The organism is Empedobacter tilapiae (assembly GCF_004785645.1).
Taxonomy (GTDB): Bacteria; Bacteroidota; Bacteroidia; order Flavobacteriales; family Weeksellaceae; genus Empedobacter; species Empedobacter tilapiae.
The window spans coordinates 57,250-172,592 of the sequence record NZ_SRPE01000005.1 but is presented as its reverse complement, the minus strand read 5'-3'; the positions used below and the strand labels follow the sequence as shown (position 1 = coordinate 172,592).

Here is a 115,343-nt window from a genome sequence, read left to right as displayed (position 1 = left end):
TACAGTGTACCATTGAAAGCTCGTCTTAAATTGTACTGTACAGACGAAGAACACGAAGATTTCGAAACTGTAGTGCAAGACGTATACTTAGGAACAATTCCTTACATGTCTCCTTCAGGATCATTCATTATTAATGGTGCAGAGCGTGTTATTGTATCTCAATTACACCGTTCTCCTGGGGTATTCTTCGGACAATCTTTCCATGCGAATGGTACAAAATTGTACTCATCTCGTATTATTCCTTTCAAAGGATCTTGGATTGAGTTCGCAACAGACATCAACAGCGTAATGTACGCTTACATCGATCGTAAGAAAAAATTACCATTAACTACTTTATTACGTGCTATCGGATACGAAAGAGATAAAGATATCTTAGAAATTTTCGACTTAGCTGAAGAAGTAAAAGTTAATAAAGCTAATTTAAAGAAAGTTGTAGGTCGTAAACTTGCTGCACGTGTATTAAATACGTGGCACGAGGATTTCGTAGATGAAGATACAGGAGAAGTTGTATCTATCGAGCGTAATGAAATTATCTTAGACCGTGAAACAATCTTAGAGAAAGATCACATCGATCAAATCGTAGATTCTGGTGTTAAGACGATCTTATTACACAAAGAAGATATCAATTCTGCTGATTATGGAATTATCCATAATACTTTACAAAAAGACCCTACTAACACTGAAAAAGAAGCAGTAGAGTACATCTATAGACAATTACGTAACGCTGAGCCACCAGATGAGGAGACGGCTAGAGGAATTATTGACAAATTATTCTTCTCTGATCAACGTTATTCATTAGGTGAAGTAGGTCGTTACAGATTAAATAAAAAATTAGGCTTAAGCATTAGCGAGGATATTCAAGTATTGACTCGTGAAGATATCATTTCGATTATTAAATACTTAATCGAATTAATCAACTCTAAAGCAGAGGTGGATGATATTGACCACTTATCTAACCGTCGTGTAAGAACGGTAGGTGAGCAAATGGCTAGCCAATTCGGAGTAGGTTTAGCTCGTATGGCTAGAACTATCCGTGAAAGAATGAATGTTCGTGACAATGAAGTGTTTACACCTATCGATTTGATTAATGCGAAAACATTATCATCTGTTATTAATTCATTCTTCGGAACGAACCAGTTATCTCAGTTCATGGACCAAACAAATCCATTATCAGAGATTACACACAAACGTCGTTTATCAGCATTAGGACCTGGAGGTTTATCAAGAGAAAGAGCGGGATTCGAGGTACGTGACGTACACCACACTCATTACGGACGTTTATGTCCAATTGAAACTCCTGAGGGACCAAACATTGGTTTGATTTCGTCATTATGTGTATTCGCTAAAGTTAATAACTTAGGGTTCATCGAAACACCGTACAGAAAAGTAGAAGATGGAAAAGTGGACGTCGAATCAGCACCAATCTATTTAACTGCGGAAGAGGAAGAATCTAAAGTAATTGCTCAAGCCAATATCGACATGGCAGACGATGGTACTATTGCTACTGAACGTGTAACTGCTCGTGAGGATGGGGATTTCCCTGTTGTAACACCGGCAGAAGTTGATTTAATCGACGTTGCACCTAACCAGATTGCTTCTATCTCAGCATCATTAATTCCTTTCTTGGAGCATGATGACGCCAACCGTGCGTTAATGGGATCGAACATGATGCGTCAGGCAGTTCCATTATTAAAACCTCAAGCACCAATTGTAGGTACTGGATTAGAAAAACAAGTTGCAAAAGATTCAAGAATCTTAGTAAATGCAGAACGTGAAGGTACAGTAACTTATGTTGATGCTGATCAAATAACAATAAAATATGATCGCTCAGAAGACGAAGAATTAGTAAGCTTCGATACTGCTGAGAAAACATATAATTTAACTAAATTCAGAAAAACGAATCAAGGAACTACAATAACGTTGAAACCAATCGTAAAAGTTGGGGATCGTGTTGAGAAAGGACAAGTTTTATCTGAAGGTTATGCAACAGAAGGAGGAGAATTAGCAATTGGTCGTAACATGGTTGTTGCCTTTATGCCTTGGCAAGGGTACAACTTTGAGGATGCAATTGTAATCTCTGAGAAAGCTGTTCGTGAAGACTGGTTTACATCTATCCACATCGATGAATATTCATTAGATGTACGTGATACAAAATTAGGTATGGAAGAGTTAACTTCAGACATTCCTAATGTTTCGGAAGAGGCTACAAAAGACTTAGATGAAAACGGTATGATTCGTATTGGAGCAGAAGTAAAACCTGGTGATATTTTGATTGGTAAGATTACTCCAAAAGGAGAGTCTGATCCAACTCCAGAAGAAAAATTATTACGTGCAATCTTTGGTGACAAAGCAGGTGATGTTAAAGATGCTTCTCTTAAAGCTTCTCCATCATTACGTGGTGTTGTTATTGATAAAAAATTATTTTCACGTAGTATTAAGGATAAACGCAAACGTTCTCAAGACAAAGCTATTATTGATAGTGTAGAAGCTGAGTACGATGTTAAATTCAACGAATTAAGAGAGATATTATTAGAGAAATTATACGTTTTATTAAACGGAAAAACTTCTCAAGGTATTTACAACGACTTGAACGAAGAAGTGATCAAGAAAGGAGTAAAATATACACAAAAAATCTTATCTAATGTTGAAGATTTCTTAAACTTAACTGGAGCAGAATCTCTTTGGACAACAGACGAGGATAAGAATGAATTAGTAAAAGAGTTAATACATAATTATAAAATTAAGTATAACGATTTACAAGGAGCTCTTAACCGCGAAAGATTTACAATCTCTGTTGGAGACGAGTTACCTGCAGGTATCGTAAAATTAGCGAAAATCTATATTGCGAAGAAACGTAAATTAAAAGTAGGGGATAAAATGGCGGGACGTCACGGTAACAAAGGTATTGTTGCACGTATCGTTCGCGACGAAGATATGCCTTTCTTAGAAGACGGAACACCAGTAAATATTGTACTTAACCCACTTGGGGTACCATCTCGTATGAATATCGGTCAGATTTATGAAACGGTATTAGGATGGGCTGGACTTAAAATGGGGCAAAAATTTGCTACACCTATCTTTGATGGTGCTGAAATCGCTGATATCGATCGAATCACAGAAGAGGCAGGTATTCCAAAACATGGTACAACATATTTATATGATGGTAACACTGGTGAACGTTTTGATCAAAAAGCAACTGTAGGGGTGATTTACATGTTGAAATTAGGACATATGGTTGATGATAAAATGCACGCACGTTCTATCGGACCATACTCATTAATTACTCAACAACCATTAGGAGGTAAAGCACAATTTGGTGGACAACGTTTCGGAGAGATGGAGGTTTGGGCATTAGAAGCATTTGGTGCATCTAATATCTTACGCGAAATCTTAACAGTTAAGTCGGATGACGTAATTGGACGTGCGAAAACTTACGAAGCAATCGTAAAAGGAGAGCCAATGCCAGAACCTGGTATTCCAGAATCATTTAACGTATTGTTACATGAATTACAAGGTCTTGGATTAGACATAAACTTGGAAGAATAATAGGGAAACCTATTATTCTACCTTTTTCGTTATAATAATATAATTGTTAGATACATTTCTATATGTCAACAAAAAATAAAACAAGTCAATTCTCAAAAATTCGTATTGGGTTAGCTTCTCCAGAATCGATTCTTCAAGAATCTAAAGGTGAAGTTTTAAAACCTGAAACGATTAACTATAGAACGCACAAACCAGAGCGTGACGGGTTATTCTGTGAGCGTATCTTTGGACCTGTAAAAGATTATGAATGTGCCTGCGGAAAATATAAAAGAATCCGTTATAAAGGTATCGTTTGTGATCGTTGTGGGGTTGAAGTTACTGAAAAGAAAGTTCGTCGTGAGCGTATTGGACACATCAATCTTGTTGTGCCAATTGCACATATTTGGTATTTCCGTTCATTACCAAACAAAATTGGTTACATCTTAGGATTACCATCTAAGAAATTAGACATGGTAATTTACTACGAAAGATATGTAGTGATTCAAGCAGGTATCGCAAAAGGACCAGAAGGTGAAGAGTTAAATAGATTAGATTTCTTATCAGAAGAAGAGTATTTAGATATTTTAGAAACTCTTCCAATCGAGAATCAATACCTAGAAGATACAGATCCTAATAAATTCGTTGCGAAAATGGGTGCTGAAGCATTAGAAGACTTATTATCTCGTATCAATTTAGATGAGTTATCTTACGAATTAAGACACAAAGCACATAACGAAACTTCTAAACAACGTCGTACAGAAGCGTTAAAACGTTTACAAGTTGTTGAGTCGTTACGTGAGTCAAATATGCACCACGTAAACCGTCCAGAATGGATGGTAATGCGCGTTATTCCGGTTATTCCACCAGAATTACGTCCATTAGTTCCATTAGATGGTGGTCGTTTTGCAACATCAGATTTAAATGATTTATATCGTCGTGTAATTATCCGTAATAATCGTTTGAAACGATTAATGGAAATCAAAGCGCCAGAAGTAATCTTACGTAATGAAAAACGTATGTTACAAGAAGCGGTTGATTCATTATTCGATAACACGCGTAAAGCATCAGCTGTTAAAGCAGATGGTAACCGTCCATTAAAATCATTATCTGATTCATTAAAAGGTAAACAAGGTCGTTTCCGTCAAAACTTATTAGGTAAACGTGTGGATTATTCTGCTCGTTCTGTAATTGTTGTTGGACCAACACTTAAATTACACGAATGTGGTTTACCAAAAGATATGGCAGCTGAGTTATACAAACCATTCGTAGTTCGTAAATTAATCGAACGTGGAATTGTGAAAACAGTTAAATCGGCTAAGAAAATTATCGATAGAAAAGAACCAGTTGTTTGGGATATTTTAGAAAATGTAATCAAAGGTCACCCAGTTTTATTAAACCGTGCCCCTACGTTACACCGTTTAGGTATCCAAGCATTCCAACCGAAATTAATTGAAGGTAAAGCAATTCGTTTACATCCATTAGTGTGTACTGCCTTCAATGCCGATTTCGATGGTGACCAGATGGCCGTTCACTTACCATTAGGACCAGAAGCTGTTTTAGAAGCACAATTATTAATGTTGGCTTCTCAAAATATTTTGAATCCTGCTAATGGTTCTCCAATTACTGTACCTTCTCAGGATATGGTTTTAGGTCTTTACTATATGACGAAAATTCGTCGTACAGACCACCAATTTACAGTAAAAGGTGAAGGATTAACTTTCTATTCAGACGAAGAAGTTCAAATTGCATACAACGAAGGAGCTGTTGACTTAAACGCACCAATTCGTGTAAAAGGAACAATTCGTGTAGGAGAGGAGTTAGTAGAAAATCAATTAATCGAAACTTCAGTAGGACGTGTGTTATTTAATCAAATCGTTCCGAAACAAGTAGGTTATATTAATGAAGTATTAACGAAAAAATCGTTACGTACAATTATTAATAAAATCATCAAGATTACAGATTTCCCTACAACGGCTGCTTTCTTAGATGATATGAAACAATTAGGATACCGTAATGCCTTCGAGGGTGGTTTATCATTCTCATTAGGAGATATCTTAATCCCGGAACAAAAGAAAGACCTTATCTCAGGTGCAATCAACCAAGTTGAGAACATTAAGATGAACTATAATATGGGTCTTATTACAAATAACGAACGTTACAACCAAGTTATTGATGTTTGGACAACAACAAACGCAACATTAACAGAAATTGTAATGAAACGTATGACAGAAGATCAACAAGGATTTAACTCTGTATTCATGATGCTTGATTCTGGAGCGCGTGGATCTAAAGAGCAAATTCGTCAGTTATCAGGTATGCGTGGATTGATGGCTAAACCTCAAAAAGCTGGTTCTACTGGTGGGGATATCATCGAAAACCCAATTATCTCTAACTTCCGTGAAGGTCTGTCTATCTTAGAGTACTTTATTTCTTCGCACGGTGCGCGTAAAGGTCTTGCCGATACTGCCTTAAAAACTGCCGATGCTGGATACTTGACTCGTCGTTTAGTTGACGTTGCACAAGACGTTATCGTAATGCACGAAGATTGTGGTACATTAAGAGGTTTAGAAGTATCTGCACTTAAGAAAAAAGAAGAAATTATTGAAAGTTTATCTTCTCGCGTATTAGGTCGTACTTCATTAAATGATATTTACAACCCAGATAATGGTGAGTTAATCATTGCAGCTGGTAACATTATCACAGAAGATATAGGTGAAGCTTTAGAAGCTGCAGGTATCGAAAATGTAGAAGTTCGTTCTCCATTAACATGTGAAGCGAAAACTGGAATTTGTGCTAAATGTTACGGACGTAACTTAGCTACAGGTAAAGGTGTTCAGAAAGGTGAATCAGTTGGTGTAGTTGCTGCACAATCTATTGGTGAGCCTGGTACACAGTTAACATTACGTACTTTCCACGTTGGGGGTACTGCGGGTAACGTTTCTGAGCAAAATACAGTTAATGCTAAAGTTGACGGTACAGTTGAGTTTGATGACTTACGTACAGTTGAATCGACAGATGATGCAGGTAACAAAGTAGATACAGTTGTTTCTCGTTCTACAGAGATGAAAGTAATTGATGAATTAGGAAACGTTCGTCAACAAACTAACATTGCTTACGGTACTATTTTATCTGTTAAAAATGGAGCTAAAGTTCAAAAAGGTCAAGAGATTGCAAGTTGGGATCCTTATAATGGGGTAATCATTGCGGAATCTACTGGTAAAATCGAATACGAACAATTAGAGCAAGGGGTAACTTATCAAATTGAAATTGATGAGCAAACAGGATTCCAAGAAAAAGTTATTTCTGAATCACGTAATAAAAAATTAGTTCCAGCGTTAAGAGTTATCACGATTGATGGTGAAGAAAAAACATACAACTTACCAGTAGGTGCACACTTAATGGTAAATGATGGTGAAAAAATTAATGCAGGTAAAATCTTAGTTAAGATTCCTCGTAAGTCAGCTAAATCTGGCGATATTACAGGAGGTTTACCTCGTATTACAGAGTTGTTAGAGGCTCGTAATCCATCTAATCCATCAGTTGTTTGTGAAATGGATGGAGTTGTATCTTTCGGTAAAATAAAACGTGGTAACCGCGAAATCATCGTTGAATCTAAAAATGGTGAAATCCGTCGTTATTTAGTTAAATTATCAGCACAAATCTTAGTTCAAGAAAATGACTTTGTACGTGCAGGTGAGCCTTTATCAGATGGAGCAATTACACCAGAAGATATTTTAAGAATCTTAGGACCAACAGCGGTTCAAGAATACTTAGTAAACGAGATTCAGGATGTATACCGTTTACAAGGGGTAAAAATTGATGACAAACACTTCGAAATTATCGTACGTCAAATGTTACGTAAAGTTCGTATTGTAGACTCAGGAGATTCAAGATTCTTAGAAGATAGTTTAGAGCACAAAGACGATTTCATGCAAGAAAACGATCGTTTATTCGGAATGAAAGTCGTAGAAGATGCTGGTGATTCTGACACATTAAGTGCAGGACAAATCATCACAGTTCGCGAATTACGTGACGAAAACTCTAAATTAAAACGTGAAGACAAAAACTTAGTAACAGCTCGTGAGGCTTTACCTGCAACGGCAGAAGCAGTTTTACAAGGTATTACAAGAGCGTCTTTACAAACTAAATCTTTCATGTCTGCGGCATCGTTCCAGGAAACTACAAAAGTTCTTAACGAAGCAGCTGTAGCTGGTAAAGTAGATGGTTTAGTAGGATTAAAAGAAAATGTAATTGTTGGACACTTAATTCCTGCTGGAACTGGATTAAAAGAGTATCAAAACATCATCGTAGGATCTAACCGTGAATACGAGGAATTAATAAACGCAAAACAAGAATTATAATGTCAGAAAATCAACAAAACGAAGGATTAAACATTGAGTTAAACGAATTAGTAGCTCAAGGTGTTTATGCTACAGGAGCAATCATCAACCACTCACCATCTGAGTTCGTTGTAGATTTCGTTCAATTTTTACCAGGTGCTAGACCATCAGTAAAATCAAGAATTATTTTGTCTCCATTACAAGCAAAACAATTATCTCAATCGTTAGCAGAAAACGTAACAAACTTCGAGAAAAACTTTGGTGAAATCAAAGAACCTCAAGTAAACAACGGTACTGCAACTTACGAAGCTTAAGAATCATTCTTAATATTTCAAAAGTCCCTCAATCTTATATTGGGGGATTTTTTTATTGGCTAAAACTATTAAATTGATAATATTAACTTTAGAAACTCTTAGTGTGTTATGATATTCGTAATATATTTAATTAATATTATTAATATGATAAAATTAAAATAGATTAAACTTGTTTACAGTATTTTTTTGAATCGAAAAAATGTTTAGATTTGTATTTAGCAAATAACACAAGAATGTCTGACTATAAATTAATTCTACCTTCTATGGGAGAAGGTGTAATGGAAGCTACTGTAACAAATTGGATCAAGAATATTGGTGATTCAATTGCTGAAGATGAATCGGTTGTAGAAATCGCAACTGATAAAGTAGATTCTGATGTTCCTTCGCCAGTAGCGGGAGTTTTAAAAGAAATCTTAGTTCCGGTAGATGGAATTGCAAAAGTAGGTGAGCCTATCGCAATTTTGTCTGTTGATGGAGTTGTAGAACAAGCTGATTCGGCAGAAGAAGTAGATACAAATAGCGATCAGGAAATTGCTGATGCTGCAAAATCTATCGAGGCTGAAGTTGCAACAATCAAAACTGAAACGATTATTACTTCGTCTGATGATAAATTTTATTCTCCTTTAGTAAAATCTATTGCGAAAGAAGAAGGTATTTCTCAGGCTGAGTTAGATCAAATTTTAGGTTCTGGAAAAGACGGACGTGTAACGAAAGATGATATTTTAAATTTCGTTAAAAATAGAGGTAATCAACCAGCGAAAACAGTTGCTACGACTTCTGTTGCTGCAACAGTTGCTCAACCTCAAGCACCACAAGTACAATCTGCGCCAATTTCTGTTGGTGAAGGTGATGAAATTATCGAAATGGATAGAATGCGTAAAATTATTGCGCAAAATATGCTACAAGCAAAACAAATAGCTCCTCACGTAACATCTTTCGTAGAAGTTGATATGACGAATATTGTGTTGTGGAGAGATAAAAATAAAAATGAGTTTCAAAAGAAGCATGGTGAGAAAATTACCTTCATGCCGATTTTCATTGAAGCTGTTGCAAAAGCAATTCAAGATTTCCCAATGATTAATGTTTCTGTTGATGGAGATAAAATCATCAAAAAGAAAAATATAAATATTGGAATGGCGGCAGCTTTACCAAGTGGAAATTTAATTGTTCCTGTAATAAAAAATGCAGATCAATTTAATTTAGCAGGTTTAGCTTCTCAAGTTAATGATTTAGCAAATCGTGCACGTAACAATAAATTGAAACCAGTAGAAATTCAAGGAGGAACGTATACGATTACAAATATTGGTTCTTTCGGAAATACTTTGGGAACACCAATTATTCCTCAACCACAAGTGGCTATTTTGGCTGTTGGGGCAATCGTGAAAAAACCTGCAGTTATCGAAACTCCGCAAGGAGATATGATAGCAATTCGTCACAAAATGTACTTATCTCATGCATACGATCATCGTGTTGTTGATGGTGCGTTAGGAGGAATGTTTGTAAAACGTGTTGCCGAATATCTTGAGGCATTTGATATGAATACCCCAATATAATGTGAAATCGTTAAAAAATATAAATTATATATTCTAAAAACTCTGATGTAATCAGAGTTTTTTTATTTTTACAACTAAGCTTAGTTATAATGAAATTCGAATGTTTTTTTTTGTTGGTATTTTCTTTTTCGATCTTTTGTTTTTCGCAAAGTGTTGATGAAAATAATACTTTTTATCAAGAAGCTATTCAGCAAATTAGAAAAGACAATGGGAAAAGCATTAAGATTTATGAATACCTTATTAATAATGCAAAAAATCCTGAGCAAAAGATAAATTATGAACTTGATTTGATCAAAATCAAAGTTTTTGTTTCCAAAGACATTGAAGCATTGGATATTTACTTTGGAATTCAGTCAGAAGTAGAAGAATTAGATAATACAGAAATTAAAGATAAATATTATATAATTGGTTCTGATCTAGCTAGTTATTTAGGGTTTAAGGATTATTCTGAAAAATTATATAAAAAAGTGAAATCTAAAGACGAAAAGTGGCTGAATAGTATTCACCATAAGTTTTTAGACTTACGTAAAGATCTTTCTGTTTATTCAAATACAAAAAATCAGATTCAGTCAGAACTTAATGCTAATGTTGTTATAGATAGTTTGAACAAGACAACGAATGATGTAGAGCGATTTATATTCTTAAAAAGGCTCAAAACATATTATTTGACAACTAATTCTCTTGAAAAATTTGCCGACTATAATTCACAATTAACTTCTCTTAATGAGAGATTGAATGTAGAAAAAAGGAGCGCTCGTAATCATCTTGTTAATAAATTATTAGAACAAAATAAGCTAAGAATAGATAAAGAAGATAAAAATATTCAAACTTTATCTATCATATTTAGTGTAATTCTTCTTGGATTTATTGTGTGTCTTATCTTTTATAAAAAGAAAGTAAATACAATCAAGACTAATTTGATTTCGGATAAAGTAGAAAATGAAATTTTAATAAAATTGGAAACTTTCGAGAAAAATAAAGGTTTTTTAAATCAGAATATTACTATAACTACACTCGCAAAAGAACTTGATACAAATGTAAAATACTTATCTTCTATTTTAAATAATGTAAAACAAAAAAGCTTTAATAATTATATAAATGAATTGCGGATAGAGTATATTATAAAATGTTTAAAAGAAGATAAAAAGTTCCGTTTATATAAAGTTAGTCATCTAGCTACATTGAGTGGTTTTGCATCTCAAAGTAGTTTTACGACTTTTTTCAAATTAGTTACTGGAACAACACCTTCTGTTTTTATCAAAAAAATGACTGAAAATGAAGATTAGATTATTCTGTTTTTTATTATTATCCACTATTCAAGTTTTATTTGCGCAGAAAGTAGATAGTACTAGAATAGCTTATGATTATGTTTATTTTAATCCTAAGAAAGCAATTGAAATTGCAGATAGAATTATCAAAAAATCGACTGATAAAAATGATCAAATAACGGCAAGATTAATAAAGACAAATGCTTATACGTCATTAGATGATAGTTACAATGCGCTTAAATATGCATATGAAACATATGATTATGTAAAGAAGGAAAAAGATGTTTTTAATGAAGCTCGTATCTTGGGCAGATTAGGCGAATTATTTCAAGGTTATGGATTTAATACACAATCAAGAGAATATCTAGATCAATCTGTGAAGTTAATTTCATCAAATACATTTCCTGATGAAAAAAAAGCGATGTATTTGGGTAATATCTATGCAATAAAAGGAAATGGTTATAAAGATGATTTGGATTGCGATTTTGCATTAAAATATTATAATAAAGCTATCAAAGAATATAAAAATTCAGAAAGTAATCAATCAATTTTGAATAACTTGGCTCTTGTTTATATCGAAAAATCAAATTGTTTGATTGATAAAAACATTCTAGATTCTGCTAAAATTTACTTAAATGAAGCGATGGAAGTTATCAATAGAAATAAATTAGAAGAATATGATCAATCGGCTAAAATTAGCTTAGCTAGAGTTTACCAATATGAAAAAGATTATAAAAACTCGAATAAATTATTGAATGATGTTTTAAAGAATCTTCAGTCCTCAGAATCATTACAAGTTAGTAACCTTATATATAAATTATTAGCTCAAAATTATTATGAATTAAAAGACTTTGAAGCTTATAAGAGATATACAGATCTTGTAAATAAAACAAATATTCCATTAGAGAAAAAGTTTTTGAAAACTCAGGAAAAAAGTTTGGATTATTTATTACACAAAGATGAGAATCTAGTTATGAAATTAACAAAATTATGGATGCCAATTTCATTAATTTTTATATTATTAATTTTATTTTTTCGGAAAATTTATATAAAATATAAAAAAGGAAATTAATATAAGTTTCTTAAATGTTGAAATTTAATTAAATGTAAAACAATGTTTTATGTTTGTTTTTGCGGTTAATGAATTTAAGTAAAATTCATTGTTATTAAACTTATATAAATTTTATTTGTAACAAAAGTTTTTTTCATTTGATAAAAATAACACATCATATGAAAAAAACTTTTATACTTTTAGCTACACTTTTTGGAATAAGTTCAACTTATGCTCAAACTATTTTTGATAAAAGCTCAAAAAATCTTATTGAGAGAGTTTCTAATAATAATGAGGACAAACTAAATAAAAAATTTGACCTTGTTTCATATAATAAAGCTAAAATGTTTAGCTCTCCTTCGGAAGCTTTAGAATCTACAGCAGGAAGTTCATTTAATAAATCAGCAGATGATTTGAAACCTTTTGCTACTATTGACATACAAGGTTGGGGATATGCAAATAATGTAGATAATGGTGAAACACTATTCTTCGGAGCAGAATATAAATTCAAAGCAGGTGCATATTTTGCGTTCACATTGTATACAGATGATTTAAAAATTGATAAGCAATTTAAGATAGATATTCCTGAAACAGCGAATAGGGTACAAGTTGTAAGTAATTTTTCTTCTAAAGTATTAGATAACAATAATAAATTAATTATTCCAATTTATGTGCATTATTTTGAAGGAGGACAAGGTCCTGATTTTCAAAAACACGCAATTTGGTTTGTAAGCGAAACAGGAGAAATTATTTCGAAAGTTGAATCTGCTGGAGCAGAGATTATTGTTGATTCTAAAGGGAAAACAAACATATTTACTTACGGAGATACTAATGCAGAATATTTTTTAAATAAAATCGATTTAAATAATTCAGCTAATAACAAACAGGTTACGATAAATGCTGATTTGGTTAATTATTTTGCAGGTATCCCAATTGTTCATAAAAATTTAAACGGAAAAGATTATATTGTTTTCAATCATTACACAGAAAGATTAGTAGATAATAATACAATGGAGTTTAATGAAAAAGCAAAATATGCTATGGATTTCATTAACTACGATACATTTACTATCGAAAAAACATATAAATTACCTGTAATTGGATTTGATCAAGAGAATCCATATACAATTCCAATGGTAACTTATGGGATGTTTTATAATGATGATAAATACGATATTACACAAACTACTTTTAATACAGATAGTAAAATAGAGTTTCTTTATGGAACATATTTTTATAATATGATCTTAGATAGTGAGTGGTATAATTATTATGTTGTTAATGAAGATGGTGTTATAATAAAAAAATTAGAGGAAGAGATTGTAAATGCAGGCGCAGAGATAGGAGTTACTTTACAAGAATTACCTAATCAGAAAGATCAAGTAGCAATGCTTGTTGGAGGTAAAGAAGGAATTTCGAATATCAAAATTTATAATTTACCAGAATTTGATTTGGTTTATGATTTCTCGGCTTTACATAATGAAGATTTATTGTCTTTAAATTTTAATCGTATTACCAATGATAATTCATACAATTATTTATTTGGATTAAATTTTGGTGAATTAGAAGGAGAAAATGCATACGGAATTGTAAAGCATTATGATCCAAAAGGAAAAGAAGTTAAGAAAATTAGATTACCAATTTCTAATAAAACAGAAAATTTTTCGCCATTCTTGACATCTGCAACTTTAAATCCTTATATCATAAATTCTGATGATAAAATAGAATATATTTATGCATATCAAGATAAAATAAATAACAAAGTAGCCAATACATATGCAATTGCACAAGATGAGAATAATTTGGTAGCTTTGTTTGGAGGTCGTACAGAAAAAGGAAATGTTACAGGATCTGGCTACTTGTCAAATAGAAAAGGGAAAATTGATCGTATATATACGTATTATGGATCAGATTATAGTGCAACATCATATTTAACTGAGTTTTATAAATTGCCTTTAGAAACTCTAGCAGTGAATGATGTAACAAAGAATAATCAATCAATCAAATATCTAAACAATATCAAAGAAATTCGAATAGATTATGATTATCAAACATATCAAGTGTATAGTATAGATGGGAAATTAATTTCTAATGGAAATACGGTTAAAACTATTTTTACAAATGGATGGAATAAAGGAATTTATATCATCAAAACAATTGATAAATTAGGAAAGTCAAATACAGCTAAAATTGTTATTTTCTAATAATTAACACTAATTTTGAAAAAAGGCTTTAATTAATTAGAGCCTTTTTTCTTTAAAAATTATAAGTTTATCATATTTAATAAAAATATAATTGAGTAAAATGCTGTATTCTAGAATAGTAATAATATAGACTGACATGGAAGTAAAAAATTATAATAAAGTCGACGATTATTCAACCTTTTTTATAACTTTACTCTAATATTTATAAAAATATGGCAGCGCTTGTATCAATCTTAATTATTTTTTTAATTTTTGGAATATTTGTTTCGATATTCTTTATTATTGCTGTATCTGATGCTAAAGTCAGAGAAAAAAATGAAATACATACACTTAAGAGTTTACCAAGCAATGTAGATTTAAAAGCAGTAGTACGTTATAATATTGGTCGTCCTCAAGGAAGATTTTTGAAAATGAAATCTTTTCAAGGTAGTGGAGTTTTATATGTGCAAGGAGAACAATTAATTTTCAAGGATATTTTAGGAAATGAAGATCATGTTTTTGATTTACAAACCTGTAAATTATCTTGGGTTGAAAATAAAATAAATGGAATTACAAATGCTTTTAAAGTTGCAGATCATGAGGCTATCATCTTCTTTTATATAGATAAAGGAGTTTCTATATTTAATGCAATAGAAGAGAATGCTTCTACTTCAGATTTGTATATCCGTTTAAAAGAGTTACGTAAAAGTATCCGAAATGCTAAAAAAGTTGAGTAGGTAAATGAATAATTAATCCTGCACGAAAACCACTCATATCTTTAAAATCTTTATTTTCTCTGAACTCAAAAGAATAACCAGCATTTAACTCAACAATACTTAATACAGCAATACCAGCTTTTGGAGTAATTGTCCAAGGTGAAACTTCGGCTCGAATAACATAAAAAGCTGAATTGAAATTTGAGCTATACGGATCGCCTGAATTATTGCGAAAATTAAACATATATCCAGCTCCAACCTCTGGTATTACACGAAATTTATCTTTCATATAACCCAAGTTTGCATTGGCGCTAAAGGTCAAGATATTATTATTGTTTTGCACTAGAAATAAATCTGTTCCTATCTTACCAAAATTTCCATTCCAATATTCATAACCAACATTAATTGTAAAATAATCAGTAAGGTTTTGTTGCGCTTTCACTTGAAAACTACAGATTAAAACAAGGATTGCGATGATCTTTTTCATGCGATAAAATTAATGAATAATTAATAGATGTTGAAATTTAATGGAAGATTTAATCCAATACTAAACTGAAAACCATCGATAGTTTTGAAATTTGTTTTTTGTTTTATTTCTATTCCATAGCCGAATCCGATATCAAAAAAGGTGAAAAAACTAATTCCTCCTTTTGGGGTAAATGTATAAGGTGTGAATTCAGTTTCTGCAAATAAGCCTATACCTCCTAAGCGTTGAGGAAATTTGTAATAAGTTAGTCCAACTTCAGGAATAACACTTTTTTTTCCTTGCATAGCTGTAATATTAGCATTAATATCTAATTTTAGAAAATCTAATTCTCCAATTGACAGTAATCCAAAAACTCCTATTTTTCCAAAACTTCCAGCTTGATTAGAATACCCTATTGTTGGCCCATATAAAAACTCTTGTCCTTTTTGTTGTCTTGATTGTGCGAAAGAGAATACGCAGATTAGTAAAGCGAGATAAGAAATTGATAGTCTAAACTTCATAAGGATAGTTTTAAACAAATGTAAAATCTGTAAAAGATAGTTTAATCACTATTATTAATGATTTTATTTCAAATTGAAAGGTATATTTACTCCAATTGAAAATTGAAAACCTTTGATAGGTTTAAAACTATCTTTTTCATTAATCTTAAAACCATAGCCAAAACCAAAATCTACAAAAGAAGCTAATGAAATACCAGCTTTTGGAGTAATTGTATAAGGTGTAAATTCAGTTTCGATAAAAGGAAAAATGTATAGTAATTCTCTTGCTGCAATATAACCAGTAATTCCGATTTCTGGTATAACGTGGAAATTATCTCGCATATAAGCCATATTTGCATTTGCATCTAATTTATAAGAAATCAAATTATTTCCTAATCCAAAAAGAACAAATAAACCTGTTTTACCAAAATTACCAGATTGATTAGAATAGCTAATAGTTCCTCCTATAAAGTTATCTTGAGCATATGTAATAGGAGCAATAAATAGAGAAAGTACAATAATAATTTTTTTAAGATTCATAAGGTTTAATTTTTTATTAAATATAATTATTACAAAAATAAATAGCTATAACGTAATTTGTTATAGCTATTTATAATGATTGTTAAAACTTAAAATCGACTCAAAATTTTAATCCATCGTAAATCCTTTTGTATAGATTCGTCCGTAGTAATCTGCAAATTTGATTGATACACGGCCTTTATAATTTTTTAATATTTTTTCAATATCATCTTGAGAACTTACATTTTTATCATTAATAGATAAAATGATAAATTCTTCTTGAACACCTGCAGCTGCTAATTTTCCTGAATTATCAAGATGTTTTACCATTACACCATAATTAATACCGAAACTGTCTTTTTGACGCTCTGTTAATGGTTCAAATTCTGCACCTAAAACTTCTGTTGGAGTTAAATCAGCTTTACTTCTTACTTTTGTACTTCCTTTAGCATCTTTCAATGTAATTGTATACGTTTTTTCAGTATTTCCTCGTTTTACAGTAAGTGCTACTTTATCTCCTGGGCGTTTACTTCCAACCATGAAAGATAATGTAGAGAAAGATGTTATTTGTTTGCCATCTACAGCTGTAATGATATCTCCTTCTTCAATTCCAGAATCAATAGCAGAACCTTTCGCAACTAGTTCAGTCACCATTACTCCATTATCTGTTTTAATATTTTTCTTGAACTGTTTGTTGTATTGTTTTACAGCATCTTCATTCGATAAATCAAAACCTTTGATACCTAAATAACCACGTTGTACAATTCCGTACGATTTAATATCTTCAACCACTTTTTTTACCAAGTTAGCAGGAACAGCAAACCCATAACCAGAATAAGCTCCTGTAGGAGAAGAAATAGCAGTATTAATACCAATTAGATCTCCGTTAGCATTTACCAAAGCACCACCAGAATTCCCTGGATTAATTGCTGCATCTGTTTGAATAAACGATTCGATTGGTGATTCAGAGTTTTTACCTAAAATATTAATGCTACGACCTTTTGCCGAAACAATACCTGCTGTTACAGTAGAAGTTAATCCAAATGGATTACCAACTGCTAACACCCAATCTCCAACGTTAATTGCATCAGAATCTACAAACTTCGTAAAAGGTAACCCTTTCTCAGTAATTTTTAGTAATGCTATATCTGTACTTGGATCTGTACCAACTAGTTCCGCTGTATAACTTTTTTGATTATTCAATGTCACTTCAATTTTAGAAGCTCCTTGTATCACATGATTATTTGTAACGATGTAACCATCTTGCGAAATAATTACACCAGATCCCATTCCTGATGGTTGATCTTGATCAGGTTGCTGTTGTTGTCTTCTTTGTTGTTGTTCAGGTTGCCCAAAAAAGAAATCAAACGGATCAAACATTTGCTGTCTTTGTTGCTGTCTTTGATTTGAGTAATTTTTAATACTTACAACCGTATGCACAGCTTTGTTAGAAGCTTGTACAAAATTCGGAGCATCGTAACCATAATTTCCTTTATAATCTACAAACTCAAAGTCTCCGTTTTTTTGATTACTTGCATTTGTAATAAATGGATTATTTCCATTATCATTCATTAAATAAAAACCTCCCATAGTTGTCATAGAACTTACTAATCCAACTAATAAGTAACCTGTATATTTTTTCATCTTTTTTTATATAAGTTTTTAATGTTTTGATTAAATCAAATTTAAGACCAAAATTTTAACATTTCAAACCGTTTAACGCATGTTAACAATATATTATAAATGTTTTATAATATTAGTTAAGAGTGATTAAAATATCTTTACTTTGCTTAAAAATTTAAGAAGTTGAAATTAAAGTTTTATAAATATCAAGGAGCTGGAAATGATTTTGTCATGATTGATGATCGGGAAAAAAAGTTTCCAATCTCTACAGAATTGATTAATAGGCTATGTGATCGTAATTTTGGAATAGGAGCTGATGGTTTGATTTTGTTACAAAATGATGAAAATTCAGACTTCAGAATGGTATATTTTAATTCAGATGGAAACGAAAGTACAATGTGCGGAAACGGAGGGCGTTGTATTATTCGATTTGCACATGATTTAGATGTTGCCAATGACAAAATGACATTTAACGCGATTGATGGTTTACATCATGGTGTCGTAGATCAAGAGATTATTCGTTTACAAATGATTGATGTAAATGAAGTAGAAGATCATGACAAATATTTATTTATGAATACAGGTTCGCCGCATCATGTAGAATTTGTGGAGAATGTAAAAGATATAAATGTCTATAAAAAAGGAAAAGAAATTCGTAATGGAGCGCCTTATTTTGAGAAAGGTTCTAATGTGAATTTTGTTGAAGTTATGTCAGATAATAGTCTTACAATTCGTACGTATGAACGTGGAGTAGAGGACGAAACCTTAGCTTGTGGAACAGGAATTACAGCTGCAGCAATTTCTGCTTATGTAAAAAATTTGGTAGATAAAAAAGATATCAAAGTAAAAGCAATGGGTGGAGATTTATCTGTAAATTTTGAAGAAAATAATCATAACTTTGTCAATGTTTGGTTAAATGGACCAGCAGTAAAAGTTTTTGAAGGTGAAATTGAAATTTAATTCAATCCAATGAAAAAATTAAATTTAGTATTAATATTAATCTGTTCATTCGTATTTGTAGGATGTACATTTATAGACGGTTTCAAAGGAAATGCAACCAAAGATGGTTACATATATATTTCTCGTGGAGCTAAATTTGAGCAAGTTTTAGATTCTTTAAAACCATTTTTGAAGGATGAAAAATTGTTCAAACAATATGCAGAAGATGCAGATTATCCAGCAACGATAAAATCTGGAAAATATAAAATCTCAAGCTCAGATTCTAACCGCGATATTATTGATCGTTTGCAAGGAGGAGAGCAAGAGGAAGTGAAGCTTCGTATCAAAAATGAACCAACAATTTATCATTTGGCAGGTTCAGTTTCCAAACAAATTGATATGGATTCTATCGAAGTTTTGACAGCTATTCGTGATTTTGTGAAAGAGAAAAACGATACAACGTTAAATGACGAAACAGTTAAGCAATATTTTATTCCAGAAACGTATTTCGTGTATTGGGGATTAACACCTGAAAAGTTTGTTGATAAAATGGTAGCGCAACATGATAAAGTATGGAATGCAGAACGTTTGGCAAAAGCAAAAGCGCTTAACATGACACCTTTACAAGTGACAACATTAGCATCTATTGTTCAATTAGAATCGTCTGATAATATGGATGAACAACAAAAGGTTGCACGAGCATATATGAATCGTTTGGCAAAAGATATGCGTTTAGAGGCCGATCCAACTTCTATTTATGCGTACAAAATGGAAAATGGTTGGGATCAAAAAGTGCAACGTGTGTACAAAAAATGGACATGGTCTTCGAATGCATATAACACATATCGTAACAAAGGTTTACCTCCAGCACCAATTTGTTTACCAAATTTAGGTGCAATTGATGCGGTTTTATCACCAGCAAATCACGATTTTATATTCTTTGTTGCAGATCCTAAAAAACCAGGTTATCACATTTATACTAATGATTATCAGGAACATTTAAAAAATGCTGAAAATTATAGAAATTGGTTAAAGGAGAATAATATTAAATAATTGTATCTTTAGCTAAACCAATTTTAGCAATGACACAACAAAATTATACAAAAAGAGAATTCCTAAAATTGCTTGGTACAGGTAGTTTAGGAATTTTTTTTATGTCTTTTTATTCATTTGATGATTTTTTGGATGATGATTTAATTATCTTGACAAAGGATGATGAAAAGTATGATCAGTATCGAAAATCATTTAATAAAAGAATCGAGAAATTCCCAAAAATTATTGCAGTTTGTAAATCTGAAAACGCAATAAAAAAGGCGATTGCTTTAGCAAACGAAAAGAAATTTAAAGTAGCTATTCGAAGTGGAGGACATAGTTTTGAAGGTTTTTCGAACGTTGATAACGGAATGTTGATTCATCTTGGATTGATGAACAAAATTACGTGGTTGCAAGAGAATAGAGTGAAATTGCAACCAGCTTGTTTATTGCAGGAGATTTATGCTAATTTTTTACCTAAGAAAAGAATTATTCCAGCTGGATCATGTGGGACTGTTGCTGTCGGAGGTTTGACACTAGGAGGAGGTTATGGTTTTTTTAGTCGTAAATATGGTTTGACCTGTGATAATTTGCTTCGTGTAAAAATGATCGATTTCAAAGGAAATACAATTGATTCTGATAAAGATCCAGATTTGCTTTGGGCTTGCAAAGGAGGTGGAAATGGAAATTTTGGAGTTGTGACGGAATTACATTTCAAAACTTATCCAGCTCCACAATCGTTCAGCGGATATCGTATGAAATTTAATAATCTAACTTCAGATAAATTTGTCAAATTAATTCGGCTTTGGTTTCAAGCAACGGAAAAATTACCTAACGAAGCTTTTTCTGCTTTTGTGTTGAATGGAAAATTTTTAACAATATTATTCACAAATTTTGCAACTGATCAAACGAATTTTGAGAAAACATTCTCGAGTTTAATACCATTAGCGAATGATTACAAACCAATGAAGAATAGAAATTTGGCTGCTGCACTTAAAAATTATTATGGAGTAAAAGAACCAATCTATTTCAAGAATGCCTCTGCAGGATTGTACACAGGAATTGAAGATATAGAAAAAGGTTTAGAGGATATTTTCTCCAAAGTTGTTTCTTCAAAAGGAATGATTTATCAGATAAATACATTGGGCGGAAAAATTAATGAAATTAAATCTTCAGATTCAGCTTATCCTCATCGCGATATTAATTATTTGAGTGAATTACAAGCTTATTGGGATTTTCCTTCACAAGAAGAGAAATTAACAAAATCATTTGAAGAAGTGCAACAATTATTAAGAAATCTTGGGAATACGAAACAATACCGAAATTATCCTGATATTAATTATCCTGATGCAAATAATGCTTATTTCGGAAATAATTTGGCTCGATTGCAGCAATTAAAAAAGAAATATGATCCAAATAATTTGTTTGATTATCCACAAGTGATTAAATAAAAAAACTCCTGAAAAATTATTTTCAGGAGTTTTTGATTGATTATTTGAAAGCTTTTTTCATCTTAAATTTTAGCATATTCATTAATCCTGATTCGATAATATCAATACCTAAACCATAATTACTATCTGCAATTGTGTAATGATTATTTCGGAATTCCTCGAAATTTTCCATCGTAATTTCATGATTCGTCGAAGGATTGTATTCAATGTAAGCACTTCCTCCGTTTGACGTTATTTTTTTTCTACTTGAGTAGGTAAAATATTTATCATTAATTGTCGATTCTTGAATCGTATACTTTTCTTTTGTATCAATTTTTTGATCTGTTGATAAATTTATTTCATATTTTTCACTATCAAAATTATGCCAAAAACTTGCATCTTTGTGAATAAAATCTCGGACATTATTCTTAGGAATATTTCTGTCAAAAAACATTAAAAATCGCTCGTTTGTAACACGATCTTTAAAATATGGATTTTCGATTCGAGCTTTATATTTTATCGTTAATTCGTTCAGCTTTTTATCATCGGAAATAATATCAATTGACGTGTCTTTGAAAATTTCTCTCAAATCCATTTCAGGGCGATCAGCACTATAATTTAATGCATAATAAAAGAAACTATTCCAGCTGTCTATAATTTCGCGCTTATTTGTGTTCTTGAAATATCTACGCATATTATTTGCACGATTGTAACGATAAATAGATTCTGACTCTAAGAAACCTTCGTTTCCTTTTGCTGTTACACTAACTTTTTCATCTATACAAAACTTTGGAAACCTATAAGGAGGACGAATTTGTAAAGTTTCATTTGGTTTAATTTCTAAATAATGTGCAAAATAAATAAAGCTTCTATTTTCTAAGTAACCATACTCGTTACGCATTGTTGCATCAACGTAATATGTCTCATTATTATGTTTCACTTTTACAATCACATGATTGAATGCCAACAACGAAGGGAGATAATATTTGAAATAGAAATCAGTATTATAATTCAATAAAATGATGGATGATTCTAAACCTAAATAATCAAAAATAACTTTCAATAAAATAGACTTTGCTTTACAATCTCCTTGCTTATTTGTATAAGTTACTTCTGCTTCTTGCGGTTTGTGACCGCTCATTTCGTCTGCATTGTAGATATAATAAATATGGTTTTGAACATATTCTATCGCATATTCAATTTTATCTTCGATGTTTGAAAATTCGTTTAATTTCTCTATTAAACTTGGTGCAAAACTTTCTAAGTTAGCTTTGTTAATAACTTCTTCATAATAGGGTGATATAAAATTAGATAGTTTTTTCCAAGTACTTTTTGTAGCAAAATCGATGTATGGAAAAATTTCACGATTTGGATCAGTCGGATTTAGATAATTAACAAGTTTAAATGTATATGAATTACCAGAAGAAATCGTACCCTCTTCATTCTCAATTAAATTTCCATTTTCGTCACGGAAAAAGTTTTTCTTGTAAACAAATTCATCATCACGTTCATTGATTAATTCGAACGTATAATTTCCATATGCCCAATACGAATCAGGACTCACCCATAAATATCGACTATACTCTTTACGGACAAAATCTTTATCAGTAAATACTTTTTCTCTTGCATCTTCTAAAACAAGAATATCGTACAAACGCAAATCTTTGATAGAGATGTTTACTTTTTTACTTTTGTTAATTACGCCAGAACCACTATCATTTTCGTTATCCAAAACTTTTACAGTGATATCTGCTAATTTATCAATTAACTCTCCATCACGAATCACAGAAATTCTATGAATCAAATAAATTTCGTTTTCTTCGACAATTGTATCAAAAGTTGATGCTTTTTCTAAATTTGCAGGATCTGTCAAAGTGTAAGACATGTTCACATACTCGATATGTTTTTCTCGCGTTACGTAAAACTTTTTATCTAAAAAATAGCAATAATCACGTCCTTCATCTAAAATATTTTTCGAGAAATCAGTTTCTTTAGAAAGTTCAATAATTTGTTCGTCTGTTAAACTTTTCACCCATTCTTCTGGTTGGATGATTTTGTAAATTTCTTCTAGTTGATTCTCCATTTATTATTTTGATTTGTTGATTGGATTAAAAGTACAAAAATTAATCATAAAAGAAACGCGTCTATAAATTAGACGCGCTTCGATAAATAGTATGATAAATGTAATTTATTGATTTAGAACTTATATCTTAAACTCACGATAAAATATCTTCCTAAAACATTTTTAGTTGTAGTCGATATGTAGTTATCTGTAAAGCTATTCGAAACAATAATATTATTTCCTAATAAGTTTCCTCCTGTTACAGTTAAGTAAGTTTTTCGAGCAATATTATATCGTGCAGAAGCATTCCATTCTTTTGCTGTGTTTATTTCTACTCCATCACGGTATTGTAAACGATAAGAGAAATCGGTCTGAACTAATAATTTACTTGTAGCGGACCAAGCAGCTTCCCCGTATGGACGCCAGTTCGTAAATTTCTGTTCAGATAATGATTGGTATTTACTTAGGTTTAAATTAACCCCAGCTTTCAATTCAAATTTCTTTTTGAATGTAAATGAGTTTTCTAAATTGTATGTTTGATTAAAACTTTTATTGTTAACATTCTTCAAATCATCATTTGTAACAACTCCATTTTCATATTCAATATTTCGTGTAATTGTATAATAATTAGAAGTAGAAATATTACCTGTTAATCGTGCATTGTACCATTTAGCAAAGCGTTTTCCAATCATGAAATATCCTGAATAAGTTTCTTGGTTATTACCAGAATTAATTAAGGTATTGAACTGATAGTTATTTACAATTGTATCGTTTCCAGATATAATAAAATCACGGTTTAAAACAGATTGTGTTTGTATACTTTTTTCTTGTAACGTATAACTTAAATTCGCAAAAACATTAAAGAATGTGAACGAGTTAAAATGATTGAAATTGATACTTGCAGTATGCGTCAAAGCTTGTCTTAAGTTCCTATTTCCATAGAAAATCGATTGGTAACTTTGAATCGTATACGAGTCATTAAAATCTTTTGTATAAGGATAGCTATAGTTTTGTGTATAACTTGCGCGAACACTTGTGGCGTTGTTGAACTTGTATTGCAAATTCAGATGAGGTAAAACTTTTGTTTCCGAACGGTTTAATTTTTCTCCATCTTGGTATTTCGATTTCTCATTAAAGAATGAAACTCCCGCACCAGCATCTACTTGAAAGTTTCCTATTTTTTTTGTTAATGTTACATCTGCAAAAGTTTCATTATAATCTAAATCTGTATTACTAATTAATAAATTATTATTCATTAAATTTTTGAAATCATAGATTTTATTATCGAAATCTTGTGTACTAAAACTTGTTCCAGCTTTTATTTTAAGATTAGAAGTATTTGTTAGCAAATGATTATAAATTCCATATACTTGAGCAGTATTCAATACAAAATTTTGATCTTGATTGATATTAAATTGATTATTTACTTGAGATAAATTCTTGAATAAATCAAAAGATGAAAATGGATTAGTTGTTGATAAAACATTGTAATCTGGTGTATCTTTTTGATATTGATGACGGAAATATAGTCCAACATTATCATCTCGACCAACTTTACGGATATAAGATAAAGTTTGTGATAATGAGTAATTCTTTTGTTCAGAATTTACATTTCTAAAACTATTTTTTTGATCGTTATAATAGCTATCAACCAATTGCTCATTCTCGCTATCTAAATAATTAAAATTTAGACGATATTTAATTTGTCCTTTATCATTCGGATTATAATCTAAACGTAAACGTGACATTCCCATCAAAACATTGCTCTTATTTTGTTCCTGATCAACAGTTGTATAAGGAGTTTCGATGTTATTGTAGTAACGTTCAGATTTAGAATTATAGCGAATATTATTTGTATTAAGTAAACCAAAACCAGAGATTTTTAATTTCTTATTTGGTTCAACACCAAAATGCACAGCACCATTATAGGTATTCATACTTGGCGCATCATTTTTTGTCATTAAGTTTAGATTGTTTGAATTTCCTCTTAATGAGTAAATACTTCCTTCAGAATTAAACTCAGAATATCCACCAAAAAAACTTATATAATCATCCTGATCAAAAACTTGTTTACCGAATGTATTGAAATCATTAATCAATGTGGCATCAGTTTTTTCTGAAAAATAAAATACTTTAGCTTGTGCATCCGTGTGTTTATCAGTGTCTCCACCTAAAGTCACATTACCAAAAGCAAGACGCTTCATATCATCTTTTAGTTCGATATTTAACGAGAATTGTTCATCATCTTCTTGTAATGAAGAAGCAAACGGATTTGATTTGAACTTTGTGTTTAATTGAATTTTAGAAACTGCATCCGAAGGCAAATTCTTGTTTAATAACTTTTCGTTACCACCCAAAACTTCGCGTCCACCAACTGTTACTTGCGACATTGGTTTTCCTTTGTACATTACCTTTCCATTCTGAACTTCAATTCCAGGTAATTTTTTAAGAATATCTTCTAATGTTTCCTCATTTCCTACTTTGAAAGAATCAGCATCAAATTCGATTGTATCACCTTTTACTTTGATCGCTTGTTGAGCTTTTACAATTGTTTCTTTAAGAGAAATTTCTTTTCCTTTAGCAAGTTTAATCTTTTTGTTTATATTTTCAGTCAAGTCAACATTTTCAATGTAAGTTTCGAAACCAGACTGTTCAATTTCTATATCATATTTTTCGCCACAAGGTAATTTAAACTCAAATTCACCAGCATTACTTGTAAAAAGGAAACCTTTTCCTTCGTTTTTACTATCAAAGATAGAAACAGAAGCGTCGGTTACAGGTATCCCATTTTCGTCAGCAACGGATCCTTTCAATTTACATTCTTGAGCTAAAGAAAGTTGGGTAGAAGTAATGAATAAAACTAGATAGAGTATTTTTTTCATGTGTATATATTAGTGGGAGTTTAACTCTTTTAGAAGAGTTTTAATCATCATCAGTCAAAAAAAACTGATGATGATTTTATGAAAAGCTTATTTGGTATCTATACCGCTGTTCATTTGTTCTTGCATTTTTTTCTGTATCTCAATTACAATTTTCATAAATTGATCTTGTGTCACAACTTCTCCTTTTGTAGGTAAAGCTATTTTCAATTCTTTTTCAGAAATTTTTAAATCTTTCAACGTGTAGATTAATTTAGCCCCATTTGCTTCAAATTCGGCTTTTATAATCAAACCAGGTAATCCAGCTAAAGAAGTTGGACCATCTTTTATAGGGATTTCTGGTGCATACCAAGCAGTTACAGGAATAGAATCCATCATAACACCTTCTGCTTTTGTTGCTTTGTAACCAGCTATATCGGTTTTTTCACGAGATATTTTCCATTTAAAATCTGGAATTTGATCTTTAATCAAATATTGTTTCACACCCATATCAACTTCTTTGTAATATAAATTTGGTGTTATAGTAAAGTCTTTATAAGTTGGTTTATTATCCATAGCAGCCATTTGTTGGGCAATAAATCCTAATCCACCTTGACCATTATTTACTTTTTCTTCTAATGTGAAAGTAGAATACTTAGAATTACTTTTTAAAAAATAAGTCATAAAAATTCCTGCATCAATTTCAGCTTTCAGCATTCCTCCAACTTGAGCTCGATATGCTTCTGGAATTGTTTTCATGGTTTTTTCGTAATCCATTTTAACTTCCATTACATAAGTTGCATCAATATTTTGTATTTTATTGTCTTGTGCAATAGAAATTGTAGTTGTAATAATTCCTAAGGCAAATGTTAAGATAGCTTTTTTCATAATTGTTGTATTTGTCTAATTAGTCTGCTTTTGTAGACGAATGTTACAGAGAATTTTTGAATTTATTCTAAAAAATAAAATGTCATTCAAAAAGTTAAGGTTTTTCAAATGACATTTGTATTCAGCGATTTATTGTTTAGTTATAATAAATACGTCGAGACATTTCCTCCTTTTTTTATAAAATCTTCTTTTAGTTCATCAAAAAGGTCTTGATTAATAGCCTTTGTAGTTCCTTCTAAAATATATGTTGTATAACCTAATGTTAAAGCATCTTTTGCAGTGTGGTAAACACAATAATCTGCAGCTAAACCACAAATATAAACACTTGTGATATTGTGATCTTTTAAGAATCCATGTAAACCTGTTGGATTCTTTTTATTTACATCAAAAAAAGCACTGTACGAATCAACTTCTGGATTCATTCCTTTTCGGATAACCGCACTTATTTTATTTTGTTTAATATCTTTGTGTATTTCTGCTCCTTTAGTGCCTTGTATACAATGATCTGGCCACAAAACTTGACGATTACCATTCAACTCAATTACATCGAAAGTATTCTTTTCTAGATGCTGAGAAGCAAAACTTTTGTGATTTGCAGGATGCCAATCTTGGGTTGCAACAACGATATCATATTTTTCTTGTAACTTATTTATACGTTCTATAATTTTATCTCCATCATTTACAGCCAAAGAACCTCCTGGTAGGAAATCGTACTGCATATCTACGATGATTAAAGCTTTCATAGTATTTTTATTTATTAAGATTAATTTAGTACTAAATATAAGTTTTTAAAATGTGAATAAAACAAAATATATGTAAAAAATATTCAATTTTAAGCGATTACAATTCAGACTATTGTTAGAAATCATTCATAAATAAAATAATTTATTTCTAATCTTTTTTATCAATTCCTTCAGAACGCATTTGTTTAAAACGTTCCATTTGTTTTTCCATTAATGTTTTATATTCATTATCTGAAATAATGTTTTTATCTTTAGGTTTTTCTAAAGGTTTAAGATTAGGCATTTCTTTTACTTCTATAGCTCGCATAATATTACTTTCTATACCTTTATTTTTCGTATTTTTAATTTCAACTTCTAAGATCAAACCAGGTAAGCCATCATACATTCCAGGACCATCCTTCACTGGAATATTTGGAGTATACCATGCAGTTGCGGTTGTAGTACTATCTACAATAGAAGTTGCTTTTCTCACATCAAATCCTAAAATTTTTTTTGTTTCACGAGATAATTGCCATTTGTAATCTTTTAATTGGTCTTTTATGGTATAAGATTTATCCATCAATTTCACGCTTTTGTAATATTCTTTTGAAGATAAATTTTTGTATAAACCGCTTCCAGAATCTCCAAAACTAATACTAATACGCATTCCTCCTGAATGTTGTTGATTGTCTATTTTTTCTATTTTTTTGTAAGTTGTTTCGTTGTCAAAAACAGTTAATAAAAAATCTTTCGGTTCTTGCATATCTTTGATCATATTATCATAAACATCTTTAGGAATTGAACTTGATTTCCCATTTGATGAAAAGTTTATAGAACTTTTAAATTCATCAGGATTTACTTTAACAACTTCTTGATAAGTAACTTCTAATTTTTGGGCTAAAACTGAAGTAGAAAGTATCGTGCAATAGGTTAATAATGTTAATATTGTTCTCATTGTAGTTTAATTTGATTACAATGATATGAAAAGTTTTTGATTCTACAAAAATAGAATCAAAAATTTGCAAAAATTTATGAATTGATTTAAAGTGTATTAAAACAATAATTATTTCAAATCTTTAAAATATTGGCGTTTTTGTATGAAATATTGAAAAGGTAATAATTTTTTATCTGAATAGTTTTTTGATTGATGTTGTTGACGTTTTTTATACATTTTTGTAAAACCAAAATAAAAATGCATATGTGATAAGAAAACAGCCCAAACATGTGGAAGTCCTTGTTTTGGTAAAAAAGCAATAGCAGCAATTCCGTCCATAGAAAGACGTGTGAAAAGCATTGGGAAAAGTTTGTTAGCAGGTAGATTTTTAAGCATCATCCACAAACTATTTCGGTAATTCAAATACCATTTTTTTGGATTTGCTTTATCTAAAGTAGCGCCACCCAAATGATAAACAGTTGATTCTCCACAATAATAAATTTTTCGTCCAGCATTGTTTAATCGCCAACATAAATCAATTTCTTCCATGTGTGCAAAGAATTCTTCATCAAAACCATTTTGTTCAAAGAAATCTTTCTTTCGGATAAAGAGACTCGCGCCAGTTGCCCAAAAAATTTGAGTTGTATCGTTGTATTGTCCTTTATCTTTTTCTAAAGTAGAGAAAATACGTCCACGACAAAATGGATAACCAAATTTATCGATGAAACCTCCTCCAGCGCCTGCATATTCAAAATATTCTTTGTTTTTGTAGTCTAATATTTTGGGTTGAATAGCAGCAATGTCAGGATTATTGTTAAATAATTTTTCAATTGGTTCTATCCAATTTTCAGTTACTTCAACATCCGAATTTAATAAACAGAAATACTCTGCATCAATGTATTTTAAACCTTTATTATAACCTTGTGCAAAACCATAATTTTCTTTGTTATGAATGACTTTTACAGAAGGAAATTGAGTTTTCAACAATTGGATAGAGTTGTCAGTCGACGCGTTATCAATTACATATATTTCTGCGTTTTTAGAATTGTTAATAACTGAAGGTAAAAATTGAGGCAATAATTTCTCGCCATTCCAATTTAAGATTGCAATTGCTGTTTTCATGAATATTTAAAATTACAAATCGGCATATTTCCAACGTTTGTGGCTCCAAAGCCAATTATCTGGATGTTGTTGAATGGTTTGTTCTAAATGATGAAAAAATTGATGAACAATTTCATTTTCTTCAAATTTTTCTTGTTGAGGTTGTAGTCGAATAAAGGTTGTGTGATAATGACCGCGTTTTATTTTTTCGGTTTGACAAAATACAACTCCCATATCTTTACGACGTGCAATCTTATCAAAACCATTAAAAACAGGCGTTTTTTGATTTAGAAAATCAATAAAGTAATGAACAGCCGATTGTTTTGGACTTTGATCTGCGACAAATAAATATGCTAATTCTCCATCATTTGGAGCTTTCATCATAAAACGCAACACATCTTTCATGTCTAACGCTTTTGTCCCGAAACGACTACGCATAGCATTGATTTTATCGTTCCAAAAAGGATTTCTAATTTTATGATAGACAGCTGCACTTTCTTTTGTTGGTAAATGTTTCACCGTTCCAATAAACCATTCCCAATTGAAAATGTGCCCGCACATCATCATTACATCTCGTTTTTCAGTTTTTATTTCATTAAAAACGTCGAGATTAGAATATGTAAATCGTTTGTCCAATTCTTCTTGAGAAATAGAAAAACTTTTTAAGGTTTCGACCAAATAATCACAAAAATTAGCATAGAATTTTTTGTGAATTTCTTTGATTTCTTCGTGAGATTTTTCAGGAAAAGAATTTTCTAAATTTGTTCTAATGACACGTCTTCTATAACCAATAACAGTATATAGCAGAAAGAACAGGAAGTCTGAAAATCTGTATAAAACCGAAAGAGGTAAACGTGAAATTTGATAAATTATGAAATAAAAAATGCTATTCATTTGACAAACAAATAAGAGACAAATTTACGAATTAAATTTGTTCGTTGCTTGCCAAATTGCATCTTTCGGGACTGGAGCTATGATTGTAATTTCTTCTTTTTTGACAGGATGCTCAAATGTAATGCGATGTGCATGTAAACAAATACTTCCGTCAGGATTAGAACGTTTCGCGCCATATTTCAAATCACCTTTGATAGGGCAACCAACAGAAGAAAGTTGCGCACGAATTTGATGCGAACGACCTGTAAATAATTTCACTTCAACACAATGAAAAGTATCCAAAGCGCCTAAATAAGTGTATTCTAGAATTGCTTTTTTTGCATCAGCAGTTGGTTTAGAATAAACAGTTGTTTTATTATTTTTTGGATTTTTCTTTAGATAATGCTCTAAACGCTCAAAATTTTTTGGCGGTTTACTTTGTATAATGGCACGATAAATTTTGTCAATATTTCGTTTCTGAAACATTTCGTTCATTCGTGTTAAAGCTTTCGAAGTTTTAGCAAAAATCAACACACCAGAAGTTGGTCGATCTAAACGGTGGACCAATCCTAAGAAAACATTTCCTGGTTTATTATCGCGTTTTTTTATATAGTCCTTCAGACTGTCGATAAGCGGAATGTCTCCCGTTTCGTCTCCTTGTGCTAATTCACCTGCTTTTTTGTTAATGATTAACAAATGATTGTCTTCGAATAAAATTTCTGGATTCATGTTTGAGTATTGTTTGAAAATTTTTGAGCGCCGAGAAGAAACGTTCAACACTCAAAACTTTCAACTAAAATTTAATATTGTTCATTTGCGTTTGGAAAATTACCAGATTTTACATCGGTAACATATTGTCCAATTGCTTGATGAATTTGATCTTCTAAGTTTAAATATTTACGAACAAATTTTGGTTTGAATTCGTTATTAAGCCCTAACATATCGTGTACAACTAGAACTTGTCCATCACAATTAGAACCTGCTCCAATTCCGATAGTAGGAATATTAATCGCCGCAGTAACTTTAGAAGCTAAATCAGCAGGAATTTTCTCCATTACCAAAGAAAAACATCCTAATTCTTCTAGTAATTTTGCGTCATTGATTAATTTTTCTGCTTCTTCATCTTCTTTTGCACGAACTTTATAAGATCCAAATTGATAGATAGATTGTGGTGTAAGTCCTAAATGTCCCATTACTGGAATTCCAGCATTTACAATACGACGAATAGATTCTTCAATTTCTTTTCCTCCTTCTAATTTGATTGCGTGTGCACCAGATTCTTTCATAATTCGAACTGAAGATTCTAAAGCTTTTTGTGGATCAGATTGATAAGTTCCGAAAGGTAAATCAACAACTACTAAAGCTCGTTTTGCACCACGAACCACACATTGAGCATGGTAAATCATTTGATCTAATGTGATAGGTAAAGTAGTCTCGTGACCAGCCATTACATTTGCAGCAGAATCGCCAACTAAAATAATTTCAGTCCCAGCAGCATCTACAAGAGAAGCAATGGTAAAATCATAAGCTGTTAACATCGAAATTTTTTCACCTTGAAATTTCATGTTACGAATAGTTTCGGTAGTAATTCGTTTTATTTCTTTATTTACAGACATTGTGTTTAAATTTGATTTGTTGTAAAGTTAATTTGAATATTAAGACCTAACTAATTTTGTTCGAAATTTTTCGAAAGAGAAATTAAATTTAATCTAATAATTGATTCATTGATAGGTTAATAGTGATTTTTTATTGTGTTAGCGAATGATTAGATTGGTTATTACCTCATTTTTAGTAAATTGATATTTATATTGAGAGAATTTCACTAAATTTGTTCTCTTAAACTAATTTATAAATAACCATAAATGAAAATAGCAATAGTAGGGACAGGCTATGTAGGTCTGTCTAATGCGATTTTATTAGCTCAGCATAACGAGGTAGTCGCATTAGATGTTGTTCCAGAAAAGATTGCAATGCTCAATGCAAAAAAATCTCCAATAGAAGATGCTGAAATAAAAGATTTTTTGCAGAATAAAGCCCTTAATTTTGTAGCAACTTTAGACAAAGAAACTGCGTATGCAAATGCAGAATATGTTATTGTTGCAACGCCTACAGATTATGATCCAAAAACGAATTATTTCAATACATCAAGTGTAGAATCGGTTGTAAAGGATGTCAAACAACACAATCCAAACGCGATAGTAATCATAAAATCGACAGTTCCAGTAGGTTTTGTTGAAGATTTAAAATCACGATTAGATTATCAAAATATTCTTTTTTCTCCAGAATTTTTAAGAGAAGGAAAGGCATTGTATGATAATTTATATCCATCAAGAATTATTATTGGAGAGCAGAGTGAAAGAGCCGAAATATTTGCTAATTTGTTGAAAGAAGGTGCAGTTAAGAAAGATATTCCGACGTTGTTTACACATTCAACAGAAGCAGAAGCAATCAAATTATTTTCGAATACTTATTTAGCATTGCGTGTTGCTTACTTTAATGAGTTAGATAGTTATGCACAAACTTTTAATTTAGATAGCAAGCAAATTATCGAAGGAGTTGGTTTAGATCCTCGTATTGGTTCGCATTACAACAATCCATCTTTTGGATATGGAGGCTATTGTTTACCAAAAGATACAAAGCAATTGTTAGCGAATTATGATGCGGTTCCAAATAATATTATTCAAGCAATTGTAGATGCAAATAGAACTCGAAAAGATTTTATTGCAGATTCTATCATTGCAAAAGATCCAAAAAAAGTTGGAGTTTACCGCTTGATTATGAAATCTGGATCAGATAATTTTAGAGCATCAGCAATTCAAGGAGTAATGAAACGAATCAAAGCAAAAGGAATAGAGGTTGTAGTTTATGAACCAGTTTTGAAGGAAGATTCTTTCTTTGGATCGAAAGTGATAAAAGATTTTGAAGCTTTTAAACAAGAGTGTGACGTGATTATCTCGAATCGAAATGCACCTGAATTAGCAGATGTAAAAGAGAAAGTTTATACACGCGATTTATTTGGTAACGACTAAAAATAACGACTATTAAAAATACTATGAATACTATTTTAATTACAGGTGGAGCTGGTTTTATCGGTTCCCACGTTGTAAGAGAATTTGTCTTAAAATATCCTGAAACAAAAATCATCAATCTTGATGCGTTGACGTATGCAGGAAATTTAGAGAATTTGAAAGACATCGAAAGTAAATCAAATTACGAATTTGTAAAAGCTGATATTACTGACGCAAAACATATTTTAGAAGTTTTTAAACAACATCAACCAGACGGTGTTATTCATTTAGCTGCCGAATCCCACGTGGATCGTTCAATTACGAATCCGTTGGATTTTGTAATGACAAATGTGATTGGAACAGTGAATTTGTTGAATGCAGCAAAAACAATTTGGAACAATAATTTCGAAGGAAAACGTTTTCATCATGTTTCGACAGATGAGGTTTTCGGAGCTTTGGGAGATGAAGGATTCTTTACGGAAGAAACATCGTATGATCCGCATTCACCTTATTCGGCATCAAAAGCATCTTCAGATCATTTTGTGAGAGCATATCATGATACTTACGGTTTACCAATTGTAATGACGAATTGTTCAAATAATTATGGACCAAACCATTTTCCAGAAAAATTGATTCCATTGTGTATTCATAATATTTTAAACGGAAACCCACTTCCAATTTATGGAGATGGAAAATATACACGTGATTGGTTATTCGTGATCGATCATGCCAAAGCGATTGATTTAGTTTTTCATGAAGGAAAAAATGGAGGTTCTTACAATGTAGGAGGTTTTAATGAGTGGAAAAACATCGATTTGGTGAAAGAATTGTGTAAGCAAATGGACGAAAAGTTAGGAAAAGAAGCAGGAACTTCGGAGCAATTGATCACATTTGTAAAAGATCGTCCAGGACACGATTTACGTTACGCGATTGATGCAACAAAAATCAACGAAGAGTTAGGCTGGAAACCAAGTGTGACTTTTGAGCAAGGTTTGAGTCTAACAATAGATTGGTTTTTATTTAACAAAGAATGGTTGGATAATGTGACATCTGGCGATTACCAAAACTATTACGAAAAACAGTATAATTAAATAATATTAGGTTCTGGAAAAAGAACCTAAAATTTTAAACAACCTAAATTTATTTATTTTATGAGTTTAAACTCAGAAACAAATCAGAGTTGGTCGCAAGTTATTGAATCCAAATCATCTTTGTATTCTTTGAACTTAAAAGAAGTTTGGAGGTATAGAGATTTGGTTTATATGCTTGTTAAACGTGATTTTGTCACTTCTTTTAAACAAACTATTTTAGGGCCTTTGTGGTTTTTTATCAATCCAATATTTACGACAATTATGTATGTGATTGTGTTTGGTAATATTGCTAATTTATCAACAGATGGAGCTCCTAAAATTCCTTTTTATTTATCTGGAGTTATTCTTTGGAACTATTTTTCATCTTGTTTAAATAATACCTCAAATGTATTTAGAGGAAATGCATCCATTTTTGGAAAAGTTTATTTTCCTCGCTTAGTAATGCCATTGGCTATTGTAACATCTAATTTGATGCAATTTGCTGTCCAATACGGCTTGTTTTTAGCTTTCTTGTTGTATTACTTTATTGTAGATGGTAATGTACATCCTAATTTATGGGTGTTAGCAACGCCATTTTTGATTATTCTGATGGCTGCTTTTGCAATGGGAACAGGAATGATTTTTTCTTCTATGACGACAAAATATAAAGATTTATCGATGCTATTGAGTTTCGGAGTTTCTTTGTATATGTATGTTACACCTGTTGTCTATCCAGTTTCATCAATTCCAGAAAAGTATAGATGGATTGCTGATGTTAATCCTTTGACAGGTATTTTTGAATGTTTCAAATATGCTTACTTGGGTGTAGGAGATTTTAATTTAGGTATGTTGTTGTATTCTACTTTTTTCATTTTAGTTACATTAATGATAGGAACTATTATCTTTAATAAAGTTGAAAAATCATTTATGGATACTGTTTAATTTTTAAGAATTTAATTATGTCAAAAAATATAGTTTTAGATGTTGAAAATGTTTCGAAACAGTATCGTTTAGGTGAAGTAGGAACAGGATCATTGCAACATGATATCAAACGTTGGTGGGCAAATGTAAGAGGAAAAGAAGATCCTTATCTTAAAATTGGTGAAACAAATGATCGTACGCAAAAAGGAGATTCTGATTATGTTTGGGCGTTAAGAGATATCAATTTTCAAGTGGAACAAGGACAGGCTGTCGGGATTATTGGGCGAAATGGAGCTGGTAAATCAACTTTATTAAAGTTACTTTCTCGTGTTACAAAACCAACTAGAGGATCTATAAAATATAAAGGCCGTATTGCATCTCTATTAGAAGTAGGTACAGGTTTTCATCCTGAAATGACAGGTCGTGAAAATATTTATTTAAACGGAGCTATTCTTGGAATGACGCGTAAAGAAATCACACGCAAGTTTGATGAAATTGTTGATTTTGCAGGAGTAGAGCGTTATATTGATACACCTGTTAAACGTTATTCTTCAGGTATGTATGTACGTTTAGCCTTTGCAGTAGCTGCACATTTAGAATCTGAAATTCTGATTGTAGATGAGGTTCTTGCTGTTGGTGATGCCGAATTTCAAAAGAAATGTCTCGGGAAAATGGGGGATGTGACCAAAGGTGAAGGTAGAACCGTACTTTTTGTAAGTCATAATATTGGAGCGGTTAAAACTCTTTGTGATTCTGGTGTTTATATGAAAAATGGAACTTTAGAATATGTAGGAGAAATTGAAAATACTATTTCTAAATATTTAATAGATACAGCAGGAAGTTTTGATGAACCAATTATTTTGCGAAAAGATAAACTTGGTAATAAAAAAGTAGAAGTTATTGATGTTGTTTTTTTTAATAATCTAAATCAACCTACAGCAGAGATATTGTCAGGAGATTCTCTTAAAATAAAATTTGAATTAGAAAATCATGATAATTTAGATTTAAATAATCTAATTATAGCATGTGGTTTTACTGATAAATATGAAAATAAGATTGTTTCATGGGTTTCAGATGAGATGAATTTAGTTACTAAAAATAATAATGAAATTACTCTAGAGATTCCTAAATTTAATTTACGACCTGAAAATTACTTTTTCACATATCAAATTTCTTATAAGACAACGAATCCTAAAGATTTTTGTGATGTATTAATTAATGCCAAAACAATTTCTGTAATAGAATCTGATTTCTTTAATAGTGGAAAAAAAATAAGACCTGGTAGTTCTCTATTACTTGATGCTAATTTTTATTAACTATTGTACTTTAAAAACATGATTGCAAAATTTAAAAGAGAGATGTTCAAGAGCTTCTTTAATAAAGAAAAAAATCAAGAACTTAATTTTTATATAATGATTAAAATTGATAATTCATGCATACTATAGGATTATATTTATTGGGTAAAAAAGGATTAGATGTTTTAGAAAAATTATCGCAAAAACATTTAGAGAAAATTTTATTTGTTGTTGTTGGTATAGATAGGAATATTCAGTATGATTATAGTGCAGAAATTGAAACTTTATGTAAAAAAAATAATATAAGTTTATATAAAAAAGAAAACACAGATATACCACAATCAACCATACAGTTTGCTATTGGGTGGAAATGGATGATTAAAGAATGTAAAGATTTGATTGTATTACATGATTCGTTATTACCAAAATATAGAGGATTTAATCCTTTAGTCACGGCACTTCTTAATAATGATCAAGAGATAGGTGTTTCGGCAATTAGGGCAAATTTTGAATTTGATAAAGGTAATATTATATTACAAAAATCAATTTTAATAGATTATCCTATAAAAATTAATGATGTAATTGAAAAAATAAGTAATCTATATTCTCAAATAGTTATTGAAATAGTAGAACTTTTAGAAGATGGAGAGTTAATAGAAATAGTTCAAGATGAAATAAAAGCTACATACAGTTTATGGAGAAATGAAGATGATTATTCAATCAATTGGGATCAGTCTTCAGAACAGATTTTAAGATTTGTAGATAGTGTTGGTTTTCCATATAATGGAGCTAAAACTTTGTATGAAAATAGATTTATTCGTATTTTAAATGTCATTTTAATAGAGGAAGTAGAAATCATAAATAGATGTCCTGGAAAGTTTTTATATATTCAAAATGGTAATCCAATTGTTGTCTGTGGCAGTGGTATGTTAAAAATTATAGATGCTGTATATGATGATACGGGAGAAAGAGTAATATTTAATAAATTGAGAATTAAATTAGTATAAAATGACCATACCTTTTAACAAACCATTCATTATTGGTGACGAATTAAAATATATAGAAGAAGCTGTAAAATCAGGTAAAATATCTGGAGACGGTTTATTTACAAAAAAATGCCAGAATTTTTTTGAAGAAAAATATAGTTTTCCAAAAGTATTGCTAACAACATCTTGTACAGATGCTTTAGAAATGGCAGCAATACTTTGTGATATAAAAGAAGGTGATGAGGTTATTGTGCCTAGTTATACTTTTGTTTCTTCAGCTAATGCGTTTGCACTTCGTGGAGCAAAAATTGTTTTTGTAGACTCTTATAGTGATAATCCAAATATTGACCCGAGAGAAATTGAAAAACATATCACACCAAAAACAAAAGTTATTGTTCCTGTTCATTACGCAGGAGTAGCTTGTGATATGGAAGCTATTATGAATTTAGCTAAACAGCATGATATTTTTGTAGTAGAAGATGCCGCCCAAGCAATTGATAGTTATTATACATTCGCTGATGGAACTAAAAAAGCATTAGGTTCAATTGGTCATTTTGCAGCATTCTCTTTTCATGAAACAAAAAATATTATTGCTGGAGAAGGAGGAATGTTGGTTGTTAATGATGAAAAGTATTTTGAACGCGCGGAAATCATAAGAGAAAAAGGAACAAATAGAAGTGCTTTTTTTAGAGGTGAAGTGAATAAATATGGATGGGTAGATTTAGGGTCATCTTTTTTACCTTCAGAAATTATCTCGGCATTCCTATATGCTCAATTAGAAAATTTAGATAAAATCCAAAGCAAACGAATTGATATATGGAATCGTTATATGAATGGATTAAATGATTTAATGGAAAAAGGTGATATTAAACTACCTATAATTCCTAATTATTCAACCAATAACGCTCATATGTTTTACATGGTTTGTAGAAGTTATGAAGAAAGAACAGCGTTAATTAAATATTTAAAAGAGAAAGATATTCTTTCTGTTTTTCATTATTTAAGTCTCAATAAAAGTGATTTTTTCTTAAAAAACAATTTAGAAATAGATATTCCTAATTCAGACAATTTTACTGACAGTCTGTTAAGATTACCATTTTATTATGAATTAACAGAGAAAGAGCAAAATCTTATTATAGAAGAAATAAAAGTCTTTTTTGATGCATAAAATAATTCATATAAGTTCTGATGAGAAATTTATTAATTCAGCATACTACCAATTCGAAAAGGTGTCTCCAAATCAGAATGAGTTTTATATTTATGGAACTATTAGAGAAAATATAAAACATATAAAACTTAACGATACTTTTCATTTTTTTGAATTAAGTCAAAATTTTTTTGAATTATTTAATGATTCAATCATAATTTTTCATTCCTTACCTAATGAATTAATTAAATATCTTCAATTTATTAATAAAAGTAACAAGGTTGTTTGGTTATTGTTCGGTTTTGAAACATATGAAGATAAGCTGTTGTATCCAGATAACGTATTATTAGATACAATAACTTATAAACACTTTAAAACTAAATCGAACAGATTTAGTTTTAAAGAGCAGTTGAAATATTATCTTTTTCCAATCATAAGAAAACTAAAAAGAGATTTATATTACTCAAAACAAGAATATCAAATAATTAGAAGAAACGAGAAGTTAAATAATTTAAAAAGAGTTGATTATTTTGGGTTTGCTTTTGATGAAGAATATAAATTTCAATGTGAATTATTAAATATAAAAAGGCCTTTCTTTTATTTTGGATATTATCCTTTAGAATTTATAGTTAATATTAAAATAGAAATAAAACAAAATAAAAACAAAATAATTATCGGACATTCTGGTTTTCCAAATGGAAATCATTTAGATGTTATAAATAAAATCAAAAATTATAATTTAAGTGATGTAGAAGTTGTAATTCCATTCTCATATGGAGAAAAGAATTATATCAATTTTGTAAAAAATGAAATATCTTCTAAAAATATAGAAGTTACATTTTTGGAAGATTTTATACCACTGAGTGATTATTCTGAATTGTTGAATGATGTTAAAATTGCGATTCTTAATAATAGAAGACAACAAGCAATTGGTAATATAATAACATTAATTTATTTCGGAGCTAAGGTTTTTTTAAGTGAAAAGAATACGTTTTATCAATTTTTAAAAAGACAAAATATAATTATTTATAATTATGAGAATGAGTTAAATGATAATTCTATTAATTTTGAATTAACAAAAGAAGAAATGATTTTTAATAAACAAAAAATGATTGAATTATTTTCAGAAAAGAAACTTTTGTCAGGGTTACAATCTTCAATAGAAAATGGAAAAAATGGAAAATAAGGTATCGCCTCTAGTTTCAATCATCATTCCTACCTATAATCGAGCAGATTTAATAGGTGAAACATTAGATTCGATTATTGGGCAAACTTACCAAAATTGGGAATGTATTGTGGTAGATGACGGAAGTACAGATCATACTGAGGAAATTTTATCAAGCTACATAAAAAAAGACAATAGAATTTCTTACCATAAACGTCCAAGTGTATATAAATCAGGAGGAAATGGGGCACGTAACTACGGATTTGATATTTCAAAAGGTGAATATATCAATTGGTTTGATAGCGATGATGTGATGGTTGATACATTTGTTTCTGATAAGATAAACAATATTAAGAATAATGATATTATTATTTGTTCACACTTTACAGTTAATTCTGAATTGGAAATAATCAAGCGGTATGACATAGTGATTGAGAATAATATTTTATATGATTATATGATCTGGGGTGAAAATTTTAATGTTTTGACACCTAGTATACTATTTAAAAAAGAATTCCTAGTTAAGGGGAGTTTTAAATTTAATGAAAAAATATTAAGAGGTCAAGAAGCAGAATTTTTAATTAATATTTTTTCGAAGACTATAAATATATTAAAGTTTGAAATAATTAATAAACCTCTATTTTATTATAGACAACATTCAAATACAAAGACATTTGAGTACAATAAACAATTAAATAAGTTTAATTATTCTTTATTATATACATTTTTTCAAAAGTATTTTATTTCAAAAGAATTTAATTTTCTCTTATTGAAGAATGATACTTTATTTCATTTAAAAAATTTATCTATTAAAGTAATCAAAGAAAGAGAATTTAAGAATCTTCTATTTATTTGTGAACAATTATTAAAAATAAGAACTCCTGAGGCTATATTACTATCAAGTTCACTTATCGGATTATTTTTAATAGATAAAACGCCAAAGATAATTTTAAATAAATGGGAAAAATTATAAAGTAAAGTATGTTTAAAAGAATTAAAAATCATTTAACTTTTTTATACTATCAGTATTTGATAAGAACGAATTCTTTAATAAAAAAACAAAGAAAAGATTCACTATCAATACCTATTCTTATTATCAATTTTAATCAATTATTTTATTTAAAACAACTTGTTAATTTTCTTCTAAAAAGAGGATTTGAAAATATCATAATCATTGATAATAAATCTACATATCCTCCTTTGTTAGAATATTATAAACAAATAGAAAATCAAGTTACAGTAGAATATATGCAAAAAAATGCTGGACATATGGTATTTTTTGAGAATAAAGAACTACAGAAAAAATATGGGCAAGGCTACTATGTTATAACAGATGCAGATATTGTTCCAAATGATAATCTACCAAAAGACTTTATGGCTATAATGTTAAGTTACTTAGATAAGTATTTTAAAACAATAACTAAAGTAGGTTTTGCATTAAAAATTGATGATATACCAGATCATTTTCCATTAAAAGAAAAGGTTTTGAAATGGGAAAGAAAATTTTGGAATCATGAAATAGAAAAAAATATTTATAAGGTAGATCTTGATACTACTTTTGCATTATATAAACCTAATTATCCTTGTTTTTTTGATAATATATCATTTTATAATGGAATAAGAATCTCAAATTTATTTATTGCTAAACATGGAGGGTGGTATAAGGATTTTAATAATTTAACTCATGAAGAAAAATTTTATCAAAAAACAGCAAATGATTCAAGTTCTTGGAATATAAATAAAACAGGAGGTCTTGTAGGAGATAAATATTAACGAATTTAAAGTGATTTTTTTAAAATATAAAGTACAAAAAAATCTTATTAAATATTCAATAAGGTTAGCTACATATAAAAATGAAAACAAAATTAGCCATAATAATACCCTATTATAAAATTACGTTTTTTGATAAATGTTTAAAATCATTAGCAAATCAAACGAATAAAAATTTTAATTTATATATTGGTAACGATAATAGTCCAAATGATCCAATAGAAATAATAGAAAGATACTCTGATAGTATTCAAATTTCTTATCAAAAATTTGAAGATAATTTAGGTAAAGATAATCTTGTTTTTCAATGGGATAGATGCATTAAGCTATCTAAACAAGAAGAATGGTTAATGATACTTGGAGACGATGACACTCTTGAGCCAAATGTAATTGAGGAATTTTATAGTATCAATGATAATAAACTAGAAAACATAGAAGTAATTCGTTTAGCTTCTCGAGAGATTAATGAAAAAGATGAATCAATTACTGAATTGTATTCTAATCCTGAATTAGAATTAGCGAAAGATTTTTTTCTTAGATGTCAAAATGGAAAAGGACGATGTACCTTAACAGAGCATTTTTTTACAAGAAAAGCTTATCTAAAACATGGTTTTAAAAATTTTCCAGTTGCTTTTGGTAGTGATAATGTAGCTTGGTTAGAGTTTCCAGATATGGGAAACGTTTTGGGTATTAATAATGCGATTGCTAATATTAGGATTTCATCTGAGAACCTTTCTTCAATTAAAGATAGGCAGCTAGGTTTTAAAAGAGTTGAAGGGTATTATAGATACTATAGATATATTATTAAAGCTTTAGGAAATTATTTCTCTCTAGAAGAAAAAGATTTTATTCTTAACAGAGCATATTTTCGTTTGAGAATTTTTAATAGAAGTAATATAGAGGCTATTGATTTTGTATTATTTATGATTGGTCAAATAGGTTTTAAAAGAACTCTTGGAATAATTAAAAGAAATCGAAATCGAAATGAAAAATAGTTTATTATTTCTATAATCAACACTTACACATTAAACAATGAAACCAACAAAAAAAATACTATACTTTTTATCATTTTTTTCACTAATTATTTACATTTTCGGTTTTCTATTTTCTTATGACTATCTTATATCAGATTTATCTTCTAAAGTAAATAGATTTAGTTCAATTCGAAGCATAGCAGAATATGGTTTAATGTATATCTCATTTCTTGTATTCTGTGTTTTCTTGTATAAAAATAAGTATACAAAGATATTTTCATTTATACTTTTATTTTTAGTTTCAATTAACTCGTTTATATCATATTGTTGTTATTTTGTTTATGGCTCTGGTTTCAATATAGGAATGGCTGTTAGTGTTTTGGATTCAAATATAGCTGAAGCGATGAATATGGTGACAAGTTATATTGCTCCATTATGTATTGCTTTAGTTATGTTAGGAATTAATATTATTCTTGTTATTAAATGTTCAAAATATTTGACAAATAAATATTTAAAACTATTTTCTATAATTTGGATAGTACTTCCTGGAATTTTTTTACTTAAACATCATTTTATAGGTGCAAAAGGAGGTAGTCCAATGGTGAAAAATACATTTTATCATTTCAGAGATTTTAAAGGAGCGTATGAGCTACAAAAGCGTATGAATGGAGTGAAAGATAATGTTGTAAATTATACGTATAAGAAATCTCATGAAGGAATTGAAAATTTAATTGTGTTGATAGGAGAATCTGGAAGACGTCAGAATATGTCATTGTATGGTTATTCTCGTAACACAACTCCTGAACAATTGAAAGAAAAAGAAAATATGTATATTTTCAAGGATGCCAATTCTCCAGCAGGTATAACAAATTTAAGTATACCTTTAACGATGAGTCTTATAGAGCCGGATCATTTCGAGAATGATTTTGAGAAAATGTCAGATAATGTAATTAATTTAGCTAATAATTATGGGTACAATACGACATGGTTATCAACACAGAATAATATAAAAGGAGTAACAGAAATCGCTTCTTTCTCAAAAAATAAAATGTGGATTAATGGATATGATGTCGAAATTTTACCACAATTGAAAGAAACTCTTCAAAAGAAAGGAAAAAAACTAATTTTATTACATATAAATGGGAGTCATCCTAATCCCTGTTTAAGATACCCAGATAATGAAACGTATTTTAATGAAGATAATGAGTTTGATTGTTATGATAATTCAATTCATTATACAGATCGTTTAATAGGGCAGATATTCAAAGAGTTAAAAGGGAAAAATGCAGCACTTGTTTATTTTACAGATCATGGTTTAAAGCAAAATGATGGTAAATTAATACATACAGATTCTAAAGAATCTACAAAAGTTCCATTTTATGTTTGGTTTGCAAGAAAAGAACAACAAAATTCTTATAACTTTACTAAACCTACGGATAAACCTGTTTCTATCATGTACTTATATCCTTTAGTCATGAATTTAATTGGTTTAGATGAGGTTAAACTAGATAAAATTGAAGAGAATAAATATTTACGTCTTAACCATTCATCTGTTTTATATAAAGATTTAAATGATTAAGATGTTAATGATAACTTTATCAAGTATTAATAACTAACAACTATGAAAAAAGAATACGATTATTTAATAATAGGAAGTGGTTTGTTCGGAGCGATATTCGCGCACGAAATGACAAAGCAAGGTAAAAAGTGCTTGGTGATAGAGCGTAGAAATCATATCGCTGGAAATGTCTATACCGAAAAAGTTGAAGGAATAAATGTACATAAATATGGTGCTCATATTTTTCACACGAGTAATAAAGTTGTTTGGGATTATGTCAATTCTTTTGTAGAATTTAATCGATATACTAATTCACCAATTGCCAATTATAAAGGAGAATTGTACAATCTTCCTTTTAATATGAATACGTTTTATCAGCTTTGGGGTGTAAAAACTCCACAAGAAGCTTTCGAGAAAATAGAAGAACAAAGAGCAGAATATAAACATATTACAGAGCCTAAAAACTTAGAAGAACAAGCTTTGGTTTTAGGTGGAAAAGATATTTATGAAAAACTTATAAAAGGTTATACAGAGAAACAGTGGGGAAGACCAGCTACAGAAATTCCAGCATTTATCATTAGACGTTTACCTTTTAGATTTACATTTGATAATAATTATTTTAACGATACTTATCAAGGGATTCCAATTGGCGGCTATACAGCTCTTGTAGAAAAAATGTTGGAAGGGATTGAAATAAAGCTAAATGTAGATTATTTTTCGGATAAAGAAAACTTAGATTCACTTGCGAATAATGTAGTTTACACAGGTAAAATTGATGAATATTTTGATTATCAATTTGGTCATTTGGATTATAGAAGTTTAAGATTTGAAAATGAAATTTTAGATCAACCAAATTACCAAGGAAATGCTGTTGTTAATTATACAGAAAGTCAAATTCCATTTACGAGAATTATAGAACATAAACATTTCGAATTTGGTACGCAGCCGAAAACAATTATTACAAGAGAAAATCCACAAGATATGACCGAAGGTCAAGAAGCTTATTACCCAATAAACGATGAGAAAAATCAAATTGTTTATGAAAAATATAAACAATTAGCAGATCAACTGTCAAACGTTATTTTTGGAGGAAGATTAGCAGAGTACAAATATTACGACATGCACCAAGTCGTTGCAAGAGCTTTGGAAGTTGTAGAATCACAAAACTAGAACAAAACTAGAAAATGAATAAATTATTAACTATCATAATACCTATTTACAATACCCAAGAATATTTATGTAAGTGCTTGGATTCACTGATTATAAAAGAACAATTATTCTCTTTAGTAGAAATACTTTTGATTATTGATGGTAGTCCTGATAATTCTCTATCAATAGCACAAGAGTATGAAGAAAAATATCCGCAAAACTTTGTTGTGATTAACAAAGAAAATGGGGGATATGGTTCTGTTTTAAAAAGAGGAATAAAAGAAGCAAAGGGAAAATATTGTAAAGTATTAGATTCTGACGATTGGTATGACAAACAAGAATTTGAAAAATTTGTAAATGAATTACAACTGATTAATTCTGATGTTATTGTAACGGATTTTGTAAAAGAATTTGTTTTCGAAAATAGAGAGGAGCTTCAGACTTTACCTCATTTAAAAAACAATCAAGTTTATCAACTTGATGAAGAAATAAATAAGTTAGAAGGTGATGTTTTTGTGATGCATCGTTTGACATATAAAACTGAAATTTTGAGAAAATCAGAAATAGATTTCCCAGAAAAAGTATTCTATACAGATACACTTTTTGCCTCAATTCCACTATTTTTTGCAAAAGATTTATATTATACAAATTTGCAGTTATATCGTTATTTTATAGGAAGAGATGGACAAACGATTGCGCCTGAAAGTATTCGTAAGAATAGAAAAAGTGTAGAAACTGTTATTAGGTATTATTACCAAAAATATTTAGAAAATAAATCGAATTTATCAAAAAATAAAAATGAATTTACAATAAAATCTCTGAAAAATTTGGTAGAAATGTATTACAGAATTCTACATCATATGTCTTTTTCTGATGCAAATAAAGAATTAGCAGAGTGGCATAAATTCGTAAAGAAAACAGCTAACTATAAAGATTTTTCTCAAAGTAAAATGATAAAATATTATAATATATTACCTTACTTTATTTTCAGATACACATCTTTTATTTGGAGTAAATAGATTATAATGAAAATAGCATACTTTTTTCCAAATCTGAAAGATTCTGCAGGTACAGAACGAATGCTGAATGTAAAAGCAAATTATTTGGCTGATGTACTTCATCATGAGGTTACCATTATAACTTATAGTCAATTTGAAGATCCTATATTTTTCGAGTTTAGTGAGAAGATAAGATTTGTACATTTTAACATTCCTGATCCAACTTCAAAACTGAAAGGTTTAGGTTATTGGGAAAAGAGAAAACAGTATAAAGAGTTTATGACAACTTATCGCCAAAAAGTAGAAGAATATTTTTACAATAATCTAACTGATATTGCGATCTCGATGTATTTTGGTGCAGAACACAAGTTTTTACCACTTATAAAAGACGGTAGTAAAAAAATAATGGAATATCATTTTCATTTTGATATTACTCCACTTAGTAAAAAATTAAAAGAAAAATGGTCTGTCAAAAATCTGAAGATGAAAATTCAGACTTATCTTTTTCAGAAAACACTAAATAAATATGACAAAATAATTGTTTTAACAGAGCAAGATCAGGAAGAATGGGGAAGATATTTTTCTAATATTATTAATATTCCAAATCCGATTACAATTAATCCAATTAAAGCAAATACTGAATTAGAGAAAGTTTTGGCGGTAGGACGATTTACTTATCAAAAAGGGTTTAACTATCTAATTGATGCATGGGCAATTGTAAATAAAGATTTTCCAAATTGGCAATTGGATATCTATGGATCAGGAGAATTAGAAGAAGAGTTAAAGCTTCAAGTTAAAGAATTAAATTTAGAGAATAGTGTGAATATTTTCAAACCTAGGAAAGATATTAATCAAGTGTTTTCTGAGCATTCCATTTTTGCTTTGAGTTCCCGTTTCGAAGGATTTCCATTGGTGCTTATAGAGGCATTATCTTGTGGTTTAGCTCCTGTTGCGTTTGAATGTAAGAATGGACCTAAGCAAATGATGGGCGATAGTCAATTAAATGATTTTTTAGTAACCCCGTTTGATGTGGATAATTTTGCAGAAAGTTTAAAAACATTAATATCAAACAAAGAATTAAGACTTCAAATGTCTGAAGAAGCGATAAAGGTGTCAAAAAAATATGAACTTGAAAACATTATGAGTATTTGGGAGAGTACTTTTTTGAAATTATTAAATAAATAATCTGAATCATGAATATTCTTATCAAAAGCTATTATCGTCCATATTTGTTAGATCGTTGTTTGAAAAGTATATACGAAAAGGTGAATGACGCAAATGATTTGGAAATAATTGTTTTGGATGATGGAACACCGCAAAAATATCTTGATAAAATAAAGGAAAAATATCCTAATGTAGAATTTAAATTTTCTAGTTATAGAAATGAAAAAATAGAAAAATTAAATAGACATCTTCAAGGAATTGAACAATATCATGATACTCGAATTCCTACAGACTTGTGGTACAATGCAATTGCAGAATCCTCGGAAATATTAATCATTACTGAAGATGATGTTTGGTTTGTAGATAATTTTGATATGCCTTTTTATGCAAATGAGATGGAGAAATATGGTTCGCAAATTTTAAAGATGGGACGTGATATTACTGAAACAATTAATTATTCATTAACTGAAACAATTGCGTATCATAATCCGAAGTATATTATAAAATCTCAGAAGCTTTACAATATTTTACTAAACAATAGTTTTGATATTAGGAATAAATTGACTAAACTTAATTTACTTCCTAAACATTGGAGGAATGAGCTATGGAAGATGTATGATATTCCAATGGCTATGATGCGTAAAGATTATTTATTATATATCTGGAAAGATAAATATAAGAGAGTTGTTGAAGATCTTCAGCTTGCAAATGCTGTTGGTTGGGATATAAAGACAAAAGGAACGACTAAGTATACACTTTTGAAAAATCGTGTTATGGAAACTTCTTATTGTTCTTCTGCTTCTTTTAATGCGTTCAATATTGAAGAAAATTTTGATTTAATAAAATTCAACTATATATTGAATGAACTTTGGTATAATGATGAATTCAATTCTTATGAGAATCATCCAAATGATTTTTCAATAGAATATATTTATGATATATTGAAAAAGAATGACAGTTCTTCATTTGCTGATAAATGGAAAAAATGGACTGAAGGATTTAAGGAGATGCATAAAGAGTCCTAACATATAAAATTATTTATAGAAAACATGTTGAATAAAATAGTACAACTAATTTTTAAGATAAAGATTAAACTTAATAAGCTATATTTTTTATCTCATAAGAATATTATAATAGGAAAAAAATTCAAACTTGGTGATAATACTACTTTAATGGTTCACGATACATCAAGAACAGAATTTGGAAATTTTATTGATATCAGACATGGATTTAATTTAGTTGTTGGGAGAAATGCTTTTTTAAAATTATCTGATCATGTTATTATGAACAACAATTGCTCTATTAATTGTTTGGAGAATATTGTAATAGGAGAAAATACATTAATAGGAGAAGGGGTAAAGTTTTATGATCATAATCATAAATATAATTCTGTAGAAGTATCCCATAAAGAGTTTACAACGGCTCCAATAATTATTGGGAAAAACTGTTGGCTTGGTGCTAATGTAGTAGTTTTAAAAGGAGTAACAGTAGGAGATAATGTAATCATTGGAGCGGGCTGTGTTGTCCATAAAGATATTCCTTCAAATACAATCATTGTGAATAAACAAGAGCATTTAATTCAAGCTAAACAATAGTGTATGAGCCTAAAATTAAGTGTTATAATGTCTGTATACAATGCCGAGCAATATTTGGCAGAAGCTATAGATTCTGTATTAATTCAAACATTTAAAGATTTTGAGTTTATTATAATAAATGATGCTTCTACTGATAAATCATTAGATATAATTAACACGTATAAAGACTCTCGAATAAAATTAATTAATAAAGAAAAAAATAAAGGCTTTATTGGGTTTGTAGAAAATTTAAACATAGGATTAGATATTGCAAGAGGTGAATATATAGCGCGAATGGATGCAGATGATATATGCGATTCTAAACGATTTAAAACTCAAATAGACTATTTAGATAATAATCAAAATACCTTTATGGTTGGAAGTTCAATAAACCTTATTAATGAAGAAGGTTTATTTATACGTAAAAAAAATGCTACACAAGGATTTTTAAAAATTGTAGATAAATTTAATTATACCAATCCGATGTATCATCCAACATTAATGTTTCGAAGATCTTCAATTAGATATCGGTATGTTTTTTTAGGATGTGAGGATTTTGATTTCCATCTTCAACATTTACTTAGAGGATATAAATTAGAAAACTTAGATGAAAGTTTACTGAGTTATAGATTGTTAAATGATTCTATTTCAAGAAGTACAGATAAATTGAAAGTGATAATTAGTATGGAAGAAGCAAGGAAAGTCTTCAATAAAAGAGAATATAAATTATCTGATACTACAAACAAAATATTAGATAACTATTTGAATAATAAACTAACAATTTCGGATAAGAAATATATATTAAATCTTGCAATTAAATATGATTTAGAATCTTACCCAGAGCTATTAAATAAGTTTAAATTAAATTCTATTTATTATAATATATTCTTAATAAGAACTGTTCGAAAAGTATATTCGAAATTGATTTTTAAATTTTTCCCAATAATAAAAATATGACCACAATAATCATCAAGTCCTTCAATCGTCCTTATTATTTGGAGCGTTGTTTACATTCAATTTATTCTTGTGCAAAAGGTAATTTTGAAATTAAAGTTTTGGATGATGGTACTCCGGAAAAATATTTAGAAGTCATTAAATCAAAATTTCCAAATGCAAGAATTATTACATCTAAACAATATGAAGATAAAGTTCAAGCGATTGAAGATAATATTACTGAAGGAAAAAGAATAGATGGTTTTACCATTCCAACAGATTTATGGTTTAATGAAGTTAAATCTTCGACAGATTATGTTTTGGTAACAGAAGATGATGTGTGGTTTACTAAATTTATCAATATTGATGAGGTTGTAAGAGAAATGAAACTTTTTTCAATTCCGTTATTAAAGTTGGGTTGGTTAGGAAATTATTCTGATGATAAAAATTTGATAATAGATAAATTATCTGATCATCTAAATAAAACACAACCTGAAAAATTATTCACCTCGAATAAATTTGTAATGGATTTATTCATGTATAATAAATATAAATTCTTTACAATTTTATATAAATTAGGTTTGGTTGATAATAAAACTAAACGTAAGTATTGGTCTTTAAATTCTATTTTGATGGGCTTGTATCGAAGAGATTATTGGCTCTCTATTTGGGAAGATGCTAAAGGTAAAGTAGATGAAAAACAACAACTGAGAAACGCTGCTGCTTGGTATCATAAAAATAAAAAGGTAATTTTTGCAAGAACTAATCAAGAAGTTTTGAAGACGACTTTTAAATCATCTGCAACAGGATCTTATCACGAATATGGAAATCATTTTGATGTTAATCGAATGAATTATATTCTAAACGAAGCTTGGTTAAATAATGAATTCGATACAATGCAGAATTATCCAAAAGATTTTTCTGATAATTATATTAAGACTTTTTTAGATAAAGAAAATCATCCTGATGCACAATATGATGAATGGTTTAAATGGGCTGAAAAGTTTCGTCAACAATACAGAAATTTAGGAGCGGAAGTTGATAATTAAAAATACAATATCACACAAAAACCTCAACTATGTTGAGGTTTTTGTGGTTATAAAGATTGTAATCTTATTCTTGAATTAAAAGTCGGAATCCTTCTCCGTGAATATTCACGATTTCTACTGCTGGATCTTTCTTCAAATATTTACGTAATTTCGCAATATATACGTCCATTGAACGTGATGTAAAATAATTATCATCGTGCCAAATACGTGTTAAAGCAATCTCACGAGGCATTAAATCGTTTTTGTAAACTGCTAATAAACGTAACAATTCGTTTTCTTTTGGTGAAAGTTTTTGCGATTTACCATCGTAAATTAATTGTCTCAATTTTGCATTGAACGTAAATTTACCAATTTTGAAATCTTCTTGTTCAAATTTTTCTTCTTCACCAGAATTACGTTGTAAAACAGCTTTTATTTTATACAATAAAACTTCTGAATCAAATGGTTTCAAGACATAATCATCTGCACCAATTTTGTAACCATTCAGAACATCCTCACGCATGTTTTTCGCTGTTAAAAATATAATTGGTTGTTCACTTTTTAGTTCTTTGATCTCTTTTCCTAATGTAAAGCCATCTTTTTTAGGCATCATTACATCAAGGATGCATAGATCATAATCACTTTCTTTAAATTTGGCAAGACCATCCTCACCATCGATTGCGTGCGTTACGTCAAAATCGTTTATAACTAAATAATCCTTTAATACACTTCCGAAGCTTGGATCATCTTCTACTAAAAGTAATCGTTGTTTATCACTCATTGATCTATGATTTTAAAGGAATTTTAATGAAAAAAGTACTTCCTTTTCCTGCTGAACTTTCTGCCCAAACTTGTCCGCCATGTAGCTGAACAATTTTTTTGACATAAGACAATCCAAGTCCATGACCTTTTACATTGTGTATATTTCCCGTTTCTTCTCTATAAAATTGTTCAAATATTTTTTTCAGTACATTTTGTGACATACCCATTCCTTTATCAGAAATCTCAATTAAAAAATTGTTGTCTTTGTTGTATGTTTTAACTCTAATTTCTGGCGTGTCCGGAGAATATTTACGAGCATTATCCAACACATTAATAATCATATTCTCTAAATGGAACGGATCTCCGTTGACAAATGACTGTTCTGCGTTGTATTCTTCAAATATTGTACCATTTCTTTCTTCTACAATAAATCTTATCGGCTCAATACTTTTTTGTACCACACCATTTAAGTTAACTTCCTGAAAATTCATATCCATCTGATTACGTTCAAGCTTTGACATTCGTAATACCATTTCTACATGAGCATTCATGCGCTTATTCTCTTGCTTAATCAAATCAGCATAATATTTTACTTTTTCAGGATCTGTATATATTTTTTCATTTCTCAAAGCATCAGATGCAATATTAATAGTTGCAATAGGTGTCTTAAATTCGTGTGTCATGTTATTGATAAAATCTGTCTTGATCTCCGAACTCTTTCTTTGCAATTGCATGTAATAAATTGATAAAGAAAAAACCGTAATAATAATCATTGTTAAGATAAATGTCAATGAAATAACAGGAACTGTTGGTGCAACAATTGCTAATTTTCTGTTGACAAAATTTGCTGCTAAATAATATTCAATATGATCTTTTCTATCTAAAAATAGAGGAACCATGAATTCTATTTTATTGCGATCAAAATCTTTTGATTTGACATTTGTTTCGGTTGAATCTTTCTTTAAAACAGCCAAGATAGGCATCGCCTGATTGATACCTCTGTTTCGCAATTCATTTTTAAGAATAGAATCTAATATTTCATATGAAACACGCTTGTCTATTGGTGTAGTTCCTGCATCCCAGCGAGCTGCACTCTCTAGTGTAAATGTTCCGTCTTGTAAAGCATGTTCAAAGTTCAAATTAAGATTTGGAATTCCTCTTGCGGATGAATCTTTATCTATCTTAAATACTCGTTCTTGTGAGTATATATTTGCTTTTGTTAGACTGTCATTATATTTACCAGAAGAAGGTGACATCGACTTTTCTACTACATAACGAGTAACATAGGCATAAGTAACACCAAGAGAATCTTTAATTACTTGATTTGTTACAACCTGAGGTTTATCCTTATTTGATTTTAAATCAGACTGAATGTTATTGAATTTCTTATAATATAACTCTAATTCATTTTTATTTATTTTTTCAGTCGTATAATTCATAGCCTGGTACACATTGTTATTGAAACTTTCTGTACCGTTCTGAATTGTTAAATTTAGCCAATAGAATTGAATTATAATCAAGCCTATAAGCGCAACACTCATGATAACGATTAAGATTTTATAAAATCCTTTTTTCATTTATTTTTTATTGAATGATTAAAAATAGTTTAATCTTTTCTGATTTTTCTTCTTTTATTAAAGTCTGGACAATTAAATCATTTTTTTGATTTTGATAAACGTTTGTTCCACTTCATTTTTCAAGTGAGCTAAATCGCCATTATTATCAATGATAAAATCTGATTTAGCGATTCGTTCTTCGTCCGAAATCTGATTGTTTATTCTTGCAAGAATTTCTTCTCGTGATAAACCATCTCTTTTTATAGTTCGTGCAATTCGCGTTTCTACATCAACCACCACACTTATCACAACATCGCAATCTTTATAACTACCACTTTCTATTAAAATAGCAGCTTCTTTCATTACAATGTTCGATTTTTGAGCTTTTTTCCAATCTTCAAAATCTTGGAAAACTGCTGGATGTACAATTGAATTTAATAGCTTCAATTTTTCATTATTCTGAAAAACTTGTTTTGAAATAAATGGTTTATTCAAACCATTTTCATGGTACGCTTCTTCACCAAAAGCTGCAATAATTTTAACTTTTACTTCAGAGTTTTCATTCTGAATCGTTTTCGCTCTCGTATCAGAATTATATACTGGAATACCTAATTCTTCAAATATTTTTGCTGCTGTGCTTTTGCCAGAGCCTATTCCGCCTGTAATTCCTGCTACAAAAGGCTGGTTGTTTTTCATGGTTTGAAGTTAAAAAAATGCCGAAGAATAATTCCTTCGGCAATCAGTTAAATATATGTTAACCTTAAACTTAGTTTTTTTCTTCAACTGCTTTTTCTGATTTCTCAGCTTTGTCAGTTGTTTTTGAATAACGTGCAGCAGTTAATTCGCGAGAAATTGCAGCTTTTTCGAATTTAATTTTTCCAGCTCCAGTTTCGATGATAACAGCGTCATCATAAATTTCGTTGATTTTTCCGTGAATTCCAGAAGTTGTTACAACTTGATCACCACGTTTGATATCCGTTTGAAATTGTTTTTCTTGTTTTGCTTTCTTTTGTTGAGGACGAATCATGAAAAAGTACATAATTACGAACATCCCTCCGAACATCAAAAGCATAGACATTCCTCCGCCTTGTGCACCAGCTTGTAAAAAGATTGTTTGAATCATTTTTATATTTTATCGATTTAATACTTATTGTCCAAATGCTTGTTGCGCATTTTGATCATTTGCAGTAGCTCCAACAACGTTTGCAGAAATGTCAAATTTCTCGTGACCATTTGTTGTATTTGTTACTAAAGTTACTGTTTTTTGTTGTTTTCCGTTCATGTTTCCAGCTGTATAAACAACTTTTATAGAATCTGTAGCTCCTACTGCAATTGGAGTAGAAGGGAATTCAGGAACTGTACAACCACAAGTTGCAGACGCATCGCGAATAACTAATGGAGATTTACCATCGTTTTTAAACTTGATATATGTTTCTACTTTATTGTTAGCTTGTACATCTCCAAAATCGTGATTCGCTTCAGCTAAAGTTAAAACTGGAGCTGTAGCAGGATCTACAACATTTTCAGCTTGTTGAGCTGTTTCTTCTGCTGTAAAATTATCGCTAGCTTTTTTTTCTCCACAAGAGCTGATTGCGAATGATAATGCAAATGCACCTAAAATAAATAATTTACTTTTCATTTTTATAATTATTTGTCTTAGTCAAAATTAAGAAAAAATAGTTATTATAATAAACCTCTACCATATTTTGGTAAATTATTATTGTCTTTTAACTCTTTTAATGTTTTATCTAAGATTCCGTTAACAAAAACACGTGATTTTTCTGTTGAATAACTCTTCGCTAATTCTACATATTCATTGATTGTTACTTTTGCAGGAATGTTTGAAAAATATAAAAATTCTGTCAAAGCCATTTCCAAAATAATCAAATCGATTGTAGCAATACGATCTAATTCCCAATTTTGGGCTTTTTCGTCAACTATTTTTCTTGTTTCTGCTTGATGACGAATTGTTTTACGGAATAATTCTTCAGTAAATTTTTTGTCATCTAAATCTTTGTAAACTTTGAATAAAGAAATTAATGGAGAACTATTTTGACGGAATGATTTTATAGTTGTGTGTACCATCGCATTTGCTATATGCACATCATCTGCCCATGTAATCTGAATTCCTTCTAAGTAATCATGTAAATCTTCATATTCAGCAACAAATTCTACGAAAAAGTCCATGATAAACTCTTTGTCTTCTTCAAAAGATCTTTTGTCACTGCTCATGTACGTTTTGTACGCTTCGCTTTCTGTAAGGCTTTTATAGATATTGTTTGGATAAGAATCATAAATATCCCAAAGTAAAAATTTGTTATCATTTGAATAACGAGTTAATTCTAGATTATCTTCTAAAATTTTGAAAACTTTATTCTGAACAAATTTTAAATTTGGATTTAAATCCTCTTGGGTTGGAAAGTTTTTTGATTTTGCAAGTTCAATTTTATGCTCTGCAATGTCCTTTTGAACTTTAATCAAATTTAGGATATAAATGTACAAATCGTAGATTTGATCGATACTTTTCATCATATTTTTCTCGACCGCTCTTTCTTCGCCTTCAGTTCCTAAACTATTGTAAGCATAGATATTTTGCATTACTTTTTCGCGTAGTTGTCTTCTTCCCAACATAATTTCAATGATATAACGTCTAATAAATTGATGCAAAGGTAAAAAAAAGAATGTAATTTTGTTTTGTGAAATCATTACAAAAGTTAAATAAATTTTTATGGAAGTATAAATGGAGAATCTTTTTGGGCTTCATTTTTACGATTTGTGCCAATTGGGTGCAAGTTTATTCCGTTACATATATTAGAGAAGCAATCAATACAGTTGAAGAATTGCTACGGAATTTTAAGAAAGAAGGAACAGATAACCTCGATCTTTTGAAAGATGGTTTGATGTATGCCAGTTTGGCTTTTTTCTTTTTTAAAGTTTTGGGAGGAGTTCTGACTGTTGGTACACGACAAATGATTATTGTAGCATCGCGTTATATTGAGTTCGATTTGAAAAATGTGATTTACGATAAATATCAAAAATTATCGTTGTCCTTTTACAAAAAACACAAAACGGGCGATTTGATGAATCGTATTACCGAAGATGTCGGTTTGGTACGTATGTATCTTGGACCTGGAATTATGTATCCGATTGATTTGGTGTCACGAGTAGTTATCATTGCATATTTTATGTTGCAAATTGATAAGCAATTAACGCTTTATACATTGGCTCCGTTGCCTATTTTATCATTGTTAATCTATAATGTCGCACGAAATATTAACAAGAAAAGTAAGCGAGTACAAGAACAACAATCTACGATTTCGTCATCTGTACAAGATACTTTTGCTGGAATTCGGGTGATAAAATCATTCAATTCTGAAGAATTTATAAAATCTAAATACGAAGTTGAAGCAGATGAATATCAGAAACGTGCGCTTAATTTAGCTCAAATTCAAGCAGCATTTGGACCTTTGATGGTTGTTGTAGTAGGGGTGAGTAATTTGGTTATTTTGTATTTGGGAGGAGTAAAATATATTGAAGGTACAATGGATATTGGTTCTATTGCTCAATTTTTCCTTTACCTAAATATGTTAATTTGGCCATTTACTTCGTTGGGTTGGATTACGATGGTTGTACAGCGTGCAGAAGCGTCAATGTCTCGTATCAACGAATTTTTGAATGCCGAAACTGATGTAAAAGAGAAACAGTTAGTTAATCATGAAGTAGAAGGTACAATCGAATTTAAGAATGTAACGTATGTTTACGAAAACACAGGGATTAAAGCGTTGGATAATGTTTCATTCAAAATTAGTAAAGGTGAAACTTTAGCGATTCTTGGAAAAACAGGTTCAGGAAAATCAACAATTGCTCTGTTGATTGCGCGTTCGTTGGAACCGACTTCTGGTGAAATTTTGATTGATGGTAAAAATATTCATGATATTAATGTAGAATCTATTCGAGAAGAAATTGGTTATGTTCCGCAAGAAGCTTTCCTTTTCTCGGATTCGCTAACCAACAATATTTTGTTTGGTTCTGATGATACAGATGAGAAAACGGCCGAAGTTTTTGCCAAGAAAGCGGTTGTTCATGATAATATTGATCGATTTAAAGAACGTTACGAAACAGTTGTTGGTGAACGTGGCGTGACACTTTCTGGAGGTCAAAAACAACGTGTTTCAATAGCTCGTGCATTGGTAAATGATCCGAAAATATTAATTTTTGATGATAGTTTATCAGCTGTAGATACAGAAACAGAAGAACAAATTTTAAATAATTTATCTTCTGAAATTAATGGTAAAACAACCATCATTATTACGCATCGTGTGTCTTCTGCAAAGCGTGCAGATCAGATTTTGGTTTTAGAAGATGGTCATGTTTTAGAGAACGGTTCGAACAGCGAATTATTAAATAAGCAGGGTTATTATTATGAATTGTACAATAAACAACTATTAGATTAAGTTTATTAATAGAGATTTAATAAAATAATAGAAAATATTTGTTTAAAATGTTGTTGTTTTCTTAATTTTTTTTAGATTTGTTAGGAAACATTTAACAATTAAACTCTATTTAGACTTATGAATGATTTTGAAAACCAAGAAAAGGTGGATGCAGAAGGAGTCTTTTCAAAGGTATTAAGGGCAGGTAGAAGAACTTATTTCTTCGATGTTCGCGAAACAAGAGCAGGTGATTATTACTTGACAATTACAGAAAGTAAAAAAAATACGCAGGACGATGGAAATGTGTATTACAAAAAACATAAAATCTACTTGTACAAAGAAGATTTTGAAAGTTTCAAAGATATGTTAGACGAAACGACTGATTTTGTTTTTGCACAAAAAGGACAAGAGGTAATTTCGGAAAGACATCAGAAAGATTTTGATCCAAAAAATAAAGTTGTGAGTAAAGAAGAAACACAAGTTGAATCTTTTACCAATATCGATTTTGACGATATATAGACTTTACTAAATATGCGTAAAAAGAAACCTCCGCTCAAGTTATTGAGCGGAGGTTTTTTTATGAATTCAGGAGTTTTATATTAATTTTTTATAATTTTATAGGTGTAATTATTGTTTATTACAATAAAATATACTCCCGTTTTAAGGTTTGATAAGTTAGTTTTATTATTAATAAATTCTCCTTCAATAATTACTCTTCCTGAAGTATCTAAAATTTGATATAAATAATTTTTATTTAAATCACCATTTATTGTTAAATAATCATTAACAGGGTTTGGGTACAAAATGAATTCATTTCTTTTTTCGTTTGATTTTATGTTTAAAAGAGAGGTAATAGAAGAAGAAGATTTAGAAGAAGAAGTATATTCTAAATCACCCATATATCTTTCAGTATCTTTAACACATCTTACAGCCATTGCAGCTTGAGGATAAAAACCATATCCCGACGCGAGATTTCCTCCCCATCCAGAAGTACTATTAATACTTAGACCAATAGCGTAACCAGAGAAATGATCACCAGGAGAACTTGTCCATAGTCCTGTTTGATATCTATAATTATCAGCATTTGGGTAACTTAAATATCGAGGATTTTTCCAGTCATTTCCTCCTAAAATACCTCTAATACCAGTTGTAGGAATGTTGCCTATATTATATTTGGAATTAGTAAAATCAAATACCCAACCTGTTCGACTACTTGGGGTACTACCTTCTGTAGTGATAGAAAGTGTATATCCAGGATACTTTTTATCTGATATTATATTATTTGTTGCTCCTCCAGTTAAAGGATTGATTTCTCCTTGTGTAATACCATAAGTGGCAAAGCTATTATTTGTATTATAGCCATTATAAAACCAAGGAGAGCTACCTTTTGCATATGAACCTTTTGGTCCACCAGCAAATAGATTTGCTTTAGTAGTATCTGGAACACGCCACCCTTCCGGACAAGGATCATAAGGAGATTTTTCAGTTCCATGTCCCCATCTATCAAGAGCTAAACCATTTTCATCTGAAATCCAATCTTTTACTTGAGAGGTTTTTGCATAAAGGGGACCTGCATCTTCAAATCCTATTTCGGATCCAGTTCTATTTCTAAATAAATAAGATAAAGGATTTTCAGTAGAGAATTTAATTATTTTTCTAATTTTTACATTCTTTTTATCACTTTCAGATACGTTGGCAATTTGTTTATAATTATTCCATTCTTTCGAGTAGCCATTAACATTATCAGTTGACATAAAGATACTTTCAGTAATTGGATTGGTATCATAGATTACATTTCCAAAATTATCTATACCGATTTGTTTAAAAATATTATAGGTAGGGCTCACTCTAACACTATTGTTATGAGCACTCATATACTGGTCACCTCCTGGGTAATGAAATGTAGGAAGAGGATCTTTTCTTCCCCATTGATAATGTAATCCTCCTGATTGTTGAATGGTTGTTTTAGATTCCTTTTCGACTGTCAAATTAGGACGGACAAGAGTAGAAGGTAAAGGGTTTAAAGCTCCTAAATTTCTGTCCATAAATATAGTTTTCAATGGAGGATTTAAGCTTTTTGTTGGATTTACAAAATGTCCACTTGTAGTTGGAATTATTCCTCCGTTTTCGATAGACTCTGTAGTATATGTAATTAGATTGTTTTCATTTGATGGATCTGTGATAGGAGCCCATATATGCCAACTCCATAAAATTTTATCAGGATTATTTGTTTCCCATATTCCATTATTACCTTTATGGAAGCCAACAACTGCATTACCTTTTTCTTGAGCTGATACTGTAACTTCTAAATATTGATCAGGGTATAAACCTGTAATAATAGCTTTTTTTATTAATTTATTATTTGAAGTCCATACAACGCTAGCATTATTGTAAGCTCCTATAGGTAATTGATTATTCTCTGATAAATATAGTTTATGCATTGCATAAGCTTTTTTTAGACTTATTTTGACAATTTTATCAGATTTGACAATTTCGTTATTGTCTCCTGTCATCACAATTATACTATTTGGTTGTTTAGTCCAAGATTTGTAATCAGTTTGATCGTTATTTGTTGATATAATAAACTCAGTATCATATTCAATAGGTAATAACATTAGATTTGGATCTCTCATACATCGTATACCATCTGCCCCATTGGTTTTTGAAGTTTGATTAACTAAGAAAGAATTATATCCTGTACTAGAAACATTTGATTTTTCAGGATCACTAAATAATGTAATATTTCTTACTCCTCCTATACCATAAGTAGCTGTGTGTAAACTTCCATCAGAACTTTGGTCTTGATAAACAGCGCTCATAGAGCTTCCATCGTTAGAACTGTAAAATTCATAATTACCATTTATAGAAAGAATTCCTAGATTCCTATTTGTAACTCCAGTAAAATCAAATCCTAAACCAGGGTAAACTTTTATTCCATTTAAAACAGGATTTATAATGTTTGGATCTAAGTCTCTGTTTAAAGGGATTGTATCATCATTTACGCCACTGTTTCTTCTTCCAAATGGATTTAAGTTATTATTTACTGTATTTCTACCATAATGAGATGCCACCCTCCATCCATTTGGACATGGGTCAAATTCTGATTTTAATTCATACGATTTGCTATCAGCTGCTAATGCAGAGTTACTACTTGATGCATTACTATTAAGTCCTTTTCTATTGTCAGACCATAAATCCCAAGTTTCTATATCAACTAGATTTGCACTTGAAACTTTATATTGTTGATTAGAAAACCATGTACCATCTTGTGTTCCATGAATAATCATATCAATAGGATTGTTTATAGAGTATCTAATGTTTGAGTTAATATTATTTGAAGGAGTATTTACTCCTCTTATTCTTAAAGAAATAGGAGTTCCTAAGGCAGAACTTTTATGTCTAATACTACCTATATCTCCTGTTATTTCATAAAAGGAGAAGTCTTTATATACTAAAGGAGGAAATGGGTCTTTTCTACCCCATTGAAATAATAAACCTCCTGATTTATGCCAATCATTCCCTATAAAATTAACATTTGTTGCGCCTAAGTTTCTATCCATATACTGTGGCTGAAAGGCAACACCATTGATATCTGTTTCAAAATCTTGACCAAATTGAGCTCCATTTTCAGGGTTGTCAGTAACCCAAACGTGCCACGTCCAATAAATAACTCCATTAACTCTAAAAGCTATACTTGCATTTCCTTTCCCTTTATTATTATCTATTATGACTTTTAATCTTGCATTTTCACCAGTTCCTAATTGATTGTCTATCGATACAGATTTTATTAATCCATCAACATCTTCCCAAAATACAGAAGCGCTTTGTGTTCCATTAATGTCAATAGGTGTATATATTCCTTCTTCGTTTTGCATATATCTTCCTTTACTCCACATTTGGTATGCTTTTTTAACAGGAATATATAATCCTTCAGCTCTCTTGCCGTTGGGAAGTTTTCCTTCATTGTAAAAAATATAACTATTTGGAGCTTTTGAAAAATCTGTTTCATCTTTTGTCGAAATAAATTTTTCAACTTTTAAACTTGATATTAAATTATTTCCATAATCTAAAGTTAATTCGGCATCATGATCTTCAATTGTGGCAAAACTAATATTAGGATTATTTTCTGAACTTGATATAAAATTGTTTCCATCATTAAATTTCCAACTAACATTTGATGTTTGAATTTGTGTAAGATTATTAAACTGAATATTTTCATTAATAAAAGCAATCATTGGATTTGCTGAAAATTCAGCTTGTGGAGAGAAAGAATAACTATTACCAAAGCTAACATTTCCATTAACATCAATTGCTTGTCTTTGACCTGTAGTGTTTGTATAAGCTTTTACTTTTATATAATAAATTCCTGATGATAAGCGATAATTAATTACTTCAGGACTTCTCGAATTAAGCCAGCCTTTTGCACCATCATTCATCCATGAAGTTCTTGTTATTTCTGTTTCTGTTTCTGTTCCGTCATCATTCTTCTTAACTAAATAAGTCCAGTTTCTGACAAAGGATAGAGTTCTCAAATTTAAATAACCTGTAGTACCTTGTGGGATTTCAAATACTTTACTTTTATAATAATGATCACCTGTTTCTACACTACCGCCAGTTATCCATCTTGTTACACCTGAAATATTACCTACTGAGGCTGTTGACCAACCCGCTGCTGTTGCAGTATATCTAGTATATGGAGTACTTGTGTTATTACTCGGGTCAGTATATGTCCAATCTGGGTCAGATATTCCTGAATCAGACATAATTGTTCCATCATCATTTCTTCCAGAACCAAGGTCTATGATATTTGAACTAGAGACTTTTATTGTTCTAATAGAAGTGGAACTTCCGAAATCATTTTTCGAAATTAATTTGACCTCATATGTTCCAGGTATTGAGTAGGATACAGTTGGGTTTGCGGTATTTGAAGTTGAAGGAACTCCTCCAGAGAATTCCCATGAAACAGAAGTTGTCGCTCCTTCTGTTTTATTTGTAAAACTTAAAGAATGTTCATTAAGATAATCTATATCAAATTTTGATATAGGACTCTGAGCATAACAAAATATAGATGTTATGCATCCTATAAATAATAGAATTTTTTGCATAAGGTTTATTTAGGTTAATATTAATTTCAACTAAAGTAGTATTTTATTTATTGATTTACAAATGTTTATATAGTAATCTTACATGCTGGTATTTTTAAAATTATCTACTACAGTAGTAGCTATGTATAGAATATTTCACTATATTATTAAATGCAAAATAATATCCACAAAAAAACCTCTCAAAAATTCTTTGAGAGGTTTTATATATTGTAAATAAGTTAAATCTTAACCTACTAATTCTTCTACTTTATCAGCAGCGTCTTTTAATGTGATAGCCGAGTGAACAGCGAAACCTGATTCATCAATCATTTTCTTAGCGATTTCTGCATTTGTTCCTTGTAAACGAACAATAATTGGCACATTAATTTCGTCACCCATATTGTTGTAAGCATCTAAAATACCTTGAGCAACACGGTCACAACGTACAATACCACCAAAAATGTTGATTAAGATAGCTTTTACATTTTTATCTTTTAAGATAATACGGAAACCTTTTTCTACACGCTCAGCATCAGCAGTACCACCAACGTCTAAGAAGTTTGCAGGGTTACCACCAGATAATTTGATGATATCCATAGTTGCCATTGCTAAACCAGCTCCGTTAACCATACATCCTACGTTACCGTCTAATTTTACGAAGTTTAATCCAGCTTCTCCAGCTTCAACTTCTGTTGGATCTTCTTCTCTTGTATCACGTAAAGCAGCGATATCTGCATGACGGAATAATGAGTTATCATCAATAGATACTTTAGCATCTACAGCGATAATTTGATCATCAGATGTTTTAAGAACTGGGTTAATTTCGAACATAGAAGCGTCAATTGCAACGTATGCATTATATAAAGCAGTGATAAATTTAACACCATCTTTGAAAGCGTTTCCTGATAAACCTAAGTTAAAAGCAACTTTACGCGCTTGGAAACCTTGGATTCCTACAGCTGGATCGATCTCCTCTGTAAAGATTTTATCTGGAGTAGATTCAGCAACTTCCTCGATATCCATTCCACCTTCAGTAGAATACATAATCATGTTTTTACCAGTTGCACGATCTAATAATACAGAAACATAGTATTCTTCAGTTTCAGATTCACCTGGATAATAAACATCTTCAGCGATTAAAACTTGATGAACTTTTTTCCCTTCAGCCGAAGTCTGAGGCGTAACTAATTGCATTCCGATGATTTCGTTTGCTTTCTCTTTAACTTCGTCCAAGTTTTTAGCAAGCTTTACTCCACCACCTTTTCCACGACCACCTGCGTGTACTTGTGCTTTTACAACATGCCAACCTGTACCAGTTTGTTCAGTTAACTTTTTAGCAGCTTCTACAGCTTCTTCTGGTGTAGTAGCAACGATACCACGTTGTACTTTTACACCATATTTACTAAGAATTTCTTTTCCTTGATATTCGTGAAGATTCATTTTTTTTGATTTTTCAATTACAAAAATAAAAATATTGTTGATGTATTCTAAATTTTGCCATATTAATTTTATCAGCTTATGCTAAAAAAGCAAATAAAATTATTTATTTTGATGCCACAAGATACGAATATTAATGATATAGAAAGTCAAAACAAATATTATATAAATTTTAAATCGTATGAAGTACACCAAAAACTAATGTAGTTAGTAGAGATAATTTTGAATAATTACTAATCATTAATCAAAAACTTAAAATTTATAACTAAACACTTACGACTTAATTTATATCTTTACACCATGATAAAGGCAGAAAATATTGTTAAGAAATTTGGTGAATTAGAAGTGTTAAAAAATGTTTCATTATCTATTGCAGAGAAAGAAATTGTTTCTATAGTTGGTGCTTCAGGAGCAGGAAAAACAACTTTGCTTCAAATTTTAGGAACATTAGAAAAAAGTTCTGAACCAAAGAAATATAATACTTCTATACAGATTGCGGGACAAGATATTACGAAATTAAACGATCGCGATTTATCTAAATTTCGTAACGAAAACATTGGATTCATTTTTCAGTTTCATCAATTGTTGCCAGAATTTAATGCAATAGAAAATATTTGTATTCCAGCTTTTATCAAGAAAACAAAAAAAGCAGAAGCCGAAAAGCGTGCAAAAGAGTTGATGTCTTATTTAGGACTTTCGCACCGATTAACGCATAAACCGAATCAACTTTCTGGAGGAGAACAACAACGTGTAGCAGTTGCTCGTGCACTAATCAATCAACCAAAAGTTGTTTTTGCTGATGAACCTTCGGGTAATTTAGATTCGAAAAATGCTGAAGAATTACACGAATTATTTTTCAATCTTCGAAACGAATTTGGGCAAACTTTTGTCATTGTGACGCATAATGAAGAGTTAGCAAATATGACCGATCGAAAATTGGTGATGGCTGATGGAATTTTTCAAACTGAAATCTAAATGAATCAAAAAGAAATAAAGGATTTTTTAGACGAAAAAGTTCTTCAATATAATACATTAGACTTTATCGATTCTGATCCAGTACAGATTCCGCATAGATTTTCTGCGAAAGAAGATATTGAAATTGCTGGGTTTTTAACGGCAACAATTGCGTGGGGAAATCGTAAAATGATTATCAATAATGCGAATAAAATGATGCAGTTGATGGGAAATTCGCCTTACGATTTTGTGATGAATTTCTCTGAAAATGATTTAGAAAATTTAGATGGATTTGTTCATAGAACATTCAATAGTGATGATTTGAAATTCTTCATGCAATCGCTTCGTAACATTTATCAAAATCATGACGGATTGGAACAAGTTTTTGCAAAACATCAAACTTCAGATTCAATGCAAACATCCATTTCGAATTTCAAACAAACTTTTTTTGAAATAGAGCATCCAACTCGAACATCTAAACATATTTCAGATCCGTTGAATAATTCGGCTGCAAAGCGTATCAATATGTATTTGCGTTGGATGATTCGTGATGATAAACAAGGTGTTGATTTAGGAATTTGGAAATCCATTCCAACTTCTATTCTTTCATGCCCTTTGGATGTACATTCTGGTAATGTTGCACGAAAATTAAATATTCTGACTCGAAAACAAAATGATGCAAAAGCATTGAAAGAACTCGATACAAAATTGAGAGAAATGGATGCTAATGATCCTGTAAAATACGATTTTGCTTTATTTGGTTTGGGTGTTTTCGAAGGGTTTTAAAATATCATCGTTTATTGTAAAATAGATGAAATAAATAATAAAAAAACGAGTGATTATTATCACTCGTTTTTTTATTTAAGATTTTAAAATAAAATTACTCTTCTTCGTTATTTTTTAAAGCATTCAATAGATTATAAGCTCCTTTTGTTACGTATATTTTACCTGTGTTTTGAGGTGATTTAATTTCAATATACTTGTTTACTGAAGCTCCAATTTCGACAGGAGTTAAACGAAATTGATTTTTATTTTGTTGTTCAAAAGCATAATCTTTTCCTTCAAAATGGACTACAGCTTCTTCTGGTAAAACATTTGCATTCAAAGAATTCACTTGTAGTTCTATGTTGAAATACATATTTGCAGTCAGTCGAGTTCCATTAGTATTTGTTATTTTCGCAAAAACATCAACTGTTCCGTCTTCATTTACCTGATTTGAAATAGCTGTAATTTGAGCATTTAATTTTTGATCAGGTTTGGCGTTCGTATAAGCTATTAATGGTTGACTTATTTGAATGTTTCCCAAATCTTTTTCAAATACTTTTATATTTAATAATGAACGATCTGGATTAATAATTTCTAACATAGCATCTGCAGATGAAACATATTGTCCCGTATTTGCAAAAACTTGACTAACCATTCCACTAATTGGTGAATAAACATTGATTGTACGTTTAATGTTATTTAACGAAACGGTTGCAGGATTGATATTCATTAATCTTAACTTTTGTTCTAAAGAACTTTTTTTAACCATTAATGATTGACGCGTTGCTTTTGCTTGTTGCATCACTTTATCACTAGCAGCTTGCTCTGCATTCAAATCTTTTTGACGCGTATAATCAGCATTAGCTTGTTCTAACAAAGCTTTTGTTGTTAAATAATCTTCTTGCATTTGAATATATTGTGGATCTTCTAGAACAACCAGGACTTGCCCTTTACTAACATAATTTCCAGGAATTAGAGCAATACGTTTTACATAGCCACCAAAAGCATTTGTAATAGAAATTGTATTTTCAGGAGTAACAGCTGTTTTAGCATTCAAACGAATGGTTGTTGGTAAATTTTGATTTTGAAAAGATGCTGTATCTATTTCAAAATTATTTAATTGAGCATCTGTTAATTTTAAAATAGAAGTAGAAACTATTTCTTGTTTCCGCTCTTCTTGTTTCGTGTTTTCTTTGCTACAACTAACCACAGTAAATGTTGTACAAAGGATTAAAATATATTTTTTCATGTTATTCAGCAGTATAATAAGTCATTTCGGCATATGTTTGTTCACGTAAGTTTTTAGCTTCTAAAAACTTTGTTTTTACTTCAATAATTTGATTGTTTAAGATAACCCAATCCAAAAAATTAATTTCACCTTCTAATAATTGTCGATTAATTGTTTTTTGTAAATCGTCTGAAGCAGGAATCTGAGTTTTCTCAAAATCGGTAACAATATTATTATAAACATCTATTTTGTTTTTCAAAATATCAAAATCTTGTTGCATTTTTGATTGTTGTAATATATATGATTGTTTTGCGATATCTACTTTTACTTTCGAAGCTTCTATTGAAGAATTTATACTTTTATTGAAGAGAGGTAAACCAACTCCGACTTGGAATGAATTGTATCTATTTTGATTCAAATCAGAAAAACTTTGATTAGAATAACCAACTGTTAAGATAGGATTTTTTTTAGATTTTTCAACTTCAGTTTCTAATGTAGAAGTCTGAATATTTTGTTCAGCTAATTTCAATATCGGATGAGAAGTAGAAATTTCTATTCCTGCAATCTCGTTCCAATTAATACTACTTTTTGTTGGGTAAATTTTGATTGTAGAATTTGTTAAAAACTGAATTTGTCGTGAAGTGTTTTCTAATTCAACTTCGCTTAATTTCATTTGATTTTGAATTGATTTTAATTGAATAACCGCTGTTGAAACTTCGCTACGATTAGATTCGCCTTTCTTTAAACGCAAATTAGCTTTCTTCAAAAACTCTTGATAAATCATTTCATTTTCTTTGAGTAAATCATATTGCAACTCTATATTTTGCATATTCACATACAAATTAGCTAAACGTTGCTTAATATCAGCTTTTGTCAATTTTTCATTTGCTTTCGAAGTAGTAATTAATTGTTCGTTTAATGCTTTTTGTCTTTTAAAAACAATAGGGAATTGAAAGGCTTGAGAAATTGTGAATTTAGAATCAAACTCTCCTGAATTAACTTGTCCTAATTCAGCAGAAATATCTAAAGGTTGAAGTGAACGATTTGCGTAAACATTTTTTTGAAAATATACTGTATTCAATTCTGATTGTTTAATTTCTAGATTAGAGGATTCTGCAAGTCTTACAACCTCATCAAAAGAAAGACGTTCTTGCGCCATAGCGAAAGAGCCAAATAAAAAGAAAACAAGAATTATAACAGAAGGAATTTTAGTATTTCCTTTTCTTTTTGTAAAATGAATATTTTCAAACATAACATATAATATTGGTAAAACAAATAAAGTAAGGAATGTTGCTCCTATTAATCCTCCAATAACGACAGTAGCTAAAGGTCGTTGGACTTCAGCTCCAGAACCGTTACTTAAAGCCATTGGTAGAAAACCTAATGAGGCTACAGCAGCTGTCATTAATACTGGACGTAAACGTGTTCGTGTTCCTATCAATACAGTATGGATAGGGCTTGTTATTCCGCTTTTTTTTAGTCTGTTATATTCAGAAATTAGTACAATTCCATTCAAAACAGCGATTCCAAAAAGAGCAATAAAACCTATTCCTGCACTTATACTAAAAGGCATGTCGCGAGCTGCTAATAGAAAGATTCCTCCTATTGAAGATAATGGAATTGCGGTATAGATTAATAAACTTTCTTTTATAGAGTTGAATGCAAAAAATAGTAGTACAAAAATTAAAATTAAAGCTACTGGAACGGCAATTCCTAAACGAGCTTTTGCGTGATTTAAATTTTCAAACGCACCACCATATGTTGTGTAATAACCTGTAGGAAGTTTGATATTTGAATCAACTTTTTGTTGTAATTCTTGTACAACACTTTCTACATCTCTTCCTTTTACATTAAAGCCAACAACAATACGACGTTTCGCATCTTCTCGTTGAATTTGGTTTGGCGTATTTTTATATGCAACATTAGCTATCTGTTGTAATGGAATTTGAATTCCAGCTGGAGTTGGTATTAATAAATTTTTGATATCATCAATATTCGAACGTTTGTCATCAGCTAAACGAACAACTAGATCAAAACGTTTCTCTCCTTCAAAAACTTGTCCTGTCGATTGTCCTGCAAAGGCCATATTAATAATTCGATTAGCGTCGCCTATATTTAAACCATATTGAGCTAACAAAGAACGATCAAAGTCAATGACAACTTGTGGAGTTCCATTTATTGGTTCTATATATAAATCTTGAGCGCCTTGAACGGTATTGACAATTTTACCAATTTTATTAGCATTAGAAACTAAACTATCTAAATTTTCACCAAAAATTTTCACAACAACATCTTGTCTTGCTCCAGTCATTAATTCATTAAAACGCATTTGTACAGGAAACTGGAATCCAACTGAAAGTCCAGAAACAACTTCTAATTCTTTTGTCATTTTATCGGCCAATTCAGGAAATGTTTTAGCTGAAGTCCATTCCTTTTTAGGTTTAAGAACAACAATTAAATCTCCAGCTTCCATTGGCATAGGATCTGTGGGTATTTCTCCTGATCCAATTTTAGCTACAACCATTTCGACTTCTGGAAAACGCTCTTTTAGAATTTTAGAAGCTCTATTTGTATATTCTATTGTTGTTGAGAGATTACTTCCTGGTAAAATTCTTGCTTCTACAGCAAAATCTCCTTCTTCTAAAGCTGGAATAAATTCACCTCCTAATCTTGACATAATGAAAATAGCAGAAGTGAAAAGAAGTAAAACAGTTCCTAAGATAATTTTTTTTCGACGAAATGCTTTAATTAAAAATTTCTGATGAAATTTCTCGACTTTCTCAAGTGTTCGATCAGAAAAACTAGGTTTTATTTTTTTCTTTTTACTTAAGAATAAGCTACTCATCATTGGGACATAAGTTAATGATAAAATAAATGCACCTATTAAAGCAAATGAAACTGTCTGAGCCATAGGTTTGAACATTTTGCCTTCGATTCCTTGTAGTGTTAAAATTGGTAAGTAAACAATCAAAATAATTATTTGCCCAAAAACGGCAGAGTTTACCATTTTTTTTGCAGCTGTACCAACTGTTTGGTTCATGTCTTTTTGAGATAGTTTATTATTTATCCCAAATTTTTTACTATGTGCTAATTGATGCATTGCTGCTTCAACAATAATTACAGCTCCGTCGACAATAAGTCCAAAATCTAATGCTCCTAAACTCATTAGATTTCCTCCGATGCCAAAAAGATTCATCATAATAATAGCGAATAACATAGCTAAAGGAATAACTGATGCTACAATGAATCCAGCTCTTAAATTACCTAAGAAAATGACTAAAATAAAAACAACAATTAATGCTCCTTCTAGCAAATTTACTTCTACAGTATGAATTGTATTATCTACCATTTTTTTGCGATCTAAAAATGGTTCTATAACGACTCCTTCTGGTAAAGTCTTCTTGATTTCTTCTATTCGTTTTTGAACATTTTGGACAACATCATTACTATTAGCTCCTTTAAGCATCATTACAACAGCTCCTGAAACTTCTTGTTTTCCATTATAAGTCATTGCTCCATATCGTGTAGCATATCCCATTTTGATATCTGCTACATCTTTCATTAAGACAGGAATTCCATTAGAAGATTGTTTTACTATTATATTTTCAATATCTTCTGTTTTTCCGATTAGACCTTCAGAACGAATAAATAAGGATGTAGGTCCTTTTTCTATATAGGCTCCACCTGTATTTTGATTGTTTGAAGAAAGGGCTTCAAACAGATTATTTATAGTCAGATTGAATGATTGTAAACGTTGGGGATTGACAGCAATTTCGTACTGTTTTAATTTTCCACCAAAACTACTTACATCAGCAACACCTTCAACACCTAATAATTGGCGCCTAACTATCCAATCTTGAATAGTTCTTAGTTCAGTTTCATTATACTGATCTTCATATCCTTCCGCAGGACGAACTACATATTGATAAATTTCACCTAATCCTGTTGAAATAGGTCCTAATTCAGGTTGTCCAATTCCATCAGGAATTTCATCTTTTACTTTAGCTAAGCGTTCGCTGACCTGTTGTCTAGCCCAGTAGATATCTGTTTTATCTGTGAAAACAATTGTGACTAATGATAAACCAAAACGAGAAAAACTTCTAATTTCTGTGATACCAGCAATATTTGAGTTAGCTTGTTCTACGGGATATGTAACCAATCGTTCTATGTCCTCTGCACTAAATGATGGAGCAACAGTTATTACTTGTACCTGATTTGATGTGATATCAGGTTGTGCATCAATGGGTAAACGCGTTACTTCATAAATACCAAAAATTATTAGTGCTAAAGTAAACAAACCCACGATGAATTTATTTTTGATTGAAAAATCAATAATTTTATTTAACATCGTAAAATTAAATAGATTAATATTTTACTTATAAAGTAATTTATAAGCATGAGAGATAGATTCTAAAAGAATAAATCTAAAAAGAATCAAAAGTTATCTAGAGAAAATTACGCTTGTCTTGGCGGTTGCCAAATTGAATCTGAGTAATGAAAATAAATAAAGTTTTCATCAAACGAAGTTACAAGTTCGTGATGAACTTCTTTTATTATTTGAGGAATTGTGAACACAACAATAGGAAGATAGCTTTGGTCAATATGAGCAACTTCTATTTTTATGAAAGGTAATTTCTGATCAGTTTCCCAATCTGCATCTTTTTCATGTCCATTGTAATGAAGAATTACAAAGTCTACTATTCCTCCCATAGAATCATCCTTTTGTAAATGTTCTATAAAATGAGAAAAGAAGATAGGCAACTTATACAATTGCGAAAATTGAGTAGAAGTCGTTAAATATAAAAAAATTAATATTTTCGTTGCCAAAAGCTTCATACCCCAAATTTATATCTTTATATCTAAAATAGCTTATTTAAGATGTATATTTATTTATAGTCTAAATTGAATTAGAGAGGTGAATAAGTTTAGGCTTATTCTATTAAAAGAGTATTTTTTGATTTAGAAATTAGAGTTAAATTCGCTGAAAATAAAGCAAGATGAAAGAATTAAACGGAATAAAATATATAGAACGTTTACCTGTGATTAAGACAGAAAAAACACCACTTTTTGTATTGATTCATGGTTATGGAAGTAACGAAGAAGATTTGTTTTCGTTCGCACAAGATTTACCGCAAAACTCACATATTGTAAGTGTACGTGCCTTACATGATATTATGTATGGAGGATACGCATGGTATGATATCAATTTTGTAAACAATGAAAAATGGATGGATGAAGTGCAAGCAATAGAATCTCGTCATAAATTAGTCGAATTTATTGATGCAATTGTTCAACAAGAGAGTTTAGATGCGTCAAATGTAACATTGATGGGCTTTAGTCAAGGTGCAATCTTGAGTTATGCGATTGCTTTAAATAATCCTGAAAAGATTAAAAACGTTGCCATTTTAAGCGGTTATCCAGAGTTTGAAATCATTGGTAATTTTGATAAAACAAAAGATTTTTCAAACTTAAATTTCTTTATTTCTCATGGAATAGAGGATGTTGTTTTACCAATAGAAATGGGTAGAATTGGTGATGAGTTTTTAAAATCTCTAAATATTAATTTCGAATACCACGAATACAGAAGTGGGCACGGAATTGTTCCTCAGAATTATTTTGATTTGATGGATTGGATCAAAAGATTTTAATCTTAATAGTTCAGTTTCTACCAATTATAAAGGTTTAAACAAATTTAATTTCTATGGCGTCGCCGTGATATTCCTTAAACGAGGCGTCATAGAATTCGATATTGGTATAGCGATACAATAATTCGGTAATTTCTTTTTTCAAAATTCCTTTTCCGTATCCATGAATTAAAATCAATCGAATTTGACTTTCAAACATTGCACGTTCAACCTCATTTCTAGCTACATCTAACTGCGTTTGTATAATTTGAGCATTATCTAAATCGCGCCAATTATCAACTAAATTTTCGATGTGCAAATCAATTTCTCGCGTTAAGTAAGGATGACGATGAGATTTTCGGAATGTTCTAAATTTTGGTTTCGAAAATTCTTTTATTTCTTCATCACGATATTCTTCGTAATTAATCACGATATCTTTGATGATTTCGCCTTTGTGATATTCATGCTCAAAACCAAACTCATCATTAAAGTAAATGCAATCACCTTTTAATTTGGTGATTATTCCTGAAATATTGTCATCGATTACTTTAACTTTTGTTCCAATTTTGAACATTTTCTTCTTTTTTGCAAAATTAAGAATTATTTCATGAGTTTTTAGATTGTTGTATTATTCAATTCAAACTCAATGTTGTATTTTTGTCAATTAAACTAACCAAATGTCAAATCAACCTAAAAAAATTAAAGTGCTTTTTAGGCTTCGTTCGTTAGAAATGGGTGGAGTTCCGAGAGTAGTTTTAGATTTGTTACGAAACTTACCAAAAGATAAATTCGATTTTACTTTGATGCTTAATTTATATCAAGGTGAATTAGTAAAAGAAATTCCGGCTGATTTAAAATTGATTGTTGTAGAAAAAGGAAAAGAACAAATGAGTTCTAATTCTTTTATGCAGAAAATACAATTGATTTGGCGACGAATGAAACTAGAAGTTTATGATAAATTTCCTTCAATTTTATATAAATTAAAAGTTCCAGAAAAATACGATATCGAAATAGCTTCTAGCTATGCAGAATTTGATATGGTATTAAATTCTCCAGATAAAAATTCAAGAAAAATAGCTTGGTTTCATACTGATGTTACATATGATGTAAACCAAGAAAGAGCAAAAGCAAGAATAGATCAAATGAAAAAATTTGATCATGTTATTTTTTGTGCTGCACATATTAAGAATGTAATAAAAGAATTTTATGATGTAACTTATTCTAGTAGTTCTGTTGTCTACAATGCGATTCATACAGATAAGGTGAAAGAAAAAGCGTTAGAATTTGAAGTTAAATATGAAGAATTGAAGAAACCGATCTTTTGTTCTGTAGGACGTTTACATAGTAGAAAAGGTTATCATACGTTGGTTAATATTCATCGTAAATTAATTAAAGAAGGTTTTGAACATAGTATTGTAGTTTTGGGTGATGGAGAGGAAAAGAATAATTTAATAGAACAAATAAATCAATTAGGATTAAATGAATCATTTAAATTACTAGGCACAAAAATTAACCCTTATCCATATATCAAAAATGCTGATTATTTTGTATTACCAACAAGATCAGAAGCCTATCCTTTGGTAATAAATGAGGCATTAGCATTAGAAAAGCCAATAATCAGTACAAATGTTGGTGGGATTCCAGAGATGGTAGATGGAGGGGTTGATGGAATTTTAGTAAATTATGATGAAGAAGAGATTTATGAAGCGATGAAAAAAGTTTTTACTCAACCTGAATTGATTGAAAAAATCAAGCAAAATACCAAAGACTCATATAAGAAGTTTGACTCGAAAAAGATATATAATCAGGTAACTGAAATTTTTGAGCAACAAAATCAAATCAAACTTGAAAATGAGCGAAGTTAAAATTACAATTGTCACACCTTCATATAATCGTGCACATACATTGACCCGAGTCTATGATTCATTGAAAAATCAAATATTTAAAGATTTTAAATGGATCATAATGGACGATGGTTCTACTGATAATACAAAAGAATTGGTTGAATCTTTTCAAGAAGAAAATTTATTAAAGATTGAATATTTCTGGAATGAAAACCAGCATAAATTTGTTACTGTTTTTGAAGGAATTAAGAAAGTGACTTCTAAGTATTTTATGATTGTAGATTCGGATGATTCGTATCCAACAGATTCGTTACAAATATTATTTGATGAGGTTGAACAAATTCAAAATCAAGACGAATATATTTCTGTAATGGGATTGTCGCAATATACAGATGGAAAAATTGTAGGAGATCAATATCCAAATAATGGTTTTGATGGATCTATTTTCGATATGAGATATAAGTATAAAGTGCGTGGAGATAAGTTTGGTATTTTTATAACAAAGACTTATCAACAGTTGTTGAAAAACTTTGATTATTCATTATACAAAAACAAAGGATATATTCCGCAAACAGTATTTTTTAATACTTATGATGCTAATGGAGTAAAAACTAGATTTGTTAATAAAGTTGTTCGTAACTATCATTTGGATGAATCAGATGAGAATTCTGTTTCGAATACACGTTGGAGTGGAAAAAACACTTTTGGATTAATGGAAGGTTATCGCTCATTTCTAAATTCTTATGGAAAAAAACTTTTTAATTATCCAAAAGCTTTGATTCGTAACTTAGTTGGATATCAAGTGTATTCAATTATTAATCAACGAGATTTATCAGAGATAAATAAAGAATTGAAGCAATTTAAAATGTTATCAACATTGATTTATCCGTTGTCTTATCTATATTATAAACAGAAATAAAATATGTTATTTAATTCTATTTCTTTTGCGGTTTTTTTACCAATCGTGTTTACTCTTTATTGGTTATTGAGAAAGAATTTAAAATTTCAAAATATCTTGCTTTTAGTAGCGAGTTACTATTTCTATGGTTGTTGGGATTGGCGTTTTATGTTTTTGTTAGGGTTTTCTACATTTTTAGACTACTATTCAGGAATAAAAATAGAAGAAGCTACTTCTCAAAAACTAAAAAAAATATGGTTAACAATCAGTATTGGGATTAATCTTGGTTTTTTAGGCTTTTTTAAATATTATAACTTCTTTGTAGATTCTTTTGCAGAAATGTTAAATGGATTTGGTTTGGAAGTTCATCCTTGGACATTGAATATAATTTTGCCAGTAGGTATCTCGTTTTATACTTTTCATGGGTTATCTTATATTATTGATATTTATTATGGAAGACTAAAAGCAGAGCGAAATGTAGTAGATTATTCGGTTTTCGTAAGTTTCTTTCCATTGTTAGTTGCAGGACCTATAGAAAGAGCGACGCATCTTTTACCTCAGATAAAAAAGAAAAGAGTTTTTGATTATTCTCAAGCTGTAGACGGAATGCGCCAAATTCTTTGGGGGTTATTCAAGAAAATGGTGATTGCTGATAATTGTGCAATTTATGCGAATGAAATATTCTCGAATCCTGAATCGCAGTCAGGATCTAATTTAGTTTTAGGAGCTATTTTCTTTACATTTCAGATTTATGGAGACTTTTCTGGGTATTCTGATATTGCACTTGGTGTAGCTCGTTTGTTTGGGATTAATTTATTGAAAAACTTTAATTATCCTTATTTCTCTCGTGATATTGCTGAATTTTGGAGACGTTGGCACATTTCGTTATCAACATGGTTTCGAGATTATTTATACATTCCATTAGGAGGAAGTAAAGGAGGAAATTGGATGCGTGTTCGCAATACATTTATCATTTTTATTGTAAGTGGTTTTTGGCACGGAGCGAATTGGACCTTTATTTTTTGGGGATTCTTGAATGCGTTATTTATTATGCCTTCTATTTTATTAAAAACGAATCGAAATAATTTAGAAATTGTTGCACAGGATCGAATGTTGCCAAGTTTCAGAGAATTATTTAATATGATTTTGACATTTAGTTTAACAGCTTTGGCCTGGATATTTTTTCGTGCTAATTCAGTTACACATGCGTTTGAATATATTGGAGGAATTTTTAATCAGTCACTTTTTTCATTCCCTACTTTACGAAAAAGTGCTTTAGCTACGTTGATTTTAATTGCATTTTTATTGGTGATAGAATGGATTGGAAGAAGAAATAATTATGGAATAGAGAAGTTTTTATTTTCTAAACCAAAATGGGTGAGATGGTGTTTCTATGCTTTTGTTGTGATGTTAATCGGTTTGTTTTTACAAACAGAAGAAAGTCCGTTTATTTATTTTCAATTTTAAAAGATGAAGAAGTTTTTAATTAATTCAGGTCTATTCTCTTTATTTGCAATTGTATTTTATATTACTATAATGCCACTTTGGAGTTCAGTTTTACCATTTTATATGTCTAAAAATGTAAGAAGCTGTATGGGATGTTATGGACATACATTTTCACGAATGCAAGATGCACAAAAAATTAAAAATATTGATGTTTTGATTGTAGGTTCTTCGCATGCATATAGAGGAATTGATCCCAGAATTTTGAAGAAAGATGGAATTACAGCTTTTAATTTAGGCTCAAGTGCTCAAACACCCATCAATACAAAGGTTTTGTTACATCAATATTTGGAACAAATTAATCCTAAACTTGTTGTTTATGAAGCGTATGCAGGAACAATGAATATAGATGGAGTGGAGTCTTCTTTGGATATTTTAAGTAATAATAAAATTGATCTCAATTCAATTGAAATGGCAAATGAAGTGCATAATTTATTAGCGTATAATACTTTAATTTTTTCAGGATTTCGTCAAACTTTTGGTTTGAATAGGAAGTTTAAAGAAGAAATTAGTCAAGGAGGGGATACTTATGTTTCTCTTACGGGATTTGTAGAAACAAAGTTTAGAAAAAATATATTTGATAAAGAAAATTTTTCGAATTGGGATTTAAGAGAAAATCAAAAAGAAGAATTAATTAATAATATTAAGTTTATAAAAAGTAAAGGGATTGAAGTCTACATTGTGCAAGCGCCAATTACAAATGATTTATATAAATCAATTAGTAATCATAATGAAGTGGATCAGTTTTTAGATAAATTAGGAAATTATAAGAATTACCAAAATTTAATTGAATTAAGAGATTCTACAGATTTTTTTGATAATAATCATTTGAATCAAATTGGAGTAGAAAAATTCAATAGACTTTTGAGTAAAGATTTAAAAAATATTTTAAAAAAATAAATGTTTAATGTTAAACTATCTAAAACTTATAAGAGTTAATCAATGGGTGAAAAATCTCTTTGTATTTTTACCAATATTCTTTTCTGGAAAATTATTTGAAATAGATTTATTTATAGAATCATTTTATGGGTTTCTAATATTTTCTTTTGTAGCAAGTAGTATCTATATTATAAATGACTATGTAGACATAGAAAAAGATAAAAAACATCCAGAAAAGAAAAATAGACCATTAGCAAGTGGGAAGATTTCTAAATCAAATGCGTTAACTTTATTCTTTGTATTAATCTTTATTACATCTCTATTGATTTGGTTTTTAGGAAATAAACAAGTTGCAATATTAATTGCAATTTATTTCTTTATGAATCTAGCTTATTCATTTAAACTTAAACAAATAGCTATTTTAGATGTTATCATTATTGCTACAGGATTTTTACTAAGAGTCTTTGTAGGAGGATATATGACAGGAATCCTAGTAACAGATTGGACAATTTTATTGGTTTTTGATTTGGCGCTGATTCTAGCCTTAGGAAAGAGAAGAGGAGAATTAATTAATGCCGATTTAGAAGGAATTACAAGAAAATCTCTGGATGGTTACAATCTAAATTTTCTTAATTCTGCATTGTCACTTACTTGTACTGTGGCTGTTATTTGCTATATGATGTTTATTGTTTCACCAGAGACACAATCCAAATTTCACCACTATATTATTTACACCTTTGTTTTTGTTTTTGCAGCTGTTTTACGCTATTTGCAACAGACATTTGTATATATGAAAACAGAATCACCTACTAAATTAATTTTTAAAGATCATTTTTTACAGTTTTTAATTATAATGTGGGGAATTAGTTACGTTTTATTGATTTATTTTAACAATGGAAAATAAAAAATTAACCCCAGTTGCTAATTGGGGACTTTATCCGTCTATAAAAGCCAATGTTATAACTCCTACTACAATTTTAGAATTTCAGGAAGTAGTTCTTTCAAATGAAGAATTAATTGCTCGTGGAAATGGACGTTGTTATGGAGATGCATCATTGCAGAATACTATTATTTCTACTTCTAAATGGAATAAATTTATTGAGTTTGATAGAGAGCATGGAATAATAGAAGTAGAGTCAGGAGTTTTACTGTCTGAAGTTTTAGAAATTTCAATTCCTTCGGGTTATTTTATTTCCGTTACTCCAGGTACAAAATTTATTACTGTTGGTGGTGCGATAGCATCAGACGTACATGGAAAAAATCACCACATTGATGGTTGTTTCTCTGATCATTTAATTCATTTTGATTTAATGATCGAAAATGGAGATATTTTACGTTGTTCAAGAAATGAGAATACAAATTTATTTTGGACAACAATAGGAGGAATGGGTTTGACAGGAGTTATTCTTTCTGCTCGATTTATGATGAAAAAAATAGAAACAGCCTATATTCGAAATGAAGCTATTCAAGCTAAGAACCTAGACGAAATTTTCGAATTATTTGAATCTTCAGAATCTTGGACATATAATGTAGCTTGGCTAGATTGTTTACAAAAAGGAGTTACTTTAGGCAAGTCTATTATGTTGCGTGGTGAGCATGCTGCTTTAAGTGAATTACCAGAAAAATTAAAGAAAAATCCTTTATCTATAAAAAAGAAGTTGAATTTAAATATTCCCTTCTTTTTTCCAAATTTTGTATTAAATCCTTTATCAATTAAGATCTTTAATTGGTTATATTTTAATAAACAAGGGAAAAAACATTTGAAAAATATTGTTGATTATGAGACGTTTTTCTATCCATTGGATGCTGTTCATAATTGGAATCGTATTTATGGTAAAAATGGATTTATTCAATATCAATTTGTTATACCAAAAGAACAAGGGAAAGAAGGAATGCGAAAAATTTTAGAAACAATTGCAGCCAGTGGAAATGGTTCTTTTTTAGTTGTTTTGAAATTATTTGGAGAAAATAATTTACAAGCTTATAATTCTTTTCCTATGAAAGGCTACACTCTTGCTTTAGATTTTAAAGTGAATAGTAAACTTGAAAAACTGATTGCAAGTTTAGATAGAATTGTCATGGATTATGGAGGGCATATTTATCGTACAAAAGATGCGATGTCTAATCCAGAATTAACAGATTATTTAAAAAATATTGGTTCAGAAAAATTTGAATCAATGCAAAATGAACGTATCAATAGATTTAAACAAAAATGATAGTAATAGGGTCTAATTCAGATGTAGCAACAGCTTTTGTAGAAAAGGTTTTGAAGGAAGGGAATCGTTTTCCAATAGTATATTTATTTACATCAAATATTGAGAAAACAGCCAAGTTAGCTCAACATATTTATACAAAGTACGAGCAGAAATGTGAAATTGTTCATTTTGATTTAACAAAAGAGAATGATTATACAAAATTAAATTATATAGATTCTGAATTATTATTTTGTGCTGCAGGATATTTAGGAAAAAATTCTGAAGAAGGTTTATATGATGATTGGAATACAAAGCAAATTGTAGAAATTAATTATTCGAAATTGATTGGTTTAATAAATCATTTTGCTGAAAAATTCGAAAAGAAAGGTTCTGGTACTATTATCGGATTGTCATCTGTAGCAGGAGAACGAGGTCGTCAAAGTAATTTTATATATGGCTCTGCAAAAGCAGGATTTACAGTTTATTTATCTGGTTTGAGAAATTATTTGTTTCATAAAAAAGTTCATGTAATGACAGTTATTCCTGGTTTTATGGATACTCAGATGACAGCAGATATTGAAACACCAAAACCATTGACTGCTCAACCAGAACAAGCAGCAAGTATTATTTATAAAGCTTATACAAAAAAGAAAAATGTTGTTTATGTAACTTTTGTTTGGTGGGGAATAATGATGATAATTCGAAACATACCTGAATTTGTTTTCAAAAAACTGAAAATGTAATGAACCGTAATTTATATCTCTTCGATTTTGATGGAACTATAACCAAAAAAGATACTTTATTTGATTTCTTAAAATTCTCTTTTCCTGAATCCTATTTTATTAATTATCTTATGTTTATCCCGTTTTTCGTGGCATCTAAATTAAAGTTAATTAAAGCAAGTTTGGTAAAAGAAAAATTTATTTCAAAATTTTTGAAAGGTAAATCTTATGTTGAAATTAATCGGTTAACTCAAAATTATTTTGAACAAAATCATAAAGACTTAATTTATTCAAAAGCAGATGAATATATTAAATCTTTAAGTAATTATAATGATAAATTTATTGTTTCTGCTTCAATAGATTTCTGGATACAACCTTTTGCAGATTATTATGAAATGGGATTAATTTGTACGAAAGCTAAATTTGATGAACAAGGTTTTTTTACAGGTAATTTTGCTTCTGAAAATTGTAATTATGAAGAGAAGAAAAATAGAATAGAAAAAGAAATTGATTTGTCTATGTATGATGAGATAATTGCTTTTGGAGATACAAAAGGTGATGAGGCAATGTTTTCTCTTGCTTCAAAGGCTAATTTTAAGTATTTCAATAATTAAGGAATAAATTTATAAAATTGCTTTTTTTATGTATTGAGGATTTAAAAATCTTATATTTGCGTTCCAAAACCTAATTTATGAAAGATTCTTTGAATAAGAGTAGAATTTTTATTGCTTCAATATTAATTATACTTCTTAAATCTTTATTTTTTTTTACACGCCACATACAAGAAGATGCATTGATTTCTTGGCGAGTAGCTAGAAATATTATAGAATATGGTGTTTATGGTTACAACGGTATAGAAAAAATTTCAGCATCTACGACTCATCTTTATGTTTTTGTAGGAGTTATTTTTCAATCTGTTTTTGGAGAAGGAAATTTTATTTATCCACTTCTTATATTCAATACAATTCTTTTAACAATTGGTATATATTGGTTAGGGAAATTATTTTTTAATTCAACGAATAAGATTATTCTATTTATTTTATTTGTAAGTTTTCTCCCTCCGGCTATTAAAATGTCTATTTTAGGAATGGAATTCGGAATGTTATTTTTTTTCTATATAGCTCTAATTAAATATGGCTTTGTTGAAAGAAAAAATTGGGCTTTTATTGTAATGCCAATTCTCATTCTTTGGACACGTATTGATACATGTGTTTTCTTAGGATTATTATTTATTTACGATATTGTAAAACAACGTAAATGGAATACAGCTCTTATGATTGGAGGAGTTTTAGCTGTATTATCTACAATTTTTTTTAACTGGTTTTATTTTGGAGAAATTGTAAATAATACGATAACTTCTAAAAAAAATAACTATTCTAACCCTACTTTACTTGAACGTTGGGCAGAGTTTAAATATTTTGGTCCAAATTACTTTGGTATTGTTAAGTTCCCAATATCTATCTATAATTTTTCAACTATAATCTTATTTTTAATTTCAATAATTTGTTTAATTATTTTAAACAAAAAATGGAAGACAAAGGAGGCTGATAAGAGTAAAGTTATTTCATTTTTATTCTTTTTTGGGGTTGTAAAAACTATAATTTTTGGAACAGCAAATTCGTGGTTCGATTGGTATTATTGGATTCCCCAAATTTGTTTGTTTTTACCTATTATATTAATTGTTTTAGATTCTGAAAAATATAGAACTCTATCAATCGCTTATTTAATTTTCCTTTTTGTTCCGTTAACTTCATATCAAGCAGTACATTCAATTGCTACAGGACATGGAGAATGGAATTATGCCCGAAAAATAGGTTTATATTTAGATTCGATAGAGCCTAATAAAGAAAATTATATTTTCTTAGAACCAGCAGGTTATATTCCTTATTTTTCTAAATTGAAAGTGATTGATTATGTAGGTTTAGTTGATAAGAGGTTAACTGAGGAAAATATCGTTAAAAATGGTAAAGAAGTTGGTTTTTCTAATTTAATTAATAAAGCAAAACCTAAATATATTTTAGAAGATTTTAAACCAATGTTCAAAGGAGAATTGGCTGATAAAACAATCTATGATGATTATGAATTAATCAAAGAGTTTAAAATTAACAATGTCGCAAAGTCCGATAATCCAATTTTAGATAAAATATACAAATTCAAACCATCTGGTCGAAATTTCTATTTGTATAAACGAAAATCGACTGCGAAATAATGGTTGCTAAAAAGAAAATATTAATACGTATTGGTTCACTTCGTCATGGAGGTGCTGAAAAAGTATTAGTGACTTTTTTGAAAAACTTATCTTCAGATAAGTACGAAATTGATTTGTTATTAAATCTATATTCGGGTAAATATCTCAAAGATGTTCCATCTTGGATTAATATTTATTATCTGAACAAAGGCGAAATGATTACAACAAATCGTTTGCAAGATATTCCACAAAAGGCTTATCGGGTAATTTACCAAAAGATTTTGAAGATATTTCCAAAGATTCTTTATAAAAATATTTTACCAAATAAAAAATATGATATAGAGTTTGCTGCAATTCATGGAATTGCAGACGAAATTCTTAATTCTCCTATTAAATCTTCAAAAAAAATCGTTTGGATACATAATGATTTATCCAATATTCCTGAGTATACAGAAGAACGATTAAAAAAGTTTTTCGGATTTGATAAAATTCTCGTGATTTCGAATAAAATAAATGAATTGTTTTTAGATTTAGCGGATTCTGAAGTTGAAAAACAGAAAATTGTTCGTATTTATAATCCGATCGATGTCGACGAGATATTAACTCTTGCAAAAGAACCTTGTGATTTAAAAAAGAAAGAGGGGGTCAAAACTTTTGTTTCAATTGGTACAGTTTTTCCTCAAAAAGGATTTGATCGATTATTAAGAGCACATCGACGTTTATTAGATGAAGGTTTTCAACATAATGTATGGATAGTTGGGGATGGTTATGATTTTCCTACTATCGAGAACTTATTTTGGGAATTAAAAGTTGAAGAAACAGCTAAATTGATAGGTTTTAAAGAAAATCCTTATCCTTATTTTACACAGGCAGATTACTATATTTTATCATCTCGTTACGAAGGATATCCTACTGTTTTATTTGAAGCAATGGTTTTAGCTAAACCTATTATTGCAACAGATGTTTCTGGCGTTCGCGAAATATTGAATGAAGGAGAGTTAGGTTATATTATTCCAAATGATGAGGATGAAATTTACAATTCAATGAAATTTTTTCTTGAAAATAATGATTTTGTTGAAAATTACACTATTACTATTCAGTCAAAAAGCTTACCTTTTACATTGAAAAATGCGGTTGAATCTATAGAACAAAATTTTTAATCAAATTTTATGAAAACAATTATACAACAAGATTTTTATAGAAATTTTGGTTATTGGACAGACTTTCCTTTTTTGAAAGGTTTTATGAATCCAGGTTTTCGGTATATTTATTTTTTACGAAAAGCACAACAATATTCTTCAAAACACTTTTTTGGGTTTGTTTATCGTTTATTGTTACGTCATTATTCTATCAAATATGGTTATCAAATTTCTGCAAGAACAGAAATTGGTCCAGGACTTAATTTAGGACATTGGGGAACTGTAGTTGTTAATCCTAAATGTAGAATTGGTAAAAATTGCAATATTGCACATGGTGTAACTTTGGGACAAACTAATAGAGGTAAAAAAAAGGGTTTTCCAGTTTTAAAAAATGATGTTTGGGTTGGAACAAATGCAGTGATTGTTGGAGGAATAATAATAGGTAATAATGTTTTGATTGCACCAAATAGTTATGTAACGGAAGACGTTCCTGATAATTCAATTGTAACAGGAAATCCGATGAAAGTTATTTCAAATGAAAATGCTACAGAAGGTTATATTAATAATAGAATTGAGGATTAAAATTTGAAAACGATACTTTTTATATTACCTGATCTTAATCAAGGAGGTGCCGAACGTGTTATAACTACACTTTGCAATGAGTTGGATAGAACGAAATTTTGTCCAAAATTAGTCTTGTTTAAAAAACAAGGATATTATCTGAATCATCTAAAGTCAGATGTTGAGATAATAGAATTAAATATTTCTCGAATTCGGTATTCTATTTTTAAAATTATTCCATTAATAAAAGAAATGAAACCCGATATTGTTTTTACAGGTTGGGGAGAAATTTCAGCATTTTTATCACCGTTAATACCATTCTTTTCGAAAACAAAATTTATTGCGAGAGAAACTAACGTTGTTTCGAAACATGTAACTCGTAAAGAAATTCTATTTTTTTATCGTTTTTATAACAATTTTCATCAAATTATTGCTCAAAGTGATGATATGAAAAATGATTTAATAGATAATTTTAAGATTAATCGTTTGAAAGTAAAAAAAATTAATAATCCAGTTGATTTTGATTTAATTAATCGATTAAAAGAAGAAAATAATATTGAAAATTATAACACGAGCTATAAAAATATTATTGCAATAGGAAATTTATCACCAAGAAAGGGGTTTGATTTATTACTAAATGTGATGAGTGAATTGAAAACGGAAAATATTAAATTAACAATTCTGGGTGATGGGGTTTTTAAAGAAGAATTACTTCAACAAAAAAAACAATTAGGATTGAACAATGTTACTTTTCTTGGGAAAATGAGTAATCCATTTGTGTATTTAAAAGAAGCAGATTTATTTATTCTTTCGTCTCGTTATGAGGGATTTCCGAATGTTTTGTTAGAAGCTGGGGCTTGTGGTACGTATAGTTTGGCAAATAATGCACCTGGGGGAATTAATGAAATTATTCAAGAAGAAATAAATGGTGAAATTTTTTCGATAGAAGATTCGAAAGGATTTGCAAAAAAAATAAAAGAAATTTTGAAGAAATCTCACGATAAGAATAGAATTATAGGAAGTATTTATTCAAGGTTTAGTAAAAAGATAATAATCGAACAATATGAAAATTTGTTTAATTTAATATAAATTAAAATCAACGATTTATGAAAAATAACCGAATTGATATTCTTGATGGCTTTAGAGTTTTAGCTATTCTTATCGTAATGTTATATCATTTTTATAGTTCATATCCAGAATTGTATCATTATAATTTTGATAGTTCTATTTTTTATTTTGGTTACTTAGGGGTTGAATTCTTTTTTATGATTTCGGGCTTTGTTATTTTTATTACATTAAATAATTCTAAAAGCTTTATAGAGTTTATTAAAAAAAGATATATACGTCTTATGCCTGGGATGTTAATATGTTCAATTATAACATTTTGTGTTTTTAGAACTACCGACTTGACATTTTTTTTACAAGGAAAAGAGTTTAAAAATCTATTATTTTCTAATACATTCCTTTCACCAAGTATTCCTAATAAGTTATTGGGAACCAACTTTGGTTATATGGATTATGCTTATTGGTCACTTTGGGTTGAAATTATATTCTATGTTCTCATTTCAGTATTATTTTTTATAAATAAAAAGACCGTCATATTAAATTTTAGTATAATATCAATATTAGGAACTGTGATGTGGTATTTTTTTGGAACTGAGGAAAATTTGCTTCAACTTTCTATTCACGGAACAATACATAAAATATTGAGTTATATACCATTTGTTAGTTTCTTAATTTGGTTTTTGATAGGGATCATTATATCAAAATTATACTTAGAGAAAGCTGATTATAAAAACATAATTTATTTGATTTTTCTTTTTGCGTTGGTATATATAACTTCAGAAAAGCAGGAATTAAAATGGTTTGTTATTATAAGTGCTATCGTTTGGTTTGTTTTTTTGTTTAGAAATTCATGGCTTAATTTTTTAGGAGGTAAAATAATGTCAAAATTAGGAAGAACAAGTTATAGTGTTTATTTAATTCATCAGATGGTCGGTTTAGTAATTATTATAAAATTATCACCTTATTTTGGACAATATAATTGGATAATCCCCATTTTATTAATTGTTTTATTTTTTGGATTTGGACTTTTTAGTTTTCAATATTTAGAGAAACCAATAGGAAAAAAAATACATAATATTTTATTCAAAAAAAACAAATGAATCCATTATTATCAGTTATTGTACCTGTTTATAATACAGAAAAATATGTTTCGAAATGTTTAGATTCTATTTTGAATCAAACATTAAAAGATATCGAGATAATTGTTATAAATGATGGATCGAAAGATAATTCGCAACAAATTATAGATGAATATTGCAAAAAAGATAATCGTATAAAATCTACTATCAAAGACAACGGAGGATTAAGCGAAGCGCGTAATGTTGGAATTGAGAAAGCCTTGGGCGAATTTATTGCTTTTGTAGATTCGGATGATTATATCGATCTTGAAATGTTTGAGAAAATGATTGATTTAGCAAAAAAGCATCAGTCAGAAATTGTATTGTGCGATTTGGTAAAGGTTGATGAAAATGGGAGAGAGTTTCGATACTTACCACAATCTCCACAATTATTAAACAAAATTGTGTTAAAAGATGATTTTACAATTTTTGGTGAAATGAGTTGTTTTGCGTGTAATAAAATCTTTAAAAAATCTTTATTTGAAAACCATAAATTTAAATTAGGGATTCATTTTGAGGATATAGAATTAATTCCAAAATTGGTATTAGATTCGACAATCATTTCTAAAATTAATGAACCTTTGTATAAATACTTTGAACGGGAAAATTCTATAACAAAAACGCATACTGAAAAAGGCTTGGATATGTTTCTAGCTGTAAATGAGGTGACGAATTATTTTTATAAAAGTAAATACAATACATTTGTAACAGAGTTAAAACGTTTTCAAATTATTCAAGGCTATTATTCGTATTTGGCTTATGTGGCTTATGTGAAAAATAAATCGTTAAAAATACAGCTACTAAATGAATTAAATGAATTCTTGAAAACGTGTAAATTATCTAAAAAAGAGATTAGAAAATATAAACGTTTTGATATTAACTACCTAAATTCATTACCATTGAAAAAAAGAATTTATTATTATATATCTTTTATAAATCTCCAATTATTACTAAAATTTTAATTTGTAGTGAGTTTTATTTATTTATTCATATTCGCATTTCTTGTAATTCTTTCTGTATTAGAGTATTCTAATAAAAAAGTTAGTAAGCAATTATATATCCTAGTTATTGTGATTATGTGTTTCACAGCAGGATTTGGTTATGGCTTGAGTCCTGATTGGGTTGCATATTTTCAGACTTTTAGAATGTTAGGAGATATAGGATGGTCAGAATTTGATCAATTTACAGAACTAACAAGTATGGAACCAGGATATTTGGTATTGAATAAGATACTTGTTGATTTTGGTTTTGACTTTGCAATGGTGTCCTTAACTGTAGCAGCGATATCGTTAGCTCTTAAAACTTCTACATTTTACAAATATGGGGGATATCCTTTTCTAGTTCTGTTTATTTATGCAATGCCAAACTTTATGTTTGAAGAACATGTGCATATAAGACAAGGTTTAGCAAATGCGTTTACTGTTTACTCTATTCGATATGTAATTGATCGTAAGTTAATAAAATTTTTGATATGTATAGTTATAGGCTATCAGTTTCATGAATCTGTTATTATATTTATTTTAGCTTATTGGATTGCGCCAATGAAATTTGATGAAAAATTTATTGGATGGATAGTTGCATTTTCTATTATTGGATTTTATACAGGATTAAATTCTATAATAGAAGTTATAATGCAATTTATGCCTATTGGACAAGATAAATTTGAGAGTTACGGGAGTCAATTGTATGATCAGGGAGATGGTGTAGCAGTAGGAGATTTTGTTAAAATTATTTCAATTTTATCTATTATTGTATATAATAAATATGCAGCTCACGATAAGTTATATTGCTACTTTAGGAACCTTTTTGTATTTGGAGTGTTACTATATTTTTTCTTAGGAAAGGGAATTTTTGGAGTAAGGTTACCAGGGTTTTATTTAACATTCTTAGGATTAACAGTAGGTCGATTAGTTTATTCATTCAATGGAGATAAATTTAAACGTAATTTTATTTACCTGAGTTTTGTATCATACACAATTTTATTAATTTTTTGGTTTCAAATTAAGCAAGGACATAATTCAAACTTTGCTAATTATAGAACAATTTTTAATAAGGAAGCTATTTACGGATTATGGAGATGGAATTAGTATCAATCATAACACCATGTTATAATTCAGAAAAGTATATAACTGAAACTTATCAATCAATAAAGAATCAAAGTTATACAAATTGGGAATGGATTATTGTTGATGATTATTCTAGAGATAATTCTGTACTCGTTATTCGTTCGTTTAATGACGAAAGAATAAAATTGTTTGTTCAAGAAAATAATCAAGGGGCAGCAAATGCTAGAAATTTAGCATTAAGTAATGTAAGTGGAAGATATATAACATTTATAGATAGTGATGATTTGTGGCTACCTAACTTTTTAGAAACAACAATTCATTATTTGAAAAATAATAATGAAAATTTAGTGTATACAAGTTATAAAAGAGTTGATGAAAATTTAAAACCTTTATTAAAAGATTTTATAGCAATTGATAAAGTAGATTATGGTAGAATACTTTATAATTGTCCAATTCCAATGTTAACTTCTGTTTATGATTCTTCTGTGATAGGAATCATAAAATTTCCTCAAGTAGAGTTAAGAGAAGATCATGCAATGTGGATTGAATTGTTAAAAAAAATAAAATATGCTAGAGCAATAGAGGAGTCATTAGCTATTTATAGGATAAGAGAGAATTCAGTCTCAAGAAATAAATTTAATATAGCCTTAAAACAATATAATGTTTATAGAAAGTTTTTGAAAATGAACTTTTTAAATTCAGCTTATTATACTTTTTTTTGGGCTTTAAACGGATTAAAGAAATATGGGAAACTTTAAGTTATTAGAATATCTTTATACACTAAGTATATCACCTATTTATATAAATGTTTTTGGCGCATTTTTTTTTGCATTAATCATTACATTAATTTCGATACCAAAAATTATAAGAATTTCCTATAAAAAACAATTAATGGATGTGCCTGGTGAAAGAAGTTCGCATGTTAATAAAGTACCAACATTAGGAGGAGTAGCTTTATTTTTTGGAATTGTAGTTTCTACATCTATTTTTGCAACGGATTTAGGAGTTAATTATTCATTTTTTCTTTCAGCAATTACAATTCTTTTTTTTATAGGTTTAATGGATGATCTCTTAGTTGTTGCGCCAGATAAAAAACTTTATGGTCAGATAGTAAGTACAATTTTTATTATTTTCGGATCAGGCATTATGATTAATTCTTTTTCAGGATTATTTGGAGTATATCAAATTCCCTATTTATTAGGAGTTGTACTTACTACGTTTGTATTTATAGTTCTTATAAATGCATATAATTTGATAGATGGTATAGATGGGCTAGCTACAGGAGTAGGAATAGTTATTAGTTCATGTTTTGTTTATATTTTTTATAGAATTTTTGATTACGGTATTGGAATATTAGCAATTAGTACAATTGCTGTATTACTTGGATTTGGAAGATATAATCTTTCTAAAAAATTTAAAATTTTTATGGGAGATACAGGTTCAATGGTTATTGGTTTTATATTGACTTTTATGGCAATACGTTTTCTATATATAAGTGAGAATTCAAATTTAGGTTTAAAAACAGCTCCAGTACTTTTACTTTTTATATTCGTAATTCCAATTGTAGATACGCTTTATGTATTTACAATAAGAATTTTTAGAGGAAGAAGTCCTTTCTCTGCAGATAAGAACCATTTACATCATCAATTTCTGAAATTAGGATTCAACCACATAAAAACTTCAATTATTCTAGTGATAATTAACATTTTTTTTATAATCGTTGGCTATTATTTTAGAAATATTGAAATTAATAAACTATTTTTGATCTTTATTGTTTTATCAATAAGTTTTGTTCTCTCTCTAAGATATATTGTAATATTTAAAAATAATAAAAAAATATCATTATAAGAAATGCTTTACTTAAAATCAACTTTAACCAAAACCGCTATTTTATTGATTTTGCTGAATTTATTTTCATGCATATCGTTAAAAGACATTCAATTAATCCAACCTGATCAGAATTTAAAATTAGATTCAAACGGTAAAATTGCTTTCGATAAACCAGAATATTATATTCAAAAAGGAGATCGAGTATTAATAAATATTTCGAGTGCATCTAATGCATCGATGGGAATTCTTAGTGATTTTATTTCTTCTGGAAATCAAACTTTTGTTCAAGGAGAAAACTCTGGAGTATTAGTAAGAAAAGATGGAAATATCGAATTACCAAGAATAGGAAATGTTTATTTAGAAGGATTAACAATAGAACAAGCTCGTAAAAAAATTCAAAACGAATTCTATAAAATATATGATGAAAAAGGAACATATATTGATGTGAATTTAGCTGGAATAGAATATACAGTAGTAGGAGAAGTGCTGCAAGGAACATTTAGGGCAAATAAAAGAGATTTGACTATTTTAGAAGCTTTTTCAAGAACTGGATCAAATAATATTTACGCTGATTTAAAAAATGTTCGAATTATTAGAACTGATTTAGATGGAACAAAGCAGGTATATGTCGACTTAACAAAAGAATCTATTATGAATTCTGAGTATTATTGGATTCAGAATAATGATATTATTGTTGTTAATCCTCGTAAAGAAAAAGTTTGGGGTGTAGGACTAAATCCTCTTACTGTTGTTACTACTGTAATGGGGGCAATTGCAACAATTTTAGGAGTTTATTTATTCTTTGATAAAATATAATAATGGCAAATACAACAATTGATCAAAAAAGTAAGAAAAAACAATCTGACTTTATTGATGTAGAGAGATTAATTCCAAGATTGCTTAATGCTTGGCCTTTATATTTCATTTCTATGTTAATTGCTTTAGCTGTAGCTTATTATTTAAATAATTGGAAACTGAATAAAATTTACTCAGCAAATACTACATTTAAGATTAAAGATAATAATTCATCTAATAATACATTAGCATCAAATTCTATTAACTTTATTTGGGGAGGAAACGCAAATAAAATAGATGGATTAACTTATACATTATCTTCACGTATTCATAATGAAAAAGTTGTAAAAAGGACAGAGTCTTATATTTTTTATACAGCTGAAGGTAGGTTGAAAAAATCTAATATTTATAAATTAGATGCGCCATTTCATGTTCATATAGATACTTTACATCAGCAAGTAGCGAATGTAGAAATTAAAGTAAAACCAAAAGATAATAATTCTTTTTATTTTGAAGTTGAGAATAAGAATGGTTCGCTTTATCAATTTACAAAAGATAGTATTATTAAATCAGATGTTATTAACCTTCCAAAAATTGGTTACTATAATAAATGGATGGTTGGACGAAATTATAAAATGATGTTAACTCGTTCTAATATTCCTTTTTATGAAAATATAATATCGTTTAAATTAGTACCAATAAAAGTTGCAACAGCAAGAACAACTCAAAATTTTAATGTATCAAATCCTTCTAAAATTTCGAGTATTATATCCGTTTCTAAAAATGCTGAAAGTTTAAACGAAGCTGTAGATTTATTAAATAATTCAATTCAAGTTTTAATAGAGAATGAACTAGCAGAAAGAAATCTTTCTGCTTATAAGACTCGTAAATACTTACAAGATAGAATTTCTGTTGTAAAACTTAAATTAGATAGTGCAACCAACAATTTACAAGAGTTGCAGAAGAAAACAGGAGTTTATAATTTTGATACAAAGAAAGTAGAACTTTTAGGGAAACTTACTGAATTAGATAAAGAACGCGTAACTCTAGAAGAGAAAATCAATGCATTACATCGTTTAATGCCTAAAAAATCAAGTAGTGTTGATAATCTAATTGCTCTTAATATAGCTGGTCTTGATGTTTCTTACTACATGACTAATGTGGATCAATTAGATAATCTTGAAAATCAGCGTGAGCAGATGCTTAAAGTCTATAAGTCTAATACAGATGAGATTAGAGAAATCGACCGTAAATTAGCTAAAACAAGAAATAATATTTCGAATGTAGTTAATGCTCATTTACAAAAGCTAAATACTGATTTATCTATGATTAACGCTAAGTTGACGGAATCTGAATTTAAAGCGAAAGATTTGCCTTACGAAGAAATTGAATTCGTTGAAGCAAATCGTGGATTTGAATTAAATAGTACATTATATTCAACTTTAATTAATCAATTAAATACAACAGATTTATCTTTAGCATCTATTGTATCTGATATCACGATTATTGATCCTGCTAAAAATCAAGGACAAGGATCTATTTATCCTAATCCACAACGTAATTATTTAATAGCTTTAGGAATTGGTTTATTGATTCCTTTGGTATATGTTGTGATTAAAGAATTGTTAGATTTTAAAGTTCGAGTTTTAAAAGATATTACAAATCGTACTAGCATTCCAATTATTGGTTTAGTTGGTCCTTTGGGTGATAATTCTCCTTTAGTTGTAATCAATAATCCAAAATCTGGAATTTCAGAATCATTTAGATCAATTCGTTCAAATCTAAAATATTTGTATAAGAATCCAAGACTTAATGAATATAATAAAACAATTTTAGTAACCTCATTTATTGGAGGTGAAGGGAAGACTTTCAATGCGATGAATATTGCTAGTTCAATTGGTTCTATGGATAAGAAAACAGTTCTAGTTGGACTAGACTTACGTAAACCAAAAATCTTTGATGATTTTAATATCAATAATAAAGTTGGTGTTACAGATTATGTTGCAGGGGATTTAGAACTTAATCAAATTACTCAGCGAACAATTTTACCTAATTTAGATATTATTACAGCAGGTCCAATTCCTCCAAATCCTTCGGAATTGATTTTGAGTAAACGAATGGATCAATTATTTGTTGAGTTGAAAGAGAAATATGAATTTGTAATTATAGATTCGCCACCGATAGGATTAGTAACAGATTCTTATGATTTAATGCGTTATGCAGATTGTACATTATATGTAACGCGTTACAACTACTCGGAGAAAAACTTTATCAATGCGATCTCTAATAAATACGACGAAGGAGAAGTTTCGAATGTCGGAATTATCTTCAACGATTTTCAAATTAAAACTGGTTATGGCTACGGATATGGTTATGGTTACGGATATGGTTATGGCTACGGATATGGTTATGGCTACGGATATTTTGCTGGAGATGAGAATTTTGATAATTCATCGTTCGGAAAAATAAAACGTTTAGCTTCTCGAATTAAAAGTAAATTCTTTTAATTGAAAATGATCTTAAAGAACATATTTGATTATATACTTGCGTTAATCCTACTAATTTTTTTAGTGGGATTAATTGTTTTGTTAATTATCATAAGTTCTTTGGATACTAACGAATTTGGTCTTTTTACTCAAACAAGAGTAGGCAAGAACGGAAGATTTTTCAAGATTTATAAAATCAGAACGATAAATGGAATCTCTAAATCGACGATAACAACCAATCAACATCAAATTACCAAAATTGGAAAGTTTCTTCGCGATTATAAATTAGATGAATTACCTCAATTGTTTAATATCTTAAAAGGAGAAATGAGCTTTGTAGGACCTCGACCAGATGTTACTGGTTATGCTGATAAACTACTTGGAGAAGATAGGATTATGTTGAAAGTAAAGCCTGGAATAACTGGTCCGGCTCAATTGAAATATCGTAATGAAGAAGAAGTCTTATCCAATGTAAATGATCCTATCAAATATAATGATGAAATTATTTGGCCAGATAAAGTCAAAACTAATGTAGAATATGTAAAGAATTGGAGTTTTCAACAAGATTTGCTTTATATGTTTCAAACAATATTCAAAAAATAAAAAGAGAATCCAATTTTAGGATTCTCTTCTATATTTTAAAAATAATTTTATTTTTCTAAACTTGAATAACACCTAAATTAAATTGTTTTTCAATAGGAGAATGATTTGCTGCTTCAATTCCCATAGAAATCCATTTACGTGTATCTAAAGGATCAATAATTCCATCTGTCCACAAACGTGCTGCCGCATAATAAGGACTTGTTTCATCATTGTATTTTGCTGTAATTTCGTTCAGAAGTTCTTGTTTTTTTACTTCATCAACTTCTATACCTTGCGCTTTCAAAGTAGCTTCTTTGATTTGTAACAATACTTTCGCCGCTTGCTCACCTCCCATAACTGCCAATTGAGCCGAAGGCCAAGCTGCAATTAATCTAGGATCATACGCTTTTCCGCACATAGCATAATTTCCAGCTCCATAAGAATTACCAACTACGATTGTAAACTTAGGTACGACAGAGTTAGAAACAGCATTTACCATTTTCGCTCCGTCTTTAATAATTCCACCATGTTCAGATTTAGATCCAACCATAAAACCAGTTACATCTTGTAAGAAAACTAACGGAATTTTCTTTTGGTTACAATTCGCAATAAAACGAGTGGCTTTATCCGCAGAATCTGAATAAATCACTCCTCCAAACTGCATTCCGTCTTTTTTAGACTTCACAATTTTACGTTGATTAGCTACGATTCCAACTGCCCAACCATCAATACGTGCATAAGTACAAATTATAGATTTTCCATAATCAGGTTTGTATTCATCCAATTCAGAATTATCAACAAGTCTGTTAATAATATCATACATATCGTATTGTTCCGCACGAGATTCAGGTAAAATACCATAGATTTCTTTCTCATCTAAAGCAGGTTTTTTTGTTTCAATTCTATTAAATCCGGCTTTTTCATAGTCGCCAATTTTACCAACGATAGATTTTATTCTGTCCAACGCATCTTTATCGTCTTTGGCTTTATAATCAGTTACACCAGAGATTTCGCAGTGAGTCGTTGCTCCACCTAAAGTTTCATTGTCAATATCTTCTCCAATTGCTGCTTTTACCAAATAACTTCCTGCCAAGAAAATAGAACCTGTTTTGTCTACAATCATAGCTTCGTCGCTCATAATTGGTAAATAAGCTCCACCAGCAACACAACTTCCCATTACAGCAGAAATTTGAGTAATTCCCATTGATGACATAATTGCATTGTTACGAAAAATTCGTCCAAACATTTCTTTATCAGGAAAAATTTCGTCTTGCATAGGTAAATAAACACCTGCGCTATCTACCAAGTAAATAATTGGCAGTCTGTTTTCCATCGCAATTTCTTGCGCACGTAAATTCTTTTTACCTGTAATTGGGAACCAAGCACCAGCTTTTACCGTAGCATCATTTGCAACAACAATACACTGTTTACCAGAAATATAACCGATTTTTATAACAACACCTCCCGAAGGACATCCGCCGTGTTCTTTGTACATTTCATCACCAGTTAAAGCACCAATTTCTATAGACGGTTTTTTATCATCAAGAAGATAATCAATACGTTCTCTAGCAGACATTTTTCCTTTGCTATGTAATGCATCGATTCTTTTTTGACCTCCGCCAAGGTAAACCTGATTTAGTTTTTGGCGCAGTTTAGAAAGTAATAATTTGTTATGATCCTCTCTTTTATTGAAAGTTAAATCCATTGTGGTTTTTTGTTTGTTTACAGCCCTAAACTAATGAATTTTCTTGAATTGCTAAAATCGAATTTTACTCTTGAAAATTGAATGATATAAAGTTTTTACAATGAAGTTCTAACAGAGGGAAAAAAGAGAGGAAATCATTCTCAAGTTTAGAAAAATTTCTTTCAAATTCAGGAATAATTTGATGTAGATTATTTTGAAATTTTGTTCTACTTCCAATTCCTTTTAATGTTTTTTGTACTCCTTCTATTGTTGAATAATTTTCAAACCAATCATATTTTATTAAATAAAATATGATTTCTTGTGTTTTTTTTTGGAATGAGTCATATTCATTTTCAAAAAGTTGATAACAATCTGATTTGAATTTTTCGAAAGGAGTTTCTGAAAAATTATTCCAATGTTTAATTAAGAAATAATCATAAATTACATCAATAATAATTGGTGCAAATTTGTGTTGAGTTTCGTGAAAGTAACTAGAGCTTTGCTTCACTATTTCGTGAGAATCAGTAAATGTATCAATAGAACGATGTAGTAAAATTCCTTTCTGAATATCATCATCGTAATTAAGGTATTGTTTTCCTTTTACAGTTTCTCCGAGAAGATTTCCGATTTGAAGAGATTTATTTTCAAAAGATAAATATTGATGTGCGACAAAGTTCATAAGAAATCGTTGATACCTAAAGATACATAATTTTTTATTGTTATTAAATTATGTTAACATCAATAAGTTTGTAAAATTAGTTTTGATTTAAACTTTCAATTTTTTCTTGAAGAATAGGATAATTTTCTATCATCATATCTTTGATATTTCTATCCATACTTAATGCATTGCTTAATGCTTCGTTTCCTAATGAATCTTGATTCGTCAAATAATAAACATTACTCAATTGGTAAAAAAATTCTGCTCGATTGAAATTTTTCAGAGCTCCACCAAGTAATACTGCAATAGCTTGGTCGTATTCTCCAACAGCAATCAAAGTTTCGACATAAGCAAACCAAGTGTTAAATACTAAAGGTTTTAATTCAACCAATTTTGCTAGGTTTTTTATAGCTTCTTCAAACTTCATTTGTTTTAAGAAATAGTAGGTAGAATTTGTGTAATATTCTGGATTGTTTTCGTTCAACTCTATTGCACGTTGAATGTAATAGTCTGCTTCTTCGAGATTTCCCATTTTATCATATAAAGCAGCAGATTTTGCCCAAACTTTATCTAATTGAGGATCTTCTTTTATTGCAATATGATAAGCTTTTAATGCTTTTTGAGGTTTTTCTAATTTTTCGTATAATTCTCCGATTTTAAAATGAGTAACAGCAGGAGAATCATCATATTCTAATGTTTCTTCTAAAGTTTCTATTGCTTGATTATATTTACCTAATCCCTCTAGAGAAGCAGCTTTGTTAGTATGTCCAGCTATAGAATTTGGATTAATAGCAATAACAAAGTCTAATGCATTAATAGCCTCATCATACATCTTTTTATGATTATACAATAATCCTAATTGTAACCAAGAAACTTCAGAATAAGGATTATCGTCGATAAAATCTTTCAAAAAATTAATGCATTCGTCTGGATTATGAATCTCTTCATAACATTGAATAATGGAGTAGAATGAATAATCATTTTCAGGATTAAATTTTAAAGCTTTTCTAAAAGCTATTAAAGCAGAATGAACTTCATCTAAATTAAGATATTCGTTTCCAATACAATTACAGATAAAATCAGTTTCTTCATCATCAAGTAGCAAAGCTTCTTCGTAAAAAGTAATTGCTTTTCGGGGCATATTTTTCATTCCCCAAAAACGTGCTTGGACTAGAATATAATCTAATTCATTAGAAGCTAAATCTTTTAATTCTTGAATTAGTTTTGCAGAATGCTTTAATTCATTGATAGAAAGAAAATATTCAATTTTCTTAATTTTAATATCTAGATTTTCAGGATGCATTTTTTCGGCAAAATCTAGAGCACGTTTTGCATATTCACTATCATTTACCTCAATGTAAAACTCAATAATTTCGACTAAATCTTCAGAATCGTAATATCTATATTCACGATTGTCAAGCATTTGCTCAAAACCTTCAATCAGTTCGTTATTAAAAAAATCTTCGTCCATAGTATCAGACTAATTTACAAAATAAAATGTGCAAAAATCCTAACGAATTGTTAGAGTTTTGCACATTTATTAAACAATTAAAATAGATTGTTTTAGATAATATTTTTTATGCTTTCGATCATTTTATCAGCTAATTTATTTGCATTTTCTTCTGAAGTACTTTCAGTATAAATACGAATAATTGGTTCTGTGTTCGATTTTCTTAAATGAACCCATTCTGTAGGGAAATCAATTTTAACTCCATCAACTGTATTGATTTCTTCGTCTTTGTAAACTTCTTGAATTTTAATTAACAATTCGTCAACATTAATTTCTGGTGTTAATTCAATTTTCTTTTTCGCCATAAAATAAGCAGGATATGAAGCTTTCAATTCAGAAACCGATATATTTTGTTCAGCCAAATGTGTTAAAAATAAAGCAATTCCTACTAGAGAGTCGCGTCCGTAGTGCAATTCTGGATAAATAATACCTCCATTACCTTCTCCACCAATTTTAGCATCAACGTTTTTCATTTCAACAACAACGTTTACTTCCCCAACAGCAGAAGGTGAATATTTTTGTCCATATTTTTCTGTTACATCACGTAATGCACGTGAAGAAGATAGATTAGAAACTGTAGCTGAAGGTGTTTTGGATAAAACATAATCTGCAACAGCAACCAAAGTATATTCTTCACCAAACATATTACCTTTTTCATCGATAATTGCTAAACGATCAACATCGGGATCAACAACAATTCCGAAATCAGCTTGTTCATCAACTACTTTTTTACAGATATCACCTAAGTGTTCTTTTAAAGGCTCAGGATTATGAGGAAAATGTCCGTTTGGTTCACAATACATATCGTAATGAATAACTCCTAAACGTTGTAATAGCTTAGGAATTGCGATTCCTCCTGTTGAATTAACAGCATCAATTGCAACTTTGAAGTTTTTATCTTGAATTGCTTTTGTGTTTATTAATGGCAATGCTAAAATTTTCTCGATATGTAAATCAATAGCATCATCAAAAGTTTCATAAGAACCTAAATCATCAACTTCAGCAAAGGTATAGTCATCTTTATCTGCGAAAGCTAAAATTTGAGCTCCATCTTCAGCGGAAACAAATTCTCCTTTTGCATTCAATAATTTCAAAGCATTCCATTCTTTTGGATTGTGAGAAGCTGTTAAGATAATTCCTCCATCTGCGTGCAAATGAGTTACCATAACTTCTACGGTTGGTGTTGTAGATAAGCCCAAATCCACAACATTAATACCTAATCCTTGTAAAGTTGAACAAACGAGTTGTGATACCATTTGTCCAGAAATACGAGCATCTCGCCCTACAATTACTTTATATTCTGATTTATTTGATTGATTTTTTAACCAAGTTCCATATGCAGCGGCAAATTTTACAGCATCTATAGGCGTTAAATTATCTCCTGGTTTTCCTCCGATTGTTCCTCGAAAACCTGAAATTGATTTAATTAGAGACATAAATTTTATTTTTATAGTGATACAAATTTACAAAATCCAAAATCTTTTCTTATCTTTTTGGAACGATTTTAGTTAAGTTTTGCTTAACAATTTACACAACTATAAAAAACATTATTAATTATGACGACAATTTCATTTATTATGTTAGGTATTACTGGAGTTTGGAGCTTCCTAGTTTATCTTGTATTCGGACTAATTTGTGCAGGAATTGCAAAAGCTATAATGCCAGGGAAAGATCCAGGTGGATTTTGGGTTACAGCTTTAATAGGTATTATAGGAGCTTACTTAGGAGCTTATATGCGTACTATTTTAGGAATTTCTCATGATGGAGAAGTTAGTTTTTTTAGTCCATTGGATTGGATTTTTTCAATTTTAGGATCTTTAATTTTATTATTTATTTGGAAGAAGTTATTAGCTCCAATGTTTAATAAATAATTTAATTGTATGATATAAAAAAATCCTTTATCAATTTTTGATAAAGGATTTTTTTATATTCTTCCCTTATAAGGGAAGAATAGTTTTTTCATATTTTTGATTAATCATAATTGCAGAAGCTTCATAAAAAGCAATAAATCCACATAGAATTCCTGTCCATCCTGCAAAATGTAAAACATTTTCATTTGCAGTAAAATTTGCAGCAGCTAATAAGAAGAATAATAAAGTTAGTGAACCAAATAGTAGTTTGCCAATTAGGTTACCTTTTAATGTTTGAAAAAAGTTGACTAAAGAAAATAATCCCCATATTCCTAAATAACATCCCATTGCGTTTCCGTCTGGTTTTTCAACTCCAAACATTGGTGCTAACCATGTAAATACAAGTGTTAACCAAAAAGCTCCGTAAGCAAGAAATGCTATACTACCAAAGTTGTTTCCTTTTTTCCATTCCATGATGCCGGCTACAAATTGTGCTCCTCCTCCAAAGAATATTCCCATTCCCATAATCATACTATTGACAGGAAAAAAGCCTGCATTGTGTATGTTTAGTAAAACTGTCGTCATTGCGAATCCAAATAAACCTAGTGGACCAGGGTTCGCTGTTGAATCTTTAATTGAATAAATATTGTTCATGTTTTTTATTATTTAAAGACAATAATAATCTTAAAATAATAAATAAAAAATATTTTATCAATAAAAAGTGTATCTTGTACACTATTAATTCAATTTTAAATAGATATATTAATGATTAATAATGAAATAAAATCTATTAAAAATCATTGTCTTAAATAAATAAAAAATCCGTTAATTATTATTAACGGATTTTTTTTATTGTTGAATCTGAAATATTATCGATTATTTCTTTTTGTTCTTTTGTTGTTGCTCTTGCATTTCTTGAGCTTGTTTCATCATTTCTTGCATTTTCGAAGCAAACTTACCTGTTTTTTTAGGTTTTGTTTTATTTGTTTCGATGATTTGATGAATCTTCGCTTCATGAATCATATATCGTTTAATATATAATACTATAAAAATATTAATTGCATTAGAAACTAAATAATACCAAGATAAACCAGAAGCGTAGTTGTTAAGGAATACAAAGAAGAAAACAGGCATTACATACATCATGTATTTCATGAATTGCATATTTGGCATTCCTTCTTGTTGTGGCATTTGGAAATTATCCATAGATCCTGAAACTTTAAAATAAATCATCATTGCAACAATGTATAATAAAGCGAATACACTTAAGTGACCGTTAAGGAACGGAACCCATTCTGGTAATTTGATGATATCATCAAAAGCTGTTAAATCGTCTACAAACCAGAAAGGAACACCTCTTAAGTCTATTAAGTTAGGAAAGAAACGGAACAATGCATAGAAGATTGGAATCTGTAATAATGCTGGTAAACATCCCGCTAATGGATTGATTCCTGCATTACGATAAATTGCCATTGTCTCTTGTTGTTTCTTCATTGCATCTTTCGGATCCTTGTATTTTTCGTTAATTTCATTCAACTCTGGACGAACAACTTTCATCAATGCTGATTGACGGTATTGTTTGTACATAATAGGAGATAAAATCAATTTTACAACGATTGTCATCAAGAAGATTACCCATCCATAAGTGATTCCTACAGAAGCTAACCATTTGAAAACGTTCAAGAAAAAATATTTATTCAACCAACCAAATAATCCCCAACCAAAGTCAATTAAGTTTTGGAATCCTTTGTCGTTGTAATCTTTCAACATTTTATAATCCAATGGAATAAAATCCCATGTGAATTTTGAATTGATTTCACTATTTTTCAACTCTAATTTTGAGTTTAGGTGATAGTGTTTACTATAAGTTAAGTCCTCTTTATCAGAGTTTTTTGAACCACCTTTTGTTGTTTTAAACCCTTCATCATTTGATAAAACTGTTGCGAAGAATTGTTGTTTGTTGGCTACCCAAGAAATAGCTTCCTCTTCTTCCCATTCGTCAGAACCAAATAATTCGTATTCGATGTCTTTGTTTCCTTTAAATTGAAAATAAGTATGTGACCAATATTTCTCTTGATCTTTCCCTTTCTCAGTACTGAAACCGTCCATTGTCCACGCTAAATCTACATTTTTCTCAGAAGTGATGTTAGATAAACCTTGCGTTTTAACTTCGAAATCGATACCATAAGAATCTCCTAATGTATAGATATATTGAATTTGACTATTTTGAGCATTTGCCGTAAACGTCACAATTGTATTGTTCGCATTTTTCTGTACTTGAGGTACAAATACTAAATCCGAAACATTAAGAACAGCTCCTTGTTTTGTCTTGAATGATAAATTGAACTTACTAGATCCGTCTTTTATCAAATGTAAAGGATCTTTATGTCCATCTTTTTCGTTGTTGTAAGCTGTATATCCGGTGATTTGTACGTCAGAAATTTGAGCTCCTTTTGGCGAAAAAGTTACTTTTAATTTATCATTACTAACTTCAACATCTTTTGCTAATGTAGGGTCTACAGTTTGAAAAGCTTTTGTTGTAGCTGTTTTATTTAATTGTTCCTGTTTTTTTGCTTGCTCTTGCTTTTGAACTAATTCTTTTTTCTGTTCTTCGATTTGTTCTTCCGAAGGTTTGTTTAGAAAATAGAATACGCCAAAAAGAATTGCAATTAAAATAAAACCAATCGTTTGGTTAAAATCAAATTTTTTCTCTTGTTGCATTTAATAAATCATTTTGTTTATTCAATAAAGAAGCTTCGATAAAACTTATAAATAAAGGATGTGGCGAAGCAACTGTACTTTTATATTCCGGATGGAATTGTACACCTATATAATATGGGTGTTGATTATGTTCTAAAATTTCTACTAATTCTGTTTCAGGATTTTTACCAACTGGAATAAAATTGTTTTCAACAAATTCATCGTAAAAATCATTGTTGAATTCATATCTATGACGATGACGTTCTAAGATTTCGGTTGTGTTGTAAATTTTCTCAATTTTTGAATTAGGAGTTAATTCACATTTCCAATTTCCTAAACGCATTGTTCCTCCTTTATCCGAAACATCTTTTTGATCTTCCATCAAACTGATAACTGGATAAGGTGTTGTTAAATCCATTTCTGCTGAATCTGCTTTCTCGTAACCTAAAACATTACGCGCAAATTCGATTGCCATAATTTGCATTCCCAAACAAATCCCTAATGTTGGAATATTATTTCTTCGTGCATAATTTGCAGCAATTATTTTACCTAAAATACCACGATCTCCAAAACCTGGCGCAATCAAAATTCCTGAAACTCCTTTCAGTTGCTCTCCAACATTGTCTTCTGTAATATCTCCAGAATATACCCAACGAACTTTTACACTTGTTTCGCAAGTTGCAGCTGCGTGGATAAATGCTTCTGTGATAGATTTATAAGAATCGTGTAACGAAACATATTTACCAACTAAAGCAATTTCTATTTCGTTTTTAGGATTTTTATGATTTGATAAGAATTTGTTCCAAACCGTAAAATCTGGTTCTTGATCAGTTGGCAAATCTAAGCCTTTTAAAACAACTTCGTCAAAATTTTGTTCATGTAATAAGAATGGAACCTCATAAATTGTGTCTGCATCCATACTTTCGATTACATTTTCTTTGCGAACATTACAAAATAAAGCCAATTTAGCTTTTACATCTTTTGGTAAATGACGCTCTGTACGTGTAACTAAAACATTGGCATGAATACCATTTTCCATTAATGTACGAACAGAATGTTGAGTAGGTTTTGTTTTTAATTCACCCGCAGCAGCTAAATAAGGTACTAACGTTAAGTGAATAACAGAGGAATTGTGTTCTCCTAATTCCCAAGTTAACTGACGAATTGTTTCGATATATGGTAAAGACTCAATATCTCCAACCGTACCTCCAATTTCAGTAATGATGATATCATAATCACCTGTATTACCTAATAATTTGATACGACGTTTGATTTCGTTTGTGATATGAGGAACAACCTGAACTGTTTTTCCTAAATAATCTCCACGACGTTCTTTTTCTATAACTGTTTGATAAATACGACCTGTAGTAACTGAGTTAGCACGAGATGTTGCGCGGTTCAAGAAGCGCTCATAATGTCCTAAATCTAAATCGGTCTCTGCACCGTCTTCCGTAACGTAACATTCTCCATGTTCGTAAGGATTAAGTGTTCCTGGGTCTACATTTATATAGGGATCCAATTTTTGAATTGTTACTCTATATCCTCTTGCTTCTAATAGCATTCCTAATGATGATGCTACGATTCCTTTTCCTAACGACGATGTTACTCCTCCGGTAACGAAAATGTACTTTGGTGCTTTGTTTGTTTCCATTGAATCTTTAAATCAATGGTTGCAAATTTACGAATAATTTATGGGGTAAAAAAAAGTGGAGTGAAATTTAAATAAATAAAAATAGGCAAGCGATCTACATCACACCGCTACGACCGTATACCTTTGCTACGTTCCCGTCCTGGAGGATTCAACAGGAGCTGGTTGTGTAGGACTTGCCTGATGCAAAGGTAAGAAAGTTTTGGAAAAATAAAAGAGTTTATAGAAAAAAAAATAAGTTGTTTGAATTTTCTTATATTAATAAATTGATTTACAAATAAGAAGTGGAATTAAAAAAAACCACTTCTTTGAAAAATTAATTAACTTTTAAAAAAAATAATTGATGAAAATGAATTTACTTTTTCATTATTGTTTTATAAATTTTACAGTTTTAACTTGGTTGTTTGATTGAATAGTGATTAAATAAACTCCTTTTGGTAAGTAATGAATATTTATTTGAGCATTATTTCTATGTAGTTCAACTTGTTGTATTAATTTACCATCAATTGTATTAATCTTATAGTTATCGATCGTTTTATCTGATGAAATATTAAGTGTTGATGAAACCAAAGTAGGGAATACATTTATTGAAACTTTAGCGAGTTGATTCTTATTTAATCCTAATAGTTTTTCATCCAATTTTATAACCCATCCTCTAGCAAAATTAAAAGCAGAATTATCATATCCGCCAATATATTTTCCATTATTAGAAATAGTTAATGCTGTTCCCATTAACCCGTCAAATGTATCTATTTTTAATCCCTCTTTTTTGACAAAATCACTTAAGAGTTTTACTTGATCTCCAAACGATTCGTGCCAAATAATGGCTTCTCTAACTAATTGGTTTGCGGTATTTAAAGTTGTCATGTATCCAATAGCGATACCGTTATCAGAGATGTCTTCAAAAGCTCCTGCATAAAAACCTTCATAAATCTTTATTGATTTTCTTTCACCTGTTTTATAATTATAAATCATTGGTAAACCTTCCCATTCTCCTGCCATCAATCCATTAGTATTTATTTTCATAATGTCTGATACTGCCGAAGTAGGTAATTTATTATCAATATATTTTATTGTTAAATCTTGATCTATAGTACATGGAATACGACGAGTTCCTCCATTTAATCCAGAATCATCGACCCAACCAGCCATTAATCCATCATTATTTATTGTGTAAACAGCTAAAGCAGTATACTTTTCATTGAAAATAGGTTTTAATTCTCCTGTTTCTGTATAATATATAAAAGAACCATAAACATCTTTATCGTCTATTCTTTTAGACATTTGTCCTACAATATACTTTCCATTTTCAGAATAATCAAAAACAGTAAAACTACTTTTACCAAATAAGAATTCTGGGAATACGCCTATTTCTTTCCATTCTTTAGAATACGCTCTAAAAGCAGGTACTTTATTTGATGTTCCAGATAATTTCATTTCTCCTGCAACATCAGCATTGTCATTTATAACATTTAGTAGACTTACACCCAAAGATGACTCTTGAGGTGTGTAAGTTTTTGTATTGTAGTCAAAATATTTGGCGGCACCCAGTCCAAGTCCGTTATTATTTATACTACGAATAGATGTTGCCATTGTTTGTGAAAAAAATGCTTCTGTTTGTGAAAAAACATTTGTAGAGACAAATGATAACACAATTAGTAAAAAAATGTAAAGTTTTTTCATTATTAAATTCATATTAGTTTTGACAAACCTAATATGATAAATGAGTATTTAAAAGAAAATGAATTTCAAAATTCACGAATTTTGAATAGGACTATTTTTTATGAAGAATAGTAGTTAGTTCTTCTTGTTTTTTTACAATTTTTTTATTGATTTTATCTTTTTTTATAAAGAATAAAATGCTAATAATCAGTAAAATGATAAATAAAGCTATAGAGATGAGAATTATATTAGAGGATGATGTTTTTATTGATTTTTTCGCTTCTTCTTTAATTGATTTTATAGCCAAACCTATTGTTTTATTTTCTGAGTCTAAAACTTTCTTATTGTATATATTTGAAAGACTATCAGCTTTTTCGTATTGTTGCCATTCTTGTAAAGCTATACTATTTAACCCAACTAAACTATAAACATTTCGTTTTAAAATAGGATCTTCTAAATTTTGAAATAAAATAATTGCTTCGTTAAGTTTTTCGTTAGATGTTTTGTAATCATTTATTTTAAAATAATATTCTCCTAAACCTTTCAATGAATAAGCTAATAAAATTTTTGTGCCTACAAGTTGAGCTAAACGATAAGATTCTGTGAAAGCTTTTTCAGAAGCTTTTATATCAGTTTTTAAATAGCAATATCCTAAATTATAATGAATTACACTTTTGTTAGAATTTGCAACAAATACATTTTCAACTTGATTATAGCTCTCAATTCCTTTATTAAAATAATCTACAGCACTTTCAAAATTATTTAAATCTTTAAAAATCAATCCTCTGACAGTGTAATTGTATGATATAGCTTCTAATTTATCTTGTTTTTTATCAAATTGATTAATTATTTTTTCAGCTTCGTTAAGATAAATAAGTGATTTGTCGTATAATTTCAAGTTTTGATAAATAGATGCAATTCGATGAAGAACAGATACTTTTTGCTCTTTTTTCTTTAGAATGTTTACTAATTCATAAGTTTTGTTTAAGTTTTCTAATGCTTTTTCATTATCTCGTAGATTAGAATAAGCCGTAGCTTTTAGAATATGTATATCAACTAATTGGTTAACATTTTCTTGGGATTTTTTGATAAGTATATCAATTTGCCTTAAAGCTTCTTTTGGATTATTATAAACATTGCCTCTAGCTTCATCGTACAGGTTTTTTATTTTTATTGAGTCACTTTGAGCGAAACAAAAATTAAAGCCTAACAGAATTATCAACCAAATAGAATTTCTTTTTTTCATATTTTATTTGTTTGAGTTATTGCATTAATAAAAACTGTAGGAGTTGTTCCTGTATAAGATTTGAATGCAGAAACAAAACTGCTGTGAGAAGAAAATCCACATTCCTCTGCCAAATAACTTATTTTGTAATTCAAATAATTAGAATCAGTTGTTAATTTATTCAAAATGTATTTTATTCTCAATTTATTCAAAATGTATTTTATTCTCAATTCATTAATATATGTATTGAAATTTTTCTTTTTGTGACGATTTATAACATCACTCAAATACTTTGTATTTGTATCCAATTGAGAAGCAATTAAACCTAAAGAAACATTTTTAAATAAGAATTTATTCGTTTTTTCAAATGAATCTAATTTTTGCAAAATAGCATATTCTTTATCTTTTGATAATAAATCTGTTTTTTGTAGAGATTTAACGATGTTTTCATTTTCCTCAATTATATTTTCATTTCTAGAATCTTGTATAGTTTTTACAATAGTAGAAATAAGTGTTAATTTTTCTTTCTTTTTGTTGAGAATAAAAATATAAATCGACAAAAGTAATAAGAAAGACGTAATAGAGATTATAATGATTGTCTTATATAAATTTTCATCTTTTTCTTGATTTAATTGAATTACTTTTAATTGATGATGAAAAACTTCGTTGTTTATTTTTTGATTGATTAATATATTTTTAGATAAAATTGAGTCATATTTTTCACGATAAATATTAAATTCATCAATAGAATGTTTTCCCAAATACAAACTACCTAGATTATAATACGCATCAGCTATTAGATAAGGATTATTTATTTTTTTAGCAAATTCTAAAGCATTTTTATAATGATTAACTGCATTATTAGTGTCGCGTATATCAAAATAATATTCACCTAAAAAAAGTTCAATGCGTGTTTTAAAATATATTCCAAATGAAGAATCTTTTTCAAGAGATTGTAATAAATTAAATGCTTTTTGATATTGATGCTGTTTTAAATAAGCTTTAGATAAAGTTAAATTATCCTCTACGGTTAATTTGCTTTTTTGTAAAAGAGTTGAAATACATTTTTCAAAATTACCTTGATTAAAATATTGAGTAGATTTTATTGTTATTCCATAATCTGAATGATTTTTTGCTATATATTGTTCTGAAAAATCGTATAAATTGTATCGTTGATAAATTCGTTGTAGCAAAAATTCAGAAATGTCAATTAAATAATCATCTGAAGAATTTAAAGCTTCAGTATTTGCAATTGCAACATTTTCTAATGCAATATCATTTTTCCCTGCATAGAAATTTGCAAAAGCTAATAATAAATATGCTTCTGCAATTTTTTTTTTGTTATCAGCACTTCGAATTAAAAATTCTGCATTTGAAATAACTTCTGCTGGATTGTTGTATAAAGTTGAATTGTAATTGGATAAATAGCTATCTAAAGACATGTTTTTATCATTTGCTTTAACAATCAAGAATGAAAAAGCAAAGAATACAAAACTAAGAAACCGACTAAAAAATAAATTCATTTCCAAACAAAAATAATTTATTTATGAATACAAATTCCTTTTTAAATCATACAATTTAATAGAGAAAGAATTACGAGATATATTTATCTTTGCAAAATGATTAGTTTTAATAAGATTTTCAAACACTCTTTGGTGCTTACAACGGTTACATTAGCATTGTTTTTTGCACTGTATTTTTATTTTTCGTTAAATGGAACAGTATCAGTAAAAGATTATTACACATATAGCTTCATGATTTGTTGCTTTGTAGTTTTACCTTTGTATGCGTTATATTGTTTCTTAGTAATTTTTAATTTATCTAAAGACAAAGCGAAAAATCATCAAACGTCAGAAGAATTAATGACTTTCAAAGAAGGTTTTAAAGTAGGTTTTTATACTATTTTTTTTGCGGGTATTATAAGTTTGATAGTAATTTTTGTTTTCTTCAATACATACGGAGAATGGGCACAAGATAGTTTGAAGCAAGGATTATTAGATACTTTTACATCAAATATGTCTGATCCTAAAATAGCAAAAGATATTGAGACATTTAGAAATTCGGATGATTATAAAACACTTAATTTATTTACTGTAAAAAACTTCTTCGGGTTATTCTCAATTTTCTTATCTTTCTACATTGCAATTTCGGCAATGTTTTCACAATTCTTAAAAAAACGTGTTTTTTAACATATGAATATTTCAGTTGTTGTTCCTTTATTGAACGAACAAGATTCCTTAGAGGAATTGTTCTACAGAATCAAAAAAGTCTGTGAACAGAATGATTTTACATTCGAAGTTATTTTCGTAGATGACGGAAGTACAGACGATTCATGGCAAATTATCGAATATATTGCCAACTTCAATCCTGAAGTAAAAGGAATTAAATTTCGTAAAAATTATGGTAAATCTCCAGCACTTAGCGCAGCTTTTAAAGAAGTTAAAGGTGATGTTGTGATTACTATGGATGCAGATTTACAAGATTTTCCTGAGGAAATTCCGTCGTTATACAAAATGCTAAAAAATCAAAAGGCAGATATTGTTTCAGGTTGGAAAGAAAATCGTCAAGATAATAGATTAACAAAAAATCTTCCTTCGAAATTATTCAATGGTGTTGCTCGTAAAACGTCTGGTGTAAAATTACACGATTTTAATTGTGGTTTAAAAGCTTATCGCTGGGAAGTGACACAAAATATTGAACTGTATGGTGATATGCACCGTTATATTCCTGTTTTAGCTAAAAATGCTGGGTATTCGAGAATTATTGAGAAAAAGGTAAAGCATCAAGCGCGTAAATATGGTGTTTCAAAATTTGGAGCAAATCGTTTTGTAAATGGTTTTTTAGATTTGATTACACTTTTTTTTGCGTCAAAATTTGGAAATAAACCAATGCATATTTTTGGTTTATTAGGAACGTTGATGTTTATTTTAGGTTTTTTCGCTTCATTTTATTTAGGAATAGAGAAGTTGTACAAAGTTTATATTTCACACTCTCCAGCAAGATTAATTACAGATAGTCCTTATTTTTATATCTCATTAGTTTTTATGATTTTGGGAACGCAATTATTTTTGGCGGGATTTTTGGGCGAGTTAATTGTTCGTAATAATCGTGAAAAACAATTGTATTTAGTTCAAAAAGAATTGAATTTAAACTAATTAAATAACCAACTACTATGAAGAAAATAATTTTATTAGGATTTTTAGGTTTAGTTGTAACTTCGTGTTCATCATCAATTGATGGAGAAGGTGCTGCAACGGCTCAAAAAGAATATACTGCTGATAATATCAAAGATTTGAGCGTTTCGTGTAATTGTAACGTTATCTTGGTTCCGGGAAACAAATCTGGAGTTAAAGTAGAATCGCATCAAAATATTATTGATAATTTAGAAGTTGAAGCAAAAAATAATGCGGTTACAATTAAAGAAAAATCAAATGTAGATCAATACAGTGCCTATGATTTGTATGTTTATGTGACACGAGATTTAGACAAAATTGATGTTAATAAACAAACTTCTTTGATAACTTCTGGAACATTAAATGTGGATGAATTGACAATGAATGCGAAGGATCAAGCAAGAATTAATCAAACTTTTTTGATAACAAACAACTTTGATTTGAAAGCAGATGATCAATCTAATATTATGTTAGAAGGAACTGCTGGAACTATGAAAGTGAAAGCTTATGGTGAAGCACAATTGAATTTGTTTAAATACGAGGTCAATGAAGCTAATTTTACAACAGATGATAATGCTTTGTTAGATATCAATGCTCGTCAAACGCTTTATGGTTCTGCAAAAGGAAACTCAATCGTTAATTTTATGGGCGATCCAAATAAGGATACAAAAATTGCTGATCGCGCCCAAGTACTAAAAAAATAAAAACAAGAATGACTTCAAGTTTAGATAATGCTAAATTATGGCTTTCTGACGCTTATGATGCGGAAACAAGAAAAGCTGTTCAAGATTTAATTGATAATAATCCAACCGAATTAGATGATTCTTTTTATAAAAACCTTGAGTTTGGAACAGGAGGAATGCGTGGTATAATGGGAGTTGGAACAAATCGTTTAAACAAATATACACTTGGTGCAGCAACGCAAGGTTTAGCAAATTATATCAATCAACAATTTCCGAATAAAGAGAAAAAAGTTGCGATTGCTTACGATGTTCGCCACAATTCGGATACGTTTGCAAAAATGGTTGCAGATGTTTTGACTGCGAATGGAATCAATGTTTATTTGTTCGAATCTTTTCGTCCAACGCCAGAATTGTCTTTTACAGTTCGTCGTTTAGGTTGTGATGCTGGAATTGTTTTGACAGCTTCTCATAATCCTCCAATTTACAATGGTTACAAAGTTTATTGGAATGATGGAGCACAAATTGTTCCGCCACAAGATGGAGAAATTATCAACGAAGTAAATAGTGTAAAAGTAGAAGAAATCAAATTTAAAGGGAATGATACATTATTAACTTATATAGGAAAAGAAATTGATGAAGCTTTTATTGAGGCATGCGTAGCGAACGGAAGTTTTACGCAAGAAGGAAAAAAAGATATCAAAATTGTTTTTACTTCTATTCACGGAACTGCAGTTGCAATCACGCCGAAAGCTTTTGAAAAAGCTGGTTTTACACAAGTTCATCAAGTTACTGAGCAAGCAATTCCAAGTGGAGATTTCCCAACAGTAAAATCGCCAAATCCAGAAGAACCAGAAGCGTTAACTATGGCAGTTGCTTTAGCAAACGAAATTGATGCTGATGTTGTGATTGGAACAGACCCTGATGCAGATCGTGTAGGTGTTGCAACTCGTAATAACGAAGGCGAAATTGTTTTGTTGAATGGTAACCAAATGAATACTGTTTTGGCTTATTATTTATTAGAAAAATGGCAAGAAGCAGGAAAATTGGTTGGAAAAGAATTTATTGGATCGACAATTGTAACGTCTGATATTTTCTATGATATTGCTGCGAAATTCAATGTGGATTGTAAAGTTGGATTAACAGGTTTCAAATGGATTGCTGATATGATTCGTAAATTCGAAGGCAAAGAAAGTTTTGTTGGAGGAGGAGAAGAGTCATTCGGATTTATGGTTGGAGATTTTATCCGTGATAAAGATTCAGTTACAACAGCTTTATTGGTTTCTGAAATTGCAGCTGTACAAAAAGCGAAAGGAAGCTCTTTATATAATAAACTAACAGAGATCTATCTTGAAATCGGAAAAGCATATCAAGAAGATTTAATCAATATTGTAAAACCAGGTAAAGAAGGTGCAGAATTGATTGCTCAAATGATGGTTGATTTCCGTACAAATTCACCAAAAGAATTAGCGGGATCTAAAGTTGTTCGTGTTAAGGATTTTCAATCTTCTATCGACAAAGATTTAATTTCTGGAGAAGAAAAAGCAATTGAGATTCCAAAGTCAAATGTATTGATTTTCTATACTGAGGATGGAAGTAAAGTCGCTTGTCGCCCTTCTGGAACAGAACCGAAGATTAAATATTATTTCTCTGTAAATGCTCCACTTTCTAACAAAGAAGATTATCCAGCTGTTCAACAAGCGTTGTTAGCGAAGATCGATTTGTTGAAAGAAGATTTTAGTAAATAAAATTTAATCATATAAAAAAATAGCTGTCAATTTTGACAGCCATTTTTTTATATGATTAAATTTTTTATGTTAGAAAAACATTGAGAATAGATAATAAAATCCTGTTGCAATAAGTGCAGAAACTGGAATTGTTAAAATCCAAGCCCATAATAAGCTAATTGTAACGCCCCAACGAACTGCAGAAACTCTTTTTACCATTCCAACACCAATAATTGATCCTGTAATCACGTGCGTTGTAGAAACAGGCATTTTGATATGTTCAGTAAAGAATAAAGTAATAGCAGAAGCTGTTTGCGCTGTGAAACCTTCGATAGGAGTAATTTTTGTAATTTTATTTCCCATCGTTTTTAAGATTTTCATTCCGCCACCTAAAGTTCCTAAAGCAATTGCCGAGAAACACATAATTGGAACCCAATCATGAATATCTGTACTACTTGTTGTAATGAACCAATGTTTCCAATCGAAAACATCATTCAAAATCCAATCATTCATATCAGTATTAACAATAGCTGTTTGATTTGCAAGTAAAGCAAATGTGATAACTCCCATTACTTTTTGAGAATCATTCAAACCGTGACCAATACTTAGCATTGCAGAAGAAACCAATTGTAATTTCTTGAACCAAGCATCTGCTTTATGTGGTTTTGCATTTCGACAAAGATTCAGCGTGATGATGTAAATAACATTACCAGCTATTAAACCAATAATTGGCGCGACCAAAATAAAAGCGATAATCGTTAAGATAATTGTACTGTTAATTGCAGAAAAATCATAACCTGTTGCAGCTAATGCACCTCCAGCTAAACCTCCAATCAATGTGTGAGAAGAAGAAGATGGAATTCCTAATTTCCAAGTTAAAATATTCCAAGTGATTGCTGCAGAAAGAGCTGCCATAACAACTACAGAAGGATTGGAACCAAATGCGACAACAACATCTTCTTTGATAATTTTAGCTATTGTGTCTGCAACTCCGAATTCTCCAATGATATATTTGGCGATAAAAAAAGCGACAAAATTAAAAAACGCAGCCCATATAACTGCTTGAATAGGAGTTAAAACCTTTGTTGTGACAACGGTTGCAATAGAGTTTGCGGCATCGTGAAAACCATTTAAAAAATCGAATAAAATGGCTAAACCGATAATGATAAATAATACAGTTAATTGCATGGCGCAAATTTAAAACTTTCTTAAACTTATCATTTATCAATTTCGAAAATTATTTAAAAAATAAAAGGAGCTTATAAAAGCTCCTGAAAAAAATAATGATATTGAATTGTTGTCTTATACAAATAGTGTTACAATGTAATAAATCAATGCAGCTAATAATGCTGAAACTGGAATAGTAAGAACCCATGCCCAAAGCAAACTGATTGTTACTCCCCAACGAACAGCAGAAACACGTTTCGTTAAACCAACACCGATAATAGAACCTGTAATTGTATGTGTTGTAGAAA

At 29.7% G+C, this 115,343-nt stretch carries 96 protein-coding genes and 1 other RNA gene (2 of these 97 only partly in view); 59 read left to right on the top strand and 38 right to left on the bottom strand.

Translation table 11 applies throughout. The features are described 5' to 3' along the window. The 8 genes from rpoB to E4J94_RS08235 form a co-directional block, all read left to right on the top strand. On the top strand, positions 1 to 3,546 hold the 3' portion of the coding sequence (gene rpoB / locus E4J94_RS08270) for a DNA-directed RNA polymerase subunit beta (RefSeq protein WP_135835359.1). 297 nt of this gene lie to the left of the window's left edge; 3,546 of the gene's 3,843 nt are visible here — the last part of the coding sequence; its start codon lies beyond the left edge, outside the window; it ends in the stop codon at positions 3,544 to 3,546. 62 nt (positions 3,547 to 3,608) lie between these two features. After that, entirely contained in the window at positions 3,609 to 7,886 is a 4,278-nt protein-coding gene (rpoC, locus tag E4J94_RS08265) for a DNA-directed RNA polymerase subunit beta' (RefSeq protein WP_135835358.1), read from the top strand. Further along, the gene (locus E4J94_RS08260) at positions 7,886 to 8,179 is read left to right on the top strand and encodes a DUF3467 domain-containing protein (RefSeq protein ID WP_019974304.1); all 294 of its coding nucleotides are present in this window, start codon (positions 7,886 to 7,888) and stop codon (positions 8,177 to 8,179) included. Before rpoC ends, E4J94_RS08260 begins: the two co-directional genes overlap by 1 nt. 233 nt (positions 8,180 to 8,412) lie before the next feature. Further along, the gene (locus E4J94_RS08255) at positions 8,413 to 9,732 is read left to right on the top strand and encodes a dihydrolipoamide acetyltransferase family protein (RefSeq protein ID WP_135835356.1); all 1,320 of its coding nucleotides are present in this window, start codon (positions 8,413 to 8,415) and stop codon (positions 9,730 to 9,732) included. Between the two features lie 89 nt (positions 9,733 to 9,821). Beyond that, positions 9,822 to 11,018 (top strand): helix-turn-helix domain-containing protein, encoded by a 1,197-nt coding sequence (locus E4J94_RS08250; protein ID WP_135835355.1) that lies wholly within the window; start codon positions 9,822 to 9,824, stop codon positions 11,016 to 11,018. Next, positions 11,008 to 12,072, top strand: a complete 1,065-nt coding sequence (locus tag E4J94_RS08245; protein WP_135835354.1) for a tetratricopeptide repeat protein — start codon at positions 11,008 to 11,010, stop codon at positions 12,070 to 12,072. The genes E4J94_RS08250 and E4J94_RS08245 overlap by 11 nt, the downstream gene beginning before the upstream one ends. A 158-nt stretch (positions 12,073 to 12,230) precedes the next feature. Then, positions 12,231 to 14,255: a T9SS type A sorting domain-containing protein gene (locus E4J94_RS08240; protein WP_135835353.1), complete on the top strand. Its 2,025-nt coding sequence runs from the start codon at positions 12,231 to 12,233 to the stop codon at positions 14,253 to 14,255. A gap of 212 nt (positions 14,256 to 14,467) precedes the next feature. After that, positions 14,468 to 14,971, top strand: a complete 504-nt coding sequence (locus E4J94_RS08235) for a hypothetical protein (RefSeq protein WP_135835352.1) — start codon at positions 14,468 to 14,470, stop codon at positions 14,969 to 14,971. Here the strand turns inward: E4J94_RS08235 and E4J94_RS08230 are convergent. The 4 genes from E4J94_RS08230 to E4J94_RS08215 form a co-directional block, all read right to left on the bottom strand. Continuing rightward, positions 14,955 to 15,437, bottom strand: a complete 483-nt coding sequence (locus E4J94_RS08230; protein ID WP_135835351.1) for a hypothetical protein — start codon at positions 15,435 to 15,437, stop codon at positions 14,955 to 14,957. The two genes, E4J94_RS08235 and E4J94_RS08230, sit on opposite strands and share 17 nt — an antisense overlap. Positions 15,438 to 15,457: 20 nt before the next feature. After that, the gene (locus E4J94_RS08225; RefSeq protein WP_135835350.1) at positions 15,458 to 15,937 is read right to left on the bottom strand and encodes a hypothetical protein; all 480 of its coding nucleotides are present in this window, start codon (positions 15,935 to 15,937) and stop codon (positions 15,458 to 15,460) included. Between the two features lie 63 nt (positions 15,938 to 16,000). Next, on the bottom strand, positions 16,001 to 16,456 hold the full coding sequence (locus E4J94_RS08220) for a hypothetical protein (RefSeq protein WP_135835349.1): 456 nt from the start codon (positions 16,454 to 16,456) through the stop codon (positions 16,001 to 16,003). 108 nt (positions 16,457 to 16,564) lie between these two features. Then, positions 16,565 to 18,079 (bottom strand): Do family serine endopeptidase, encoded by a 1,515-nt coding sequence (locus E4J94_RS08215; protein ID WP_135835348.1) that lies wholly within the window; start codon positions 18,077 to 18,079, stop codon positions 16,565 to 16,567. A gap of 162 nt (positions 18,080 to 18,241) precedes the next feature. Between E4J94_RS08215 and dapF the strand changes: the two genes are divergently transcribed. The 3 genes from dapF to E4J94_RS08200 are packed head-to-tail and all read left to right on the top strand — an operon-like array spanning position 18,242 to position 21,480. Further along, positions 18,242 to 19,018, top strand: a complete 777-nt coding sequence (dapF, locus tag E4J94_RS08210) for a diaminopimelate epimerase (RefSeq protein ID WP_135835347.1) — start codon at positions 18,242 to 18,244, stop codon at positions 19,016 to 19,018. Between the two features lie 9 nt (positions 19,019 to 19,027). After that, positions 19,028 to 20,050, top strand: a complete 1,023-nt coding sequence (gene mltG, locus E4J94_RS08205; protein ID WP_135835346.1) for an endolytic transglycosylase MltG — start codon at positions 19,028 to 19,030, stop codon at positions 20,048 to 20,050. Between the two features lie 29 nt (positions 20,051 to 20,079). Continuing rightward, complete coding sequence (locus E4J94_RS08200; RefSeq protein WP_135835345.1) at positions 20,080 to 21,480, top strand: FAD-binding oxidoreductase; 1,401 nt, start codon at positions 20,080 to 20,082, stop codon at positions 21,478 to 21,480. 40 nt (positions 21,481 to 21,520) lie between these two features. On the opposite strand, the gene E4J94_RS08195 is transcribed toward E4J94_RS08200, so the two are convergent. The 9 genes from E4J94_RS08195 to panB form a co-directional block, all read right to left on the bottom strand. Then, entirely contained in the window at positions 21,521 to 23,542 is a 2,022-nt protein-coding gene (locus tag E4J94_RS08195) for a hypothetical protein (RefSeq protein ID WP_135835344.1), read from the bottom strand. 113 nt (positions 23,543 to 23,655) lie between these two features. Beyond that, on the bottom strand, positions 23,656 to 26,403 hold the full coding sequence (locus E4J94_RS08190; RefSeq protein ID WP_135835343.1) for a TonB-dependent receptor: 2,748 nt from the start codon (positions 26,401 to 26,403) through the stop codon (positions 23,656 to 23,658). A gap of 87 nt (positions 26,404 to 26,490) precedes the next feature. Next, positions 26,491 to 27,267: a GLPGLI family protein gene (locus E4J94_RS08185; protein ID WP_135835342.1), complete on the bottom strand. Its 777-nt coding sequence runs from the start codon at positions 27,265 to 27,267 to the stop codon at positions 26,491 to 26,493. A 140-nt stretch (positions 27,268 to 27,407) separates the two neighbouring features. Continuing rightward, positions 27,408 to 28,010, bottom strand: coding sequence for a bifunctional nicotinamidase/pyrazinamidase (gene pncA, locus E4J94_RS08180; RefSeq protein WP_135835341.1), 603 nt, complete (start codon positions 28,008 to 28,010; stop codon positions 27,408 to 27,410). A 148-nt stretch (positions 28,011 to 28,158) separates the two neighbouring features. Then, positions 28,159 to 28,944 carry a GLPGLI family protein gene (locus E4J94_RS08175; protein ID WP_135835340.1) on the bottom strand — a complete coding sequence of 262 codons (786 nt, stop codon included), beginning with the start codon at positions 28,942 to 28,944 and terminating at the stop codon, positions 28,159 to 28,161. Between the two features lie 108 nt (positions 28,945 to 29,052). After that, positions 29,053 to 30,045, bottom strand: coding sequence for a glycosyltransferase family 2 protein (locus E4J94_RS08170; RefSeq protein WP_135835339.1), 993 nt, complete (start codon positions 30,043 to 30,045; stop codon positions 29,053 to 29,055). Between the two features lie 12 nt (positions 30,046 to 30,057). Beyond that, positions 30,058 to 30,918: a lysophospholipid acyltransferase family protein gene (locus E4J94_RS08165; protein WP_135835338.1), complete on the bottom strand. Its 861-nt coding sequence runs from the start codon at positions 30,916 to 30,918 to the stop codon at positions 30,058 to 30,060. 24 nt (positions 30,919 to 30,942) lie between these two features. Continuing rightward, on the bottom strand, positions 30,943 to 31,626 hold the full coding sequence (locus E4J94_RS08160; protein ID WP_135835337.1) for an RluA family pseudouridine synthase: 684 nt from the start codon (positions 31,624 to 31,626) through the stop codon (positions 30,943 to 30,945). A 71-nt stretch (positions 31,627 to 31,697) separates the two neighbouring features. Further along, positions 31,698 to 32,513, bottom strand: a complete 816-nt coding sequence (gene panB / locus E4J94_RS08155) for a 3-methyl-2-oxobutanoate hydroxymethyltransferase (RefSeq protein WP_135835336.1) — start codon at positions 32,511 to 32,513, stop codon at positions 31,698 to 31,700. 246 nt (positions 32,514 to 32,759) lie between these two features. Here panB and E4J94_RS08150 point away from each other — a divergent pair, with 246 nt between their 5' ends. The 18 genes from E4J94_RS08150 to E4J94_RS08065 all read left to right on the top strand — a co-directional run bounded on the left by E4J94_RS08150 (position 32,760) and on the right by E4J94_RS08065 (position 51,658). After that, on the top strand, positions 32,760 to 33,926 hold the full coding sequence (locus tag E4J94_RS08150; RefSeq protein ID WP_135835335.1) for a nucleotide sugar dehydrogenase: 1,167 nt from the start codon (positions 32,760 to 32,762) through the stop codon (positions 33,924 to 33,926). 23 nt (positions 33,927 to 33,949) lie between these two features. Further along, positions 33,950 to 34,996 (top strand): dTDP-glucose 4,6-dehydratase, encoded by a 1,047-nt coding sequence (gene rfbB, locus E4J94_RS08145; protein ID WP_135835334.1) that lies wholly within the window; start codon positions 33,950 to 33,952, stop codon positions 34,994 to 34,996. Positions 34,997 to 35,056: 60 nt separating this feature from the next. Then, entirely contained in the window at positions 35,057 to 35,917 is an 861-nt protein-coding gene (locus tag E4J94_RS08140; RefSeq protein ID WP_135835333.1) for an ABC transporter permease, read from the top strand. A 17-nt stretch (positions 35,918 to 35,934) separates the two neighbouring features. After that, a complete protein-coding gene (locus tag E4J94_RS08135) occupies positions 35,935 to 37,212 on the top strand; it encodes an ABC transporter ATP-binding protein (protein ID WP_135835332.1) in 1,278 nt (425 codons plus the stop codon). 116 nt (positions 37,213 to 37,328) lie between these two features. Next, positions 37,329 to 38,198: a formyltransferase family protein gene (locus tag E4J94_RS08130; RefSeq protein ID WP_135835331.1), complete on the top strand. Its 870-nt coding sequence runs from the start codon at positions 37,329 to 37,331 to the stop codon at positions 38,196 to 38,198. A gap of 1 nt (position 38,199) precedes the next feature. Beyond that, positions 38,200 to 39,345 (top strand): dTDP-4-amino-4,6-dideoxygalactose transaminase, encoded by a 1,146-nt coding sequence (gene rffA / locus E4J94_RS08125; protein ID WP_135835330.1) that lies wholly within the window; start codon positions 38,200 to 38,202, stop codon positions 39,343 to 39,345. Then, on the top strand, positions 39,338 to 40,510 hold the full coding sequence (locus tag E4J94_RS08120) for a TDP-N-acetylfucosamine:lipid II N-acetylfucosaminyltransferase (RefSeq protein WP_135835329.1): 1,173 nt from the start codon (positions 39,338 to 39,340) through the stop codon (positions 40,508 to 40,510). Before rffA ends, E4J94_RS08120 begins: the two co-directional genes overlap by 8 nt. Continuing rightward, positions 40,500 to 41,462 carry a glycosyltransferase family 2 protein gene (locus tag E4J94_RS08115; protein ID WP_168801844.1) on the top strand — a complete coding sequence of 321 codons (963 nt, stop codon included), beginning with the start codon at positions 40,500 to 40,502 and terminating at the stop codon, positions 41,460 to 41,462. Before E4J94_RS08120 ends, E4J94_RS08115 begins: the two co-directional genes overlap by 11 nt. Before the next feature lie 8 nt (positions 41,463 to 41,470). Then, positions 41,471 to 42,262, top strand: a complete 792-nt coding sequence (locus tag E4J94_RS08110) for a glycosyltransferase family protein (protein ID WP_135835327.1) — start codon at positions 41,471 to 41,473, stop codon at positions 42,260 to 42,262. 80 nt (positions 42,263 to 42,342) lie between these two features. Then, a complete protein-coding gene (locus E4J94_RS08105; RefSeq protein ID WP_135835326.1) occupies positions 42,343 to 43,254 on the top strand; it encodes a glycosyltransferase family 2 protein in 912 nt (303 codons plus the stop codon). 343 nt (positions 43,255 to 43,597) lie between these two features. After that, positions 43,598 to 44,812 (top strand): phosphoethanolamine transferase, encoded by a 1,215-nt coding sequence (locus E4J94_RS08100; protein WP_221411285.1) that lies wholly within the window; start codon positions 43,598 to 43,600, stop codon positions 44,810 to 44,812. A gap of 42 nt (positions 44,813 to 44,854) precedes the next feature. Then, entirely contained in the window at positions 44,855 to 45,961 is a 1,107-nt protein-coding gene (glf, locus tag E4J94_RS08095) for a UDP-galactopyranose mutase (protein WP_135835324.1), read from the top strand. A gap of 14 nt (positions 45,962 to 45,975) precedes the next feature. Next, complete coding sequence (locus tag E4J94_RS08090; RefSeq protein WP_135835323.1) at positions 45,976 to 46,959, top strand: glycosyltransferase family 2 protein; 984 nt, start codon at positions 45,976 to 45,978, stop codon at positions 46,957 to 46,959. 6 nt (positions 46,960 to 46,965) lie between these two features. Then, positions 46,966 to 48,123, top strand: a complete 1,158-nt coding sequence (locus E4J94_RS08085) for a glycosyltransferase family 4 protein (RefSeq protein WP_135835322.1) — start codon at positions 46,966 to 46,968, stop codon at positions 48,121 to 48,123. 8 nt (positions 48,124 to 48,131) lie between these two features. Next, positions 48,132 to 49,127, top strand: a complete 996-nt coding sequence (locus E4J94_RS08080; protein WP_135835321.1) for a glycosyltransferase family 2 protein — start codon at positions 48,132 to 48,134, stop codon at positions 49,125 to 49,127. A 147-nt stretch (positions 49,128 to 49,274) separates the two neighbouring features. Further along, positions 49,275 to 49,697, top strand: coding sequence for an acyltransferase (locus E4J94_RS08075; RefSeq protein ID WP_135835320.1), 423 nt, complete (start codon positions 49,275 to 49,277; stop codon positions 49,695 to 49,697). 3 nt (positions 49,698 to 49,700) lie between these two features. Continuing rightward, positions 49,701 to 50,633 (top strand): glycosyltransferase family 2 protein, encoded by a 933-nt coding sequence (locus tag E4J94_RS08070; protein ID WP_135835319.1) that lies wholly within the window; start codon positions 49,701 to 49,703, stop codon positions 50,631 to 50,633. Beyond that, a complete protein-coding gene (locus E4J94_RS08065) occupies positions 50,630 to 51,658 on the top strand; it encodes a glycosyltransferase family 2 protein (RefSeq protein WP_135835318.1) in 1,029 nt (342 codons plus the stop codon). Before E4J94_RS08070 ends, E4J94_RS08065 begins: the two co-directional genes overlap by 4 nt. 64 nt (positions 51,659 to 51,722) lie before the next feature. On the opposite strand, the gene E4J94_RS08060 is transcribed toward E4J94_RS08065, so the two are convergent. From E4J94_RS08060 to nusB, 6 genes are all read right to left on the bottom strand, one after another. Further along, positions 51,723 to 52,418, bottom strand: a complete 696-nt coding sequence (locus E4J94_RS08060; RefSeq protein WP_019974263.1) for a response regulator transcription factor — start codon at positions 52,416 to 52,418, stop codon at positions 51,723 to 51,725. A 4-nt stretch (positions 52,419 to 52,422) separates the two neighbouring features. Then, a complete protein-coding gene (locus E4J94_RS08055; protein WP_135835317.1) occupies positions 52,423 to 53,976 on the bottom strand; it encodes a sensor histidine kinase in 1,554 nt (517 codons plus the stop codon). 72 nt (positions 53,977 to 54,048) lie between these two features. Beyond that, a complete protein-coding gene (gene coaE, locus E4J94_RS08050; RefSeq protein WP_135835316.1) occupies positions 54,049 to 54,651 on the bottom strand; it encodes a dephospho-CoA kinase in 603 nt (200 codons plus the stop codon). A 70-nt stretch (positions 54,652 to 54,721) separates the two neighbouring features. Further along, a complete protein-coding gene (gene yajC / locus E4J94_RS08045) occupies positions 54,722 to 55,078 on the bottom strand; it encodes a preprotein translocase subunit YajC (RefSeq protein WP_125350678.1) in 357 nt (118 codons plus the stop codon). 24 nt (positions 55,079 to 55,102) lie between these two features. After that, positions 55,103 to 55,594, bottom strand: coding sequence for a DUF1573 domain-containing protein (locus tag E4J94_RS08040; protein WP_038331125.1), 492 nt, complete (start codon positions 55,592 to 55,594; stop codon positions 55,103 to 55,105). Between the two features lie 44 nt (positions 55,595 to 55,638). Continuing rightward, complete coding sequence (gene nusB, locus E4J94_RS08035; RefSeq protein WP_246034283.1) at positions 55,639 to 56,661, bottom strand: transcription antitermination factor NusB; 1,023 nt, start codon at positions 56,659 to 56,661, stop codon at positions 55,639 to 55,641. Here nusB and E4J94_RS08030 point away from each other — a divergent pair. Together E4J94_RS08030 and E4J94_RS08025 are read left to right on the top strand one after the other, a co-directional pair. Beyond that, positions 56,652 to 58,409: an ABC transporter ATP-binding protein gene (locus E4J94_RS08030; protein WP_135835315.1), complete on the top strand. Its 1,758-nt coding sequence runs from the start codon at positions 56,652 to 56,654 to the stop codon at positions 58,407 to 58,409. The genes nusB and E4J94_RS08030 overlap by 10 nt on opposite strands. A 117-nt stretch (positions 58,410 to 58,526) precedes the next feature. Further along, a complete protein-coding gene (locus E4J94_RS08025; protein ID WP_114998930.1) occupies positions 58,527 to 58,907 on the top strand; it encodes a PUR family DNA/RNA-binding protein in 381 nt (126 codons plus the stop codon). A gap of 80 nt (positions 58,908 to 58,987) precedes the next feature. On the opposite strand, the gene E4J94_RS08020 is transcribed toward E4J94_RS08025, so the two are convergent. Both E4J94_RS08020 and sucC read right to left on the bottom strand, forming a co-directional pair. Next, complete coding sequence (locus E4J94_RS08020; RefSeq protein WP_135835314.1) at positions 58,988 to 63,493, bottom strand: PKD domain-containing protein; 4,506 nt, start codon at positions 63,491 to 63,493, stop codon at positions 58,988 to 58,990. 225 nt (positions 63,494 to 63,718) lie between these two features. Beyond that, on the bottom strand, positions 63,719 to 64,912 hold the full coding sequence (gene sucC / locus E4J94_RS08015; RefSeq protein ID WP_135835313.1) for an ADP-forming succinate--CoA ligase subunit beta: 1,194 nt from the start codon (positions 64,910 to 64,912) through the stop codon (positions 63,719 to 63,721). Positions 64,913 to 65,209: 297 nt separating this feature from the next. Between sucC and E4J94_RS08010 the strand changes: the two genes are divergently transcribed. Both E4J94_RS08010 and E4J94_RS08005 read left to right on the top strand, forming a co-directional pair. After that, entirely contained in the window at positions 65,210 to 65,884 is a 675-nt protein-coding gene (locus E4J94_RS08010; protein ID WP_135835312.1) for an ABC transporter ATP-binding protein, read from the top strand. Further along, positions 65,885 to 66,649, top strand: a complete 765-nt coding sequence (locus E4J94_RS08005; RefSeq protein WP_135835311.1) for a TIGR02757 family protein — start codon at positions 65,885 to 65,887, stop codon at positions 66,647 to 66,649. It begins immediately after the preceding gene. 94 nt (positions 66,650 to 66,743) lie between these two features. Here the strand turns inward: E4J94_RS08005 and E4J94_RS08000 are convergent, their stop codons facing one another. The 3 genes from E4J94_RS08000 to E4J94_RS07990 form a co-directional block, all read right to left on the bottom strand. After that, the gene (locus E4J94_RS08000; protein WP_135835310.1) at positions 66,744 to 67,877 is read right to left on the bottom strand and encodes an efflux RND transporter periplasmic adaptor subunit; all 1,134 of its coding nucleotides are present in this window, start codon (positions 67,875 to 67,877) and stop codon (positions 66,744 to 66,746) included. Between the two features lies 1 nt (position 67,878). After that, on the bottom strand, positions 67,879 to 72,204 hold the full coding sequence (locus E4J94_RS07995; RefSeq protein WP_135835309.1) for a CusA/CzcA family heavy metal efflux RND transporter: 4,326 nt from the start codon (positions 72,202 to 72,204) through the stop codon (positions 67,879 to 67,881). A 107-nt stretch (positions 72,205 to 72,311) separates the two neighbouring features. Next, on the bottom strand, positions 72,312 to 72,692 hold the full coding sequence (locus E4J94_RS07990) for a hypothetical protein (RefSeq protein WP_135835308.1): 381 nt from the start codon (positions 72,690 to 72,692) through the stop codon (positions 72,312 to 72,314). Positions 72,693 to 72,853: 161 nt separating this feature from the next. On the opposite strand from E4J94_RS07990, the gene E4J94_RS07985 reads away from it, so the two are divergent. Then, positions 72,854 to 73,504: an alpha/beta hydrolase gene (locus E4J94_RS07985; RefSeq protein ID WP_135835307.1), complete on the top strand. Its 651-nt coding sequence runs from the start codon at positions 72,854 to 72,856 to the stop codon at positions 73,502 to 73,504. A 34-nt stretch (positions 73,505 to 73,538) separates the two neighbouring features. Here E4J94_RS07985 and E4J94_RS07980 read toward each other — a convergent pair whose 3' ends face one another. Next, positions 73,539 to 74,054, bottom strand: coding sequence for a Smr/MutS family protein (locus E4J94_RS07980; protein WP_135835306.1), 516 nt, complete (start codon positions 74,052 to 74,054; stop codon positions 73,539 to 73,541). Between the two features lie 103 nt (positions 74,055 to 74,157). On the opposite strand from E4J94_RS07980, the gene E4J94_RS07975 reads away from it, so the two are divergent. The 20 genes from E4J94_RS07975 (at position 74,158) to E4J94_RS07880 (ending at position 95,372) form a co-directional block, all read left to right on the top strand. Beyond that, a complete protein-coding gene (locus E4J94_RS07975) occupies positions 74,158 to 75,345 on the top strand; it encodes a glycosyltransferase (protein ID WP_246034282.1) in 1,188 nt (395 codons plus the stop codon). Further along, positions 75,332 to 76,243 (top strand): glycosyltransferase family A protein, encoded by a 912-nt coding sequence (locus tag E4J94_RS07970; protein WP_135835305.1) that lies wholly within the window; start codon positions 75,332 to 75,334, stop codon positions 76,241 to 76,243. Before E4J94_RS07975 ends, E4J94_RS07970 begins: the two co-directional genes overlap by 14 nt. Positions 76,244 to 76,246: 3 nt before the next feature. Beyond that, a complete protein-coding gene (locus E4J94_RS07965; RefSeq protein ID WP_135835304.1) occupies positions 76,247 to 77,689 on the top strand; it encodes an MBOAT family O-acyltransferase in 1,443 nt (480 codons plus the stop codon). Between the two features lie 3 nt (positions 77,690 to 77,692). Next, positions 77,693 to 78,625, top strand: a complete 933-nt coding sequence (locus tag E4J94_RS07960; RefSeq protein WP_135835303.1) for a hypothetical protein — start codon at positions 77,693 to 77,695, stop codon at positions 78,623 to 78,625. Positions 78,626 to 78,632: 7 nt separating this feature from the next. Further along, entirely contained in the window at positions 78,633 to 79,508 is an 876-nt protein-coding gene (locus E4J94_RS07955) for a UbiA prenyltransferase family protein (protein ID WP_135835302.1), read from the top strand. Continuing rightward, on the top strand, positions 79,498 to 80,820 hold the full coding sequence (locus E4J94_RS07950) for an FAD-binding oxidoreductase (RefSeq protein ID WP_135835301.1): 1,323 nt from the start codon (positions 79,498 to 79,500) through the stop codon (positions 80,818 to 80,820). The genes E4J94_RS07955 and E4J94_RS07950 overlap by 11 nt, the downstream gene beginning before the upstream one ends. Then, on the top strand, positions 80,817 to 81,542 hold the full coding sequence (locus E4J94_RS07945; protein WP_135835300.1) for an SDR family NAD(P)-dependent oxidoreductase: 726 nt from the start codon (positions 80,817 to 80,819) through the stop codon (positions 81,540 to 81,542). Before E4J94_RS07950 ends, E4J94_RS07945 begins: the two co-directional genes overlap by 4 nt. After that, entirely contained in the window at positions 81,542 to 82,135 is a 594-nt protein-coding gene (locus E4J94_RS07940; protein ID WP_135835299.1) for an HAD-IB family phosphatase, read from the top strand. The genes E4J94_RS07945 and E4J94_RS07940 overlap by 1 nt, the downstream gene beginning before the upstream one ends. Before the next feature lie 77 nt (positions 82,136 to 82,212). Next, positions 82,213 to 83,730 carry a hypothetical protein gene (locus tag E4J94_RS07935; RefSeq protein ID WP_135835298.1) on the top strand — a complete coding sequence of 506 codons (1,518 nt, stop codon included), beginning with the start codon at positions 82,213 to 82,215 and terminating at the stop codon, positions 83,728 to 83,730. Continuing rightward, entirely contained in the window at positions 83,730 to 84,869 is a 1,140-nt protein-coding gene (locus tag E4J94_RS07930; protein ID WP_135835297.1) for a glycosyltransferase, read from the top strand. Before E4J94_RS07935 ends, E4J94_RS07930 begins: the two co-directional genes overlap by 1 nt. Positions 84,870 to 84,878: 9 nt before the next feature. Continuing rightward, positions 84,879 to 85,430 (top strand): serine O-acetyltransferase, encoded by a 552-nt coding sequence (locus E4J94_RS07925; protein WP_135835296.1) that lies wholly within the window; start codon positions 84,879 to 84,881, stop codon positions 85,428 to 85,430. 3 nt (positions 85,431 to 85,433) lie between these two features. Continuing rightward, on the top strand, positions 85,434 to 86,498 hold the full coding sequence (locus E4J94_RS07920; protein ID WP_135835295.1) for a glycosyltransferase: 1,065 nt from the start codon (positions 85,434 to 85,436) through the stop codon (positions 86,496 to 86,498). Positions 86,499 to 86,515: 17 nt separating this feature from the next. Further along, on the top strand, positions 86,516 to 87,574 hold the full coding sequence (locus E4J94_RS07915) for an acyltransferase family protein (protein ID WP_135835294.1): 1,059 nt from the start codon (positions 86,516 to 86,518) through the stop codon (positions 87,572 to 87,574). Then, entirely contained in the window at positions 87,571 to 88,554 is a 984-nt protein-coding gene (locus E4J94_RS07910) for a glycosyltransferase family 2 protein (protein ID WP_135835293.1), read from the top strand. The genes E4J94_RS07915 and E4J94_RS07910 overlap by 4 nt, the downstream gene beginning before the upstream one ends. 6 nt (positions 88,555 to 88,560) lie before the next feature. Beyond that, positions 88,561 to 89,679, top strand: coding sequence for an EpsG family protein (locus E4J94_RS07905; protein WP_135835292.1), 1,119 nt, complete (start codon positions 88,561 to 88,563; stop codon positions 89,677 to 89,679). Beyond that, complete coding sequence (locus E4J94_RS07900; protein WP_246034280.1) at positions 89,670 to 90,416, top strand: glycosyltransferase family 2 protein; 747 nt, start codon at positions 89,670 to 89,672, stop codon at positions 90,414 to 90,416. Before E4J94_RS07905 ends, E4J94_RS07900 begins: the two co-directional genes overlap by 10 nt. After that, complete coding sequence (locus tag E4J94_RS07895; RefSeq protein ID WP_135835290.1) at positions 90,403 to 91,506, top strand: glycosyltransferase family 4 protein; 1,104 nt, start codon at positions 90,403 to 90,405, stop codon at positions 91,504 to 91,506. The genes E4J94_RS07900 and E4J94_RS07895 overlap by 14 nt, the downstream gene beginning before the upstream one ends. Before the next feature lie 3 nt (positions 91,507 to 91,509). Continuing rightward, a complete protein-coding gene (locus tag E4J94_RS07890) occupies positions 91,510 to 92,304 on the top strand; it encodes a polysaccharide biosynthesis/export family protein (RefSeq protein WP_135835289.1) in 795 nt (264 codons plus the stop codon). 2 nt (positions 92,305 to 92,306) lie between these two features. Next, a complete protein-coding gene (locus tag E4J94_RS17690; protein WP_185145635.1) occupies positions 92,307 to 94,790 on the top strand; it encodes an exopolysaccharide transport family protein in 2,484 nt (827 codons plus the stop codon). A gap of 6 nt (positions 94,791 to 94,796) precedes the next feature. After that, positions 94,797 to 95,372: a sugar transferase gene (locus E4J94_RS07880; protein ID WP_135835288.1), complete on the top strand. Its 576-nt coding sequence runs from the start codon at positions 94,797 to 94,799 to the stop codon at positions 95,370 to 95,372. A 55-nt stretch (positions 95,373 to 95,427) separates the two neighbouring features. Here E4J94_RS07880 and E4J94_RS07875 read toward each other — a convergent pair whose 3' ends face one another. From E4J94_RS07875 to glmM, 4 genes are all read right to left on the bottom strand, one after another. Next, on the bottom strand, positions 95,428 to 97,056 hold the full coding sequence (locus tag E4J94_RS07875; protein WP_135835287.1) for an acyl-CoA carboxylase subunit beta: 1,629 nt from the start codon (positions 97,054 to 97,056) through the stop codon (positions 95,428 to 95,430). Positions 97,057 to 97,120: 64 nt separating this feature from the next. Beyond that, a complete protein-coding gene (locus tag E4J94_RS07870; protein WP_135835286.1) occupies positions 97,121 to 97,714 on the bottom strand; it encodes an acyl carrier protein phosphodiesterase in 594 nt (197 codons plus the stop codon). A gap of 76 nt (positions 97,715 to 97,790) precedes the next feature. Then, positions 97,791 to 99,164 (bottom strand): tetratricopeptide repeat protein, encoded by a 1,374-nt coding sequence (locus E4J94_RS07865; RefSeq protein WP_135835285.1) that lies wholly within the window; start codon positions 99,162 to 99,164, stop codon positions 97,791 to 97,793. Positions 99,165 to 99,256: 92 nt separating this feature from the next. Next, on the bottom strand, positions 99,257 to 100,639 hold the full coding sequence (gene glmM / locus E4J94_RS07860) for a phosphoglucosamine mutase (protein ID WP_135835284.1): 1,383 nt from the start codon (positions 100,637 to 100,639) through the stop codon (positions 99,257 to 99,259). Positions 100,640 to 100,759: 120 nt separating this feature from the next. Here glmM and E4J94_RS07855 point away from each other — a divergent pair, with 120 nt between their 5' ends. Continuing rightward, complete coding sequence (locus tag E4J94_RS07855) at positions 100,760 to 101,074, top strand: GlsB/YeaQ/YmgE family stress response membrane protein (RefSeq protein ID WP_135835283.1); 315 nt, start codon at positions 100,760 to 100,762, stop codon at positions 101,072 to 101,074. Between the two features lie 66 nt (positions 101,075 to 101,140). Here the strand turns inward: E4J94_RS07855 and E4J94_RS07850 are convergent, their stop codons facing one another. From E4J94_RS07850 to E4J94_RS07820, 7 genes are all read right to left on the bottom strand, one after another. Next, positions 101,141 to 101,707: an acetate uptake transporter gene (locus tag E4J94_RS07850; RefSeq protein WP_135835282.1), complete on the bottom strand. Its 567-nt coding sequence runs from the start codon at positions 101,705 to 101,707 to the stop codon at positions 101,141 to 101,143. Positions 101,708 to 101,929: 222 nt separating this feature from the next. Further along, complete coding sequence (gene yidC / locus E4J94_RS07845; protein WP_135835281.1) at positions 101,930 to 103,774, bottom strand: membrane protein insertase YidC; 1,845 nt, start codon at positions 103,772 to 103,774, stop codon at positions 101,930 to 101,932. Further along, entirely contained in the window at positions 103,752 to 105,404 is a 1,653-nt protein-coding gene (locus tag E4J94_RS07840; protein WP_135835280.1) for a CTP synthase, read from the bottom strand. The genes yidC and E4J94_RS07840 overlap by 23 nt, the downstream gene beginning before the upstream one ends. Before the next feature lie 80 nt (positions 105,405 to 105,484). Next, positions 105,485 to 105,583: signal recognition particle sRNA small type (gene ffs / locus E4J94_RS07835), an RNA gene on the bottom strand. A 184-nt stretch (positions 105,584 to 105,767) separates the two neighbouring features. Next, positions 105,768 to 106,994 carry a T9SS type A sorting domain-containing protein gene (locus E4J94_RS07830; RefSeq protein ID WP_168801843.1) on the bottom strand — a complete coding sequence of 409 codons (1,227 nt, stop codon included), beginning with the start codon at positions 106,992 to 106,994 and terminating at the stop codon, positions 105,768 to 105,770. Positions 106,995 to 107,175: 181 nt separating this feature from the next. Beyond that, on the bottom strand, positions 107,176 to 108,309 hold the full coding sequence (locus E4J94_RS07825) for a tetratricopeptide repeat protein (RefSeq protein ID WP_135835278.1): 1,134 nt from the start codon (positions 108,307 to 108,309) through the stop codon (positions 107,176 to 107,178). Beyond that, positions 108,306 to 109,730 carry a helix-turn-helix domain-containing protein gene (locus tag E4J94_RS07820; protein WP_168801842.1) on the bottom strand — a complete coding sequence of 475 codons (1,425 nt, stop codon included), beginning with the start codon at positions 109,728 to 109,730 and terminating at the stop codon, positions 108,306 to 108,308. Before E4J94_RS07820 ends, E4J94_RS07825 begins: the two co-directional genes overlap by 4 nt. 177 nt (positions 109,731 to 109,907) lie before the next feature. Between E4J94_RS07820 and E4J94_RS07815 the strand changes: the two genes are divergently transcribed. Genes E4J94_RS07815 through E4J94_RS07800 form a run of 4 tightly spaced genes read left to right on the top strand, consistent with a single transcriptional unit; the run spans position 109,908 to position 113,889 of the window. Continuing rightward, the gene (locus E4J94_RS07815; protein ID WP_135835276.1) at positions 109,908 to 110,477 is read left to right on the top strand and encodes a DUF4199 domain-containing protein; all 570 of its coding nucleotides are present in this window, start codon (positions 109,908 to 109,910) and stop codon (positions 110,475 to 110,477) included. 3 nt (positions 110,478 to 110,480) lie between these two features. Continuing rightward, positions 110,481 to 111,443 (top strand): glycosyltransferase family 2 protein, encoded by a 963-nt coding sequence (locus E4J94_RS07810; protein WP_135835275.1) that lies wholly within the window; start codon positions 110,481 to 110,483, stop codon positions 111,441 to 111,443. 17 nt (positions 111,444 to 111,460) lie between these two features. Further along, on the top strand, positions 111,461 to 112,165 hold the full coding sequence (locus E4J94_RS07805) for a GIN domain-containing protein (RefSeq protein WP_135835274.1): 705 nt from the start codon (positions 111,461 to 111,463) through the stop codon (positions 112,163 to 112,165). A gap of 8 nt (positions 112,166 to 112,173) precedes the next feature. Beyond that, positions 112,174 to 113,889, top strand: coding sequence for a phospho-sugar mutase (locus E4J94_RS07800; protein ID WP_135835273.1), 1,716 nt, complete (start codon positions 112,174 to 112,176; stop codon positions 113,887 to 113,889). 69 nt (positions 113,890 to 113,958) lie between these two features. On the opposite strand, the gene E4J94_RS07795 is transcribed toward E4J94_RS07800, so the two are convergent. Both E4J94_RS07795 and E4J94_RS07790 read right to left on the bottom strand, forming a co-directional pair. Continuing rightward, positions 113,959 to 115,056, bottom strand: a complete 1,098-nt coding sequence (locus E4J94_RS07795; protein WP_135835272.1) for an inorganic phosphate transporter — start codon at positions 115,054 to 115,056, stop codon at positions 113,959 to 113,961. A 114-nt stretch (positions 115,057 to 115,170) separates the two neighbouring features. Then, positions 115,171 to 115,343, bottom strand: partial view of an inorganic phosphate transporter gene (locus tag E4J94_RS07790; RefSeq protein WP_246034279.1) — the 3' end only. 934 nt of this gene lie beyond the right edge of the window; only the last 173 of its 1,107 coding nucleotides appear in the window; its start codon lies off the right edge, out of view; its stop codon occupies positions 115,171 to 115,173.

Bases quoted from the DNA above. Each gene is read 5' to 3' on its own strand.
- rpoC (WP_135835358.1), top strand. From the start codon at position 3,609: ATGTCAACAAAAAATAAAACAAGTCAATTCTCAAAAATTCGTATTGGG.
- E4J94_RS08260 (WP_019974304.1), top strand. From the start codon at position 7,886: ATGTCAGAAAATCAACAAAACGAAGGATTAAACATTGAGTTAAACGAA.
- E4J94_RS08255 (WP_135835356.1), top strand. From the start codon at position 8,413: ATGTCTGACTATAAATTAATTCTACCTTCTATGGGAGAAGGTGTAATG.
- E4J94_RS08250 (WP_135835355.1), top strand. From the start codon at position 9,822: ATGAAATTCGAATGTTTTTTTTTGTTGGTATTTTCTTTTTCGATCTTT.
- E4J94_RS08245 (WP_135835354.1), top strand. From the start codon at position 11,008: ATGAAGATTAGATTATTCTGTTTTTTATTATTATCCACTATTCAAGTT.
- E4J94_RS08240 (WP_135835353.1), top strand. From the start codon at position 12,231: ATGAAAAAAACTTTTATACTTTTAGCTACACTTTTTGGAATAAGTTCA.
- E4J94_RS08235 (WP_135835352.1), top strand. From the start codon at position 14,468: ATGGCAGCGCTTGTATCAATCTTAATTATTTTTTTAATTTTTGGAATA.
- E4J94_RS08230 (WP_135835351.1), bottom strand. From the start codon at position 15,437: ATGAAAAAGATCATCGCAATCCTTGTTTTAATCTGTAGTTTTCAAGTG.
- E4J94_RS08225 (WP_135835350.1), bottom strand. From the start codon at position 15,937: ATGAAGTTTAGACTATCAATTTCTTATCTCGCTTTACTAATCTGCGTA.
- E4J94_RS08220 (WP_135835349.1), bottom strand. From the start codon at position 16,456: ATGAATCTTAAAAAAATTATTATTGTACTTTCTCTATTTATTGCTCCT.
- E4J94_RS08215 (WP_135835348.1), bottom strand. From the start codon at position 18,079: ATGAAAAAATATACAGGTTACTTATTAGTTGGATTAGTAAGTTCTATG.
- mltG (WP_135835346.1), top strand. From the start codon at position 19,028: ATGAAAAAATTAAATTTAGTATTAATATTAATCTGTTCATTCGTATTT.
- E4J94_RS08200 (WP_135835345.1), top strand. From the start codon at position 20,080: ATGACACAACAAAATTATACAAAAAGAGAATTCCTAAAATTGCTTGGT.
- E4J94_RS08195 (WP_135835344.1), bottom strand. From the start codon at position 23,542: ATGGAGAATCAACTAGAAGAAATTTACAAAATCATCCAACCAGAAGAA.
- E4J94_RS08190 (WP_135835343.1), bottom strand. From the start codon at position 26,403: ATGAAAAAAATACTCTATCTAGTTTTATTCATTACTTCTACCCAACTT.
- E4J94_RS08185 (WP_135835342.1), bottom strand. From the start codon at position 27,267: ATGAAAAAAGCTATCTTAACATTTGCCTTAGGAATTATTACAACTACA.
- pncA (WP_135835341.1), bottom strand. From the start codon at position 28,010: ATGAAAGCTTTAATCATCGTAGATATGCAGTACGATTTCCTACCAGGA.
- E4J94_RS08175 (WP_135835340.1), bottom strand. From the start codon at position 28,944: ATGAGAACAATATTAACATTATTAACCTATTGCACGATACTTTCTACT.
- E4J94_RS08170 (WP_135835339.1), bottom strand. From the start codon at position 30,045: ATGAAAACAGCAATTGCAATCTTAAATTGGAATGGCGAGAAATTATTG.
- E4J94_RS08165 (WP_135835338.1), bottom strand. From the start codon at position 30,918: ATGAATAGCATTTTTTATTTCATAATTTATCAAATTTCACGTTTACCT.
- E4J94_RS08160 (WP_135835337.1), bottom strand. From the start codon at position 31,626: ATGAATCCAGAAATTTTATTCGAAGACAATCATTTGTTAATCATTAAC.
- panB (WP_135835336.1), bottom strand. From the start codon at position 32,513: ATGTCTGTAAATAAAGAAATAAAACGAATTACTACCGAAACTATTCGT.
- E4J94_RS08150 (WP_135835335.1), top strand. From the start codon at position 32,760: ATGAAAATAGCAATAGTAGGGACAGGCTATGTAGGTCTGTCTAATGCG.
- rfbB (WP_135835334.1), top strand. From the start codon at position 33,950: ATGAATACTATTTTAATTACAGGTGGAGCTGGTTTTATCGGTTCCCAC.
- E4J94_RS08140 (WP_135835333.1), top strand. From the start codon at position 35,057: ATGAGTTTAAACTCAGAAACAAATCAGAGTTGGTCGCAAGTTATTGAA.
- E4J94_RS08135 (WP_135835332.1), top strand. From the start codon at position 35,935: ATGTCAAAAAATATAGTTTTAGATGTTGAAAATGTTTCGAAACAGTAT.
- E4J94_RS08130 (WP_135835331.1), top strand. From the start codon at position 37,329: ATGCATACTATAGGATTATATTTATTGGGTAAAAAAGGATTAGATGTT.
- rffA (WP_135835330.1), top strand. From the start codon at position 38,200: ATGACCATACCTTTTAACAAACCATTCATTATTGGTGACGAATTAAAA.
- E4J94_RS08120 (WP_135835329.1), top strand. From the start codon at position 39,338: ATGCATAAAATAATTCATATAAGTTCTGATGAGAAATTTATTAATTCA.
- E4J94_RS08115 (WP_168801844.1), top strand. From the start codon at position 40,500: ATGGAAAATAAGGTATCGCCTCTAGTTTCAATCATCATTCCTACCTAT.
- E4J94_RS08110 (WP_135835327.1), top strand. From the start codon at position 41,471: ATGTTTAAAAGAATTAAAAATCATTTAACTTTTTTATACTATCAGTAT.
- E4J94_RS08105 (WP_135835326.1), top strand. From the start codon at position 42,343: ATGAAAACAAAATTAGCCATAATAATACCCTATTATAAAATTACGTTT.
- E4J94_RS08100 (WP_221411285.1), top strand. From the start codon at position 43,598: ATGGCTGTTAGTGTTTTGGATTCAAATATAGCTGAAGCGATGAATATG.
- glf (WP_135835324.1), top strand. From the start codon at position 44,855: ATGAAAAAAGAATACGATTATTTAATAATAGGAAGTGGTTTGTTCGGA.
- E4J94_RS08090 (WP_135835323.1), top strand. From the start codon at position 45,976: ATGAATAAATTATTAACTATCATAATACCTATTTACAATACCCAAGAA.
- E4J94_RS08085 (WP_135835322.1), top strand. From the start codon at position 46,966: ATGAAAATAGCATACTTTTTTCCAAATCTGAAAGATTCTGCAGGTACA.
- E4J94_RS08080 (WP_135835321.1), top strand. From the start codon at position 48,132: ATGAATATTCTTATCAAAAGCTATTATCGTCCATATTTGTTAGATCGT.
- E4J94_RS08075 (WP_135835320.1), top strand. From the start codon at position 49,275: ATGGTTCACGATACATCAAGAACAGAATTTGGAAATTTTATTGATATC.
- E4J94_RS08070 (WP_135835319.1), top strand. From the start codon at position 49,701: ATGAGCCTAAAATTAAGTGTTATAATGTCTGTATACAATGCCGAGCAA.
- E4J94_RS08065 (WP_135835318.1), top strand. From the start codon at position 50,630: ATGACCACAATAATCATCAAGTCCTTCAATCGTCCTTATTATTTGGAG.
- E4J94_RS08060 (WP_019974263.1), bottom strand. From the start codon at position 52,418: ATGAGTGATAAACAACGATTACTTTTAGTAGAAGATGATCCAAGCTTC.
- E4J94_RS08055 (WP_135835317.1), bottom strand. From the start codon at position 53,976: ATGAAAAAAGGATTTTATAAAATCTTAATCGTTATCATGAGTGTTGCG.
- coaE (WP_135835316.1), bottom strand. From the start codon at position 54,651: ATGAAAAACAACCAGCCTTTTGTAGCAGGAATTACAGGCGGAATAGGC.
- yajC (WP_125350678.1), bottom strand. From the start codon at position 55,078: ATGATTCAAACAATCTTTTTACAAGCTGGTGCACAAGGCGGAGGAATG.
- E4J94_RS08040 (WP_038331125.1), bottom strand. From the start codon at position 55,594: ATGAAAAGTAAATTATTTATTTTAGGTGCATTTGCATTATCATTCGCA.
- nusB (WP_246034283.1), bottom strand. From the start codon at position 56,661: ATGATTTCACAAAACAAAATTACATTCTTTTTTTTACCTTTGCATCAA.
- E4J94_RS08025 (WP_114998930.1), top strand. From the start codon at position 58,527: ATGAATGATTTTGAAAACCAAGAAAAGGTGGATGCAGAAGGAGTCTTT.
- E4J94_RS08020 (WP_135835314.1), bottom strand. From the start codon at position 63,493: ATGCAAAAAATTCTATTATTTATAGGATGCATAACATCTATATTTTGT.
- sucC (WP_135835313.1), bottom strand. From the start codon at position 64,912: ATGAATCTTCACGAATATCAAGGAAAAGAAATTCTTAGTAAATATGGT.
- E4J94_RS08010 (WP_135835312.1), top strand. From the start codon at position 65,210: ATGATAAAGGCAGAAAATATTGTTAAGAAATTTGGTGAATTAGAAGTG.
- E4J94_RS08005 (WP_135835311.1), top strand. From the start codon at position 65,885: ATGAATCAAAAAGAAATAAAGGATTTTTTAGACGAAAAAGTTCTTCAA.
- E4J94_RS08000 (WP_135835310.1), bottom strand. From the start codon at position 67,877: ATGAAAAAATATATTTTAATCCTTTGTACAACATTTACTGTGGTTAGT.
- E4J94_RS07995 (WP_135835309.1), bottom strand. From the start codon at position 72,204: ATGTTAAATAAAATTATTGATTTTTCAATCAAAAATAAATTCATCGTG.
- E4J94_RS07990 (WP_135835308.1), bottom strand. From the start codon at position 72,692: ATGAAGCTTTTGGCAACGAAAATATTAATTTTTTTATATTTAACGACT.
- E4J94_RS07985 (WP_135835307.1), top strand. From the start codon at position 72,854: ATGAAAGAATTAAACGGAATAAAATATATAGAACGTTTACCTGTGATT.
- E4J94_RS07980 (WP_135835306.1), bottom strand. From the start codon at position 74,054: ATGTTCAAAATTGGAACAAAAGTTAAAGTAATCGATGACAATATTTCA.
- E4J94_RS07975 (WP_246034282.1), top strand. From the start codon at position 74,158: ATGTCAAATCAACCTAAAAAAATTAAAGTGCTTTTTAGGCTTCGTTCG.
- E4J94_RS07970 (WP_135835305.1), top strand. From the start codon at position 75,332: ATGAGCGAAGTTAAAATTACAATTGTCACACCTTCATATAATCGTGCA.
- E4J94_RS07965 (WP_135835304.1), top strand. From the start codon at position 76,247: ATGTTATTTAATTCTATTTCTTTTGCGGTTTTTTTACCAATCGTGTTT.
- E4J94_RS07960 (WP_135835303.1), top strand. From the start codon at position 77,693: ATGAAGAAGTTTTTAATTAATTCAGGTCTATTCTCTTTATTTGCAATT.
- E4J94_RS07955 (WP_135835302.1), top strand. From the start codon at position 78,633: ATGTTAAACTATCTAAAACTTATAAGAGTTAATCAATGGGTGAAAAAT.
- E4J94_RS07950 (WP_135835301.1), top strand. From the start codon at position 79,498: ATGGAAAATAAAAAATTAACCCCAGTTGCTAATTGGGGACTTTATCCG.
- E4J94_RS07945 (WP_135835300.1), top strand. From the start codon at position 80,817: ATGATAGTAATAGGGTCTAATTCAGATGTAGCAACAGCTTTTGTAGAA.
- E4J94_RS07940 (WP_135835299.1), top strand. From the start codon at position 81,542: ATGAACCGTAATTTATATCTCTTCGATTTTGATGGAACTATAACCAAA.
- E4J94_RS07935 (WP_135835298.1), top strand. From the start codon at position 82,213: ATGAAAGATTCTTTGAATAAGAGTAGAATTTTTATTGCTTCAATATTA.
- E4J94_RS07930 (WP_135835297.1), top strand. From the start codon at position 83,730: ATGGTTGCTAAAAAGAAAATATTAATACGTATTGGTTCACTTCGTCAT.
- E4J94_RS07925 (WP_135835296.1), top strand. From the start codon at position 84,879: ATGAAAACAATTATACAACAAGATTTTTATAGAAATTTTGGTTATTGG.
- E4J94_RS07915 (WP_135835294.1), top strand. From the start codon at position 86,516: ATGAAAAATAACCGAATTGATATTCTTGATGGCTTTAGAGTTTTAGCT.
- E4J94_RS07910 (WP_135835293.1), top strand. From the start codon at position 87,571: ATGAATCCATTATTATCAGTTATTGTACCTGTTTATAATACAGAAAAA.
- E4J94_RS07900 (WP_246034280.1), top strand. From the start codon at position 89,670: ATGGAATTAGTATCAATCATAACACCATGTTATAATTCAGAAAAGTAT.
- E4J94_RS07895 (WP_135835290.1), top strand. From the start codon at position 90,403: ATGGGAAACTTTAAGTTATTAGAATATCTTTATACACTAAGTATATCA.
- E4J94_RS07890 (WP_135835289.1), top strand. From the start codon at position 91,510: ATGCTTTACTTAAAATCAACTTTAACCAAAACCGCTATTTTATTGATT.
- E4J94_RS17690 (WP_185145635.1), top strand. From the start codon at position 92,307: ATGGCAAATACAACAATTGATCAAAAAAGTAAGAAAAAACAATCTGAC.
- E4J94_RS07880 (WP_135835288.1), top strand. From the start codon at position 94,797: ATGATCTTAAAGAACATATTTGATTATATACTTGCGTTAATCCTACTA.
- E4J94_RS07875 (WP_135835287.1), bottom strand. From the start codon at position 97,056: ATGGATTTAACTTTCAATAAAAGAGAGGATCATAACAAATTATTACTT.
- E4J94_RS07870 (WP_135835286.1), bottom strand. From the start codon at position 97,714: ATGAACTTTGTCGCACATCAATATTTATCTTTTGAAAATAAATCTCTT.
- E4J94_RS07865 (WP_135835285.1), bottom strand. From the start codon at position 99,164: ATGGACGAAGATTTTTTTAATAACGAACTGATTGAAGGTTTTGAGCAA.
- glmM (WP_135835284.1), bottom strand. From the start codon at position 100,639: ATGTCTCTAATTAAATCAATTTCAGGTTTTCGAGGAACAATCGGAGGA.
- E4J94_RS07855 (WP_135835283.1), top strand. From the start codon at position 100,760: ATGACGACAATTTCATTTATTATGTTAGGTATTACTGGAGTTTGGAGC.
- E4J94_RS07850 (WP_135835282.1), bottom strand. From the start codon at position 101,707: ATGAACAATATTTATTCAATTAAAGATTCAACAGCGAACCCTGGTCCA.
- yidC (WP_135835281.1), bottom strand. From the start codon at position 103,774: ATGCAACAAGAGAAAAAATTTGATTTTAACCAAACGATTGGTTTTATT.
- E4J94_RS07840 (WP_135835280.1), bottom strand. From the start codon at position 105,404: ATGGAAACAAACAAAGCACCAAAGTACATTTTCGTTACCGGAGGAGTA.
- E4J94_RS07830 (WP_168801843.1), bottom strand. From the start codon at position 106,994: ATGGCAACATCTATTCGTAGTATAAATAATAACGGACTTGGACTGGGT.
- E4J94_RS07825 (WP_135835278.1), bottom strand. From the start codon at position 108,309: ATGAAAAAAAGAAATTCTATTTGGTTGATAATTCTGTTAGGCTTTAAT.
- E4J94_RS07820 (WP_168801842.1), bottom strand. From the start codon at position 109,730: ATGTCTTTAGATAGCTATTTATCCAATTACAATTCAACTTTATACAAC.
- E4J94_RS07815 (WP_135835276.1), top strand. From the start codon at position 109,908: ATGATTAGTTTTAATAAGATTTTCAAACACTCTTTGGTGCTTACAACG.
- E4J94_RS07810 (WP_135835275.1), top strand. From the start codon at position 110,481: ATGAATATTTCAGTTGTTGTTCCTTTATTGAACGAACAAGATTCCTTA.
- E4J94_RS07805 (WP_135835274.1), top strand. From the start codon at position 111,461: ATGAAGAAAATAATTTTATTAGGATTTTTAGGTTTAGTTGTAACTTCG.
- E4J94_RS07800 (WP_135835273.1), top strand. From the start codon at position 112,174: ATGACTTCAAGTTTAGATAATGCTAAATTATGGCTTTCTGACGCTTAT.
- E4J94_RS07795 (WP_135835272.1), bottom strand. From the start codon at position 115,056: ATGCAATTAACTGTATTATTTATCATTATCGGTTTAGCCATTTTATTC.